This window comes from Halorubrum distributum JCM 10118 (assembly GCF_000337335.1).
Taxonomy (GTDB): domain Archaea; phylum Halobacteriota; class Halobacteria; order Halobacteriales; family Haloferacaceae; genus Halorubrum; species Halorubrum distributum.
Genome location: NZ_AOJN01000048.1, coordinates 56,626 through 162,512 on the forward strand (window position 1 = coordinate 56,626; position 105,887 = coordinate 162,512).

At 69.5% G+C, this 105,887-nt stretch carries 99 protein-coding genes, 1 tRNA gene and 1 pseudogene (1 of these 101 running past the window's edge); 45 read left to right on the top strand and 56 right to left on the bottom strand.

What is annotated here, in order from left to right; genetic code table 11:
* Together C466_RS08390 and C466_RS08395 are read left to right on the top strand one after the other, a co-directional pair.
* On the top strand, nt 1-3,114 hold the 3' portion of the coding sequence (locus C466_RS08390; RefSeq protein WP_004598407.1) for a transcriptional regulator FilR1 domain-containing protein. The gene continues 711 nt to the left of window position 1, outside the view; the window shows 3,114 of its 3,825 coding nt (coding positions 712-3,825); its start codon lies off the left edge, out of view; it ends in the stop codon at nt 3,112-3,114.
* Nucleotides 3,115-3,231: 117 nt separating this feature from the next.
* Entirely contained in the window at nt 3,232-3,741 is a 510-nt protein-coding gene (locus C466_RS08395) for a PUA domain-containing protein (protein ID WP_004598406.1), read from the top strand.
* A gap of 546 nt (nt 3,742-4,287) precedes the next feature.
* Here the strand turns inward: C466_RS08395 and C466_RS08400 are convergent.
* From C466_RS08400 to C466_RS08425, 6 genes are all read right to left on the bottom strand, one after another.
* Complete coding sequence (locus C466_RS08400; RefSeq protein ID WP_004598405.1) at nt 4,288-5,292, bottom strand: presenilin family intramembrane aspartyl protease PSH; 1,005 nt, start codon at nt 5,290-5,292, stop codon at nt 4,288-4,290.
* A gap of 765 nt (nt 5,293-6,057) precedes the next feature.
* Nucleotides 6,058-6,864: a nitrilase-related carbon-nitrogen hydrolase gene (locus C466_RS08405; RefSeq protein ID WP_004598404.1), complete on the bottom strand. Its 807-nt coding sequence runs from the start codon at nt 6,862-6,864 to the stop codon at nt 6,058-6,060.
* Nucleotides 6,861-7,292 (bottom strand): CoxG family protein, encoded by a 432-nt coding sequence (locus tag C466_RS08410; protein WP_004598403.1) that lies wholly within the window; start codon nt 7,290-7,292, stop codon nt 6,861-6,863. Before C466_RS08410 ends, C466_RS08405 begins: the two co-directional genes overlap by 4 nt.
* 149 nt (nt 7,293-7,441) lie before the next feature.
* Complete coding sequence (locus tag C466_RS08415) at nt 7,442-7,669, bottom strand: DUF7123 family protein (RefSeq protein WP_004598402.1); 228 nt, start codon at nt 7,667-7,669, stop codon at nt 7,442-7,444.
* A gap of 81 nt (nt 7,670-7,750) precedes the next feature.
* Nucleotides 7,751-7,933 carry a DUF7525 family protein gene (locus C466_RS08420; protein ID WP_004598401.1) on the bottom strand — a complete coding sequence of 61 codons (183 nt, stop codon included), beginning with the start codon at nt 7,931-7,933 and terminating at the stop codon, nt 7,751-7,753.
* A 100-nt stretch (nt 7,934-8,033) separates the two neighbouring features.
* Complete coding sequence (locus C466_RS08425) at nt 8,034-9,065, bottom strand: phosphate signaling complex PhoU family protein (protein WP_004598400.1); 1,032 nt, start codon at nt 9,063-9,065, stop codon at nt 8,034-8,036.
* A gap of 231 nt (nt 9,066-9,296) precedes the next feature.
* Here C466_RS08425 and C466_RS08430 point away from each other — a divergent pair, with 231 nt between their 5' ends.
* Nucleotides 9,297-9,656, top strand: a complete 360-nt coding sequence (locus C466_RS08430) for a response regulator (RefSeq protein WP_004598399.1) — start codon at nt 9,297-9,299, stop codon at nt 9,654-9,656.
* 24 nt (nt 9,657-9,680) lie between these two features.
* Here the strand turns inward: C466_RS08430 and C466_RS08435 are convergent, their stop codons facing one another.
* Nucleotides 9,681-10,061, bottom strand: coding sequence for a DUF7522 family protein (locus tag C466_RS08435; protein WP_004598398.1), 381 nt, complete (start codon nt 10,059-10,061; stop codon nt 9,681-9,683).
* Between the two features lie 105 nt (nt 10,062-10,166).
* On the opposite strand from C466_RS08435, the gene aglJ reads away from it, so the two are divergent.
* The 6 genes from aglJ (at nt 10,167) to C466_RS08465 (ending at nt 18,056) form a co-directional block, all read left to right on the top strand.
* Nucleotides 10,167-11,228, top strand: a complete 1,062-nt coding sequence (gene aglJ, locus C466_RS08440) for an S-layer glycoprotein N-glycosyltransferase AglJ (protein ID WP_004598397.1) — start codon at nt 10,167-10,169, stop codon at nt 11,226-11,228.
* A 280-nt stretch (nt 11,229-11,508) separates the two neighbouring features.
* Complete coding sequence (locus C466_RS08445; RefSeq protein WP_004598396.1) at nt 11,509-13,452, top strand: ABC transporter substrate-binding protein; 1,944 nt, start codon at nt 11,509-11,511, stop codon at nt 13,450-13,452.
* Between the two features lie 39 nt (nt 13,453-13,491).
* Nucleotides 13,492-14,466: an ABC transporter permease gene (locus tag C466_RS08450; protein ID WP_049911505.1), complete on the top strand. Its 975-nt coding sequence runs from the start codon at nt 13,492-13,494 to the stop codon at nt 14,464-14,466.
* Between the two features lie 14 nt (nt 14,467-14,480).
* Nucleotides 14,481-15,665, top strand: coding sequence for an ABC transporter permease (locus C466_RS08455; protein WP_004598395.1), 1,185 nt, complete (start codon nt 14,481-14,483; stop codon nt 15,663-15,665).
* On the top strand, nt 15,665-16,729 hold the full coding sequence (locus tag C466_RS08460; RefSeq protein ID WP_004598394.1) for an ABC transporter ATP-binding protein: 1,065 nt from the start codon (nt 15,665-15,667) through the stop codon (nt 16,727-16,729). Before C466_RS08455 ends, C466_RS08460 begins: the two co-directional genes overlap by 1 nt.
* Complete coding sequence (locus tag C466_RS08465; RefSeq protein WP_004598393.1) at nt 16,722-18,056, top strand: ABC transporter ATP-binding protein; 1,335 nt, start codon at nt 16,722-16,724, stop codon at nt 18,054-18,056. Before C466_RS08460 ends, C466_RS08465 begins: the two co-directional genes overlap by 8 nt.
* 27 nt (nt 18,057-18,083) lie before the next feature.
* On the opposite strand, the gene C466_RS08470 is transcribed toward C466_RS08465, so the two are convergent.
* The 5 genes from C466_RS08470 to tpiA form a co-directional block, all read right to left on the bottom strand.
* Nucleotides 18,084-18,839 (bottom strand): acyl-CoA synthetase family protein, encoded by a 756-nt coding sequence (locus tag C466_RS08470; protein WP_004598392.1) that lies wholly within the window; start codon nt 18,837-18,839, stop codon nt 18,084-18,086.
* Nucleotides 18,840-18,961: 122 nt separating this feature from the next.
* Nucleotides 18,962-19,282, bottom strand: a complete 321-nt coding sequence (locus tag C466_RS08475) for a cupin domain-containing protein (RefSeq protein WP_004598391.1) — start codon at nt 19,280-19,282, stop codon at nt 18,962-18,964.
* A 48-nt stretch (nt 19,283-19,330) separates the two neighbouring features.
* Nucleotides 19,331-20,503: a molecular chaperone DnaJ gene (gene dnaJ / locus C466_RS08480; RefSeq protein ID WP_004598390.1), complete on the bottom strand. Its 1,173-nt coding sequence runs from the start codon at nt 20,501-20,503 to the stop codon at nt 19,331-19,333.
* Between the two features lie 82 nt (nt 20,504-20,585).
* Entirely contained in the window at nt 20,586-22,514 is a 1,929-nt protein-coding gene (dnaK, locus tag C466_RS08485) for a molecular chaperone DnaK (RefSeq protein ID WP_004598389.1), read from the bottom strand.
* Between the two features lie 225 nt (nt 22,515-22,739).
* Nucleotides 22,740-23,384: a triose-phosphate isomerase gene (gene tpiA / locus C466_RS08490; protein WP_004598388.1), complete on the bottom strand. Its 645-nt coding sequence runs from the start codon at nt 23,382-23,384 to the stop codon at nt 22,740-22,742.
* A 144-nt stretch (nt 23,385-23,528) separates the two neighbouring features.
* Between tpiA and C466_RS08495 the strand changes: the two genes are divergently transcribed.
* On the top strand, nt 23,529-24,308 hold the full coding sequence (locus C466_RS08495) for a DICT sensory domain-containing protein (RefSeq protein ID WP_004598387.1): 780 nt from the start codon (nt 23,529-23,531) through the stop codon (nt 24,306-24,308).
* Between the two features lie 157 nt (nt 24,309-24,465).
* On the opposite strand, the gene C466_RS08500 is transcribed toward C466_RS08495, so the two are convergent.
* Nucleotides 24,466-25,002 (bottom strand): multiprotein bridging factor aMBF1, encoded by a 537-nt coding sequence (locus C466_RS08500; RefSeq protein ID WP_004598386.1) that lies wholly within the window; start codon nt 25,000-25,002, stop codon nt 24,466-24,468.
* A gap of 163 nt (nt 25,003-25,165) precedes the next feature.
* Here C466_RS08500 and aroA point away from each other — a divergent pair, with 163 nt between their 5' ends.
* From aroA to C466_RS08515, 3 genes are all read left to right on the top strand, one after another.
* Nucleotides 25,166-26,548 carry a 3-phosphoshikimate 1-carboxyvinyltransferase gene (gene aroA, locus C466_RS08505; protein ID WP_004598385.1) on the top strand — a complete coding sequence of 461 codons (1,383 nt, stop codon included), beginning with the start codon at nt 25,166-25,168 and terminating at the stop codon, nt 26,546-26,548.
* 67 nt (nt 26,549-26,615) lie between these two features.
* Nucleotides 26,616-26,873: a hypothetical protein gene (locus tag C466_RS08510; RefSeq protein ID WP_004598384.1), complete on the top strand. Its 258-nt coding sequence runs from the start codon at nt 26,616-26,618 to the stop codon at nt 26,871-26,873.
* Between the two features lie 671 nt (nt 26,874-27,544).
* Complete coding sequence (locus C466_RS08515) at nt 27,545-28,717, top strand: ArsA family ATPase (protein ID WP_004598383.1); 1,173 nt, start codon at nt 27,545-27,547, stop codon at nt 28,715-28,717.
* Nucleotides 28,718-28,756: 39 nt separating this feature from the next.
* Here the strand turns inward: C466_RS08515 and C466_RS08520 are convergent, their stop codons facing one another.
* Nucleotides 28,757-29,392, bottom strand: a complete 636-nt coding sequence (locus tag C466_RS08520) for a hypothetical protein (RefSeq protein WP_004598382.1) — start codon at nt 29,390-29,392, stop codon at nt 28,757-28,759.
* Nucleotides 29,389-30,078 (bottom strand): hypothetical protein, encoded by a 690-nt coding sequence (locus C466_RS08525; protein ID WP_004598381.1) that lies wholly within the window; start codon nt 30,076-30,078, stop codon nt 29,389-29,391. The genes C466_RS08520 and C466_RS08525 overlap by 4 nt, the downstream gene beginning before the upstream one ends.
* Before the next feature lie 145 nt (nt 30,079-30,223).
* Here C466_RS08525 and C466_RS08530 point away from each other — a divergent pair, with 145 nt between their 5' ends.
* The 5 genes from C466_RS08530 to C466_RS08550 all read left to right on the top strand — a co-directional run bounded on the left by C466_RS08530 (nt 30,224) and on the right by C466_RS08550 (nt 35,290).
* Nucleotides 30,224-31,036 (top strand): DUF2103 domain-containing protein, encoded by an 813-nt coding sequence (locus tag C466_RS08530; RefSeq protein WP_004598380.1) that lies wholly within the window; start codon nt 30,224-30,226, stop codon nt 31,034-31,036.
* A gap of 148 nt (nt 31,037-31,184) precedes the next feature.
* Complete coding sequence (locus tag C466_RS08535) at nt 31,185-31,883, top strand: LysE family translocator (protein WP_004598379.1); 699 nt, start codon at nt 31,185-31,187, stop codon at nt 31,881-31,883.
* A gap of 133 nt (nt 31,884-32,016) precedes the next feature.
* Nucleotides 32,017-33,069, top strand: a complete 1,053-nt coding sequence (locus C466_RS08540) for an NAD(P)-dependent glycerol-1-phosphate dehydrogenase (protein WP_004598378.1) — start codon at nt 32,017-32,019, stop codon at nt 33,067-33,069.
* A 147-nt stretch (nt 33,070-33,216) separates the two neighbouring features.
* A complete protein-coding gene (locus C466_RS08545; RefSeq protein WP_004598377.1) occupies nt 33,217-33,876 on the top strand; it encodes a DUF420 domain-containing protein in 660 nt (219 codons plus the stop codon).
* Nucleotides 33,877-33,973: 97 nt separating this feature from the next.
* Nucleotides 33,974-35,290, top strand: coding sequence for a M28 family peptidase (locus tag C466_RS08550; protein WP_004598376.1), 1,317 nt, complete (start codon nt 33,974-33,976; stop codon nt 35,288-35,290).
* Between the two features lie 42 nt (nt 35,291-35,332).
* On the opposite strand, the gene C466_RS08555 is transcribed toward C466_RS08550, so the two are convergent.
* The 9 genes from C466_RS08555 to C466_RS08595 form a co-directional block, all read right to left on the bottom strand.
* Nucleotides 35,333-35,776, bottom strand: coding sequence for a DUF7313 family protein (locus C466_RS08555; RefSeq protein WP_004598375.1), 444 nt, complete (start codon nt 35,774-35,776; stop codon nt 35,333-35,335).
* Nucleotides 35,777-35,870: 94 nt separating this feature from the next.
* Nucleotides 35,871-36,617 (bottom strand): NAD(+)/NADH kinase, encoded by a 747-nt coding sequence (locus tag C466_RS08560; RefSeq protein ID WP_004599752.1) that lies wholly within the window; start codon nt 36,615-36,617, stop codon nt 35,871-35,873.
* A 111-nt stretch (nt 36,618-36,728) separates the two neighbouring features.
* A complete protein-coding gene (locus C466_RS08565) occupies nt 36,729-37,013 on the bottom strand; it encodes a DUF7314 family protein (RefSeq protein WP_004598373.1) in 285 nt (94 codons plus the stop codon).
* Nucleotides 37,014-37,017: 4 nt separating this feature from the next.
* The gene (locus tag C466_RS08570; protein WP_004598372.1) at nt 37,018-37,449 is read right to left on the bottom strand and encodes a DUF7315 family membrane protein; all 432 of its coding nucleotides are present in this window, start codon (nt 37,447-37,449) and stop codon (nt 37,018-37,020) included.
* A gap of 78 nt (nt 37,450-37,527) precedes the next feature.
* On the bottom strand, nt 37,528-38,316 hold the full coding sequence (locus C466_RS08575) for a cytochrome b family protein (RefSeq protein WP_004598371.1): 789 nt from the start codon (nt 38,314-38,316) through the stop codon (nt 37,528-37,530).
* 4 nt (nt 38,317-38,320) lie between these two features.
* Entirely contained in the window at nt 38,321-39,130 is an 810-nt protein-coding gene (locus tag C466_RS08580; RefSeq protein WP_026046182.1) for a cytochrome b, read from the bottom strand.
* 7 nt (nt 39,131-39,137) lie between these two features.
* A complete protein-coding gene (locus C466_RS08585; protein ID WP_004598369.1) occupies nt 39,138-39,527 on the bottom strand; it encodes a DUF7318 family protein in 390 nt (129 codons plus the stop codon).
* Nucleotides 39,524-40,171 (bottom strand): halocyanin domain-containing protein, encoded by a 648-nt coding sequence (locus tag C466_RS08590; protein ID WP_004598368.1) that lies wholly within the window; start codon nt 40,169-40,171, stop codon nt 39,524-39,526. Before C466_RS08590 ends, C466_RS08585 begins: the two co-directional genes overlap by 4 nt.
* A 95-nt stretch (nt 40,172-40,266) precedes the next feature.
* Entirely contained in the window at nt 40,267-41,148 is an 882-nt protein-coding gene (locus C466_RS08595; RefSeq protein WP_004598367.1) for a DUF7319 domain-containing protein, read from the bottom strand.
* Between the two features lie 139 nt (nt 41,149-41,287).
* On the opposite strand from C466_RS08595, the gene C466_RS08600 reads away from it, so the two are divergent.
* Both C466_RS08600 and C466_RS08605 read left to right on the top strand, forming a co-directional pair.
* A complete protein-coding gene (locus C466_RS08600; RefSeq protein WP_004598366.1) occupies nt 41,288-41,770 on the top strand; it encodes a DUF7321 family protein in 483 nt (160 codons plus the stop codon).
* Between the two features lie 95 nt (nt 41,771-41,865).
* Nucleotides 41,866-42,486 carry an HAD family hydrolase gene (locus C466_RS08605; protein ID WP_004598365.1) on the top strand — a complete coding sequence of 207 codons (621 nt, stop codon included), beginning with the start codon at nt 41,866-41,868 and terminating at the stop codon, nt 42,484-42,486.
* A gap of 34 nt (nt 42,487-42,520) precedes the next feature.
* Here the strand turns inward: C466_RS08605 and C466_RS08610 are convergent, their stop codons facing one another.
* Both C466_RS08610 and C466_RS08615 read right to left on the bottom strand, forming a co-directional pair.
* Entirely contained in the window at nt 42,521-43,390 is an 870-nt protein-coding gene (locus C466_RS08610; RefSeq protein WP_004598364.1) for an MBL fold metallo-hydrolase, read from the bottom strand.
* A 3-nt stretch (nt 43,391-43,393) separates the two neighbouring features.
* A complete protein-coding gene (locus tag C466_RS08615; protein WP_004598363.1) occupies nt 43,394-45,247 on the bottom strand; it encodes a radical SAM protein in 1,854 nt (617 codons plus the stop codon).
* A 119-nt stretch (nt 45,248-45,366) separates the two neighbouring features.
* Between C466_RS08615 and C466_RS08620 the strand changes: the two genes are divergently transcribed.
* From C466_RS08620 to C466_RS08625, 3 genes are all read left to right on the top strand, one after another.
* A complete protein-coding gene (locus tag C466_RS08620; RefSeq protein ID WP_004598362.1) occupies nt 45,367-45,762 on the top strand; it encodes a hypothetical protein in 396 nt (131 codons plus the stop codon).
* Nucleotides 45,763-45,865: 103 nt separating this feature from the next.
* On the top strand, nt 45,866-46,021 hold the full coding sequence (locus C466_RS16980; protein ID WP_004598361.1) for a DUF7559 family protein: 156 nt from the start codon (nt 45,866-45,868) through the stop codon (nt 46,019-46,021).
* 4 nt (nt 46,022-46,025) lie between these two features.
* A complete protein-coding gene (locus C466_RS08625) occupies nt 46,026-46,442 on the top strand; it encodes an Hsp20/alpha crystallin family protein (RefSeq protein WP_004598360.1) in 417 nt (138 codons plus the stop codon).
* Nucleotides 46,443-46,457: 15 nt separating this feature from the next.
* On the opposite strand, the gene C466_RS08630 is transcribed toward C466_RS08625, so the two are convergent.
* Both C466_RS08630 and C466_RS16570 read right to left on the bottom strand, forming a co-directional pair.
* Nucleotides 46,458-47,717 carry an NAD(P)/FAD-dependent oxidoreductase gene (locus C466_RS08630; RefSeq protein ID WP_004598359.1) on the bottom strand — a complete coding sequence of 420 codons (1,260 nt, stop codon included), beginning with the start codon at nt 47,715-47,717 and terminating at the stop codon, nt 46,458-46,460.
* Nucleotides 47,718-48,246: 529 nt separating this feature from the next.
* Nucleotides 48,247-48,735 (bottom strand): annotated as a pseudogene (locus C466_RS16570) (metal-dependent hydrolase).
* Between the two features lie 132 nt (nt 48,736-48,867).
* Here C466_RS16570 and C466_RS08645 point away from each other — a divergent pair.
* Complete coding sequence (locus tag C466_RS08645) at nt 48,868-50,001, top strand: pyridoxal phosphate-dependent aminotransferase (RefSeq protein ID WP_004598357.1); 1,134 nt, start codon at nt 48,868-48,870, stop codon at nt 49,999-50,001.
* A 13-nt stretch (nt 50,002-50,014) separates the two neighbouring features.
* Here the strand turns inward: C466_RS08645 and C466_RS08650 are convergent, their stop codons facing one another.
* Nucleotides 50,015-50,368 carry a hypothetical protein gene (locus C466_RS08650; RefSeq protein WP_004598356.1) on the bottom strand — a complete coding sequence of 118 codons (354 nt, stop codon included), beginning with the start codon at nt 50,366-50,368 and terminating at the stop codon, nt 50,015-50,017.
* Between the two features lie 135 nt (nt 50,369-50,503).
* Here C466_RS08650 and ileS point away from each other — a divergent pair, with 135 nt between their 5' ends.
* Both ileS and C466_RS08660 read left to right on the top strand, forming a co-directional pair.
* Complete coding sequence (gene ileS / locus C466_RS08655) at nt 50,504-53,656, top strand: isoleucine--tRNA ligase (protein ID WP_004598355.1); 3,153 nt, start codon at nt 50,504-50,506, stop codon at nt 53,654-53,656.
* 103 nt (nt 53,657-53,759) lie between these two features.
* Nucleotides 53,760-54,233 (top strand): GNAT family N-acetyltransferase, encoded by a 474-nt coding sequence (locus tag C466_RS08660; protein WP_004598354.1) that lies wholly within the window; start codon nt 53,760-53,762, stop codon nt 54,231-54,233.
* A 41-nt stretch (nt 54,234-54,274) separates the two neighbouring features.
* Here the strand turns inward: C466_RS08660 and lrpA1 are convergent, their stop codons facing one another.
* From lrpA1 to C466_RS08675, 3 genes are all read right to left on the bottom strand, one after another.
* Entirely contained in the window at nt 54,275-54,703 is a 429-nt protein-coding gene (gene lrpA1 / locus C466_RS08665) for an HTH-type transcriptional regulator LrpA1 (RefSeq protein WP_004598353.1), read from the bottom strand.
* 83 nt (nt 54,704-54,786) lie between these two features.
* The gene (locus tag C466_RS08670) at nt 54,787-55,725 is read right to left on the bottom strand and encodes a thiamine pyrophosphate-dependent enzyme (RefSeq protein WP_004598352.1); all 939 of its coding nucleotides are present in this window, start codon (nt 55,723-55,725) and stop codon (nt 54,787-54,789) included.
* Nucleotides 55,726-55,728: 3 nt separating this feature from the next.
* Nucleotides 55,729-57,624 (bottom strand): 2-oxoacid:acceptor oxidoreductase subunit alpha, encoded by a 1,896-nt coding sequence (locus C466_RS08675; protein ID WP_004598351.1) that lies wholly within the window; start codon nt 57,622-57,624, stop codon nt 55,729-55,731.
* A 215-nt stretch (nt 57,625-57,839) separates the two neighbouring features.
* On the opposite strand from C466_RS08675, the gene dph5 reads away from it, so the two are divergent.
* The 3 genes from dph5 to C466_RS08690 all read left to right on the top strand — a co-directional run bounded on the left by dph5 (nt 57,840) and on the right by C466_RS08690 (nt 59,622).
* Nucleotides 57,840-58,637, top strand: coding sequence for a diphthine synthase (gene dph5, locus C466_RS08680; protein WP_004598350.1), 798 nt, complete (start codon nt 57,840-57,842; stop codon nt 58,635-58,637).
* A 92-nt stretch (nt 58,638-58,729) separates the two neighbouring features.
* Nucleotides 58,730-59,116, top strand: a complete 387-nt coding sequence (locus C466_RS08685) for a CBS domain-containing protein (RefSeq protein WP_004598349.1) — start codon at nt 58,730-58,732, stop codon at nt 59,114-59,116.
* Nucleotides 59,117-59,247: 131 nt separating this feature from the next.
* The gene (locus C466_RS08690; RefSeq protein ID WP_004598348.1) at nt 59,248-59,622 is read left to right on the top strand and encodes a CBS domain-containing protein; all 375 of its coding nucleotides are present in this window, start codon (nt 59,248-59,250) and stop codon (nt 59,620-59,622) included.
* 45 nt (nt 59,623-59,667) lie between these two features.
* Here the strand turns inward: C466_RS08690 and C466_RS08695 are convergent, their stop codons facing one another.
* The 9 genes from C466_RS08695 to C466_RS08735 all read right to left on the bottom strand — a co-directional run bounded on the left by C466_RS08695 (nt 59,668) and on the right by C466_RS08735 (nt 67,997).
* The gene (locus C466_RS08695; RefSeq protein WP_004598347.1) at nt 59,668-60,915 is read right to left on the bottom strand and encodes an MgtC/SapB family protein; all 1,248 of its coding nucleotides are present in this window, start codon (nt 60,913-60,915) and stop codon (nt 59,668-59,670) included.
* A 190-nt stretch (nt 60,916-61,105) separates the two neighbouring features.
* Complete coding sequence (gene artA, locus C466_RS08700) at nt 61,106-62,068, bottom strand: archaeosortase A (RefSeq protein WP_004598346.1); 963 nt, start codon at nt 62,066-62,068, stop codon at nt 61,106-61,108.
* A gap of 148 nt (nt 62,069-62,216) precedes the next feature.
* A complete protein-coding gene (locus tag C466_RS08705) occupies nt 62,217-62,669 on the bottom strand; it encodes a transcription elongation factor Spt5 (RefSeq protein ID WP_004598345.1) in 453 nt (150 codons plus the stop codon).
* The gene (locus tag C466_RS08710; protein WP_004598344.1) at nt 62,669-62,845 is read right to left on the bottom strand and encodes a protein translocase SEC61 complex subunit gamma; all 177 of its coding nucleotides are present in this window, start codon (nt 62,843-62,845) and stop codon (nt 62,669-62,671) included. The genes C466_RS08705 and C466_RS08710 overlap by 1 nt, the downstream gene beginning before the upstream one ends.
* Nucleotides 62,846-62,905: 60 nt before the next feature.
* On the bottom strand, nt 62,906-64,066 hold the full coding sequence (ftsZ, locus tag C466_RS08715) for a cell division protein FtsZ (RefSeq protein WP_004598343.1): 1,161 nt from the start codon (nt 64,064-64,066) through the stop codon (nt 62,906-62,908).
* A 146-nt stretch (nt 64,067-64,212) separates the two neighbouring features.
* Complete coding sequence (locus tag C466_RS08720) at nt 64,213-65,643, bottom strand: D-aminoacyl-tRNA deacylase (protein ID WP_004598342.1); 1,431 nt, start codon at nt 65,641-65,643, stop codon at nt 64,213-64,215.
* A gap of 85 nt (nt 65,644-65,728) precedes the next feature.
* Nucleotides 65,729-66,679, bottom strand: coding sequence for a calcium/sodium antiporter (locus C466_RS08725; protein ID WP_004598341.1), 951 nt, complete (start codon nt 66,677-66,679; stop codon nt 65,729-65,731).
* 87 nt (nt 66,680-66,766) lie between these two features.
* Complete coding sequence (locus C466_RS08730; protein ID WP_004598340.1) at nt 66,767-66,961, bottom strand: DUF7333 family protein; 195 nt, start codon at nt 66,959-66,961, stop codon at nt 66,767-66,769.
* Nucleotides 66,962-67,052: 91 nt separating this feature from the next.
* The gene (locus tag C466_RS08735) at nt 67,053-67,997 is read right to left on the bottom strand and encodes a PhzF family phenazine biosynthesis protein (RefSeq protein ID WP_004598339.1); all 945 of its coding nucleotides are present in this window, start codon (nt 67,995-67,997) and stop codon (nt 67,053-67,055) included.
* A gap of 180 nt (nt 67,998-68,177) precedes the next feature.
* On the opposite strand from C466_RS08735, the gene C466_RS08740 reads away from it, so the two are divergent.
* The gene (locus C466_RS08740; RefSeq protein WP_004598338.1) at nt 68,178-69,524 is read left to right on the top strand and encodes an alkaline phosphatase family protein; all 1,347 of its coding nucleotides are present in this window, start codon (nt 68,178-68,180) and stop codon (nt 69,522-69,524) included.
* A 61-nt stretch (nt 69,525-69,585) separates the two neighbouring features.
* Nucleotides 69,586-70,101 (top strand): DUF7097 family protein, encoded by a 516-nt coding sequence (locus C466_RS08745; protein ID WP_004598337.1) that lies wholly within the window; start codon nt 69,586-69,588, stop codon nt 70,099-70,101.
* Nucleotides 70,102-70,123: 22 nt separating this feature from the next.
* Here the strand turns inward: C466_RS08745 and C466_RS08750 are convergent, their stop codons facing one another.
* Nucleotides 70,124-70,864: a hypothetical protein gene (locus C466_RS08750; RefSeq protein ID WP_004598336.1), complete on the bottom strand. Its 741-nt coding sequence runs from the start codon at nt 70,862-70,864 to the stop codon at nt 70,124-70,126.
* A 140-nt stretch (nt 70,865-71,004) separates the two neighbouring features.
* Here C466_RS08750 and C466_RS08755 point away from each other — a divergent pair, with 140 nt between their 5' ends.
* The 4 genes from C466_RS08755 to gltB all read left to right on the top strand — a co-directional run bounded on the left by C466_RS08755 (nt 71,005) and on the right by gltB (nt 80,512).
* Nucleotides 71,005-71,685, top strand: coding sequence for a DUF6517 family protein (locus C466_RS08755; protein WP_004598335.1), 681 nt, complete (start codon nt 71,005-71,007; stop codon nt 71,683-71,685).
* 2,093 nt (nt 71,686-73,778) lie between these two features.
* Nucleotides 73,779-75,257: a PGF-CTERM sorting domain-containing protein gene (locus C466_RS08760; protein ID WP_004598334.1), complete on the top strand. Its 1,479-nt coding sequence runs from the start codon at nt 73,779-73,781 to the stop codon at nt 75,255-75,257.
* A 124-nt stretch (nt 75,258-75,381) separates the two neighbouring features.
* Nucleotides 75,382-75,549 (top strand): HEWD family protein, encoded by a 168-nt coding sequence (locus C466_RS16985; protein WP_004598333.1) that lies wholly within the window; start codon nt 75,382-75,384, stop codon nt 75,547-75,549.
* Between the two features lie 232 nt (nt 75,550-75,781).
* Nucleotides 75,782-80,512 carry a glutamate synthase large subunit gene (gene gltB, locus C466_RS08765; protein WP_004598332.1) on the top strand — a complete coding sequence of 1,577 codons (4,731 nt, stop codon included), beginning with the start codon at nt 75,782-75,784 and terminating at the stop codon, nt 80,510-80,512.
* A 24-nt stretch (nt 80,513-80,536) separates the two neighbouring features.
* Here gltB and C466_RS08770 read toward each other — a convergent pair whose 3' ends face one another.
* Nucleotides 80,537-82,624 carry an ABC transporter ATP-binding protein gene (locus tag C466_RS08770; RefSeq protein ID WP_004599764.1) on the bottom strand — a complete coding sequence of 696 codons (2,088 nt, stop codon included), beginning with the start codon at nt 82,622-82,624 and terminating at the stop codon, nt 80,537-80,539.
* A 609-nt stretch (nt 82,625-83,233) separates the two neighbouring features.
* Between C466_RS08770 and C466_RS08775 the strand changes: the two genes are divergently transcribed.
* Together C466_RS08775 and C466_RS08780 are read left to right on the top strand one after the other, a co-directional pair.
* The gene (locus C466_RS08775) at nt 83,234-83,797 is read left to right on the top strand and encodes an SRPBCC family protein (protein ID WP_004598329.1); all 564 of its coding nucleotides are present in this window, start codon (nt 83,234-83,236) and stop codon (nt 83,795-83,797) included.
* 82 nt (nt 83,798-83,879) lie between these two features.
* Nucleotides 83,880-83,951: transfer RNA gene (locus tag C466_RS08780), tRNA-Ala, on the top strand.
* 733 nt (nt 83,952-84,684) lie between these two features.
* Here the strand turns inward: C466_RS08780 and C466_RS08785 are convergent.
* From C466_RS08785 to C466_RS17655, 3 genes are all read right to left on the bottom strand, one after another.
* Nucleotides 84,685-84,915 (bottom strand): site-specific integrase, encoded by a 231-nt coding sequence (locus C466_RS08785; protein WP_004598328.1) that lies wholly within the window; start codon nt 84,913-84,915, stop codon nt 84,685-84,687.
* Between the two features lie 63 nt (nt 84,916-84,978).
* The gene (locus C466_RS08790) at nt 84,979-85,224 is read right to left on the bottom strand and encodes a type II toxin-antitoxin system HicA family toxin (RefSeq protein ID WP_004598327.1); all 246 of its coding nucleotides are present in this window, start codon (nt 85,222-85,224) and stop codon (nt 84,979-84,981) included.
* A gap of 2 nt (nt 85,225-85,226) precedes the next feature.
* The gene (locus tag C466_RS17655) at nt 85,227-85,496 is read right to left on the bottom strand and encodes a type II toxin-antitoxin system HicB family antitoxin (protein ID WP_049908401.1); all 270 of its coding nucleotides are present in this window, start codon (nt 85,494-85,496) and stop codon (nt 85,227-85,229) included.
* 177 nt (nt 85,497-85,673) lie between these two features.
* Between C466_RS17655 and C466_RS08800 the strand changes: the two genes are divergently transcribed.
* The gene (locus C466_RS08800) at nt 85,674-85,994 is read left to right on the top strand and encodes a hypothetical protein (protein ID WP_004598326.1); all 321 of its coding nucleotides are present in this window, start codon (nt 85,674-85,676) and stop codon (nt 85,992-85,994) included.
* A 15-nt stretch (nt 85,995-86,009) separates the two neighbouring features.
* On the opposite strand, the gene C466_RS08805 is transcribed toward C466_RS08800, so the two are convergent.
* Nucleotides 86,010-87,551 carry a matrixin family metalloprotease gene (locus C466_RS08805; RefSeq protein ID WP_004598325.1) on the bottom strand — a complete coding sequence of 514 codons (1,542 nt, stop codon included), beginning with the start codon at nt 87,549-87,551 and terminating at the stop codon, nt 86,010-86,012.
* 187 nt (nt 87,552-87,738) lie between these two features.
* Here C466_RS08805 and C466_RS08810 point away from each other — a divergent pair, with 187 nt between their 5' ends.
* Nucleotides 87,739-88,305: a PAS domain-containing protein gene (locus C466_RS08810; RefSeq protein ID WP_004598324.1), complete on the top strand. Its 567-nt coding sequence runs from the start codon at nt 87,739-87,741 to the stop codon at nt 88,303-88,305.
* 39 nt (nt 88,306-88,344) lie between these two features.
* Here the strand turns inward: C466_RS08810 and C466_RS08815 are convergent, their stop codons facing one another.
* The 4 genes from C466_RS08815 to C466_RS08830 all read right to left on the bottom strand — a co-directional run bounded on the left by C466_RS08815 (nt 88,345) and on the right by C466_RS08830 (nt 92,196).
* Complete coding sequence (locus tag C466_RS08815) at nt 88,345-89,946, bottom strand: phytoene desaturase family protein (RefSeq protein ID WP_004598323.1); 1,602 nt, start codon at nt 89,944-89,946, stop codon at nt 88,345-88,347.
* Nucleotides 89,947-90,052: 106 nt separating this feature from the next.
* On the bottom strand, nt 90,053-90,730 hold the full coding sequence (locus C466_RS08820; protein ID WP_004598322.1) for a metal-dependent hydrolase: 678 nt from the start codon (nt 90,728-90,730) through the stop codon (nt 90,053-90,055).
* Complete coding sequence (locus C466_RS08825; protein ID WP_004598321.1) at nt 90,731-91,411, bottom strand: hypothetical protein; 681 nt, start codon at nt 91,409-91,411, stop codon at nt 90,731-90,733.
* Nucleotides 91,412-91,500: 89 nt separating this feature from the next.
* Complete coding sequence (locus C466_RS08830) at nt 91,501-92,196, bottom strand: sensor domain-containing protein (protein ID WP_004598320.1); 696 nt, start codon at nt 92,194-92,196, stop codon at nt 91,501-91,503.
* A 215-nt stretch (nt 92,197-92,411) separates the two neighbouring features.
* On the opposite strand from C466_RS08830, the gene C466_RS08835 reads away from it, so the two are divergent.
* Nucleotides 92,412-93,698 (top strand): RNA-guided endonuclease InsQ/TnpB family protein, encoded by a 1,287-nt coding sequence (locus C466_RS08835; RefSeq protein WP_004598319.1) that lies wholly within the window; start codon nt 92,412-92,414, stop codon nt 93,696-93,698.
* Between the two features lie 11 nt (nt 93,699-93,709).
* Here the strand turns inward: C466_RS08835 and C466_RS08840 are convergent, their stop codons facing one another.
* A complete protein-coding gene (locus tag C466_RS08840) occupies nt 93,710-94,060 on the bottom strand; it encodes a zinc ribbon domain-containing protein (RefSeq protein WP_004598318.1) in 351 nt (116 codons plus the stop codon).
* Between the two features lie 43 nt (nt 94,061-94,103).
* Entirely contained in the window at nt 94,104-95,627 is a 1,524-nt protein-coding gene (gene purB, locus C466_RS08845; RefSeq protein ID WP_004598317.1) for an adenylosuccinate lyase, read from the bottom strand.
* Between the two features lie 167 nt (nt 95,628-95,794).
* On the opposite strand from purB, the gene purH reads away from it, so the two are divergent.
* Nucleotides 95,795-97,399 carry a bifunctional phosphoribosylaminoimidazolecarboxamide formyltransferase/IMP cyclohydrolase gene (purH, locus tag C466_RS08850; protein ID WP_004598316.1) on the top strand — a complete coding sequence of 535 codons (1,605 nt, stop codon included), beginning with the start codon at nt 95,795-95,797 and terminating at the stop codon, nt 97,397-97,399.
* A 3-nt stretch (nt 97,400-97,402) separates the two neighbouring features.
* Here purH and C466_RS08855 read toward each other — a convergent pair whose 3' ends face one another.
* Nucleotides 97,403-98,287: a substrate-binding domain-containing protein gene (locus C466_RS08855; RefSeq protein ID WP_004598315.1), complete on the bottom strand. Its 885-nt coding sequence runs from the start codon at nt 98,285-98,287 to the stop codon at nt 97,403-97,405.
* Between the two features lie 192 nt (nt 98,288-98,479).
* On the opposite strand from C466_RS08855, the gene C466_RS08860 reads away from it, so the two are divergent.
* A complete protein-coding gene (locus C466_RS08860; protein ID WP_004598314.1) occupies nt 98,480-99,781 on the top strand; it encodes an MFS transporter in 1,302 nt (433 codons plus the stop codon).
* Between the two features lie 22 nt (nt 99,782-99,803).
* On the opposite strand, the gene C466_RS08865 is transcribed toward C466_RS08860, so the two are convergent.
* The gene (locus C466_RS08865) at nt 99,804-100,862 is read right to left on the bottom strand and encodes a M42 family metallopeptidase (protein ID WP_004598313.1); all 1,059 of its coding nucleotides are present in this window, start codon (nt 100,860-100,862) and stop codon (nt 99,804-99,806) included.
* Between the two features lie 558 nt (nt 100,863-101,420).
* The gene (locus C466_RS08870) at nt 101,421-102,020 is read right to left on the bottom strand and encodes an NUDIX hydrolase (RefSeq protein ID WP_004598312.1); all 600 of its coding nucleotides are present in this window, start codon (nt 102,018-102,020) and stop codon (nt 101,421-101,423) included.
* Between the two features lie 144 nt (nt 102,021-102,164).
* Between C466_RS08870 and proS the strand changes: the two genes are divergently transcribed.
* From proS to C466_RS08885, 3 genes are all read left to right on the top strand, one after another.
* The gene (proS, locus tag C466_RS08875; RefSeq protein ID WP_004598311.1) at nt 102,165-103,640 is read left to right on the top strand and encodes a proline--tRNA ligase; all 1,476 of its coding nucleotides are present in this window, start codon (nt 102,165-102,167) and stop codon (nt 103,638-103,640) included.
* Nucleotides 103,641-103,798: 158 nt separating this feature from the next.
* Nucleotides 103,799-104,944, top strand: coding sequence for a hypothetical protein (locus C466_RS08880; protein ID WP_004598310.1), 1,146 nt, complete (start codon nt 103,799-103,801; stop codon nt 104,942-104,944).
* 108 nt (nt 104,945-105,052) lie between these two features.
* The coding region (locus C466_RS08885) for a DUF7345 domain-containing protein (protein WP_004599767.1) at nt 105,053-105,887 on the top strand (835 nt) is incomplete at its 3' end.

Consider the following 105,887-nt stretch of genomic DNA (forward strand, 5'->3'; position numbering starts at 1 on the left):
ACTGAGGTGCGCGACCTGGTCGAGCGCGGCCGTGACGCGGACGAGGCGCTCGCGGCGATGGATCGCTCCGAGGCGAAGCGCACGGAGGGCGACCGAGCCGAGGCCGAGGGCTCCGGCGGCCCGGCCGGCAGCGGCGACGCGGACGCGTCCGACCGAGCGGGCCGTGACGGCGAGGCGGACGGGAGGGGGTCGAGCGCCGCGGGCGGGCTCTTCGGGCGGATCGGTTCGGGCGGCGGCGGCCGGAGCGCGCTCTCGGCGCAGGGGTTCCACGCGGTCGACGAGGAGCGACTCTCGGGCGACCCGGACCCGTACGGACCGCTCCGCGCCACGGCGTCGTTCCCGGAGGTCGACGCGGGGTACGTCCTCGAAAGGACGACGGTGCGCGACGGCGACCGACGCTCGATCGCCGGGCTGCTCGTCGACGGGCTCGCCGAGGGGACGGACCACGCGCTGGTCGGCCCGCCGGGAAGCGGGAAGAGCACCGTCTGCCGGAGCGTCGCGGTGGAGTGGTACCGGTCCGGACGCGGCCCGGTGACGTACCGACCGGGCGACGGCGGCGACCCGTTTTCTGCGACGGAGCGGCTCCGCGAGCGCGTCACCGAGGGCGACGGCCACCACCTCGTCGTCGTGGAGGACGCCGTCGATCCGGGGGCCGCGGAGGCGTTCGGCGTCGCTCGCGAACTGGCCGACCGCGACGACGTGTCCTTCCTGTTCGACGCCCGCGAGGAGCCGTACGACGACCCCGACGGGCTCCCGCTGTCGCCGGCTGACCTCCGTTACCGCAGGGAGGTGGCGACCGCGCGGATGCCGCGGCTCGACGCGCGCGAGGTGGCGCGGTTCGTCGACCACGTCGCCGAGTGTACGGGGTCCGTGCCGGCGGCCGATCCGGCGGCGCTGCTCGACGACGTGCGGCGCGCCGACGACGAGCGCGTCGGCGAACTGCTCGCGCTCGTCCACCGCCTCGTCCGCGCGACCGGCGACGGCGCGAGCGTCGTCGGCGAGGCGGGCGAGCGCGCCGGCGGCGCGCCGGGGGCGGAGGCCGACGCGAGCGACGCGTCGGCCGGCCGCGACGACGCTGGCCCCGAGTCCGGACTGGAGACGGCGGTCGCGGAGGCGGTCCGGGAGGTCCGGAACCGCCCGCCGCCGACCGCGGACGTCGCGGTGCTGGTGAACCTCCTCAACGTCGCCGGCGTGGGCGACGTCCGCACGCTGGCGTACGCGCTCGTCGACGGCCCGGACGGGAGCGCGGGATCGGGGACCGGGACAGGGGGGACCGACGGCGAGGGGGCGGACCGCGACCCGTCGCCGACCGTCGACGGCGTTCGCCGCGCGCTCGACCGCCTCGTCGGGACGGCGCTCGTTCGCTCGCGCGACGGGGAGTACCGCGCGGTCCACGACGAGTGGTCGGTGCTGTTCTTGGAGCGGCTCGTCGAGCGGGAGCCGGCGCCGGTCGTCGCCAGACGCGTGGGGCGGGCCGTCTCGCGGGTGCTCGCGCTCGCGGACGACCCCGCGCGCCGCTCGCGGATCCGCCGCGCGGTCGGCGGGGACGCGCCGACGGTGAACCGGATCGAGCGCGACCCGGGCGCGTGGGCGGCCGAGACGGTCCGTGCGGTGTACGGCGTCGGGCGTCGTTACCCCCGCCTCGCGCCGCTGTACGGGCGCGTGCGCTACGCATGGATCGACCTCCCGGACGCGTGCCCGGACGACCTGCGCGACCGGCCGCCGGAGTGGGTGGCGCGGATGTACGTCGAGGCCGGCGACCTCGACGGCGCGACGGCGGCGCTGGACGCGTGGCGGCCGGTCGACGAGGCGGGCGCCGCCGAGCGGCAGCGCGGCTACGGCGACGTGGCGCGGCGGCGCGGCGAGTACGACGCGGCGCGCGATCGGTACGAGCGGGCCGAGGAGCTGTTCGCGGCCGCGGGCGACCGCGGCGGGCTCGCGGCGGCGATCCGGGGGCGGGCGCAGGCGGCGCACTTCGACGGCGACTACGAGCAGGCCTACGAGGCGGGCTCGCGAGCGTACGCCATCGCCGCCGAGGTCGGCGACCCCATCGCGCGGGCGAAGGCGCTGATGGACGTCGGGAACGCGCTCGACGGGCTCGACGGGACGGACGCCGTCCTCGAGCACTACCGGGTCGCCGGTGACCTGTTCCGCGCCTACGACGACACTCACGGCGAGGCGAACGTCCGGGCGAACCTCGCGGTCGCGCTGCGGCGGCGCGGCGACCTCGACGCGGCCGCGCGGACGGCGCGGCGCGCGCTCGACGGCTACCGGACGGTCGGCGACGAGCACCGCGAGGCCATCTCGCTTCTGAACCTCTCGGCGGTCGCGGAGCAGCGCGGCGCCGTCGGCGAGGCGGTCGCCCACGCGTCCGAGGCGCGGGCCATCGCCGAGCGGATCGGCTCGGACATGTACGAGGCGTTCGCGCTGAGCCACCTCGGCAGCGCGGCGCACCTCGCCGGCGACCTCGACCGGGCGGAGCGGTTCCTGACGGCCGCGCTCGACGGCCTCGACCGCCTCGGCGCCGACACGCGGTGCGCGATGGTGACCGCGATCCTCGGCGAGGTGGCGGTCGACCGCGGCGACCCGACCGAGGCGGAGCGGCGGATCGAGCGGACCGCGTCGCTGCTCGACGATCACGCCGGGCGGAAGCGCCTCGCCGAGCTGGACCGGATCCGGGGGCGGTTGGCGCTCGCCCGCGGCGACGCCGAGGCCGCGGCGGCGGCGCTGACGGACGCGGTCGACGCTGCGAGGGCGGGCGGGTTCACGCAGGTCGAGGCGCACGCGCTCGCGTCGCTGGGCGCCGCTGCGGCCGAGCGCGGCGACGCCCCCGCGGCGGCCGAGCGGTTGACCGCGGCCCTCGATCTGGGCCACCGAATCGACTGCGCGCGGGCGATCGTTTCGGCGGCCGACCGGCTCGCCGACCTGCTCTCCGGGAGCGCCACCGGGTCGAACCCGGTCGACTGCGAGGCGCTGACCGAGGCGCTACGGGAGGCGCCGCCGGAAGCCGTTCCGGCGGATGCGACCGCGGATCCGGCGGCGTACCGCGAGATCGCCGAGCGCTGGCGCGTCGACGCCGACGGGGTCGCCGCGGCGTATCCCGCCCTCGGCTGAGGGGCGCGGCCCGCGGCGCGAGGAGTTAGCGCGTCGCGGCCGAACGAGCCGCGCGCGAGGCGCACCGCGACCGGTCAGTGTCGCAATCGCTTTGGGGGCGCGCGGAGAACCGCGGCCATGACCGACGCCGACACGCTCGCGGACCTGCGGACCGCCGCCGACTACCAGTTCGGGGCCGGCGCGGGCGAGGCCCTGTTCCCGCCGGACGACGCCCTCACGGTGCGCCGGTCCAGCGGCGGCCGCCCGCGCCAGGTGATCGACGGCGACGTCGACGACACGCCCGGCAGCAGCGAGGGGGACCGCCTCGTCTCGTACGGCACCGACGGCAGGTTCACGCTCGGGCTCGCGGGCGGGAAGCGGATCGCCGAGGCGTTGCCCGAACCGCGACACCGGATGGTCGTCGGCGAGGAGAGCGAGCCGTTCGTGCGGGAGGGGCGCAACGCGTTCGCGAAGTTCGTCACCGCGGCCGACGACGGGATCCGCCCCGGCGACGAGGTCCTCGTCGTCGACGAGAGCGGCGCGATATTCGGGGTCGGGCGGGCCGAGCTCTCCGGCGTCGAGGCCGAGGCGCTCGGCTCCGGCGTCGCCGTGAAGACGCGCGACGGGAACCCGGCGGACGACGAATAGCGAATTTTTCTCTGCGGTGATTTCTCTGCGGTGGCGCGTGCCTGCGAGCGGCCGACCGGCCGCGAGCAGCACCGCGCGAGGGACGCGGCGAACGCGAGCGGCGCAGCCGCGAAGCGTGAGCCGCGAGGCTGGGGAGGTGTGAGGTGCGGTGCTGTGCGGGGCGGGACTCGAAGGGGCAGCCGTGAGGCGGCCAGAGGTGACGTCAAGCACCGCAGGAGCGAGCGACGCGAGCGACGAGGAGCGCAGCGAGCGTCTGGCCGCCTCACGGCTGGGGCTTCGGCGGTGTTCTCCTGCGATCCACAGTCAGCTATTTATAAACGAGCGGCTGGGGCTTCGGCGGTGTTCATCGGCGATCCACGGTCAGCTATTTATAAATGAGCGGCTGGGGCTTNCAGCTATTTATAAACGAGCGGCTGGGGCTTCGGCGGTGTTCATCGGCGATCCACGGTCAGCTATTTATAAATGAGCGGCTGGGGCTTCGACGGTGTTCATCGGCGATCCACAGTCAGCTATTTATAAAGAAAGGTGTCGAACGTCCGGACCAATTTATAAGATCCCTGCGAGCCCCAGCGCCTCGATCAGCGGGACGCCGGCGACGACCGAGCCGATCAGGTAGCCGCCGATAGCGCCGCCGTTTAAGAGGGGAAGGCCCGCGTGCGCTCGCCCCCGTATCACCCACCGCATGAGGACGAGCAGCCCCGCGAGGGTGCCGACCATCGCGAGCAGCGCGGGGAGGTTGACGCCGAGGAGCGGGACCGCGAGATCCGCCGCCGGCGAGAACGTCGCCGCGCTCGCGATGAGCACCGTCGGGATGACGGCGTCGCCGAGGCCGATGAAGAAGGCGTCGCGGTCGCCGGCTTCGGCGGGTTCGGCAGCGTCGCTTCCGTCGGCGGTGTCGGAGTCGTGACCGCTGTCGGGCTCCTCGTCGGTCTCCGCCTCCTCGCCCACCCCTGACGCCTCCTCGCTGGCCGACTCGCCGTCGAGCAGCGAGTACGACAGCGACAGCGGGATCACCAGCACGACCGGGATGTTCAGGTCCATCACGCCCTCCGCGAGCGACAGCATGTGCTCGGTGCCGTACACGGAGACCGCGTCGTAGACGGCGAGGACGGCGAGTAAGATGAGCGCCGGCAGCAGGCCGAACGAGATACCGAACAGCCCGGCGGCCCCCGCGCCCATCAGCACCCCGGCGGTGTCGATCACGTACCACTCGGGGTGGACGAGCAGGCCGACGGCGACCGCGACCGCCGGGACGGCGGCCGCGAGCGGCGAGACGAGCGCGGAGAACACGTACCACGAGAGCCACGCCGAGACGCCGACGATCAGCAGCCGGATCGCCCCGTCGAAGTCGTACCGGAACGCCGCCAGCATCAGCCCGGTCATCGCGACGATGGCGACGACGTACAGCACGCTGTTGGCGGGGTTCTCGGGGTTCTCGACGGCCTGATAGCCGCTCTCGGCGAACTCGGGGACCAGCGCCAGCGCGCCCACCTGGACGACGAGGAACAGCCCGACGACGAAGGCGACGCCGCGGTACTCGCGGGGGAACATTCGACCGGCGGTTCGTCGGCGGAGGGTTTCGTCCTTGCGCTTCGGTCTCGCGCTCCGACGGCCGTCGCTGTTCGGTGAGGCGGAACGCGTACAGAAACGGGTTCGGGCTCGGTGTGGGAGCGGGTGGACCCGAACCCAAGCCGACGGACGACGGACGGTGGAAGCGAGTGGCCGACCGGCCCGCCCGGAACGGGATGGGGCCGGTCGGATTCGTCCGCGGCGTTTGCTTCCTTCCCCGAGCGACGTAAGAACTTACCGGCCGAGTTATCAGATCAGATACTCAGATCCGGGCAAGGCGAGCCCCGCCGCGGAGTCCCTGAATCGCACCCGGGTTCGCCGCTGCGACGTGGGGACAGCGACGGCCGAGCGCGTCGGAAGCGGTTGTGACTCGGCGTCGGTGGAAGTGAGAAATGTGTGGAAGTGGGAAATGTGTGGAAGTGGGAAAGGGGTGGAAGTGGGAAGGGGAGGTGGGCGAAAGGCGAAGCGACGGGAGGCGGACGGGCGGCGGCCGGACAGCGGACCCCCGGGCTGTCGTCGGCGACGCCGCCCAGTGGTCGGGACGGGCGCGCGGATCGATTAACGCCGAATCCCAACGAGAAAAGCGTCGGTCTTCGGCAAGAGACGGTACGTTCCTCACGCGTATAAATGTGTGAGATCCGGACCTGCGGGATCCGGACGTCGTGCGACCCGGCCGCGTTTGACACGGCCACCCGAGACCTGGCCGCCCGAGACTCCGGCGTCGCTCGGCAGCGCTCGCCGACGCGCTCACCGACGGTCGCGGAGCGCCGGAAACTCCTCCCGGACCGCCGCGACCCGCTCGGGATCGACGGCCGCGGTGACGACGCCCGGCTCGTCGCCGACCGACGCGAGCGCGGTGCCCCAGGGGTCGTACACCGCGCTCCGGCCGCAGAGCGCGTCGTCGCCGAACCGGCCGCTCCCGTTGATCGCGGCGACGTACGCGAGGTTCTCGATGGCCCGGGCGCGGCCGAGCGTCCGCCAGTGTTCGATCCGCGGGTACGGCCACGCGCTCGGCACCAGCACGCACTCGACGCCCGCGTCGACCATTGCGCGGAACTGCTCCGGGAACCGGAGGTCGTAGCACGTCGTCACGCCGACCGTGACGCCGCCGAGTTCGACCACCGGCGTCCGCTCGCCGGGCACCATCCGGTCCGTCTCCTCGGAGCCGTACCCGAACAGGTGCCGCTTCCGGTAGACGAGCCGGCGCTCGCCGTCGGCGTCGAACAGCACCGCGGCGTTGGCGAGGCCGGACTCGGCCGGCACGTCGAGCCCGTCCGCCGCCGACGCCGACAGGTCCTCGACGACCGTCCCGGCGAGCACCGCCACGTCCTCCTCGTCGGCCGCGGCCGCGAACCGGGCCAGCCGGTCGCCGGCGAGGCTCTCCGCGGCGCGGCCGTACGAGTCGAACTCGAAGTAGCCGACGTCGAACAGCTCGGGGAGGACGACCAGGTCCGCGCCGTCGGCGGCGGCCGCCCGAATTCGGTCGAGCGCCCGCTCGACGTTGGCCTCGATGTGGCCGCCTTCGACCGCCAGCTGGACGCCCGCGAGCTTCATGCCGGCGAGGCCAGCGCGTCGCGGAGCGCGTCCTCGAGGTTGTCCAGCTCGGCGTCGAAGTTGCGCTTGAAGAAGGACTCGACGCCGGGGAGGCTCCCGTCGACGACGAACTCGTTGGCGAGGCGGCAGCCGCCGTCGTCGGTCTCCGTGATCTCGTGTTCGCCGGTGACGCGGAACGCCCGCGACTTCCCGACGAACTTCACTCGGTTCGGGGGGTCGCGCTCGACCTCCTCCGTCTCCACGTCGATGGTAGAGCGGATCATCGGTATCGGGAGCGCGACGTGCCAGGTCGCGCTGCCGTCGTCGTGAACCTCGAAGGAGTCGACCACGCTGATGGCGCCCGCGCGCTGCTCCGCGTCCGAGATGAACGCCCACACGTCGGCCGGCGGCGCGTCGAACTCGAACGTCCGGGAGACTCGAACGGTCATACGATCCCGTTTGGGGCGACGGGGGTTAAAAATGCGCGTCGACGGAGTCGGGTTCGGGGAACGCGTCGACGGAGTCGGGTTCGGGGAACGCGTCGACGGAGTCGGGGAGCGCGGCGAGCGCGTCGGGACGCGCCCGCGACCCTACCGTCTCAGCCGTCCGGCGTCACGCGCCAGGTGGTCGACTTGGCGCGGCCCCACTTCTCGATGTCGACGTCGTCCGACTTCTCGGCGAGTCGGGGGAGCCGCGAGCCCACCTGCTTCGCGGTGAGTCCGATCGCGTCGGCGATCGTCTTCGAGCGAACGTACCGCTCGCCACGGGTGACGCTGTCCGTGAGGTACGCGAGGATCCGCTGTTCCTCCTCGGTGTACTCGCTCATTATTAGCTGTACGCGTCTGACGTTCTTAACGGTTTCTCGTCGTTCGGACCGGGCGACCGGTCCGCGCCGCGGATCGGTCGCTCAGTCGAACAGCTGAACCGCGCCGACGGCGAGCGTCGCGAAGACGAACGCGCCCGCGAATCCCCACGCCTTCCCGAGCTGCCCCGGGTACGCTAGCATCACCACGGCGCCGACGACCGCGATGGCACCGAGCGCGAGCGCGACGCCGACCTCCTTGTCCGATTCGATGGAACCCTCGCTCATACGAACCGCTTCGCGGGGGACCACTTAGTTCATGCGAACCGCGCGACACGGGCCGGGGAGGAACGCCCGCGACGACCGGGGCGCGGGCGACGCGTCGCGGTCAGATTATCTCGACGTGGTCCGACGCCTCGTTGAGCGCGAGGTTCGCCGCGATCTCCGCGTTCCGCATGGCGTACTCCGCGGTGTGCTGGAGGCTGACGAGCACTTCGCGGGTCATCAGCAGCGTCTCGTTGTCCAGGTCGTCCGGCAGCTCGGCGAGGATCTCCTGTTCGCGGTCCTCCAAGCGGGAGAACAGGTCGCGGCACTCGACGGTGAGGTCGTAGTCGCGCTCGACGACGGCGCGCACCGCGAGCGCGGTCAGCTCGTCCACTTGGTCGGTGAACTCGCGGATCTGCCGCATCGTCGCGCTGTCGACGTCGAGGGTGTGGCCCTCGGCCTCCATCACGATCTCGGCGATGTCCTCCGCGTTGTCGGCGGTGAGTTCGAGGTTCTTCGCGACGGAGCGGTAGCCGATCAGGGGGAACCCCTCTTCGAGGCCGACGGCGCGCGCGAGGTTCGGGTTCTGGTAGGCGGTGAAGATGAGCCGGAGCAGGAGGACGAAGATCTTGTTCGCCTGCCGCTCGCGGTTGAGCGCGCGCTGCGCGAGGTCCGGGTTGCCGTGCGCGAGCGCCTTCACGCCCTCGCCGCGCATCGTCGAGCCCGTGTTCTCCAGCCGTTCGAGCAGGTTGTCGAGGGTGAAGTCCTCGGGGTCGACCGAACAGCGGATCGAGATGTCCTCCGGGGTCTCCTCGATGACGCCGAGCCCCATCAGCTGGGTCTCGGCCTTGTACACCGCGTTGATGTGCTCGCTGTCGAGCGTCCCCTCGCTGCGGACGTGGATCACGCGCCGCCCCAGCACGTACTGCGCGACGATCGCGCGTTCGAGCGAGCGCGCGTCGAGCCCGTCGGCGTTGATCACCGCCTCCGACTCCTCGGTGCTCACCGACTCGGGGAGCACCGTGAGCGTCCCCTTGCCGCCCATCCGCAGCGACACCTCGTCGCCTTTGTTCACGCCGTGTTCCTGTGCCCACTCGGCCGGGAGGGTCATCGCCAGCGTCGACGGCCCCAACCGCTGGACCTTCCGCGTTTCCATACGCGACCGTATCGCGGGATACACCTTAACGTTATTCCCATGTTCATTATATGCTTCATCGAATATACAAGGGATAGCTGTCGGAGGGTGGCCACACAGACTCCGAGTTGTCCTCCACGCCGGCCCGCGTATCGAGGTATCCGTCCGTGCCGGGCGGTCCGTGCCGATCGATCCGTGCCGTCCGTGCCGACCGATCCGCGCGCTTATGTCGGTCAGGCGGAGAGAACGGGTATGACCGAGCGGGTACTCGTCGTCGACGACTCCTCCTTCCAGCGGACGGTCGTCCGGGACGCGCTGGCGGACCGATTCGAGGTCGTCGACGAGGCGGAAAACGGCGCAGAGGCGGTGGAACTCTTCGAGGCGTACGAGCCGGACGCGGTGTCGATGGACGTCGTGATGCCGGAGATGACCGGGATCGAGGCGACCGCCGAGATCAAGGACCGCTGGCCCGACGCGGTGATCGTGATGTGTACGAGCGTCGACCAGCAGGAGAAGATGATGGAGGCGGTGAAGGCGGGCGCCGACGGCTACGTGACCAAGCCCGTGGACGCCGACGAGCTGGTCGGCGAGTTCGAGAGCCACCTCGGGTAGCGGCGTCGCGAGGCCGGCACGGATTCAGGTTGGGTCGAACGACCGCAGGATCGACGCGAGCGCGCTCGCCAGCTCCTCGAAGCGGTCCATCTCCATCGAGTCGGTAGTCACCCAGACGCCGTGGTTGTTAGCGATCACCCGCGTGAGGTACCCGTTCTCGAACACGCGGACCGTGAACCGGTAGTCGCCGAGCTGGGTGTCCGCGTACATCGACTGCGCGTGGAATCCCTGCCGCTCGTTCTCGGCGAACCCGACCAGGTCGGCGGTCCGGCTCAGGTCGCTGCGGAGGTACAGCTGCTCGACGTCCTCCTTCGTGAAGTACGTGAGGCTCCGCAGCTCGTCGCCCGTCGCCGTGCGGGCCGCGCTCAGTAGTTCGTCGGCGTGTTCGTCCGGTGGGTGGGACATACGACCACGATCAATGCTCACATACATGAGCGTGTGGGTGGCCGCAGCGTCGGCCGGCGACCGGGAGGGACAGAGTTTACCGACTCCCCCGTGATCGCTCGCCTGATGAGCGAGCACGACGACGTCTGCGTCCTGTTGCCGACGATGAACGAGGCCGAGACGGTCGCACGCGTCGTCACGGACTTCCGCGACGCCGGCTTCGAGGAGGTCCTGGTGATCGACGGCGGCTCGACCGACGAGACGCGGTCGATCGCTCGCGAGGCCGGCGCGCGCGTCGTCGAGCAGTCGGGCCGCGGCAAGGGACAGGCGGTCAGGGAAGCCGTCCGGGACCACGTCGAGGCTCCGTACGTGCTGATGGCGGACGCCGACGCCACCTACGACGCCGACGACGCCGCGGCGATGCTCGACCCCCTCTTCGACGGCGAGGCCGACCACGTCATCGGGAACCGGTTCGCGGACATGCGCCCGGGCGCGATGACCCGGCTCAACCGGATCGGTAACCGGCTGATCAACCTCGCGTTCCGGGCGATCCACCGCGAGGGCTACCGCGACATCCTCTCGGGGTACCGCGCGTTCTCCCGCGAGTCGTTCCTGCGGCTCCACCTCACCGCGGACGGGTTCGGGATCGAGACGGAGATGGCCGTCGAGTGCGTGAAGAACCGCGTCTCGGTCGCCGTGGTCCCGATCACGTATCGGGAACGTCCCGGCGGCTCCGCGACGAACCTCCATCCGATCCGGGACGGCGGCGTGATCTTCCTAGAGCTGTACCGCAAGGCGAAGACGAACAACCCGCTGTTCTACTTCGGGAGCGTCGGCGTGGCGTCGACCGTCGCGGGGCTCGCGATGGGAGCGTTCGTGCTGTACCGGTACCTCGCGTTCGGCATCAGCCACGAGGTCGTCGCCGTCGGCGCGGTCGGCGCGACGATCCTCGGGATCCAGCTGCTCGTGTTCGGGGTCCTCGCGGACATGATCCACTCCCTCCATCAGGAACAGATCGCGCGGTACGAGCGCGCGCTCAACGGCGACACGGCCGAGGGGTCGTCGGTCGCCGACGGCGACGGTCCGGCGGTCGAGGCCGACGGGAGCACCGAGGCGAACCGTCCGCGGTCGGCTTCCGGCTCCGAACTCACCGACGACGCCGCCGGCCGGGACGGTCGCGGCGACTGAGGAACGCTCCCGCGACGGGTCGGGAACGGCCGGCACCGCACCGTTGTCTCCGGAAACCATCCGGTAAGCGTCGGCTACCCGTGCGCGAGGCGAGAGCAGTCAATCGAGTTAAATCTCGCTCCTCCGCTCGCGTCAAACTCTCCGATACACGATGAAATATGCGGTGGTGGTCCGGTTTTCCCTTCGAATCAGCCGATTATCAAAACGGATGTGAGATGATCGTCCCCGACAACTGTTCCGAAGTCTGAAGTTTTTTATGCATCCACTCGTACTACATGGTATGCCACGGCGAAACATTGAAGATCGTGATGATCCCCGGCACCTCGACCGGCGACAATGGCTCTCCGCGCTCGGCCTCGCCGGCGCAGTAACGCTCGCCGGCTGTTCCGGAAACGGCGGCGACGGCGGCGACGGGTCGGACGGCTCCGACGGAAACAGCTCGGACGGCGGGTCCGGCTCGGACGAACTCAGTCAAGAGGAGATATACGCGACGGCCGCAGCGTCCTCCTTTTCGACGCTCAACCCGATATACAACGACGAGAACGGCGCCGGGAACGCGATCGCCCGCGCCCTCGACCTGGGTTACACGTTCGACGAGGAGAACGAGTACGTTCCGCTCCTCTACGACATGTCCACCGAGGACGGCGAGGTGTGGACGTTCGAGGTGCGCGAGGGGCTCGAGTTCAGCGACCCGTACGGCGAGGTGACCGCGAGCGACTTCGTCTACCTCATCCAAGAGGTCCACCAGAGCAGCTGGGCGAGTTCGGTCGCGTCGGCGAGTTGGGACGGTGTCACGGTCGAAGAGACCGGTGAGTACGAGTTCCAGGCCACGCTGAACACGCCGCAGCTCCTCTGGCCCGAGAGCTACGACCCGCAGCTGTACCCGATCCCCCAGGGCCTCCTCGAACCGTACGTCGAAGAGGAGGACACAGAGGGGCTCCGACAGGACGAGGAGCTGCTCGAGCTCCAGTTCTCGGGGAACCTCGGTCCGTACGTCCTCGACGAGTGGCAGCGGGACGGCGGGACTCGGTACAGCCGGAACGACGACTACTACCTCCAGGACGCGGACGATCTTCCGGACGTGTTCGACGAGGCGCCGTACTTCGAGGAGGCCGAAATCCGCGTGATCGGCGAGCAGGCCTCGCGGCTCGGTGCGCTGGAAACCGGAGAGGTCGACACGGCGGCGATCCCGCCGAACCAGGTCGAAGCGTATCAGAACAACGACGAGATATACGTCAACCAGATCCCGCAGCCGTACAACGAGAAGATCTCGGTCAACATGCGGGACAACGGGTGGACGACCGGGCCGGGGAACATGTTCCGGCACGTGCCGTTCCGGCAGGCGATGGCCTCCGCAATCGACAAGGAGGGGCTGATCCAGGGCGTGTTCCGCGACTTCGCCGAGACGCACTTCACGTGGCAGCCGCGGTTCAGCAACTTCTACCCGCCGGAGGAGGACATCCCGCAGTTCGGCGTCGGAGACAGTTACGGCAGCGAGGTCGCTCGCGGCTTGGCCGAGGACGCGTTCGAGATGTCCGAGTACGACTACCGGTTCGACGGGGAGACGATGGTCGGTCCCGACGGGAACCAGGTCCAGCTCAGTCTCTACCACAGCGCCGGGCAGAACACCGAGCAGCTGATGGCCGACTTCATCGCACAGGAGCTCGGTGAGAACCTCGGTATCGACGTGTCCGTCGAGGCGATCGACGGTACCCGGTTCAACAACGAGTACTGGACCCAGACCGACTTCCCCACTCCGGAGACGAACGAGGAGGGAGAGGTCACCAACGTGCCGGAGGAGCTCGTCGACACGGTGAACGGCGAGGAGGTGGAGTGGACCCAGCCCGCCGCGACCAACCCCGGCCCGCGCAACGTTACGTCCAACGAGTCGTGGGACATGGAGGTCGTGTTCGGCCTGAACACGTATCCGCGGAATCCGCTCGCCAACAGCGTCTTCTTCGAGGGCGCGAACCCGCTGTACAACCCGGTCGGTTACTACCCGGGCTTCGACGCGGAACAGCTGTTCCAGAACGCGCGGCAGGCGACTTCCCAGGAGGAGCTGGCGGACGCGCTCATCGAACTGTTCGCCAACCTCGCAGAGGAGCAGCCGTACATCATGCTCACGTTCCCCGACAGCACGGTCGGGTACCGTGAGGGGCTCGAAGGCCCCATCGAGAACTTCTCCAACGGCTGGAACCTCCCGGCGTGGAGATACGGGGAATAGGCCGACCTGCCCTCACCACACGTTCTCCACGATATCAACATGGGATTTGGAAGGTACGTTACCGCTCGCGTTCTCTGGGCAGGAGTTGTATCGCTCATCATCACTACGATCACGTTTCTCCTGCTGTCGGCCGCGCCGAACCCGGACGTACAGCGGGCCGCCACGCAGGCGGCTCTCCAAGGGGGCGACCCGGCGGAGGCCGTAGAGCGAGCGAGAGAGCTCCGCGGGCTCGACGAACCGCTCTACGTCAGGTACTTCGACTTCGTTCAAGGCGTGTACACCCTCGACTGGGGCTGGTCGAGCAGCCGGAGCCAGCCGGTCATCGAGGCGGTCGGGAACGCGCTGTACTACACCGCGCAGTACTCGATTCCGTGGACGATCCTCACGGTCATCCTCGGCCCGCTCGTCGGCGTGTACTCGGCAGCGAACATGTACAGCTGGCGGGACCACGCGGCGACCGGGTTCGCCTTCTTCGGTTACGCCATCCCGAACTTCTTCTTCGGGATCATCCTGCTTTTGATCTTCGGGGTGTGGCTGGAGGTGATCCCGATCGTGTACAACACGGACGTCGCGGTATTCAGCGTCGAGAACGCGATCCAGCTGGCGATTCCGGTGTTCGTGCTGGTGACCGGATCGATCGGCGCAGTCATGCGCGTCTCCCGGAACGAGTCCGCCGAGTTCCAGAACGCGGACTTCATGAAGACGGCGAAGGCCAAGGGGGTGTCGCCGCTCCGCGCGTACGCGTACCACGTCATGCGGCCGACGCTCGTCCCCCTCTCGACGACGCTCGTCGGACAGCTCCTCGCGCTGTTCCTCGGGTCGTCGCTGCTCGTCGAGGTCGTGTTCGGGATACCCGGACTCGGCCGGCTCACGTTCGAGGCGCTGCTCTCACAGGACACGAACCTCGTGTTGGGCACGACGCTGTTCTTCACGTTCGTCGCCGTCGTGGGGAACCTCATCGAGGACCTCGTGTTCACCGTGCTCGACCCGCGTATCAGCTACGATGACAGGTAACTCAACAGAAAACAATGGCAACTGAAGGCTCGGAACGATTCGATCAAGTCGACTGGAGTGACCTCTCGCGGTCGGGACGGTTCGATCTGTCGATCAACTCGATCGGGATGCTGCTGACGACGCTCCCGCTCGCGCTGCTCGCCGTGTACGACACGCAGTTCATCGGCGACCGAACGCCGACCTTCGAGTTCATCGGGCTCGACCGGACGTTCGAGGCAGTCGACTTCTTCTTCATCTTCACGCTGTTTTTGGCGTTCTGGTACCTCGTCTTGCCGCTGTACCAGAACCCGCGGATGACGCGATATTACTGGAAGGAGTTCAAGCGCAACCGGCCGGCGGTCGTGAGCATGGTCTGGCTCGGGATCGTGTTCGTGGGAGGGATCATCGGGCCGCTCGTGATGAGCGCACCGCAACAGGAGCTGCTCGTCGCCTACCAGCCGCCGGTGTTCACCTCCGTCGTCGAGTCGACGCCCGCGACCTGCGTCGGAGAAGTGATGAACGGTCGCTGCCACGGCACCTGGGAGTATCCGCTCGGGACGACGAACGCCGGTAGGGACGTGTTCACGATGATCGTCTACGGGATGACGATCAGCATGCAGATCGCCTTCATCACGACGACCATCGTCGCGACGATCGGTATCACGTTCGGCACCCTGAGCGCGTACTCCGGGGGCTGGGTCGACGAGATCATGATGCGGTTCGTCGACATCATCCTCTCGTTCCCGACGTTCCTGATGTTCCTGCTCATCCTGTACATCTACGGCGGGGGCTTGGGGATGTTCATCGTCGTGTTCTCGCTGTTCGCGTGGGGCGGAACCGCCAGATACGTTCGCAGCAAGTCGCTGTCGATCTCCGAAGAGGAGTTCATCAAGGCGAGCCGCATCAGCGGCGCGAGCACGTATCAGGTGATCCGCGGCCACGTGGTTCCGAACGTGGCGAGCAGCATCATCACCCAACTCACGCTGCTTATCCCCGGCTTCCTGCTGTTCGAAGCGCAGCTCGCGTTCCTCGGCGTCGGTGACTCCACGGTCCCCTCGTGGGGCCAGCTCATCTCCGCCGGCCGGAGTGACCTCTCGTACGCCCCGTGGATCGTGTTGGCGCCCGGTATCGTGCTGTTCTTGACCATCCTCGCGTTCAACTTCCTCGGTGACGCGCTGTTGGACGCGCTGAACCCCGAAGCGGAGGCGGAGAGCGAATAATGTCCGACGGTCAGCCACTACTCGAGGTCGAAAACCTCACGACGACGTTCAGCACCGAAGACGGAACGCTCACCGCGGTCGACGGGGTCGACTTCAGCGTCGACACCGGCGAGACCGTCTGTATCGTCGGGGAGTCCGGCTCCGGGAAGACGGTCGCGACGGAGTCGATCACCAAGATCATCAACACGCCGCCGGGAAAGATCGAGGGAACCGTCCGGTATAAGGGACGCGACCTGCTGTCGATTCCCGGCTCGGAGCTCCGGGAGATCCGGGGTAACGGGATCGCACACATCTTCCAGAACCCGCAGGAGGCGATGAACCACTGCTACACCGTCGGGTGGCAGATCACCGAGGCGCTTCAGATCCATCAGGACGTCTCCGACGAGGAGGCGCGCACGAAGGCGGTCGACCTTATGGACCGCGTCGGGATCGCGAACGCGAGCTCGCGGTTCGACGACTATCCGCACGAGTTCTCCGGCGGACAGAAGCAGCGCATCATGATCGCGATGGCGCTCGTCGGCGACCCCGACCTGCTCATCGCCGACGAGCCGACGACCGCGCTCGACGTCACGGTCCAGGCGCAGATCCTGGAACTGCTCGACGACTTACAGGACGAGTTCGGAATGGGGATCCTGTTCGTCACGCACGACCTCGGCGTCGTCGCACAGATCGCCGACCGGATCGTGGTGATGTACGCCGGGAAGGTCATGGAACGCGGCAACGTGCTCGATATCTTCGACAATCCGACGCACCCGTACACCCAGCAGCTGCTGGAGTGCCTGCCGGAGTTCGGCGGCACGGGCGGCGGGATCCCGGGGACGCTTCCGGACCCGCACGACCCCCCGGACGGCTGTCGGTTCGCGCCGCGCTGCGAGTACGCCGAGGAGGCGTGCCGGACTGGCGAGCAGCCGGAGGAAGTCGAGATCGAACCCGGGCAGTGGGTCTCCTGCGTCCACTACGGCCCGGGCGGCGATCCCTCGGTGATCGGCGGAGAGGAGTTCGGAATCGCCGGAGACACCGGTGCGACGGACGGCGACAGCGAGGTGGGTCCGGCCGATGACTGAGCCGCTGCTGTCGGTCCGCGATCTGAAGAAACACTACCCGATCCGAAAGGGGCTGTTCAACCGACAGGTCGGCGCCGCGCGCGCCGTCGACGGGATCAGCTTCGACATCGAGGAGGGCGAGACGCTGGGACTCGTCGGCGAGTCGGGGTGCGGGAAGTCGACCGCGGCGAGTTCGGTCATCCGCTTAGAGGAGCCGACGTCCGGAGAGGTCGTCTTCAACGGGAACGGACGCGGAAGCGCGAGCCGGAACCCAGACGGAACTCACCCCAACGACGTGACGGAGTTCGACGACGACGAGCTGATGCAGTTCCGGCGTGGCGCCCAGATGATCTTCCAAGACCCGTCCTCGAGCTTCGATCCGCGGATGTCGGTCGGGAGCGCGGTCGGCGAACTCCTCAAGGTTCACGGGATGAGCGACCGCCACCGGCGCCGCGCGATCGTCGAGGACCTGCTCGAACGCGTCGGGCTCTCGGCGAGCGACTTCGACCGCTACCCGCACGAGTTCTCCGGCGGGCAGAAACAGCGGATCGCGCTCGCCCGAGCGCTCGTGTTGAACCCGGACCTCATCATCGCCGACGAGCCGGTGAGCGCGCTCGACGTCTCCATCCAGGCGGAGATCCTCTCGCTGATCGACGACCTTCAGGAGGAGTTCGGGCTGTCGCTGCTTTTCATCAGCCACGACATGTCCGTCATCCGCCAGATCTGTGACCGCGTGGCCGTGATGTACCTCGGCGAGATCGTCGAGATCGGGCCGGTCGAGGAGATCTTCACCAACCCGCAACACCCCTACACCGAGGCGCTGTTGTCGTCGATCCCGACGCCGGACCCGCGCGCGAGCGTCGGCGGCATCGAACTGAAAGGCACCGTTCCGAGCCCGACGAACCCGCCGAGCGGCTGCCGGTTCCACACCCGGTGTCACAAGGTGATCCAGCCGGACGGCGTCGACATCGATCAGGACGACTGGCGGGGGCTGTTGAACTTCCGTGAGAAGGTCATCACCGGCGAGATCGACATCGATCAGGTCCGTGAGAACGTCGCTGCCGGCGGAAGCGACCCGACCGACTCGGAGGTCCGAGCGGAGATCCGCCGGGAGTTCGACATCAGCGAGACGGTCGGCGACCCCGATCTCGAGGAGACGCTCTCGGAGGCGATGAACCTTCTACTGGATGACAACGCCGAAATGGCGGGAGAGTTCCTCTCGGACGAGATCACGACGCCGTGCGCCCAGACCGAGCCCGAGACGACGGTCCACGCGGCCGATCACGAGTCCGCCTGTCTCCGGCACGAGGGGCGGGCCGCCGCGGAGCCGAACCCCGCGGACGACTGATCCTGCGGCGACCCGGGCCGGAACGGGTCACTCGGCCGTCGACGCGATCGACGCCGGATCGATCCGTCGCGGCTCCGGAACGTCTGCGTCCGCCGGAGCCACCGCCACGTCGCCGCGCGGCTCGCCGTCCGACTCCTCACCGTCTCCGGTCGGCGCCGCGAGCACCGCGGTTCCGCCGACGGAGAGCGGAGCGACGAGCCCGGCCGCGACCGCCGGCGAATCGGAGAACGGGCGACGGAGGACGACGCGCGTCTCCGCGTCTATCCCGCTCGCCTCGACCGCGGCCGCGGCGAGCGAACACAGTTCGCGGTGGCTGAACTCGCGCTCTGGCCCGACGATAGCGGCGTCATCCGGTTCGACGTCGCTCGGCGGCGTCCCCGGGTTCTCGCTCCACAGCTCCTGTTCCCAGTGCGTGGTCTCGGGACGCTCCGGCGATCCGCCGAACGCGGCGAGGTTCGTGCCCGGGGCCGGATCGAGGTCGGCGGCGGTCGCGACCGGCGCGAGGACGACGCGGTCGCCCGCGTCGATTCCCGCCGCCGGGTCGAACCGGACGGGCGCGCCGACCGCGGCTGCGCCGAGGAACGCGAGCGTGGTGTGAAATCCCGGCGTCGGGTCGACCGCGACGGTCGCCCCTTCTCGGACGCCGAGGTATCGGAGCACGTTCGCCGCCTTGTAGCCGTTCGTGATCAGGTCGTGGTGGCTCCGCTCCCGGCCGTCCGCCGTGACGAGCGCCGTATCGCGGCTGCGGCGGTCGCGCGCGAGCAGGTCCCCGACGAGTTCCATACACAGCTCTCGGGGCGCGCGAGCCTTAACGCTGCGGCGTCGACGAGAAACGTCCGCAACCGAGCCGAGCGAGTCGCGGCCGGCGTCAGGGCGCGCCGGCGATGACGATCATCGAGCCGGCGTCAGGGTGCGCCGGCGATGACCATCTTCGAGCCGTCCGCCGAGAAGGCGAGGTCGCGCGTGGATCCGGGGTCGACGCGGACCGCGTCGCCGGGGTCGAGGTCGACCGCGTCACCGTCGACGGTGAGCGTCGCCTCGCCGTGGAGCAGCACGTACACCTCCTCGTGGTCGCCGTCGGCGTGGTCGTGTTCCATTCCCTCCCAGCCGTCGTCGGCCTCGACGACTGTCACGCCGAGGTGCTCGCAGTCGAGCGCGTCACGGAGGAAGTACATCCCGGGCGCGCGCGGTTCGACGTCGTCGTAGGCCGTCATGTCGTAGCCCATGCGTCGGTGATGGTGCCGGAGGGCGGAAAAGCTACGGGCAGCGGAAGCTCAGAAGGAGCTCTTCAGCTTCTCGAAGAAGCCGCCGCCGACGTCGATGTCCTCTCCGCCCGCCTCGGCGAACGCCTCCAGCGCCTCGCGCTGTTCGTCGTTGAGCGACTCGGGAACGACGACGGCGACCTGGACGTAGAGGTCGCCGCGGCCGCGGCGACGGAGCCGGGGCATCCCCTTCCCCTGAAGGCGGAACGTCTCGCCGCTCTGGGTGCCGGCGGGAACGTCCATCTCGACGCTGCCGTCGACCGTTTCGACCTCGATCGTGTCGCCGAAGACGGCCTGCGGGAAGGAGACGGCCTCGTTGACGCGGAGGTTGTCGCCGTCGCGCTCGAACCGGTCGCCGACGTCGACGTCGACCTCGATCAGCAGGTCGCCCTTCGGCCCGCCGTTCTCGCCGGGCGCGCCCTCGCGCTCCATCCGGAGGCTCTGTCCGGAGCGGATCCCGGCCGGAATCTCGACCGAGAGCGTCGCCTCCTCGCGAACGACGCCGTCGCCGCCGCAGTCGGCGCAGTCCTCGCTGTACAGTTCGCCCTCGCCCTCGCAGCGCGGACACGTCGACGTCTGCTGGACCCGCCCAAGCGGCGTCTGCTGGACCTGCTGGACCTGTCCGCGGCCGTTACACTGCGGGCACGTCTCCACGTCCGCGTCCGGGGGGTGGCCCGCCCCGTCGCAGGTGGCGCAGGTCGTCGGTCGCGTGAGCGTGACCTCCTTGGTCGCGCCCTCGAACGCCTCCTCGAGGTCGATCGTCAGCCCCGTCTTGAGGTCGCGGCCCTGTCGCGGTCGGTTGCCGCCGCCGTCACCGCCGCGGCCGCGACCGCCGCCACCGCCGAAGAACTGGTTGAAGATGTCCTCGAACCCGCCGGCGCCCCCAGCACCGCCCGCGCCCCCGAAGGGACCGCCGGCGCCCCCGGGGCCGCCGCCGCCGCCCGTCGCGCCGCGCTTATCGGCCTCGGTGAAGCGGTCGTGGCCCATCTGGTCGTACTGCTGGCGCTTCTGCTCGTCGGTGAGCACCTCCTTGGCCTTCTGGATCTTCTTGAACCGCTCCTCGGCGTTCTCGTCGTCGCTGACGTCGGGGTGGTGTTCTGCGGCCTGCTTGCGGTACGCCTTCTTTATCTCCTCCTCGCTGGCGTCCCGCGACACGCCGAGGACGTCGTAGAAATCTTCGCTCATGCGTTGCGTTCGTTGAGTGGTGTTGATCGACGGGTCGATTTAAGCGGCAGGGTCGGGCGTCCGAGGACCGGGTCGGAGAGGGTTACTCCTCGTCGTCGTCGTCCACGTCCTCGAAGTCGGCGTCGACGTACTCCTCGTCGTCCGCGTCGGCGCCGGGACCGGCGCCGGGGCCCGCCGCGCCGCCCGGACCGCCGGCGCCGCCCATGCCGCCGGGACCGGCGCCGCCCGCGCCGCCCGGCCCGGCCTGCGCGGCCTGGCCCTCGTACATCTGCTTGCCGATCTCCTGGAGCTCCTCGGTGAGCGCCTCGGTGGCGGACTCGATCTCGTCGGTGTCGGCGTCCTCGTCCTCGAGGACTTCCTCGACGTCCTCGATGGCCGCCTCGATGTCGGCGACGAGCTCGTCGTCGTCGAGCTCCTCCTCGTTCTCCTCGAGGAGGGTCTCGGCGCGCTGGATCGTCGTCTCGGCCTCGTTGCGGGCTTCGATCCGCTCGCGGCGGGCCTCGTCCTCTTCCTTGTGCTTCTCGGCCTCCTCTTGCATCTCCTCGATCTCCTCGTCGGAGAGGCCGACGCCCCCCTCGATGGTGATCGACTCGGCGTTACCGGAGCCCTGGTCCTCGGCCTCGACGTTGACGATGCCGTTCTCGTCGATGTTGAACGAGACCTCGATCTGGGGGGTTCCGGCGGGCGCCGGCGGGATGCCGGAGAGCTGGAACGCGCCGAGCAGCTCGTTCTCCTCGGCGATCTCGCGTTCGCCCTGGAAGACGCGGACGTTGACGGAGGTCTGGTTGTCCGCGGCCGTGGTGAACACCTTCGACTCCTCGGTCGGAATGGTGGTGTTCTTCTCGATGAGCCGCTCGAAGAGGCCGCCCTTCACCTCGATCCCGAGCGAGAGGGGAGTGACGTCGAGGAGGACGATGTCGTCGACGTCGCCGGAGAGCACGCCGCCCTGGACCGCCGCGCCGAGCGCGACCGCCTCGTCCGGGTTGACGTTCTTCTTCGGCTCCTGGCCGACGAGCTCTTCGACCTGCTCCTGGACCTGCGGCATCCGGGTAGAGCCGCCGACGAGGATGACCTCGTCGATGTCCGACTTCGAGTAGTCGGCGTCCGAGAGCGCCTGCTCGGTCGGCTCGACGGTGCGGTCGATGAGGTCGGACGTGAGGTTCTCGAACGTCGCGCGGGTGACGGACTGTTCGAGGTGGACCGGACCGCTGTCGGTCGCGGTGATGAAGGGGAGGTTGACCGTGGTCTCCTTCTTGTTCGACAGCTCGATCTTCGCCTCCTCGGCGGCGTCCTTCAGCCGCTGGAGCGCCTGCCGGTCGTCGCGGAGGTCGATCCCGTGGTCGTTCTGGAACTCGTCTGCGAGGTGGTCGATGAGCGCCTCGTCCCAGTCGTCGCCGCCGAGGTCGTTGTCCCCGTTCGTGGCGACGACTTCGTAGACGCCGCCGCCCAGGTCGAGGACGCTCACGTCGAACGTGCCGCCCCCGAGGTCGTACACGAGGACGGTCTGGTCGGACTCGTCGTCGAGGCCGTACGCCATGGAGGCCGCGGTCGGCTCGTTGACGATGCGCTCGACCTCGAAGCCGGCGATCTCGCCGGCGTCTTTGGTCGCCTGCCGCTGCTTGTCGTTGAAGTAGGCGGGGACGGTGATGACCGCCTTCTCGACGTCGTCGCCGAGGTACTCCTCGGCGTCGCGCTTGATCTTCTGGAGGATCATCGCCGAGACCTGCTCGGGCGTGTACTCCTCGTCGCCGATCTCGACGGTGTAGCCGTCCTCGCCCATGTGCCGCTTGATCGACTGGATCGTGCGGTCGGGGTTCTGGACGGCCTGGTTCTTCGCCGGCTTCCCGACGAGGCGCTCGCCGTCGTCGGCGAACGCGACGACCGAGGGGGTCGTTCGGTCGCCCTCCGCGTTGGCGATGATCTCGGGCTCGTCGCCCTCCATCACCGCGAACGCGGAGTTGGTGGTACCGAGGTCGATACCGAGAATCTTGTTGCTCGCCATCTTGCTCATATGTAGCGGCTTGTTTCGGTTAAAGGTTACTAGATGCCGCCCTGCCGCGGAACAAACGAAGCCGCTGTCGTCGTGCGATTTCTCGATCGTGTGAGTCGCTCACATCGGTGTCTTTATACAGATCCGCAAACGCAGCGGCCATCTGGGTTCGCTCGCGAGAGAGTTCGCCAGCGGGGACGCGGAACGTACGTCGAAGTCGTGGCGCAGATGCCCCGGTCCGCCGGTTCAGATCCCGCTCACGAGGTCTTCGAGCACGGCTTCGGGGTCGTCGGCCTTCGCGACGCCGGAGGCCAGCAGGACGCCGGCGGCGCCGAGTTCGCCGGCGGTCGACACGTCCTCGCCGGTCGAGACGCCGGCGCCGCAGAACACGTCGACTGCGGGGTCGACGGCCTCGGCGGCCGCGACCGCGTCCTCGACGATCCCCGGATCAGCGGTGGCGACGGAGACGTCGCCGCCGATGAGCTCCGGCGGCTCGACGGCGACCGCGTCCGGCCCGAGCGCGGCGGCGGCGCCGACCTGCGCGGGGTTGTTCGCGCAGACGATCGTCTCCAGGTCGGCGCGCTCGGCGGCGCGGACCGAGCCGTCGACGTCGGCGAGCTTCAGCCGGTTCTCCGAGTGGTTTATCAGCGTGCCTTCCGCGCCGTTGTCGGCGACGGCCTCGGCGAGCGTCGACCCCGTGTGCGAGCCGTGTGCGTTCGGTGAGACGTGCTGGCCCCACGTCTCGACGCCGGTGTCCGCGACGCGGGCGACGTCGGCCGCCTGCGGCGAGACGGCGATCCGCGCGCCGGACGCCTCGGCGACGTCGCGGGCCGCGGTCGCTACCTCGATCGGGTCGCACGGGTACGCCTTGAGGTTCACCAGGATGAACATACGCCCACTCGGGGGGCGCGGCGCAAATAGGTTCGTGCTTCGCGGCGCGCGCCTCGGTTCCCCGGACGCACCCTCGGCGCCGAGGGACGCGCCCCCGAGAGCAGAAACGACCTTATACCCCGATGCTGTGGGTCCGGGCAAGGGATGTCCCTCATCGAGCTCATCGCGGGCGTGGAGGCGCACGAGGCCACGCTGACCGTGTTCAACGCCGACCCGGCGGTGACCGACGAGCTCCGGGAACACTTCGCCGACCGCAACGTCCGGATCGTCGACGACCAGACCGCCTCCGGGCCGGAGGGGTTCGCCGTGCTGGCGCGAGACGGCGAGTTCGTCACGGCCGTGACCGTCGACGACCTGCTGTCGGGCTCCGGAGGCGACGGGACGACTGGCACGGGCGACGGGGGCGACGCTCCGGAAGGCGCGGGCGCATCCGAGGAGCGCGTCGGCCGGCCGGTGTTGGACCACCTCGACGAGACGATGTTCACCTCCTACTCCCGCGAGGACATGGTCGCCGCGTCGCGGGAGATCGAAGACCGCGCCTGGCGGGTCGGCGACGGGGCGCTCCACGCGGGGTTCCAGACGCTCGACGTGCTCACCGGGGAGGCGGACACCTACGACCTGCTCGGCGAGAAGGAGCGGCTCGACGTCCACGCGTACGCGGCCGACGAGGGCGAGGCGCCCGACGTCGAACACTACACCGTTCACGTCGGCGAGACCGCCGAGATCCGCGAGACGTGGTTCGTCGCGTACGACGGAGGCGGCTACGAGGACGCGAAGTGCGCGCTGCTCGCCGAGGAGCGCTCGCCCGGCGAGTTCTACGGCTTCTGGAGCTACGACCCGGAGACGGTCGACTACATCATCGACTACCTCACCGAGCGGTACGGCGGGTCGCAGCAGACGGACGAGGGCGGGGAGACGGTGTGATGGCCCGACCACCGGGGTTTAGCCGTGGCTCTCGGAGCCGACCGCGCAGCTGTCGGCCGCCACGCTCGTCACGACCGTTGAGGGGCGACCGGCGACGCGTCTGAGAGAGCGGTGAGCGACAGAAACGGGGCGGGGTCGGTCGCGGCGAGCGGACCGCTTAGTCCTTCCGCTTGACGACGTCGCCGAGCGTCATCGTGCCCGCGTCGTTGGTCTCCCAGTCGGCGTCGTCGGACGACTGGCCCTCGACCAGCGAGATGTCGAGCTCGCGTTCGAGCTTGCGCTGGACCTCGTCGGTCGGAAGCGTGTCGCCGCGCTCCAGCTTGCGGATGAGGCTCGCCTTCTCGTTGAGCTGGTCGGCCAGCTCCTCCTGGCTCAGCCCGCGCGACTCCCGCGCCTCGCGGATCCGCTCGTCGTAGTCGGTGGCGATCTCGTCCATGTCGTCGAACATGTCGCGGGGGCGGGTCGAACCGCCGGAGCTCCCGGACCCGCTCGACGAGCCGGACGAGCCGGACGACGAGGACGACTTCCCGGTGCTGGAGCTGGTGGAGTACTTGCCGCCGCCGGAGCTCGTCGACTCGTCGCGGACCTCTGTGCCGAAGTCCGTACACGAGCTACAGAGCTCCAGCTCGGCGCCTTCGACCTTCGTCGTCGTCAGCGAGGCCTCCTCGGCGCCGCACATCTCACACTGGGGCATACGCGACGCTAACGCTCCCGGTGGTATAAAGGGTGTGCCGCGGCGCCGCGACGAAGCGGTCGGGTTCCGGCCCCGCGGGCGAGCCGACGCGCGGTGGTCACACTCCGACCGCAATCGTGCCGCGGTCGGTACCGACTTGTCGCCGCGGCCGGCAGGGTAGGGTATGGACGTCCACGTCACGCGCTCAGAGCTCCGGGGGACCGCCCGCGCGCCGCCGTCGAAGAGCTACACCCACCGCGCGCTGCTCGCGGCCGGCTACAGCGACGGCGCGACCGTCGAGTCGCCGCTGATCTCCGCCGACACGCGGGCGACCGCCCGTGCCGTGACCGCGTTCGGCGGGTCGGTCGCGCCCGCGGGCGACGACGCGTCGACCGGCGGCGCAGCCGAGACCGAATCCGACCTCGCCGGCGCCGACGCGCTCGCTGTCGAGGGGTTCGGCGGCCGCCCCGCCGTTCCGGACGACGTGATCGACTGCGCGAACTCGGGGACGACGATGCGGCTCGTCACCGCCGCGGCCGCGCTCGCCGACGGCACGACCGTCCTCACCGGGGACGGCTCCCTCCGATCGCGGCCGCAGGGGCCGCTCCTCGACGCGCTCGGCGACCTCGGGGTCCGCGCGGAGTCGACCCGGGCGAACGGGCAGGCGCCGCTCGTCGTCACCGGCCCGCTCGAAGGCGGCGAGGTCGCGATCCCCGGCGACGTCTCCTCGCAGTACGTCACCGCGCTGCTGATGGCGGGCGCGGTCACCGACGAGGGGGTCGAGGTCGAGCTCACCACCGAGCTCAAGTCGGCGCCGTACGTCGACATCACGCTCGAACTGCTCGCCGACTTCGGCGTCGAGGCGACCCCGGTCGACGCGGCCGGCGACCCCCTCGACGGCGCCACCGGCGCCGCGGGATTCTCGGTGCCGGGCGGACAGTCGTACGAGCCCGCGGGCGGCAGCTACGCCGTGCCGGGGGACTTCTCCTCCATCTCGTACCTGCTCGGCGCGGGGGCGGTCGCGGCCGCGCCCGGTGAGACGGTCCGGATCGAGGGCGCGCGGCCGAGCGCGCAGGGCGACGCCGCCATCGTCGAGGTCGTCGAGGAGATGGGTGCGGCCGTCGACTGGGACCGAGAGGCCGGCGAGATCGCGGTCGAGCGTGCCGCCCTCTCCGGCGTGACCGTCGACGTGGGCGACACGCCCGACCTGCTCCCCACGATCGCCGCGCTCGGCGCGGTCGCGGACGGGGACACCCGGATCGAGAACTGCGAGCACGTCCGCTACAAGGAGACCGACCGCGTCTCCGCGATGGCGGAGGAGCTGGGGGAGCTCGGCGCGGAGACCACGGAGGAACCCGACGTCCTCACGGTCCACGGCTCGGAGAGCGACCTCGCGGGCGCGACCGTCGACGGCCGTCACGACCACCGGATCGTGATGGCGCTGTCCGTCGCCGCGCTCGCCGCCGAAGGGACGACCACCGTCCGCGGCGCCGAACACGTCGACGTCTCGTTCCCCGGCTTCTTCGACGCGATGGCCGACCTCGGGATGGACGTCGAGCGCGACTGACGGGCCCGGAAGGCAATAGTTATAGACGTTCGCAATTTACACAAGACTACATGGTGGCAGATAGCAGATGAGCGACGAGCCGTCGCCGAACGGGGAGAAAGGGGGACCGAACGCGGCGCTCGTCGTCGGTATCGTGTTCTCGACGATCGTGGCGCTCACCGTGATCGCGTACACGGTGACGGTGAGCGCGGTCAACCTGTTGACCGTCGACCTGCTCGCGTATCCGATCGCCGGGGTCGCACCGTTCGTCGTGATCACCGGCGCCATCCTCACGATCCCGATCATGATCCCGACGGCGCTGATCTCGATGAAGCGGCTGAGCTGACGCTGATGAGGCACCGGACACGTCGACGTCTCCGTCCCCCACTCCTTCGACGCGATGACCGACCTCGGGATGGCCGTCGAGCGCGACGGCGCGACCGGATAACCATTTATTAACAACCGGCTGTGGGGTGGCGCGTGCCTACGAGTGGCCGCCTCCGGCGGCCGCGAGGAGCACGCGCGAGGGACGCCGCGAACGCCCGAAGGGCGTGAGCGGCAGCGAGGCGCGACGCGCCTCTGGCAGCCGGTGGCTCCGCCGCCGGCGACGAGGCTGGGGAGGCGTGAGGTGGTGCGGTCACTGTACAGGGCGGAACTCAAAGGGGCAGTCGGGAGGGCGGCGCACACTCGCTGCGCTCCTCGGTCGCTCACTTCGTTCGCTCCCTGCGGTGCTTGCGTCGTCTGCGCCGCCCTCCCGACTGGGGCTTTGGAGGCATTCACCGTCGATCTGCCGGTTTCTTTTTATAAGTGAGCGGCTGGGGCTTTGGTGGTGTTCTCCGTCGATCTGCCAGCTCATTTTATAACTTATCGGCTGGGCTCTGGCGGCAGTCACCGCCACTCCGCAATCAGCGATTTATAAACGGGTGGCGGAGAGTTCGAACGTCCTCGCAGGGGGTACAAAGCCGACACCTTATCGGGACCGACGGGTACACAAGCCCGCCGGAACGAGGGGTCGATATGGACGACATCGACGTCGAACCCGTCGACCGGGTCGACGAGCCCGAGGACGAAGGTTCCGTTGAGCCGGCCGACGGCGACGAATCTCTCACTGTCGACGACGACCTCGCCGATCTCCCGGCGGGCGTCGACGCGCCCGACTACGTGCTGTACGGCGGGAAGGGCGGCGTCGGGAAGACGACGATGGCGGCCGCGACGGGGCTCGCCTCGGCCGCGGGCGGCGTCCGCACGCTCGTCGTCTCCACCGACCCCGCGCACTCGCTGTCGGACACCTACGAGGCGGAGATCCCCGCCGAGCCGGCGCGCATCCGCGAGGACGTGCCCCTGTACGCCGCCGAGATCGACCCCGACGCCGCGATGGACGAGGGGATGTTCGGCGCCGACGGCGACCCGCTCGGCGGGCTCGGCGAGATGGGCGACGCGATGGGCGGGATGGGCGGCGGCCCGGGCGGCGCCGGCGACGGGATGGCGGGCGAGGACGGAGAGGGGCTCGGCGGCCTCCTCGGCGGCACGATGCCCGGCGCCGACGAGGCGGCGGCGATGCGCCAGCTGCTGGAGTACCTCGACGACCCGCGGTTCGACCGCGTCGTCGTCGACACCGCGCCGACGGGCCACACCCTCCGGCTGCTCCAGCTGCCGGAGATCATGGACTCGATGCTCGGCCGCGTGATGAAGCTCCGCCAGCGCTTCTCCGGGATGATGGACGGGATCAAGGGGATGTTCGGCGGCGGCGACGACGAGCCCGACCCCTCGGCCGACCTCGAGGAGCTCCGCGAGCGCATCGAGCGCCTGCGGGCCGTGCTCCGGGACCCCGACAAGACCGACTTCCGGGTCGTGATGATCCCCGAGGAGATGAGCGTCGTCGAGTCCGAGCGGCTCGTCGCGCGCCTCGACGAGTTCGGCATTCCGGTGGACACGCTCGTCGTCAACCGCGTGATGGAGGGCGTCGGCGACGTGACCGGCGACGGAGCGGCCGGGATCGACCCCGACTGGGTGGTCGAGCCGAACCCCGACACCTGCGAGTTCTGCGCGCGACGCTGGGAGGTCCAACAGAACGCGCTCCGGGAGGCGACCGACCTGTTCCGCGGCCGCGAGGTGAAGCGGGTGCCGCTGCTCGCGAACGAGGTGCGCGGCGAGGCCGCGCTGCGGGTCGTGGCGGCCTGTCTGAACTGAGCGGCCCGGGGGCTTGACTCCCCTCCACTCCTGTCCCCGCTACTCGGGCGCGCTCCCGAGCAGCCGGTCTCGGACCAGCTCCGCTACGCCCGTGAGATGCGCCTGTCCGAAGAGGCCGACGAGGACCGCGCCGATGGTGTTGTAGGTGAGATCGGAGACGGTGTCTTCGAGCCCGTGCTGCGCGAGCGGCATGTCGATGCCCGTCTCCGTCGCGACGATGTCGAGCCCGAACTCGAACAGCTCCCAGAGCACGCCGAAGGCGAGCACGACGACGACGATGAAGACGAACGCGAACCGCGGCGGGATGCGGATGCCGTCGCTGTGGAGGTCGACCGCGCGCAGCGTCGTGTACCCGACCGCGGCGACGAGCGAGGCCGACAGCGCGTGCGTCATGTGGTCCCACCACTCGACGCGGGCGTAGAACCCGGCGGACCCGACCGTGTGGAGGAACACCGCCATCGTGATCCACAGGGCGAGCCACGGGTCCAAGGGGAGGTCGTACCGGCGCTCCAGCGTCGCCGGGATCAGCGTGACGAGGAAGGCGATGATCCCGTTGCTTATCGCCTTCTGTTCGCCCGCGAGGAAGCCGTACGCGACGATGGCGACGAGCAGGACCTGCATCGCGCCCGTGAGCCGCCGCTGCGACGCGAGCGAGGGACGTGGGAGCAGCGTCATCGGCGCACCACCCGCCGGATGACGCGGCGGAGGCGGCGCCCGCGCCGCCGGAAGTACCCGTCGAAGAGGAGCCCCGCAGCGATCCCCGCCAGCGTGACGTAGATCCACTCGATCATCAGCGCGTCGTTCGTCGTCAGGAACTCGGTGCCGACGCGCTGGTCGAGGTTCCAGCGCAACACCGTCCACACCGCCGCCGTCGCCAGCGTCGCCATGACGACGAAGGCGACCGCGAACCAGTGGGTGAACCGCAGGGCGGTGAACATCTGGAGGTCGACGGCGATCACGAGCGCCAGTGCGGCGATGGCGATGTACGTCGCGAACGTGCCCAGCTCGCCGCCGAACACCGCCCGCACGAGGACCGGTAACAGCGCCAGTCCGACCAGCTCCGCCGGCAGCATCGCCCGCCAGTCCCGCGCCGCGACGGTCGGCGCGAGCACGACCGCGCCGAGGCCGACGACGATGACCGCCGAGAGCAGGTCGTAGTCGAGCGCGCTCTCGACCAGCACCCCCGCCAGGACCGCGATCATCGCCCACGCGGCGACGGCGTTGAGCCGGCCGTCGCGGACCAGCTCCGTCAGCCGGTCCTCGACCGCCTCCAACCTGTCGGCCAGGTCCTCGTCGTGTTCCGCGTCACCGACGTCCGCCTCGGAGCCGGCGTCGGCGTCGCGGCGTCGGTCTCCGTCCATGTCCGATACGGAGGCCGGGGAGGGTTATAAGCTGTCGCTCCCGGCCGATCCCGGACGCGGCCGGCCCGCGCGCCGGACCCGACGGACGGCTCCGAACCCGGCTTCGAACGGACGCCCTTTTATCTTCCACGACCGTTCGGTTCGTATGAACTGTCGGCGGTGTGGGACCCCGCTGGAGAAGCCGGGGGACTACTGTCTGACCTGCAACACCGCCAACGCCGACGCCGTCGTCGCGGAGTTCGAGACCGACCGCGCGCACCTGACGCTGCTCGACGAGGACGACGTCGTCGGCGAGACGACGGTCACCACGCGCCCGGAGGAGGGCGAGCGACTGAGCGAGGTCCAGCTGCGGAACTTCGCGGGCCGGGTCGCCGACGAGATCCGACGGAAGCGTCCCGATACCGTCTACGCCGCCGGCGAGCGCGAGCCGCTCCGCGAGACGCGCGCGCAGCTCCACCACGAGTTCTACCGCGTCCCCGACGGCGGCGCGAGCGGGAGCGGTGGGGCCGGCGAGCGCGGCGCGGCGACCGGGGGCGGCCCCGCGGACGCCGACCGCGAGGCGGACGTGACCCCGGTCGTCGCGTGGGTGCTCGACCGGCGCGGCGACCGGTCGCTGGCGGTCGTCGAGACCCCGCCGCGCGAGAAGATCGGCGGGTCGCACTCGACGCTCATCGGCGACCGCAAGGGGCGGAAGGCCGTCCAGACCGTCGCGGAACACCCGCACGTCAAGAAGATCGTCCCCGGACCCATCGACGCCGGCGGGACGGGCTCGCGGACGGGCCTCCGCGCGAAGGCGACGCGCGCGGGCGCGAACGGCAACGTTCGGCTCCTCTTGCGCGACGGCTCCAGCGTTCAGGAGAACCGGATCGTCACCACGGCGATGGACCGCGAGACCGGCGAGCGCGTCCGCGAGGACCTCAACGAGGCGCTCCGCGACGCCGAACTTCAGGACGCGTAGCCGCGAGCCACGGTCCCGGTCGGGTCTCGGCCCCAGTGTTCGGATCTGTGCCTCGATGCGTCGATCTCGGGCGTGCGGCCCGGAATCGACCGCTACCGACCGCCTCTCTGTCGCGAGGTTTTTCAGGAAACCGGGCGTTGCGAGCGGTGTGAGTTCCCTCGCTACGCTCGGTGCGGGCGTCGTCTTCGGCCTGGCGCTCGCGGCGCCGCCCGGCCCGATGAACGCGGTGATCGCCGAGGAGTCCGTCCTCCGCGGGCGCCTCGCCGGCTTCCGGGCGGGGCTCGGCGCGGCGACCGCCGACGCGATCTTCTTCGTCCTCGCGTACGTCGGCGTCGTCGCGGTCGTCGAGTCGTTCCCGCTGTTACAGGGCGCGATGGTCGCGGTCGGCGGCGTCTTGATGCTGTACTTCGCCGTCGGCGCGGCGCGGGGCGCGCGCGCGTCGTTCCGCCCGACCTCGGGCGAGGAGCCGATCGCCGCGGAGGGGAAGGGGTTCCGCAAGGCGCTGGTGCTCGCCTTGACGAACCCCTACCAGGTGCTGTTCTGGCTGACGATCGGCGTCGGCCTCCTCCAGCCGGGCGAACTCGACGTGCTCGCCCGGCTCCCCGTCGTCGGCGCGGACCTCGCCGGGACGCTCGTGGTCGCCACCGGCTCGCCGGCGCTCATCGGCGGGTTCTTCCTCGGCGTGCTGACGTGGATCGTGAGCTTCCCGACCGGGCTCGTCGCCGCCGAGCGCCGGATCGAGACGTTCGCGCCGCTCGTCGCCGTCGGCTCCGCCGTCGTGCTCGCCGGCTTCGGCGTTTACTTCCTCTACGACGCCGCGACGACGCTGGCGGCGCTCGGCGCGTAGCGGGCGCGACCGACGTCGATCGCCGCGCCCGCTGGCGCGACCGATTTACCGCCTGCGCCGCCGGCGCGACGCGCGCGAGCGTGCCGCGACCGGCATGGACAACGGCTTTGACCCGTCGGCGCGACCGACCCGTATGTTCGAGAAGACGACGTGGATCAAGCTCCCGCGGAACGTCCTCGTGGGACACGACGTCATCGACGACCTCGGCGAGGCGGTCGGCGAGCTCTACCTGACGGGGCGGCCGCTGATCGTGACGAGCCCGACGCCCAACGAGATCGCCGGCGACCGCGTCCGCGCGCAGTTCGACGACCCCGCGACCGCGGTGGTCGAGGAGGCGTCCTTCGACGCCGTCGAGGAGCTGAAGGCGACGGCAGAGGCCGTCGACCCCGGCTACCTGATCGCCCTCGGCGGCGGGAAGCCGATCGACATCGCGAAGATGGCCGCCGACCACCTCGACGTCGGCTTCGTCTCCGTCCCGACGGTCGCCTCCCACGACGGCATCGTCTCCGGGCGCTCCTCGATCCCCGAGGGCGACACCCGTCACTCGGTCGCGGCCGACCCGCCGCTCGCCGTCGTCGCGGACACGACGCTGCTCGCGGAGGCGCCGTGGCGGCTCACCACCGCGGGCTGTGCGGACATCATCTCCAACTACACCGCGGTGAAGGACTGGCGGCTCGCCCGCCGCCTCCGCAACGTCGAGTACAGCGAGTACGCGGGCGCGCTCTCGGAGATGACCGCGGAGCTGCTCGTCGAGAACGCCGACATGATCCGCCCGGGCCTCGAGGAGTCCGCGTGGGTGGTCGTGAAGGCGCTCGTCTCCTCCGGCGTCGCGATGTCGATCGCCGGCTCCTCCCGGCCCGCCTCCGGCGCGGAACACCTCATCTCCCACCAGCTCGACCGGATCGCGCCCGGCAAGGCGCTCCACGGCCACCAGGTCGGCGTCGCCTCGATCATGACCGAGTACCTCCACAGCGGCGAGAACGGGCGGTGGAGCGCCATCCGCGACGCCCTCGACGAGCTCGACGCCCCGACGACGGCGAGCGAGCTTGGGATCGACGACGCGGAGCTGCTCGCCGCCCTGACGAGCGCCCACGAGATCCGCGACCGCTACACCATCCTCCAGGGCGGGATCAACGAGGAGGCCGCGATAGAGGTCGCGACCGCGACGGGCGTCATCGACGAGTGACCCCGCGCTCGGCGCGCGCCGCGGCGAGCGCCCCAGACGCGAACCGCACCACGATCGGCCCCGACGAGTCGGCCTCGGTCGGCGCACGCTTCCGGCGACGGCGTCCGCCCTCGAAAGGTCAATAACGCTCCCGGGAGTACAACTGATATGTCCACCGCCAGCGTTCGCGAGCGGGCCAAGGAGCGGGCCACCGCGATAACCGTCCTCCTCACCGTCGTCGGCTACGGCGCCGTCGGCGGCGTGTTCTTGGTGCCCGAGTTTCAGGCGCTGTTCCCGACGCTCACCCAGGAGACCGTGAACCTCCTCGCGCACGCCATCGCCGTCGTCAACACGGTCACCGTGATCACCCTCTCGCTCGGGTGGTACTGGATCCGCAACGACGAGGTGAAGAAACACGCGGCCGCGATGACGACCTCGTTCGGCCTCATCCTCCTGTTCCTCGGGATGTACCTCCCGAAGGTCGCCGGCGGCGGCACCAAGGAGTTCGTGCTGGACTCGGCGTACGCCTGGGTCCCGCTGTGGGACTGGGTGTACCCCGCGTACCTGATCATGCTCGCGATCCACATCATCCTCTCCGTCGTCTCCGTCCCCGTCGTCCTCTACGCGATCGTCCTCGGGCTCACGCACAGCGAGCGGGAGCTGCGGACCGAGACGCCCCACCGGCGCGTCGGCCGGATCGCCGCGAGCGCGTGGATCCTCTCGCTCGCCCTCGGGGTCGTCACCTACCTCCTCTTGAACCACCTGTACGACTCGACGTTCGCCGCCGCCGAGGCCGCGACGGTCCTCCTCCCGGCCGTGCCGGTCTGACCGCCACCGCCCCCGATCGCCCGTCGCCTCGTTCCCCGCTTCCGGCCGCCCCCGCCGCCACCGAAACGCTTGAGCGGCGGCCGCGACACCCACACCCATGACAGAGTGGATCGGCGAGACGTTCACGAGCGACGCGGGCTGGAACCACCTCCTCGACCTCGTCGACGTCGGCGACCGGACGGCCGGCTCGGCGGGCGAGCGCGAGGCCTTGGAGCTGACCCGCGACGCGTTCGCCGACGCGGGCGCGCGAAACGCGGCGATAGAGGAGTTCGGGATTCAGGGCTGGGAGCGCGGCGACAGCGCGGTCCGGGACCCGACGACCGACGAGCCGGTCGCGGTCGGCCCGAACGAGTGCATCGCGCTGCCGCGCAGTCCCAGCGGCGAGGCGACCGGCGAGTTCGTCGACCTCGGCTACGGGGTCCCCGGGGACTTCGAGGCCGACTTGGAGGGGAAAGTCGTGATGGCCTCCTCGGACACACCTGACTCGGTCGACCGGTTCGTCCACCGCCGCGAGAAGTACTACCGCGCGGTCGACGCCGGCGCGGCCGCCTTCGTCTTCGCCAACCACGTCGAGGGGACGCTCCCGCCGACCGGGAGCGTCGGGACCGCCGACGACCCGATCGGAGCGATCCCGGCGGTCGGCGTCTCGAAGGAGACCGGCGCCCGCCTCTCGCGACGGAACGAGGGTGACGACCTGACCGTCGCGGTCGACTGCGAGACACCGACCGCGACGAGCGGGAACGCGGTCGCCGAGCTGGGGCCCGACACCGACGAGCACCTGATCGTCTCCTCGCACGTCGACGCACACGACCTCGCGGAGGGCGCCATGGACAACGGGGCCGGGACCGCCACGATCGTCGAGGTCGCGCGGGCGCTCGCGGCCCGCGAAGACGAGCTCGACGTGAAGGTGCGGTTCGCCGCGTTCGGCGCCGAGGAGGTCGGCCTCGTCGGCTCGTCGGTGGCGGCCGAGGCCGCCGACAGAGAGGCGGTCCGCGCCGTGGTCAACGTCGACAGCAACGTGTTCGGCCGGACGCTCCGGCTCGACCACCACGACTTCGACGCGCTGGCGGCGGCCGCCGAGCGCGTGAGCGACCGCTTCGATCACCCGGTCTCGACCGGCGAGGAGCTGGTGCCCCACAGCGACCACTGGCCGTTCGTGAAGCGGGGGATCCCCGGGTACATGGTCTCCGGCGAGACCGAGGGGCGCGGCTGGGGCCACACCCACGCGGACACGCTCGACAAGCTGGAGTCGCGGAACCTCCGGGAGCAGGCGATCCTCCTCACCGAACTCGTCGTCGACCTCGCCGAGGCGGACGCGTCGATCCCGCGCCGGGACACCGACGAGATCGCCGCGGCGCTCGAAGCAGAGGGGAAGGCGACGGGGATGAAGCTCACCGGCGACTGGACGTTCTAAGCGGAGGGCGGAAAGGGAAGCCGCGGTCGGGGGCGGAGTCCGTCAGGCGACGACGAACTGGTTCCAGATCCCTTCGACGACGAAGAACAGCGCGAAGTACGACGTCCACACCAACACGACGAGCGAGGCGGCGATCGAGCTCTTCGGCGCCTCGATCTCCATGTCGTTGCGGGCCTCGACGTTGCGTGCCTCCAGCTCGAAGAAGTCGGCGATGAACATCGCCAGCACGAGCACCGCAAGGATCGTCCCTCTCACGGGCGAGTCGAGGATGAAGAGGAACGAGAGGAGGACGAGCCCGACGTTGGTGAACACGTGCGGCGTGTACGCCTCCACGCTGTCGGCCTCCTGTCCCTGATCGACGTGTCGCCTGTGCGCGAGGTGCCGGGTCGCGAGGTTCGCGACGGTCATCACGAAGATCGCGTACGGCAGCGCCGGCCCGGCGGCCGCCAGCCAGCCGAGGGGAACGAGGAACTGCAGTGGGTCCATATCCACCATTTCCGTTCACGACGTATTAGAGTGTTTCCGATCGGCGCTCCCGCGACGGGGTCGCGGACGCCGCGGGGCGCGGGGGAGTGGCCCCTCACTCCGCCGTCGCCGAGAGGAGGTCGACCGTCGTCGCGACCTCGACGCCGACCGCGCGGTGCGGCTCGACGGTCCCGCGGCGATCGCCGTCAACGACCAGCGCGACCGGTTCCTCCTCGCGCTCGACCGTGACGCGGACACCCCCGCTCGCGACCCACGTGTCGGGGCGAGTCGTGAACGGCGAGACGGGGACGACCGAGAGGCCGCCGCCGGGCGACACCACGGGCCCCCCGGCCGCCGCCGCGTAGCCGTCGCTGCCGAGCGGCGTCGCGATCACGGCGCCGTCCGCGCGCACCGAGACCGACTCCCCGTCGGAAAAGGCGATCCCGTACTCGGAGATCCGGGCCGGCTCCGCCGTCACGAAGGCGACGTCCGCGGCCGCGAATCGGCGCGGGGCGTCGCCGGCGCCGTCGACCGCCAAGACCGGGTGCGCGACGCGAGAGAATCCGTCGACCGCGCTCGCCGACCCGCCGAGTCCGTCGACGACCCCCGCGACGCGCTCGGTCCCGCGGTCCGGGTCGACCGCGTGACGACCGTCCCCGACCGGGAGGATCGGAGCCGACCGCGCGTCTCCGGTCGCGGCCGCGCGCATCGCCTCCCGGAGCGCGGCGTCCCCGACGGCGACGACCGCGTCCGCCTCGGTGCGGTCGACGAGACGGGCGCCCGCGCCGTCGACCGCCGATCGGATCGCCGCCGCCGGGTCGCCGTCGCCGAGAACCGCGAGGCGGCGCGTCGGCTCACTCATGCGCGAGGCTGGGCGAGCGGCGGTGAAAAGCTCTCGGTTCGTCGGCGAGAGGCGTCGGCGTCGCTCTCAGGGGACCGAACTGACGGAGAAAGCGAGACGAGAGAGTTCGGTTCAGTTCGCGGCCGCGTCGTCGTCGCCGCCGTCCAAGGCGTCGCGGAGCTGCCGGCTGGCGGGGATGAGCACCCAGAACGTCAGCGCGCCGAGGACCATCAGCCAGAACAACACGTCGCCCGCGAGCAGGCCGACCTCGCCGTACGCCGTGTTCACGCCCTCCGCCGGGTTCACGAGCTGTGACACCTGGTAGTACGACGGCGTCCGGTACCAGCCGCCGAAGGTGATCCACCCGAGACCGCCGATCGTGAACAGGGCGAAGCCCTTCATGAACTCGTCTGCCATTACCTCACGTTTCGCTGGAGTCGTCTTGAGACTTTCCCATCCCTTGTCCGCGGAACCGGGTCCCGAGCACGTACACGGCGGTCCCGAGGACGATGAAGCCGACGCCGGTGATTGCCATTATCGCCACGAGCACGTCCTCCGGCGGCAGGATTCCGGCGCTGTCGAGCAGGTAGACGATGGTCGTCCGGACGAAGCTTATCTGAAGCGTCGCGGCGTCGATGAGCGTGAACCCGACGAGGTAGGTGACGACCGCGGCGAGCGTCGAGAAGACGGTGACGGCCTTGTACAGCCGGAATGGGACGACGACCTCTCGGCCGCTCGGCCCCTCCCGCGGGCCCGTCGGCTCGTTGCGCGGGTCCTCGTCGTCGTCGGCCGCGATCGGGTCGCCGGTCTCATCGAACGACTGCGAGGCGTCGCCGTCTGTTGAGGATGACATGGGTGATACGGGGCGTCGGAACGGAGTGGATGTGGACCGCGACCGCGCTCCGGTCGCGGTCGCAACGGAGGTTCGCCGTTACTTCGGCGGCCGCAGCATGTAGTACCGCCGGTTGAGGTCGTACATGTACCCCTCGCGCATCGTTTTCAACACCGCGTAGGTGATGACGCCGCCCGCGACGGGGAGCATGAACACGAGCGAGAACAGCAGCTCGAGCGGGACCGGGAAGAAGTTCTGGATGGCTAGCACCGCCAGCGTGATCGCCAGGATGACGCCGGTTACGCCGAGCGCGGCCCACCCCGGCTCCTCGACGGGGCGCCGTGCGTTGCCCTTGTTGAGGAAGGGGACGAGCGTGATGACGCCGAAGATGGCGCCGTGGGCGATGAGCCCGTACAGCTCGTTGGACACGACGATGTTACCGCCCAACACCGCGAGCTCGGGGTTGATCGGGCTGAGCTTCAGTAGGCCGAACGACCAGTAGAGGTACCAGTCGGGCAGGATGATCGCCGGCGTGGAGCCGGGGTTCGCCGGGTCGCCGAAGTGGGACGGCAGGATCGAGGCCACGAGCAGGATGACCCCCAGGAAGAACGAGGTGATCGCGAGGTTGCGGATCGTCTCGTGGGGCCACGTCGGGAAGCCGAGCACGTCGCGCTCGACGTACGTCGACTCCGTCCGCAGGTCCTCGTCCTCGCGGCGGGAGCGCTCGAAGTACTGGTAGGTGAGCTGCGCGAGCCCCTGGCTGCGCTCCTTCCGCTCGGACCAGGTCGGCGTCTCGTCGTCCGGCGGGACCGTCGCCGGCGGGCCGCCGTCGGTCCGCGCCTCGTCGTCGGTGCCTCCGTCCGTCATGGCTGTGGTGTCGTCGGTCATTGGATTAGTGCGGCTCCGCGATGCCCTGCACCCAGACGATGCCGACGTGGATCGCGATGAGCGCGGTGACCACGAACGGCAACACGAACACGTGCAGGATGTACATTCTCACGAGCGTCGCCTGTCCGAGGGTGAAGCCGCCGAACAGCAGCTGGGCCGCCCACTCGCCCACGATGGGGGTCGCGAGGGCCAGCTCGACGCCGATCTGCGCCGCCCAGAAGGACAGCTGCTTCCACGGGAGCACGTACCCGGAGAAGCCGAACAGCAGCGTCAGGGCGATGAGCACGACGCCGAGGATCCAGTTGACCTCGCGCGGCTCCTTGTACGCGCCGGTGAAGTAGACGCGCAGCATGTGGAGGAACACCGCCGCCACCATGAACTGCGCCGCCCAGCGGTGGATCGACCGGAGCATGAAGCCGAACTGGACGTCTTTCATGATCATCACCATCGAGTCGTACGCGGCGGTTGGGTCGCCCTGCGCCGCCGCGCCCGCGGTCGACGGCGCGTAGTAGAACCCGAGCAGCGCGCCCGAGACCGCCGCGAGCAGATACGCGATGATGGAGAGGGACCCGAGCGAGTACAGCGGGTACCAGTACCAGAACTTGTTGTCGAGGTCGTACTGCTCGGTGTGGCTCTTCGGCATCTGGAGGTTCGCGCGGTAGTACATCGTCTCCAGCAGCTCGAGGTAGTCGACGATGCGGAGCCGCTTGTCCAGCCAGATGAGCGTGGTCAGGAACGCCGTCTCGATGGCCGTGAGGTCCTGACTCTTGAGCCACGCGTTGTGGTCCATGTCGTCTTGTTTTTTCAGACTCATTGTCGAATCACTTCTTGTAGTACGGGTACACCGCGCGCTTCAGCGTCTCCGCGAGGCCGCCGGTGTCGATGCCTTTGCCCTCCTTGTCCTCTTCGCGGACGTACAGATCCTCCCACTTGCGGCGGCGCTTTTTCACGATCATCACGTCCGGCAGGAACTCCTTCCGGTACAGGAGAAGGATGAACGCGAGATCAATAAAGATGAAGGCCAACAGCGCGCCGACGTACATGTTCCCCGCCTCCGTCGACGCCCACGCGGACATCAGTCCGTAGGTGAACAGGGCGACGAACACGACCTCGATGACGGTGAGGAGGACGATCGCGATCGCGGCGGCGGTGCTCTCGCGGGCCGGCTCGTACCGGTGGATGTCACCGTACGAGGAGCCGCCGGAGCTCATCTGGCACCTCCGTGGCCCGTGTGGGCCGACTCGCCGTATTTGAGCATGTAGAACGTGAACACGAACGTCATCCCGATGCCGAGCATCGCGGAGATCCCGACCCAGTGAGCGTGGAGGGGGACGCCGACCTTGGCGATGTCCTCCGGCCACCCGGTGCTCGCGCCGCCGACCTCGACGGTGGCGACGTCCTCGCCGACGGCGATGCCGCCGTGCATGCCGACCGCGGTGTGGGGGACGCAGTGGTAGTGGGTGATGCCGGCGTCCTCGCTCGACGTCTCGTACTCGTAGGTGTACCCCTCCTCACCGACGGGGTTCCCGCTGTCGAGGCTGGCCGGGCCGCCGTCGTCGACCGTCTGGACGTTGTGGTCGCCGCCGTTCCCGGTCCACTCCCAGACGATGGTCGTTCCCTCGTCGACCCACACGAGGGTCGGATCGAACGCGAGGCCGTCGCTGCCGGCGCCGACCGAGATGGTTACCTCGTCCTGGCCGCGGGCGTCGGTGTACGACCCGACGTTGCCGTCGGCCGCCCCGCTCGGCCAGTCGGGCTGTACCTCCTGTGCAGCCACCGTTCCGGTCGCCCCGGCGGAGGCCGCGACGGCGGCGGTCGCGCCGCCGGCCGTCCGCACGAAGTCCCGCCTTTTCATACACTCTCACTCGGGACGGGGTTCGCTTAAACCCACCGACTGAAACCGCCGACGTGGAGGAGGTCTCGGGGGCTGAAACCGTCGAAATCGTCGGATTAATTCTCTCGGTCGCGCTCCGTTGCGTCGGCGTCCTCGTCGGTCACGACGCCGTCTTCGACGGGGACGAACCCGGGCCGCTCCTTCGCCTCGCGGAGCGCGCGCAGTCGGTCCCGGTACTCCTCCGAGCGGAACCGGTCCGAGAGCCGCGCGTTCGCCACCATCGCGAAGAGGAAGAGACCGATCAAGAGGAAGACGGCGCCCATCGCCGGCGCGACGATCGTCCCGAGGTCGGCCACGGCGCTCGCGACGAGGAGCGCCGCGCCGGCGAGCACCTGGACCGCGGCGACGGCCTGCACCACGAGGTTGCCGAACTCGCCGGAGCCCTCCGGGACGCTGTCCGGGTGCGGGAGCGACCAGTCCTCGGGCGGTTCGGGCACCTCGTACGACTCCATCGCCGCGAGCGCGACGACCGGCTCGATGTCTCGAAGCACCGTCCCCTCGCCGCGTACCTCGCCCGTGGGACGGATGATCGCGTATCCCTCGTCGGAGTAGACGAGGATGCGCTCCTCGCCGTCCTCGCGGACGCGCTCCAAGACGCCGAACACGTCGCGGGTCGCGATCCGGGACTTCAGCTCGGCGTCGACGCGGTCGAGGAGCCGGTCGCCGGTGATCCACGTGTCCGGGTCGAACGCGGCGTCCCACTCCTCTGCGCTCATCTGCGCCATGTCGGAGGGCCCGAAGTCGTCGAAGTCGTACTCCGACTCGACGCGCTCGCGGAGGGCCTCGATGTCGGTCTCGTCCGCTCGCGTCCCGTCGGCGTCGGGCGCTCCGGGCTCGCCGTCGTCGGGTGCCGTGCGGTCGTCCGAACCGTCGGCCGCCGGATCGGGCGACTCCTCCGGCGGCGACTCCGACTCCGACCGCGTCGAGGTGTCCTCCATCACCTCGGCGCTACGTGCTCCTGACGCTAACTGTTTTCGTCCGCGCCCGGCCGCCGGGGGCCCGGGACCGCACGTCCGGAGACGGCGTCGCCGGACGCGGATCGCGGGGCTTTACGCGCCGGAGCACGTAGCCGCTCGCATGGTCGACGAGTCGGTCATCGCGGCGCTCGCCGGGGTGTCCGTGACGACGAGCCTCCCCTTCCTCCTGTACGGCGCCTGGATCATGATCGACGCGGAGACGGTGTCGTGGAACGTGCTGATGCGGCACCTGCGGTACATCGTCGCGGGACTGGTGCTCACGACCGTCCCCATCGTCGGGTGGATGATCCCGCGCGTCCTCGATCAGCTGACCGGGATGGCCATCGTCCACGCCTTCTTCGGCATCCAGGCGTACGCCCTCCTGGCGTTCGCGCTCACCGGGATCGTGCGGATCTTCCAGGCGAAGCGGAACGCGGACGCCTACGAGGACCGCGACGTCGACATCGACGAGATCCACGAGGACATGGGCCACTGGCGGAAGCGGCTCCGCGCCGGCGTCGCCGGCTTCATGCTCCTGTGGCTGTGCGCGTGGGTGACCGGGCTCTACCGGCTGTACACGCTCCACCTCGCGTCGATGATCTGACCGCGGCGCCCCGGCGAACGGTCCGTTTGTCGCGCGTCGAAACCCGTCTCCCCGACCGACAGGTTCAATCTTGGTTTGCTCGTAACAGGGGTATCGTGGCAGTCACCTTCGACCTCTTCGGGACCCTCGTCGACGTCGAGTACCCGTCCGACCCGGCGGAAGCGGTCGCGCGCGAACTGGAGTCCCGCGGCGTGACGGTCCCCGACGACTGGCACGTCGCGTACGGGGAGCAGCACGTCGAGGCGCCGGCCGGCGCGGAGGTCCCCCTCCCCGCGCACGTCGCCCGCGCGCTCGACTCCCGCGGCGTCGACGCGGAGCAGAACGTCGCCAGACACGCCGTGATCGCGGCGTTCGACCCGGACGTGACCCGGCGCGACGGCGCGATCGACGCGGTCCGGGGCGCCGGTGAGCGCGGGCCGGTCGGGCTGCTCTCGAACTGCGCCGTCCCGGAACTCGTCCCGCGGACGCTGATCCGCGCCGGGCTCCGCGGCGAGTTCGACGCGGTCACGACGAGCGTCGGCTGCGGCTGGCGCAAACCCCACCCCTCCGCGTTCGAGGCCGCGGCGGAGGCGCTGGACACATCGACGACCGCGCTCGTCCACGTCGGCGACGACGCGGAGACCGACGGGGGGATCGTCGCCGCCGGCGGCCGCTTCGTCGACGTGACGGAGACGCCGCTGTCCGAGGTCGTCGGCGAACTCGAAGCGGAGCCGTAGGCGGTTCGACGGAGGCAGGGCGGCTGCGGGCGAGCTACTCGAACTCGCGGTCCGCCAGCCGTGCCCGCCACGCCTCGCCCACCCGACCCTCCGAGACCAGCTTCTCGACGTGCGCCGCGACCGTCGCCAGCGCGAGGTCCCGCACGCCGGAGAGGTCCTTCTCGTAGGCGCCGTCGACGACCGCGTCGAGGTCCGCGGCGCCGCCATCGATCGCGGCGATCACGTCGCGCTCGCGGGCCAGTCTGTGGTCGATCAGTCGGTCGCACGTCGCCTCGGGATCGTCGATCGCCGGTCCGTGACCCGGGAGGAGTCGGTCGTAGCCGGCGTCGCGCACCCGTTCGAGGCTTTCGAGGTACGCAGACAGGTCCCCCTCGGGCGCGGCGACTGCGACGCTCCCCTCGGCGACGGCGAGGTCGCCGCAGCACAGCACGGAGCGGGCTTCACCCGTCGGGTCTCCGGCCGCGAACGCGACGTGGTCGGGCGCGTGCCCCGGCGCGTCGACGACGCGGACTCCGGTGTCGGCCACCGTCTCGCCCGGCGCGACCGTCTCGTCGGGGTCGACGCCGGCCGCCGCGGCGAACCGGTCGGCGTGCCCCTCGCGGGCGACGACGGTCGCGTCGGTCAGGGCGGCGTACTCCCCGACCGCGCCCACGTGGTCCGGGTGGGCGTGGGTGACCGCGATCGCCTCGACCGACGGGGCGGCCGCGTCGGCCGACCCCCGCTCCGCGAACGCGGCGTCGAGCGCGTCGGTCCGCGCCGCCGGGTCGACGAGGAGCCCGTCGAGCAGGTACGCGTTCGTGGTCTCACCGGGGGCGCGCGTGTCGACGGGGACCTCGACGCGGGTGACCGCGGGGTCGTCGCCTGACTTCGGACCATCGCCCGACTTCGGACCGTCGCCCGACATCGCTCAGTCTCCGCGCCCGAGCGACGAACGCGCGGCCGGGCCCGGGCCGGAGCCGGGGCGCTCGCGGCCGGGGATCGGCACGTCGGTGTCGCCGGCGACCGCGTACGCCGCGAGGTCGGCCACGCCGTCGTCGACCGCCTCGACCGACTCGTAGGGCCGCCCGACCACGATGTCGCCGGCTCGGCTCCGGTTGATCCCCGGGATCGCGGTCAGCTCGTCCATCGAGGCCGCGTTGACGTCGAGCGGGTACGGGACGCCCGTCACGGAGCGGTACCCGTGGTCGGTGATCGCCACGTCGATGGTCGTACCGAGTTCGCGCTCGCCCGGAACCGCCACGAGGAGCGCGTAGGTGCCCAGCTGGCGCCCGAACGTCTTGCCGTCCTGGTGGTACTCGAGGTGGAGGTCGGGCAGGACGGTCCCCGGCGGGACGACGCGGTCGAGCATCGGGTTGTCGACGGTCTCGCGCACCTCGCGCTTGTACGCCTGGAACTGGTCTTTGTGCTCCTGTGCGACGTCCGCGCCCGTCTCCGCCATCTCCGTGCCCGCGAACGCCATCACCTGCCGGATGTTGATCCGGCGGAGCATCAGCCCCTCGTCGTACACCGTCCGGAGGAACTCCTTGTTGTGCTCGTACGTCTCCGGGCGCTCGCCCGCGAGCCCGTGGACGAGGTTGATCCCGGGGAGCAGCTTCGGCAGCCGCGGCGAGGCGTCCGGCCCGGTCGAGGGGCCGGTGACGCGCGTCGGGTCGCCGGGCGTCGTCTCCGGCGCGTCGCCCGGCCGCCAGCCGCCCTCCTCGTTGACGACGCGGACGGCCTCCAGGCACTCCTCGGCGGTGACGAGCAGGTTGTTCTGCTCCTGAACCACGGGGTCGGCCGATTCGAGGCCGAAGGCGGCCGTGTCGCCGGGCGTGTTGTGCTCGGCGATGACGCGGATCGCCTCGCGGGAGGCCTCGGGGTAGTCCGTGATCGTCACGGGGTTCATGTTGTCGAGGTGAAGCGTCCGGAGGTCGGGCGCGACCTCGCGGATCCCGCCGTACAGCTCCCGCAGGGCGTCGGGGTTCGGCGCCTCGCCGTCGCCGCCGAACGCGAGGATGTCGGCCTGCCGCCCGAGCCGGAAGTGTCTGACTCCCCGGTTCGAGAGCGCGTCGACCTCGCTGACGACGGAGCCGGGAGTCCGGAACGCCGGGTCGCCGTACAGCGGCTCCGTACAGAACGAACAGCGGTACGCGCACCCGCGGGAGGTCTCCATCTCGCAGATGAGGTAGTCGGGGTGGTTCGGGTGCTGCTCGACGACGAACGCCCCCTGCCGGGCCCAGCGGTCGACCTCCTCGTTCGTCCGCATCCGGTTGCCGTACCCCTCAAGCCCCTCGCGGACGAGGTCGTGGGCCGCGGCCTCGACGTCGCCCATCGCGACGAAGTCGTAGTCGAGGTCGTCGCGCTGCGTCTCCTGTGCGCCCGCGTTCTCCTCGCCGACCCCGAACCGAACCGGGCCGCCGAGCAGGGTCACGCCGTCGGCCGTCCAGCCGAGTTCGCGCACCTCGTCCGGCTCGGCGGGGGTACCGCCGACGTACTTCCCGGGCACCGTCATCCCGCCGACGTACACCATGAGGTCCGCGTCAGCCACGTCGGCGTGTTTGCTCCGGTCGTCGCGGAGCTCGTCGATGGTGTGATACGTGATCTGTGACTCCGGGACGCCCGCGTCGACGAGCGCGCCGGCCGTGTACCGGGGGTACGTCGAGAGGTACGGCGGGACGCCGAAGTGTGCCGGCTCGTCGACGTACCCGTCGACGATGGTGACGGCGAGGTCGTTCGGGTCGGCCGGGAGCGACCCCCGGGCCGACGCGGGCGAATCGGTCATGTTACCGTCCGTAGTCGGCCGAGAGGGGAAAAGCGTGCGGAAGGTCCGCCGGGGGCGGAGCGGACCGACCGAACTCCCCGGCCCAATCGCTTATCCCGGAGCGCTCGAAACCGCGACTCGTGTCCTCCAATACGCCCGCTCGCCGGCAGCGGCTCGGACAGTACCTCGCTGTCGCCCTCGTCTGCGCCTTCGGCGCGGCGCAGTTCTACGGCGCCGACCCGCGCCCGTGGGGGGCCGCGACCGGGTGGACGGTCGTCACCGCTTTACTCGTCGGCCCGCTCGCGTGGCTGGCGCGGGACCGGCTCCCGCCGGACCGGTACGAGACGCTCGCCTACGTCGCCGCGGGGGCCGCGATGCTCGCCGCGATCGTCTGGCTCGGCGTCTCGCTCGCGTTCGCGCCGCGCCTGTTCCCGTACGGCCCGGGGTTCGCCGCCGGCGTGGCGTCCGGGACGCTCCTCGTGCTGCTCGCGGAGCGAACCGTCGTTCCGGAGCGCATGCGCGACGCGGGGCTCTGACCGGGCTGCCGCGCGGCGTTCCGATCGCCGCGCGGCCCGTTTCGCGTCCGCGGGTCACCGCCGCCACGCCGTTTAAGCCCTCGCCGACACAATACGTCGATATATGCCATCGACGATGGAGGTCAAGTGCGCCAGCGACGACTGCGAGCTCGACATGTTCGAGAACCACTACACGTACGACGTGCCCGACGACCACGCGGTCGAGGACCTCTCGTGTCCGTACTGTGGGGGGAGCGATCTCGTCGAAATCGAGGTGTGAGCCCGTGAGCCGACTCGTCGAGACCGGTCGGTCCGCGCTCCGAAGCGCCCTCGAACGCGTCGGCCGCGGCTGGGGCCGCGTCCAGGAGCGCCGCCCGCTCTCGCACGACCTCCTCGAGAGCGACGACGCCTACCTCGTCGTCTTCGACGCCCCCGGCGTCCGCGGCGAGGACGTCGACGTCACCTTCCTCGACCGCACCGTCGAGGTGAACCTCGAACGCTTCCGCGACTTCTACGACGGCTACGACCTCGTGTTCCCGGGCCGCGGCGTCTCGCTGTCCGGGAGCGTCGACCTCCCGAACGACGCCGACGTGACCCCCGAGGGCGCGAACGCGACGCTCACGCGCAACGGCACGCTCCACGTCGAGATCCCCAAGCGCGGCGGGTCGAGCGACGTCGACGTCGTCGAAGAAAGCGACTGACGCGGCGGCTGCCTTTTAAACCTCATCCGTTCGGGTCGACAGCGACATCCCCTCCGCGATCTCGAACTCCTCGTCGCCGTCGAACCGCTCCGGGTCGAACGCGCCGATCCACGGCGACTCGGGGTCGTCGAACGGGATCCCAGAGCGCGATGCGAGCACGCCCTCGGCGACCGCCTCGCCGATCGCCGGCGCGCGCATGAAGCCGTGTCCCTGCCAGCCGGCGGCGACGAAGAGCGTCGGGTCGGCCTCCCCGCTCGCGTCCGCCGGCCCGACGAGCGGGTCACCGTCTGGCGTCGCGGTACAGAGCCCGGCCCACGCCCGCGAGACGTCGGAGTCGGGATCGACTCGCGCCGCGGAGTCGCGGCGGGCAAGGCGCTCGTCGAGGACCGCGGCGACGTCCTCGCGGAACCAGTCGTCCGCCCCGCGCCGGTAGCCCTCGGGGTCGGCGGGGACCGGCTCCGTGCCGTCGCCCGCGAGCAGGCCGTCCGGATGCGGACGGAGGTACGCGTCCGCGGTGGCGTCGTAGACCATCGGGCCGTCGTAGGCCTCCCGGGCGACGAGCGCTTGGACGCGGTAGGGGACGACCGGGACCGCGACGCCGGCGTCCGCGAGCAGCGACCGCGTGTGCGCCCCGGCCGCGACGACGACCGCGTCGAACGCGCGCGTTTCGGTCGCCGGATCCCCGTTCGCTCCGGCGTCGCGGACCCGGACCTCGCGTTCCGAGCCCCTCCGCGGGCCGAGCGCGACCGCGGTGTCCGTCTCCATCGCGACGCCCGCCCGAGCAGCCCGCTCGCCGAGCGCGCGGACGTAGCTCGGCGGGTCGGTCCACCCCGCGCCCTCCGCGACCGCGGCGACGGCGAGGTCGTCGGCGTGGAGGGCGGGGAAGCGCTCGCCGAGCGCGTCGGGGTCGACGAGCGATACCTCGCGGCCGTGGTCCCGCATGCGCTCGACCATCGCCGGAACGGCGTCTGCGTCGGGGTCGCCCTCGCGGACCGCGATCACGTACGGACAGGACATAAAGGAGAAGCCGGGCAGCGTCCGGTCGAACGCGCGGAACCGCTCCAGCGCGCGGGCGCCGACCGCGGCGTCGACGTCCTCGGCGTAGGCGTCGTAGAGGACCCCCGCCGCGCGCCCGGAGCTCTCGGCCGCTAACTCGCCGCGTTCGAACAGCGTCACGTCGGCGCCGCGGGCCGCGAGGTCGTGGGCCGCCGTGACGCCGACCGCGCCGCCGCCAATGATCGCAATTGACGGCGCTGACTCGTCTTCCTCGGTCATGCCTCGGGACACGCGAGCGACGACGAAAAGCCACCGGGACCGCGATAGAAACAATGCGGTGGCGCGTGCCTGCGAGCGGCCGCCATCGGCGGCCGCGAGTCAGCACGCGCGAGGGAGTCAGTCGCCGGAGCGAAGCGNACTGACGAGGCTGGGGAGGTGTGAGGCGCGGTTGCTATCCTGGGCGGGGCGGGACTCAAAGGGGCAGCCGGGAGGCGGGCGCAGGCGACGTAAGGACCACAGGGAGCGAGTGAAACGAGCGACCGAGGACCGCAGCGAGCGTGCGCCCGCCTCCCGGCTGGGGCTTTGGAGGCGTTCGCCGCCGATCTCCAGTCAGCCATTTATAAACGAGCGACTGGGGTTTTGGTGGTGTTTGCTGCCGACCTGCGTTGATCATTTATAAGCGAACAGTTGAAAATCCAAAACTGTACTCCGCCGCTCCGCGGTCGCTTGCTTATAAATACCCAACCTGGCCCTCCACGCTATCGTCGACCCCGGCGATCACCGGACGACCGCCACATCCACGGTCTATTTATAAACCGAATCCGGCCACGGCCTGCGAGGCAGCCGAGAGGTCGAGATCGAGGGTGACGACGTAGGTGTGGATCGCCCAGAAGCCCGCCAGCTCGATCGCGGTGATGATCACGGTGACGAGGTCGGCGTACTTGCTGCTCGTCGTCACGCCGCTCGGCAGCCCGTACTCCTTGTCCGAGAGCGGGTGGAACAGCGCGATACCGCGTCGGCTCCCGACCACGTCGAGGAGGTAGTGGGTCAACACGCCGATCCACACGTACTGGAGGTTGCCGAAGACGATCGGGTACGCGAGGAACACCGCCAGCACGGGGCTGTCTCTTATACACATNCGCCATCAGAGATGTGTATAAGAGACAGCCCCCAACACGACCGGGACGGTGATCTCGGCGACGGTCGTCGCGGTCGCCATGTCGAGGCCGGGCTCGACGATAAACCCGAGACCGAGGGCGAGCAGCAGGCCGTTGAGGACGTGGCCGCGTTTGTTCATACCGCTGGCTGTGCGTGTCGGTAGGTCAAACCACCGGATCGCGGCGACGGCGGTAGGGCGCGCGTCCCCCGCCCTTCGGAACGGCCGCTCGCGGGGCGAAAGAGCCACGGCGGGCGCGCCCGACCCGCCCGTATGGAGTACGAGGAGCCGAAGTTCTTCCACGTGATGCAGTACGCCGCGGCCGCCGACGGCGACGTCATCGACATGGTGAGCGGCAACCCCGACTGGGAGCCGCCCGCCGCGCTCCGGGAGGCGCTCCGCGAGTACGCCGACCTGCCGCCCGCCGACTTCCAGTACCCGCCGAGCGACGGGCTCCGCGAGCTGCGGGAGGCGATCGCCGAACGCCGCGGCGTCGACCCCGACCGCGTGGTCGTCACCAACGGCACCGGCGAGGCGAACTACCTCGCCATGGCGCGCGCGCTCGACCGCGGCGCCGGCGACGAGGCGCTGCTCATGGACCCGGTGTACCCGTACTACCCCGGGAAGACGCATTTGCTCGGCGGGGAGCCGACCCTCGTTCCGACCGCCCGCGACGGCGGCCTCGACGTCGACGCGGTCCGCGAGGCCGCGAGCGAGGACACCGCCCTCATCGTCCTCAACACGCCGAACAACCCCACGGGCGCCGTCTACGACCTCGACGCGGTCCGCGAGGTCGTCGGTCTCGCCGAGGCGGTTGACGCCGTGGTCGTCGTCGACGAGGTGTACGACCGGTTCGACCTCGCCGGCTCGTTCGAGTCCGCCCTCACCCTCGATTCGGACCGCGTGATCGTCACCAGCGGCTTCTCGAAGTCGATGGCGATCACGGGGCTCCGCGTCGGCTACGGCGTCTTCCCCGAGGCGCACGTCGGCGACGCGAAGACGCGGCACATGCTCGTGAACGTCACCGGCGCGCGCCCCTCCCAGTACGCGGTGTACCACGCGCTCGCCGAGACGGAGCCGGACTACTACGCCCAGTCGCGCGAGCTGCTCGCGGACCGCGTCGACGCGTTCACCGACGCGCTCGACGCGGCCGGCGCGGAGTACAGCCGCCCCGAGGGCGCCTTCTACGTCCTCGCGCGCTTCGAGGGGTTCCCCGGCACGATGGCGAACGTCAAGCGGCTGGTCGACGAGGCGGGCGTCGCCGGGATGCCGGGCGAGGCGTTCGGCACCGCCCGCGACGAGTGGATCCGCTTCGCGCTGGTGACGCCGCGAGCGACCGAGGCCGCCGAGCGGCTCGCGGACTACTTCGCCGACGGCGCGCCGGAAACGCCGGCCGACCCGCGGTGAGCGGCGGCGACCGCTACCCGCCGCCGCCCCCGCCGAAGCCGCCCTTCCCCGCCTCGGCCTCCCGCTCGCGGCGGTCCCGCTCGTCGTCCGCGTTCGACGGTGACCGCTCCGGCGGTGACCGCTCCGGCGGTGACCGCTCCGGCGGTGACCGCTCCGGCGGTGACCGCTCCGCCGGCGACCGCACCGACCCCGACCCGGACCGCCGCGCCAAGAGCGCCCACCCGAGCGCGTACGTCGCGACTGCGACGGCGACGCCCGCGGCGGCGCCGAGGGACTCCGCGCCGGCGACGAACGCGACGGCGGCAAGCGCCGGCCCGCCGAGGAGCGCGTACCCGAGGTTCTCGCGCACGACTCGCGGTGTCTCCATGCCCGGAGCGTCCGGCTCCCGGCGGAAGTGTCTTGTCCCGTTCCGCGGCCGTTGAACCGTTCCGGCGAGTCCGCCCCGTTCGAACCGTTCCCACGACTCCGCCGTATTCAAATACGCGCGCGCAGACCAACGCGTATGGAGCAGATCGACGACCAGTACGCGCCCGCGGACGTCGAGTCCGCGGTCGACGAGTACTGGGACGAGCACGACGCCTACGAGGCGGCGAAAGAGGCGCACGCCGACGACCCGCCGTTCTTCTTCGTGGACGGGCCGCCGTACACCTCCGGGCAGATGCACCTCGGGACGGCGTGGAACAAGACGCTGAAGGACGCGGTCATCCGGTACAAGCGGATGACCGGCCACCGCGTCACCGACCGTCCCGGCTACGACATGCACGGGCTCCCGATCGAGGTGAAAGTCGAGGAGGAGCTCGGCTTCGAGAACAAGCGGGACATCGAGGAGTACGGGATGGAGTCGTTCATCGAGAAGTGCAAGGAGTTCGCCCTGGAGAACCGGGCGGCGATGGACGAGGACTTCAAGTCCATCGGCGTCTGGATGGACTGGGAGGACCCGTACGAGACCATCTCGCCGGAGTACATGGAGGCCGCGTGGTGGGCGTTCTCCGAGGTCGCCGACAACGGGCTCGTCGAGCAGGGGAAGCGGTCCATCTCGCAGTGCCCGCGCTGCGAGACCGGGCTCGCCAACAACGAGGTCGAGTACGAGGACGTCGAGGACCCCTCCATCTACGTGAAGTTCCCGCTCGCGGACCGCGAGGGGAGCCTCGTCATCTGGACGACGACGCCGTGGACGGTCCCCGCGAACACCTTCGTCGCCGTCGACGAGGAGCTCACCTACAACGCGGTCCGCGCGGAGAAGGACGGCGAGGAGGAGCTGCTCTACGTCGCCGCGGAGTGCGTCGAGGACGTGCTCGGCGAGGGTCGCTACGAGTCCTACGAGGTCGAGGCCGAGCTGACCGGCGAGGAGCTCGTCGGCTGGGCGTACGACCACCCGCTCGCCGACCGCGTCGCCGAGTACCCCGACTTCGAGGGCGCCGGGCAGGTGTACGCCGCCGACTACGTGGAGGCGGACCGCACCGGACTGGTCCACTCCGCGCCGGGCCACGGGGAGGAGGACTTCCACCGCGGCACGGAGCTCGGGCTCGACATCTTCTGCCCGGTCGGGCCGAACGGCGAGTTCACCGAAGCCGCCGGCGAGTACGCCGGCCAGTTCGTGCGCGACGCCAACGACGACATCATCGACGACCTCGTCGCCGACGGCCACATGCTCGCGCACGGCACCGTCGATCACAGCTACGGCCACTGCTGGCGGTGTGACACCGGGATCATCCAGCTCGTCACCGACCAGTGGTTCATCTCGATCACGGACGTGAAGGAGGACCTCCTCGACAACATGGAGGACTCGGAGTGGCACCCCCAGTGGGCCCGCGACAACCGGTTCCGCGACTTCATCGAGGACGCGCCCGACTGGAACGTCTCCCGCCAGCGCTACTGGGGGGTCCCGATCCCGATCTGGGTGCCGGAGGACGCCGAGGCCGGGAACCTCGACGAGGAGATGATCGTTATCGGCACCCGCGAGGAGCTGGCCGAGCGCGTCGAGGAGGACGTCGACCCCGACTCGATCGACCTCCACCGTCCCGCCGTCGACGACCTCACGATCGTCGAGGACGGGACGACGTACCGCCGGGTCGAGGACGTGTTCGACGTGTGGCTCGACTCCTCGGTCGCGACGTGGGGCACGCTCGGCTACCCGAGCGACGAGGCCGCGCACGACGAGCTGTGGCCCGCCGACCTCATCATCGAGGCGCACGACCAGACCCGCGGCTGGTTCTGGTCCCAGCTCGGGATGGGGACCGCCGCGGTCGGCGAGATCCCCTACGAGGAGGTGCTGATGCACGGCTTCGCCAACGACGAGGACGGCCGCAAGATGTCGAAGTCGGTCGGGAACATCGTCACGCCGGAGGAGGCCATCGACCGCGCCGGCCGCGACCCGCTCCGCACCTACCTCCTCTCACACGACCAGCAGGGGGTCGACCTCGCGTTCGAGTGGGACGGCCTCGGCGAGATCCAGGGGAAGCTCAACATCCTCTGGAACGTGTTCCGGTTCCCCCTGGAGTACATGGAGCTCGACGGCTACGACCCCGCCGACGCCGACCTCTCGGACGGCGACCTCGAACTCGTCGACGAGTGGGTGCTCTCCCGGCTCCAGTCCGTGGAGACGGAGGTCGCCGACGCCTGGGACGACTACCGGGTCAGCGACGCCGTCAACACTGTCATCGAGTTCGTCACGCAGGACGTCTCCCGCTTCTACGTGAAGGCGGTCCGCGACCGCATGTGGGAGGAGGCCGACTCCGCCTCGAAGCGCGGCGCGTACGCCACGCTCGCGACCGTCCTCGACGAGGTGATCCGGCTGCTCGCGCCGATCGCGCCGTACCTCGCCGAGCGGATGTACCAGCGGCTCGACGGCGAGGCGACGACGGTCCACGCGCTGTCGTACCCCGAGCCGGACGCGGATCTGCGCGACCCCGACCTCGAACGCGACGTGGCGGCCTTCCGGGACGTCGAGGAGGCGGCCGCGAACGCGCGCCAGCAGGCCGGCCGGAAGCTCCGCTGGCCCGTGCCGCGCGTCGTCGTCGAGACCGACGACGAGACGGTCGCGGCCGCGGTCGACCGCCTCGAAGCGCTGACCGCCGACCGCGTCAACGCCCGCGAGGTGGTCGTCACCGACTCGTTCGACGAGCTTGTCGAGACCGCGGAGCCGCAGATGGCCGCCATCGGCCCCGCCTTCGGTGGCGACGCCCAGAAGGTGATGGAAGCGGTTCAGGGTGCGACCCGCGCGGCGGTCGAGGGCGGCGAGGTGACCGTCGACGGCGAGCCCGTCGACCTCGACGACGAGATGGTCGAGTACGTCGCGGAGCCGCCGGAGCACGTCTCCGGCGCGGACTTCGAGGGCGGCACCGTCTACGTCGACACCTCCCTGACCCCCGAGATCGAGTCCGAAGGGTACGCCCGCGACGTGATCCGCCGGATCCAGGAGATGCGCAAGGAACTCGACTTGGACGTCGAGGCGCGGATCCGCGTCGGCGTCGCCGTCGACGACGAGCGCGTGGCTGACTTCGTCGACGACCACGCGGACCTGATCGCCGGCGAAGTGCGCGCCGACGCCTGGCTGGACGACCCGAGCGACGCCGCCGACGCCGAGGGCGGCCTCGTCGAGGAGTGGACGGTCGAGGAGACGACCGTCACGATCGGAATCGAGCCGGTCGCGTAAGGGCTCGGCGGCTCCCCGCTCCCCCGGCTCCTTCTCTCGGCGGTACTGTGCCAACAGTTCGCATCCCGAAACCTATAGGTGCGTTCTTTACTCACGGTCGAACATGGATGTCCGGGCGGCTCGGCCCGACGACGCGGAGGACCTGCGAACGGCGGTCTCGCGAGCCCGCGAGGAGACGGTGTTCGACGACATCGGCGCGCCCCTGCTCGACGTGTCCGCCGCCGGCGTCCGCGAGGCCGCCGCCGAGGCGGAGTGGTCGTTTCTGATGGAAGACGTCGAGGAGGGCCCCGTCGGCATCGCGATCGCACACCCCGATCAGGGCGGGACGGAGGCGGAGCTGCTGGCGCTGTGGGTCCACCCGAACCGCGCGGGAGAGGGCGTCGCGGACGAGCTGCTCTCCCGCGTGGGGGACGCGCTCGCCGACCGCGACATCGAGGCGCTCCGCGCGACGGTCCCGCCGGACCGTCCCAGCGCGGAGGAGTTCTTCAGCGCGCACGGGTTCACGCGGCGGGGAACCCGCCGGGGTCCCGCCGGCGACGAGACGGTCGTCGTCGCGGACCCGCACACGCTCACGTAACCCGCGAGCGCGACGTCGGAAAACGGGGTTTTTGCGTCGGCTTACTTCAGGCGCTCCTGGAGGAAGGAGGGGTGCGCCGCGGTGACGCCGTCGACGCCGAGCAGCTTCTCGGAGATGACGTCGCCGAGCTCGTCGCCGTCGCCGGCGCGGACCTCGGCCATCAGCATGTGGTCGCCGGAGGAGGTGTACAGCGCCTGGACCTCGTCGAGCGACTTCAGCTCGCGGGTTGCCTCCACGTACTGTCCGGAGTCGACGTCCATCCCGACCATGGCGATCGACTGCGACGATAGCTTCTTCGGGTCGACCTCCGCGGAGTAGCCGACGATCACGCCCCGCTCCTCGAGGCGGTCGATGTACTTCCGCACCGTCGGCTTCGAGACGTCGGCCCGCTCGGCGATCTCTCCGCAGGACGCCTGCGCGTCCTCTTCTAACACGGAGAGGATCCGTTCCTCCGTCGATACGGTACTCATACTACTCCGTTTGTCACCAATGAAAAAATACCTTGCGAATCAAAAAACGAACGCACGGCGCCGTGAACGGCCGCGGGTCCCGCTCAGGCGTGTTTGTCGAGGAACATGTCGTGGGAGCGCTCCCACTCGTAGTCGTCGTCCCAGTAGCGCTCGGCCAGCGGCTCCTCGGGCATCTCGCCGATTTCCTGCTTCTCGGCCCCGTAGGAGGGGCGCTCCTCGTCGACGTAGAAGCGGCCGGTGAGGACCTCGCCCTCGTACAGCGACTCCTCGGTCTCGCGCATCATCTCGGCGGCCTCGACGCGGTCCGTCTTGTCGAACTCGTAGTCGTCGGACTCGTTGACGTCGATGTACGGGACGTACTGGCGCGCGTCCTTGTTCCAGGTCGGACACTGGGTGAGGAAGTCGACGTGCGCGAACCCGTCGTGTTCGATCGCCTCGATGAGGATCTCCTTCGCCTGGTTCGGGTTGACCGCGGCCGTCCGGGCGACGTAGGAGGCGCCGGCGTTCAGCGACATCGAGAGCGGCTTGATCGGCTCCTTGGCGCTGCCCGAGGGCTGCGTCTTCGACTTGTGGCCCTTCGGGCTGGTCGGGGAGGTCTGCCCCTTCGTGAGCCCGAAGATCTCGTTGTTGAACACGATGTACGTCATGTCGTGGTTCTCCCGGGCCGTGTGGATGAAGTGGTTCCCGCCGATCCCGTAGCCGTCGCCGTCGCCGCCGGCGGCGATCACTTCGAGGTCGGGGTTCGCGAGCTTCGCGGCGCGGGCCACGGGCAGCGAGCGCCCGTGGATCGTGTGGAACCCGTACGTGTCGAGGTAGCTGTTCAGCTTGCCCGAACAGCCGATTCCGGTGCACAGCAGGGTCTCCTCGGGCGTGCGCCCGACCTCCGGCAGCGCCTGTTTCAGCGCCTTCAGGACGCTGAAGTCACCGCAGCCCGGACACCAGGTCGGCTGCGGCTCCACGCCGGGGGTGTACTCGTCGCGGTCGATCTCTCGCTCGTCGCCGATCGCTGAAAACGTGCTCATGGGTTAGTCACCTGCGGCTGGGACGAAGGTGGTCTGATGGCCGGACGCGTCGCCGTCGCCCTCGACGACCGCGGCCTCGAACCCGTCGACGATCTCCGCCGGCTCGAACGGGTTCCCGTTGTACTTCAGCAGGCTCGACAGCTTCTCACCGTACTGACCGAGGTTCTTCTGGACGAGCCCGCGGAACTGTCCGGACGCCGTCATCTCGACGACGAGGACCTCGTCGACGCTCTCGACGAACTCCCTGACCTGCTCGGTCGGGAACGGGAGCATGTCGGAGACGCCGTACGACTTCACCGAGATCCCGGCGTCGTTGAGGCGACCGACCGCCTCCTCGACGGTTCCCTGCTGGCTGCCGAACGTGAGGATGCCGTACTCGGCGTCCTCGGGGCCGGCGTACGAGCCGGTGTCCTCCTGGTCGAGGTCGTCGCGGATCGCCTCCAGCTTCTGGGTCCGCCGGTCGATCTGCGCGACGCGGTTGTCGGGCGACTCGGCGATGTGCCCGGTGGGGTCGTGCTCGTTGCCGGTCGCGAGGAAGCGACCGCCCTTCTGGCCGGGGATCGACCGCGGCGAGACGCCGTCCTCGACGTCGTGCTGGAACCGGTGGAACTTCCCGTCGGGCGAGTGCGGCTCCTCGGCGAGCGCGTCCTCCGAGAGCGTCTTCCCGAGCGTCGGGTTCGGCTCGCGGTCGAAGTGGCTCTTCGGGACGTTCTTCAGCTCGCCGCCGAGCTTCTGGTCGTACAGGAGGATCGACGGGATCTGGTACTCGTAGGCCAGCCGGAAGGCGAGCCGCGACTGCTCGTACGCCTCCTCGACGGTCCCCGGGGCCAGGACGACCCGCTGGGAGTCACCCTGCGAGGTGTAGAGGACGTGTTCGAGGTCGGACTGCTCCGGCTTCGTCGGCATCCCGGTCGAGGGACCGGCGCGCATGGCCTCGACGAGGACGACGGGCGTCTCCGTCATCTCCGCGAGCCCGAGCGGCTCCGACATCAGCGCGAACCCGCCGCCGGAGGAGCCGGACATGGCCTTCACGCCGGCGTGCGAGGCGCCGACCGCGAGCGCGGCCGCCGCGATCTCGTCTTCCACCTGCTCGGAGATCCCGCCGAGCTTCGGCAGGTTCTGCGTCATAATGGTGAACACCTCGGTCCACGGCGTCATCGGGTAGCCGGCGATGAACCGGCAGCCCTCGTCGATGGCGCCGTAGGAGATGGCGTCCGAGCCGGACATGAGGAGCTGCTCTTCGTCGTGTTCGCCCGTCGGTACCGACACGTCCGGGGCGTCGACGTCGTACTCCTCGCGGACCTGGTCGTACGCGATCTGGAGGATCTCGAGGTTCGGTTCGAGGATCTTCTCCGGCATCGCGTCGCGCATGAGGTCCTGGACGTGGTCGAGGTCCATCCCGGTCAGCGCGCAGGTCGCGCCGACGCCGGCGGTGTTCCGCATGACCTCACGCCCCTGGTCGCGGGCGAGCCCGCGGAGGTCGAGGGGGTACACGTGCCAGTCGTTCTCCTCGACGCGCTCGTCGAAGTTCGGGATATCCGAGGCGTCGAGTAGCCCCTCGTCGTAGACGATGACCCCGCCCTCGCGGAGCTCGTCGAGGTTCTCCGAGAGCGGCTTGATCTCCTCGTTGCCGTAGACGGCCTCCTCCTGCGGGTTGCGGGCGAACGAGTCGCCCAGCGCGAGCAGGAAGTTGTAGCCGTCGCCCCGGGATTCGACGGGGTCCGCCGACGCGCGGACCTCGGTGTAGGTGTGACCGCCGCGGATCCGCGACGGGTAGTGCCGATGCGTGAAGACGTTGAGCCCCGATCGCATCAAGGCCTTCGCGAAGTTCTGGCTGGTCGAAGCGATCCCGTCACCGGATCCCCCCGATATCCGCCAGATGAGTTCGTCGTCAGTCATAGTGGTATGTGAGCCCGAGTGGGCCTCGTGGCCCGACCTTGTGTTGGTTCCCTCTTAGGGCTTGCTATGGAATCCCAAGGGACAATCATGAAGGTCTATTAGGAGCGCTCAGGCCGTCCTCGCCCGCCCGCCGGACCCATCCGAACGCCTGCCTCCGGTTTCGTCGCTCCCGCCCCTTTCGCGTCCTTTTAGGCCGCCGCGCGCCGAGCGCTCCCATGCTCACCTTCATCGGACTCGGCCTCTACGACGAGCGCTCCGTCACCGTCGAGGGGCGCGAGGCGCTGCGCGAGGCCGACCGCGTCTTCGCGGAGTTCTACACCAGCCGCTTGGTCGGCGCCGACGTCGCCGACCTGGAGGCGTCCCACGACGTCGATATCGAGGTCCGCGACCGCGCCGGCGTGGAGCGGGACCCGGAGCCGATCCTGGAGGCCGCCGCGTCCGGTGACGCCGCCTTCCTCACGGCCGGCGACACGATGATCTCGACCACTCACACCGACCTCCGCCTCCGCGCCGAGGAGCGCGGGATCGAGACGCGAGTGGTCCACGGCGTGACGGCACAGTCCGCCGCGTCGAGCCTGACCGGGCTCCAGAACTACCGGTTCGGGAAGTCGACGACGCTGCCGTTCCCGTACGCGCACGGCGGCGACGACGTGCCCGCGAGCGTGGTCGAGACGATCGAGGCGAACCGGGAGCGGGGGCTCCACACCGTCGTCTACCTCGACATCAAGGTCGGGACGGGCCCGAGCGGCCCCGACCCGGACCACGAGGAGTACATGACCGCGGACGTCGCCGCCGGGTTACTCGCCGACAACTGGGGCGACGAGCTCGCGGTCGTCGTCGCGCGCGCGGGCTCCCCCGACGCCGTCGTCGCCGCCGACCGGCTGAGCGCGCTCGCCGAGCGCGAGTTCGGCGACCCGCTCCACCTGCTCGTGATCCCCGGTGACCTCCACCACGTCGAGGCGGACGCCCTCGTCGGCCTCGCCGGCGCTCCGGAGTCGCTCGCCGAGGAGTGAGTCCCCCGCGGTCGGCCCCGCGCCGGCCGGCCCCCGCGACCGCCTCCCGCCGACCGGACGTTTGATTATCGTGCCTCGCGTTACCACGATTCATGAACGACGTGCCCGTCGACCGGCTCATGTCGACCGACCTCACCACGATCGAACGCGGAGCCGCGGCGGCCGACGCGGCGAAGGAGATGCGCGAGACCGGCGTCGGATCCATCCTCGTCGTCGACCACGACGGGACGCTCGCCGGGCTGATCACCGCCACGGACTTCGTCGCGCTCGTCCGCGATAACGACCCGAAGGACCGGACGCCGGTCGAGGCGTTCATGACCACTGACGTCGTCACGGTGGGTCGCGAGGACACCGTCGCCGAGCTGGCGGAGCCGACCGCACACGGGTACACCCACCTCCCGGTGACCGACGCCGACGGCAAGCCGATCGGCGTCGTGTCGACGACGGACCTCACGGCGCACCTCTCGAAGGCGCGGTGACGGCCCGGCCGGACTTCGAGTCCGGATGCGCTTCGCGTCCGGACGCGCTCAGACCGATCGGGCCCGCGGCGCGCCCGCCCAGCGTTGTGCGTTCCGGAAGAGTAATGAGACATGGTAACACACGTCGGCGTATGGATCTCGACGACAGAACCCGCGTCGCGGACGTGATGTCGACGCCGCTGGAGACGATCGGAGCGAACGCGCCCATCCGTGACGCCGCCCGCCGGATGCACGACGGCGGCATCAGCGCGCTCGTCGTGACGACCGGCGGCGGCTGTATCGTCACGCAGAGCGACGTCGTCGGGGCGGTCGCCGACGGGCGCGACCCCGAGGCGACGGCGGTCCGCGACGTGATGACCGAGGACGTGGAGACGGTGACGCCCGACCTGATGATGCAGGAGGTCGCCGCGATGATGACGATGTACGGCGTGAAACACCTCCCGGTCGTCGACGACGACTACGTGGGCATGGTCTCGTCGACGGACATCGCCGAACACCTCTCCTAAGGCGGGGCCGGCGGCGGTCCGACGCCGATCGGACGACAACGATTTTCAAAACAGCAACAGCGGCAGGCCGGCCGCCACGCCGACCGCGATCAGCAGGAGGTTCCACAGGAACACCGGCCGCACCAGTTCGCGCGCGATGCTCGCCGCGAAGGCGGTCTTGATCAGGATGCTGGCGGCCGTGCCGGCGACCACGCCCGCGACTGCGGTCTCGACGCCGATCTGTCCGGTCCCGAGCAGCGAGACGGCCGTGGTGGTCGAGGTCCCCGACGACACCAGCCCGGCGAGGAAGGAGGTGGCGACGAACCCGCCCGCGCCGAACGTCTCCTCGGCGACCGCCGAGACGAGCAGCACGACGAGGAAGAGCGCGCCGAAGGTGAGCGCGTTGCCGAGGCTGAACGGGGAGGTGAGTTCCGCTTCCATGTTCGTCCGCCAGTCGCTTCGCCATACCGCGACGCCGATCCCCGCGAGCGTGATCGCGCCGAGGGGCACCCCGACGACGAGCGCCGCCTCCGGGACGAAGACGGCGACCACCGCGGCGTTGCGGAAGGCCATGGCGGCGTTCGCGAGGAGGATCGACCCCACCGCGATCTCGCGCAGGTCCGCCCGCCCCTTCGCGCGCTTCGCCATCTCGGCGACGACCGCGGTCGAGTTGACGAGCCCGCCGAAGAAGCCCGTCACCGCGTAGCCGCGCCCCTGGTACCGCTTCACCAGCACGTAGTTGACGAAGCCGATGGCGCTGACCGCGACCACGAGCGACCAGACGAGCCGCGGCTGGACAGCGTCCCACGGGTCGACGGTCTCCGCGGGGAGGAGCGGGAAGACGACGAACGCGAGGATGGTGAACTCCACCGCGCTGCGCACCTCCTCGCGGGAGAGGCCCCACGCGAACTCGTGGAGCTCCCGCTTCAACACGAGCAGCAGCGACGAGAGCACCGCCACGGTCACCGACTCGATGAAGAGCCCCTCCGCGACGAGGACGCCGACCCCGTACGCGACGAGCATCGACGCCGACGTCGTCAGCGAGAGGCCGTCGACGTCGGCCTCGACGAAGCTCCGGACCGCGAGCAACACCGCGCTGGCGATCACCAGTACGCCGCCGACGACGAGCAGCCCCGGCTCGTCGAGCAGCGAGAACACCGCGGCCGCGAGGCTGATCAGCGCGAACGTTCGGATCCCCGCGGACTTCTGTGACCACTCCCGCTCCAGCCCGAGGAACATGCCGAGCGCGGTCGCGAGCACCAGCTTGGCGACGTTCGTCTCCAGGTAGACGAACGGGTCGACCCCGCTTAGCACCGGTGATCACCCCGTCGCGGCCGCGCTCCCTGGCCGGAGCGCGGCGATCCGTCTCGCCTCTTCGCAGTCATGCTCGCTCGTACCCGTCCTCCACGTCTATAGCTTGCTATATAGTGCTATGTATTTCCGGGATTACACCGGGACGTAACCGCCCTCGGTCGCCCGCCGGTGCCGGCGACCGGATTCCGGCTTACCGGTTCGTCGGCTCGCGCGGGAGGTCGAGCGACTCCGTCAGGTCGTGTTCCTCGCCGGTGATGAGGTAGAGGACGTCCTCTAAGATGACCGCGAGCTCGGGCAGTTCGCGCACCGCCAGGAAGGTGATCGCGATGAGCGCCACGACCGCGAGCAGCTGGCTCATGATCCGATCGGAGATGAGGAAGGAGACGCGGTACGGGTCCGTCGCGCCGAACATCGTCAACACGAGGTCCGGGTACCAGTGCATGTACTGGTTGCCCGCCACAACCGAGATGAACGTCGTCCGGAGGATGTTCAGGACGTAGATGAGCGGGAGCGACACCGCGAGCGCGCGGAGCTTCCGGGAGAGCGGCGCCTCGACGGCGGCCACGAGGCCGCCGAAGATGGCCATGCTCCCGAGCCCCGTGCACGCAAGCACGATGTGGATGATGACCGTGTGGCCGTCGTCGAGCGTCCACGAGTAGGCGGCGTCGTACCCCTCGTTGCTCGTCACCGCCTCCGGCGCGTACCCGAGAAGGTCGATGAGGGCCCCGGTCTGCGAGGCGACGATCTCGATGAGGACTCGACGGGGCTCCGGGACAGCGATCCCGGCGAACGTGAACGCCGGAATCGTCTCGAACGGGAGGTAGATGAATAACATGAACGCGATGGCCCGGGTGAGGGTGAAAAGCGACGCCCGCCCGTCGTAGAGGAGGTACCCCGCGTACACGCTGGCGGGAAAGCCGACGAGCGCGAGGATCGACTCGACGTAGCTCTGGTGTTCGAACGCGAAGTACGGTACCGTCGACAGCCAGAACAGCCCGAACAGCGCCCACGTCGCGGCCGCGAGCGTCCGCCCCGCGGACAGCCCGCGGCTGTCGAGCAGCCACGCCGTCGCGAAGAGGATCGCGACGATCCACGCGAACGTGAACGTGTCGGGGATCACGCTCAACACCGCCGGCGCGCCGTGGCCGAGCATATCCGTCTCGTCGGTCGTCGTCGAATAAAGCCCTTGTCGTTGCGTGCGAGGGCGGCGTCAGAGCGGGGCATCGTCCGACGAATACGGGACCCTACTGCTCCTCGCTGTCGGCTCGCGGCGCGTCGCGCCGCTCGCTCAATACGAGGAGCTATCGCTCCTCGCTGTCGAGCACGCGGATCTGGTCGCCGCGGACGGTCACCGGAATCGGGACCGTCGCCTCGTACAGCTCGACGGTCACCTGGTCTTTCCCCTCGTCGATGCGCTGGACGCGCGCCTTCTCGCCCTTGAACGGGCCGGCGATCAGCTCGACGATGTCGCCCTCGCCGATCCCCTCCACGTCCGGGGTCGGCGAAAGGAAGTGCTCGACCTCCGAGAACGGGCTCTCGGCGGGCCCGTCGCCGCCCTGGATGACGCCGCGGGCGTGCGGGATCTCGTCGAGGATCCGCCCGAACGCGGTCCCGTCGGTCGCCTCGACCATCACGTAGCTCGTGAGCTGGTCGGGGGCGATGACGGCCTGGATCTCCGGCGCCTCCTTCTCGGCGATCATGTCGGCGACGGTGCGCTCCTGGCTCGCCGTCGTCTTGACCGAGTAGATCGGCATTACGCGCCGACCCCCGGGATCAGGCTCATGATCGCGAAGATCAGGAACCCGATGAACCCGATGAGCAGAATCCCGGCGCCGGCGATCTTCGACACCTGGAGGAACTCGTCGGTGCTCGGCGTGCTCGCCAGCTTCAGCACCCGAATGTAGCTGTTGAGGTCGTACGGAACGTCCATGTTACCGAACGGTTCGAGACGAGACGGTTTTTACCTTTTGATGCGACCCCGGCGGGCGGACTACTCCACGTAGTCGATGTCCTCGACGTCGGCGGAAGCGGCGCCGCCCTCCGGCGGTTCGCCGTTGCTCCCGTAGATCTGCGGCGACTCGACGCCGGTGACGACGATCATGGTTCGCATCTCCCCTTCGAGCTCGTCGTCGACGGAGGTCCCCCAGATGATCCGGGCGTCGGGGTCGATCCGGTCGTAGATCTCCTCGACGACGCCTTCCGCCTCCTCGATGGACATGTCGGTCCCGCCGGTGACGTTGACGAGCGCGGAGTTCGCGCCGGAGATGTCGACGTCGAGCAGCGGCGAGCGGAGCGCCGACTTCACGGAGTCTTGGGCCTTCGAGTCGGAGTCGGACTCCCCGAGGCCGATCATCGCGACGCCGCCCTTCTCCATGACCGTGCGAACGTCGGCGAAGTCGAGGTTGACCAGCCCGGGCATGGTGATGAGCTCCGTGATCCCCTTCACCGAGCGCATCAGCACCTCGTCGGACACCTTGAACGCCTGCCGCACGGGCAGCTTCCCGACCGCGTCGAGCAGGCGGTCGTTGGGAACGACGATGACCGTGTCGCTCACGTCGCGGAGGCGCTCCAAGCCGGCCTCCGCGTTCGTTCGACGGACCTCGCCCTCGGCCGTGAACGGCGTCGTGACGATGGCGATGGTCAGGGCCCCCGACTCGCGGGCGGCCTTCGCGACGACCGGCGCCGAGCCGGTCCCCGTGCCGCCGCCGAGCCCGGCGGTGACGAACACCATGTCGGAGCCGTCGATGGCGTCCTGGATCTCCTCTTGGGACTCGATGGCGGCCTCCTCGCCGACCTGCGGGAGGGAGCCGGCGCCGCGGCCCTGCGTCTTCTGCTGGCCCATGAGGATCTTCGTGTCGGCCTCGATGTTGACGAGGTGCTGGACGTCGGTGTTCGCCGCGACCAGCTTCGCCCCGTGGATCCCCTCCTCGGTCATGCGGTTGACCGTGTTGCCCCCGGCGCCCCCGCAGCCCACGACCGTGATGTTCGTCTGGAGGTCTTGGAGGACGTCCTGTAGCTCGTCGTCGGTCATCGTCCCGGTCTGCGGCGGCGCGCCGGCGCTCCCTCCGGCGGCGCTCTCGCCGGCTCCCCCGGCGTCCTCTGCGGGGGCCTCTTCGGCTTCGTCGATGGCGTCCTCTACGATGGAGTCCATTATGTGGTGTGGTTGCGACCCGGACGTATTTATTTTTGCCCGTTCGTCTGACGCGAGTCGGACGCCGAAATCACCGGCGTCCGCCGCCGACCGTCGAGAGTACGGGCGTCGCGCCCGCACCCGTGGAACGCGGCGTGATTTATAAATCAGTCGCGCGAGACGGCGTCGATCGGGAACCGGTCCGTCCGCGTCCGCGACACGTCCCCCGGCTCGACGGTCTCGCCGTCGACATCCACCGGCTCGCCGTCGGCCAGCCGCCCGAACGCCGGTCCCTCCGGGACGCCCCGATCGGCAGCCAGCGCCGGGTCGAACGCCGTCTCGCTGGCGACGACCGCGTTCCGGTCGGGCGCCACCTCGACCGCGTCGTACCCCGTCTCCAGCACCTCGACCAACCCCTCGACGAGGTCCGCATACCCCGGCGCCTCCGGGATCGCTGCGAACGCGACGCGACCGGCCGCGCGGGTCCCCCCCTGTTCCGTGTCGAACGCGACGGCGACGGACTCGACCGCCTCCCGCGCCGCGTCGGCGTCGAGCCCCTGCGCTCGCGCGAGCAGGTCCGCCGGGAGGTCGCGGACGCGGACCGCGTCGCCGACCGCCTCGGCGCCCACGTCGGCCGGGTCGGAGTCGCCGATCACGTCGCCGTCGAGCGCGACCGCGCCGAACCGCAGCCCCTCGTCGACGGGACCGATCTCGGCTTCCAGGTGCTCGACGAGCGGGAGCGGGGCATCGCCCACCTCGCGGACCCACGTCTCGCTCACGACTCGGTAGCCGAGCTCCTCGACGACCGCGGCGAGGTCGGGACGGTCGCCGTCGATCACGGCGCGCTCGGCGCGGCTCCGCTCGAAGGCGGCCTCGATCACGTCGCGGTTCGCGTCGGGCGCGCCGAGGTCGGCGAGCGCCCAGTCGGCGCCGACGTGGCCCACCGCCCACTCGGTCTCGCGGACGATCCGGGTGAACCGCGGCGCGTAGTGGCCGCCGCCGAAGCCGACGACGTGGCGGGGAGGAGCCTCGGAACCACCGGATAAGTCCGCGCCGGTCTCCCGCAGGTCGAGGACGGCCCGCGCGACCGCCCGGGCCGCCTCGGGGTCCTCCCACTGCGGCTCGTCCGAGCCCAGCTCGACGAACAGCGACGGGACTGCGACGTCCGTCGGGCCGTGGTGCGTGCACTCGATGCCGACCTCGTATCCGTCGGGCGCGTGGCGCGCGAGCGCTCCGACGACGCGCTTCTCGGCCCCGGGCGCGGCTCGCGCCAGCGACTCTGGATCGCCGCCGTACTCGGCGCCGCCGAAGTTCCCGGTGACGTGCGCCGTGAGGAGTTCGCCGGTCTCGCCCGAGTGCCGGGAGACGAACGCGAGGAACTCGGGGTCGCAGTCGAACGCGGCGGTTGGGTCGGACAGGCGGATGTGGAGGTCGTCGAACTCGCGGAGCTCGAACCCGTCCGTCCGGTAGTAGGTCCCGCCCCCGTCGGCGTCGGGGCGCGAGCCGTCCTCGCGAGTCTCCCAGTCACCGACCTCCAAGAGCCGCTCGCCGATGTGCGCCGAGGCGCTGTCGGCCCGGCTGACGACGATCGCTATCACGGCAGCCACTCGGCCGCGCGCCGCCGAATACCCGTCGGTTCCGGTCTCCGACGCCCCGCCGCGGGCGCCGATCCAGGCGTCCGCGCTACGGCAGCAGCAGGTAGACGAAGATGCCGTACCCGACGGTGAGGGCGGCGCCGTCGACGCGGGTGATCCGCTCGCGGTACGCCATCACCCCGACGATGGCGGCCGTGAACACGAGCAGCGCGGGGAACTCGAAGCTTCGGACGCCCGGCGCGACGCCGATGGGGGTCACCACGGCGACGATGCCGATGACCGCGAGGATGTTGTAGATGTTCGAGCCGACGACGTTGCCGACGCTGAACTCCGCCTCGCCGCGCACCGCGGCCACGACGCTCGCGGCCAGTTCGGGCAGCGACGTGCCCAGCGCCAGCACGGTGAGCCCGATGAAGATGTCCGAGAAGCCGGCGGCCGCCAGCAGCGACTCGCTGCCGTCGATCAGCCACCGCGAGCCGAGGACGAGCGCGGCGATCCCGGCGACGACGATCGCGGCGTCGCGAAGCTTCGCGTCGGGCATTTCGTCACGCTCGCTGTCGGTGATCGCCGACTGGTTCTCCTGGACGCGCCGCAGGACCGCGGCGGTGAACGCGACGAGCGCCGCGAGCAGCACGGCGCCGTCGAACAGGCCGATCCGGCCGTCCCAGCCGAGGCCGACGAGCAGCAGCGCGGCCAGCACCATGAACGGCACGTCCCGGCGGAAAACGGTGTCCGAGACGTCGAGCGGGCGGATCAGCGCGGAGACGCCCAACACGAGCCCGATGTTCGCGATGTTCGAGCCGACGATCGCGCCGAGCCCGATGTCGGTCGACACCGTGACGGCGCCGAGGAGTGAGACGAAGAGCTCCGGGGCGGTCGTCGCGAACGCCACGACGGTGACGCCGACGGTCGACGCCTTCAGCCCGACGGCGAGCGCGAGATCCCTCGCGCCCGCGACGAGCAGTTCGGCGCCGGCGTAGAGGAGGGCGACGCCGCCGGCGATCAACAGCAGTTCGACGAGGGGCGACCCGGGCAGCACGGCTCCCGGTTCGCAACGGCGTTTCAAAAGGGTCGTGATCCCCGGTCGCTCGGGGGACGGTCGTCACCGCTCGCCGCCGGCCCCGCCTCAGGCGTGGCCCGCCCGGAACTCGCCGTGTTTCACGCCGATCGCGAACGCGAGCGCCCCGAAGACGAGCATCGACGGGACGACCATCATCAGCGTCGTCTGGAGGGGCATCATGTTCGCGCCGATGAGCCCGCCGGCGCCGACCGCGACGATCAGTACGAGGATCGCTGCCGCGCGTGGAAGGTCGAACTCCATGGCCACGGTACGTCGCGAGCGATCCTAAACGTTCGGTCTCCGAAGTCGGCGTCCGGTGCGGGGAGACGGGGTGCGTTCGACCCGACCGCGCTCACACCTCGATGATCTCGTCGTCCTCGTCGTCGGGGACCCGGAGCTCGCCGTCGAGCGCCACGCTGGCCTCCCCGCCGACGTGGACGCCCTCCGCCTCGACGCGGACGCGAACGCGCCCCGGGCGGTCGACGAAGTGGCCCTGCTCGAACCGGAGCTCGTCCGGCTCGTCGCCCTCGAAGGCGTCGACGTGCCGGAGGTACCCCCCGACCGCCCCGCTCGCGGTGCCGGTAACGGGGTCCTCCGAGATACCGAGAGAGGGCACGAACGCCCGGCCGTGGAGCGTCGACTCCGCGTCGAGCGCGTCGAAGGTGAACGCGTACACGCCCGCGGCGTCGAACTCCTCGGAGAGGCGCTCGACCGCCTCGTCGTCCGGGTCGGCCTCGCCGAGCCGCTCCAAGAAGTTCACCGGGACGACGAGGAACGGCAGCCCGGTCGACGCGACCGCGACGGGGAGGTCCGCACCCACGTCGCGCAGCGCGGCGGGGTCGACGCCGAGCGCGGCCGCGACCCGGTCGAGGTCGACGTCGACGACATCGACGCTCGGCGCCTGCTGTCGCATCCAGACGGTGCCGTCGTCGTCGACCGAGACCGCGACGTCGCCGACGTTCGTTCGGACCGTGCGTTCGCCGCCGTCGACCGCCCCTTCGGCGAACAGGGCACCGTACGTCGCTATCGTGGCGTGCCCGCAGAGGTCGACCTCCGTGGTCGGCGAGAAGTAGCGGAGCCGGTCGTCGGCCGCGCCGTCCCCGGCCGAGTTATCGCCGTCACCGGCCGCGCCGTCGCCGCCGGTCAGGAACGCGGTCTCCGAGGCGCCCAGTTCGGCGGCGACCGCGGCCATCTGGTCGTCGCTCAGCCCCTCGGCGTCGGGGACGACGCCGGCGGCGTTCCCGGCCAGCGGCTCCGCGGCGAACGCGTCGACGAGCAGCGCGCGTCTGTGTTCCATGCCGGGCCCTCCGCGAGTCACGGACAAAAAGCCACCCGAGCCGGCCGGCGGCCAGAGCTTCGCGCGCTGCCGACCCGGCCGTCAGGCGTGGCCGCCCCCACGGCTCTCGGGGGCGTCGAACCGCCGTTTCGCGCCGCGTCCGATGTCAATCCTTTTGCCTTCGACCGCGGATGAGTGTGTATGGGTCTCTTCGACCGGCTGCGAGGGAGCGACACGCCGCGGGTGGCGTTCATCGGGATCGACGGCCTCTCGTACCGGCTCGTCGCCGACAACCCGGAGACGTTCCCGACGCTGTCGGCGATCGCGGACGACGGCGGAGGCGGACGGATCGACAGCATCGTGCCGGCGGAGTCGAGCGCCTGCTGGCCGAGCCTCACGACCGGAAAGAACCCCGGCGAGACGGGCGTGTACGGCTTCCAGGACCGCGAGGTCGGCTCCTACGATACGTACGTGCCGATGGGCCGGGACGTCCAGTCCCCCCGGGTGTGGGACCGCGCGACCGACGCGGGACTCGACGCGACCGTCATGAACGTCCCAGTCACGTTCCCGCCGCAGCGGACCGTCCAGCGGATGGTCTCCGGCTACCTCTCGCCCGACCTCGACGCGGCCGCGCATCCCGAGGAACTCCGGAAGAACCTCACTGAGAGCGACTACCGGCTGTCGGTCAACGCGAAGCTCGGCCACAAGGAAGACAAGACCGCGTTCTTCGAACACGCCCGCGAGACGCTCGACGCCCGGGCCGCGGCCTTCGAACGGTACGTCGAGCGCGACGACTGGGACCTCTTCGTCGGCGTCTTCACCGCCCCCGACCGGGTCAACCACTTCCTGTGGGGCGACTATCAGGACGGCGGGACGTACCGCGAGGAGCTGTTGTCCTTCCACGCCGCGCTCGACGACCACATCGGCACGGTCCGCGAGGCGCTCCCGGACGACGTCACGCTCGTCGTCGGTTCGACGCACGGGTTCCGGCGGCTGCGCTACGACGTGTACTGCAACGAGTGGCTCGAACGGGAGGGGTGGCTCTCCTACGAGGACGACGACCACGACGCGCTCGCCGACATCGACGACGACGCCCGCGCGTACTCCCTCGTCCCCGGCCGCTTCTACCTCAACGTCGAGGGGCGGGAGCCGAACGGCGTCGTCCCCGAAGCCGAGTACGAGGAGACGCGCGCGGAGCTGCGCGAGGCGCTGGAGTCGTGGACGGGTCCGGACGGGAATCCCGTCGCGGACCGCGTCGTCGACCGCGAGACCGTGTTCCGGGGCGACCACGCCGCCATCGCGCCCGACCTCGTCGTCCTTCCGAACGACGGGTTCGACCTCAAGTCCGGGTTCCGCCCGCACGACTCGGTGTTCGACCCCGACGGACCCCGGACCGGGATGCACGCCTTCGACGACGCCGCGCTGTTCGTCGACCACGCGGACGCGACGGTCGAGGACGCCGACCTCCTCGACGTCGCGCCCACCCTTCTCCGACTGCTCGACGTCGACTACGGCCGCACGGACTTCGACGGCGCCAGCCTGGTCTGAGCCCCCTCCGTCACCCTGCTTGAGCGACCGAATTGAAGTGGATCCGCCTCCACCGGTCGGTATGGAGCGCACCCCCGACGGGACCCCCGTCGGCGTCGACGACCCGTACGCGGTCGCCGACGTCTGCGACCACCTCACCGGCGACGGCCGGTGCCGCTTCGCGCTCACGCGGGCGGGCGACGACCCCGAGTTCGCGGCGGACCGACGCGCGGACGGCTACGACTGTCACGTCGGCGCCGACGGCGAGTGGTCCGCATGTCCGCACTACCGGTCGACGACGGACGCGAAGACCTGCGCCCGGTGCGGACTTGACGACGTGCGGCTGGCCCACGACGACTCACGGCCGCTCGTGGAGGAGCACCACCTCTCGTACGGGGGGACGGAGGCGGCCGGTCACGAGATAACGGTCGGGCTGTGTCGCTGGTGTCACGCGAAGGTCCACAAGTCGATCGCTCGGATCGACGACGACGCGAGCCCGGCCCCCGAGGCGATCGCCGAGCGCGAGCGTCGACGCGGCGCAGAGCTGTCGGAGTCGGCGTTCGAGACCGCGAGCGAGCGGTACGACCCCGAAGAATAGGTCGACGCCTCCCGGCGACGGCTCAGGCGTCCGGCGCCGGCCGGATCAGGTTCGCCAGCGCGACGAGGGCGCCGAGGAACCACCCGAGCGGCACCGAGATGCCGATCCACATCAGGACGTAGCCCAGCCCGGGCAGTCCCCACTGCTCGCCGAACGTCTCCAGGTCGAACGCGCCGCGGAGGACCTCGTTGATCCCGCCGACAGCGAGGAACGTGTCGAGGATCCACCGCGCGAGATCGTAGCTCGGCGGGAGGATCAGCTCCTCCAACGTCGGCGTGACGAGCGCGGCGACGACCGGGGGGAGAAACAGCGCCGTCATCGCGAACGGATACGCGAGGAGGACACTGACGAACCGGCCCCCGACCTTCGAGAAGCCGGCGGCGAACGCGGAGGACACGACCGCTACCGTGCTCGCGGCCCCGACCGCGATCACCGCGTCGAACGGGAGCTGGAGATGCGTGATCACCGTCAGCCCCCCCCAGACGACGGCGGCGACGACCACGGCGCCGGCGACGCCGATGCGGGTGACCGCGGAGTCGAGCTTCGCCGCGTAGTAGCGGGTGGCGAACCCGACGAGCAGGAGGGGGTACGCCACCGCGACGAGCGGGGCGCCCAGCACCGCCCAGAGGTAGTAGCCGACGGACTGGACGGTCGTCTCGGGCTTCCACTTCCCCAGGACGGCGCTCGGGTCGAGCTGCCGCGGGAAGACCACCTCCATCCACGTCTCGTGGAGGCGAACCACGTCTAGGAAGAGCGCTTCCACCAGCCCGGTTTGTCCTCGTCGTTCCATTTGCCTCACGTCGCGCGCGGCCCGACGTGAACTTTGTGCCTTCGGCTGCGGGGTTCTCGCGAGCGATATACGCGTCGATAGGCTTAAAGAACTGTGTAGACCTACCGGGACACATGAAACGACGTGGACTGCTCGCGGCACTCGCGGCGTCGACCTCGGTCGCTATCGCCGGGTGCGCCGGCGAGGACGGGAGCTACGAGTTCGACGCGGAACCGGCGCGCGTTCCCGAGTCCGCGTACGCGGAGGGCTACTCCGGGGAGGATCCGGAGTCGTACACCATCGACCGCGAGTTCAACGTCACTGGCGTGAACGCGAAGGTCACGGCGACGACGTGGGTCGCCCGGTACACCAACTCGACGACCCAGTCGGCGCTGTTCGTGGCGAGTACGCCGAACGCCTCCGTCGCCGGACAGTCGGTCAATCCGCTCGTCAGGGTGGAGGGCGCGGACCTCATCCGACGGCTCCTCAACCAGATCAATCAGCAGGACGTCGGCGGCGGCAACGCCGACATCGAAACGGACGACATCGAGGAGCGCGGCGAGGAGACCCGGACGATCCTCGGCGAAGAGACCACCGTCCCCATCTTCGAGACGACGATCAGCGCCGACGTCGAGGGGACGGGCAACTCGAGCGGATCCGTCGAAAACGTCCCCGTTCTCCTGTACATCGCTACCGTCCAACACACCGCGGACGGCGCGGACAGCGAAGACGCGATCGCGATGGTCGGCGTCCACCCGGAACAGGCGTCCCAGCGCGAGCAGTTGCTCTCGATGATGGAAGCGGTCGAACACTGACCGGCCCCGGCGACTCCCCTCTCCGCTCTTCTCTCCCGTCAGGTCCGATCGTCGCCCCGCGAATATCCGGCCACGACCCGGTTAGGAGGCGACGCAGTCATGCGATTATTTCTCCGAACGGAAGCTTCCACGTCCGTAAATCACTTATAAGCGATCAACCCGAGTGAGAGATCCCGCGGTGTGACAAGAGGCGCTTCGCGGGGTCCGGTCGGCTACTGACGCCGCGCTGCCCCGAGAGCGATCGCTCTGGCAACCGTGGCACGTTCGCTATGATCCGGACGCGATCGGTTCAATGGCTGTGGGTCGGCATCGTGATGGGTGCTGTGGTGGGCGCCGTTGTCTTACTAATTATCTCTGGGACATTCGCAGCCTCCGCACAACTATGGGATGTAGATAGTGCGAGCGATCTTGAAATTGGATCCGAACAGCAGCAAGTAGTCACCAATATCGAAGTTCTTGACTCTAACGAGCCTGTTGAGATTCATGTTGGAGATCTTGTTGACTCTGGAGCAGAGTTAGATCACAACGCGACATCCTATCGAATAGACATTGATGAGAAAACGAATAGATCGGAGGTGTATATAGAAAACCCGAACAGCTCAAATGCGACCGTTGTCGTGTCTGCTTCAGCAATTTCCAGTCCTGGCCGTTTTGATCTATACATCAGCAATATAGATACAACAAATGTTAGTAAATACGATGAAGAAGGAGCAAAAATAAATCGCGATCTTTCATATACTGCTGAACAGGGAGGAAAGAAAGCATCTGTTGGTTTTAGCATATCTTCTCTTGGATCTATCGGATTCAAATCTGATACGTATAACCAATCTACACAATCTGTTTTCTACAATTACTCCACAAACAATAATCAAAGCCTAAACACTGCTGTAACAATTTGGGAGGAGGAGCAAGATGGGAGCCTGGGAGAGAAAATCAAAACTGTAGAGACATCTAGTAAAAATATATCACTCAGAGACACTGATATTGAAGGTGAAACAAAGATAATAATTGGTCTTCACTCTTCACCAGACAAGCACAGTTTCAATGCGATCTACGCTTTAGATTCAACAACTATCAATGTCTCTGTGCCTGCCCAACTTGTAGGTGGGCCATTTTATTACAGCAGAACTGACGTGGATAAGGGATCTGACGGTACTCTCCTGTTCGAATTCAACACGAATATATCCCGTTCCCAGGGCTATATAACTACTAAATTATCCAATAATAGAACAGAAAACATCTCTCTTAAAAACCATCCAGAGACCTTTGATATAAAAGGTGACTTCCTGTATGTTTATCCACTGACCTCAACCAACATTTCTACTAAAGATATTCAACCGGTGATCAACAATATCGAAGTTGGTGGTATTGTCTCCACCTCAAGCAGTAACCCGTACAAAAACCAATTCAGTTCTCCTGTTCGTGTAGATAATTTAGTCTATAGTGGGAAGAGAGATATAATCAATCAAGGTTCGAATATTGGCCTCCGATTAGAACAACAGTATGGCTATAATCTATCAAAACTTAACGGAAGTTTGGTTAAACAAATAGATTCTACTGGTTTAAACACTATTCATACGGTAAGAACAGAAGGTCTTAGCCCCGGCCACTACTCAGTGAATTCTAATTCTGGAACAGAGAATATTACCTTCCAGTTGATTGACTCATCCATTCATTTTGAAACAGCTGACACAGTAAACGGATCTCAGATACCGATTCATATTGGTTCGACTGGAACCAATCGGACTGCTGTTCTTAATGTCTCGAAGGCAAATTCTGGTATGATATTTCGGACAGAGATTATGTTGAATAACGCTTCCAATGTCAGTAGATATATTCCTGTTTCTCAACCCGGAACATACTCAGTAGAATTACATGATCTGGATACGAATATCACCACTGCTCAGGATGTAGAGGTTTTGAAAGACAGAAACCCTACTGTCCGTGCTGCTATTCATGAGAAATTACACAGTGGTAGCCATCTCGATCTAGTTCTAAATTCAACATATGATACCTCTTCGATAACTTTGATGTCTCAAAATAATACCACTACAACACTCGAACTGAAAACCATCGAGACGGATCCGACACCAGTGACGGTCAATACGTACGCGTCGCCCGAATCCCCGTCGGAGTTCGTCACGACCGGGTCCGGCATCGACGTCGAATCGGTCACGGGCGATACCGCTCCGCTCTCGCCCGGGACGTACGACCTCTCGCTGCGGTCGGAGCACGGCACCGAAGTCGCCAACGACACCGCGACGGTCACCGTGGAACCCCGCTCGACGAGCGACCTGACCGCGTACACCACGCGGTCGGTCGCATCCGGGGAGTTCGAGAACGCATCCGCGGTCCGAGAGGCGATCGCCGACGGAACCCTCACGCCGGCGACGACCGCGACCGCGAACGACACCGTCGTGTACGCCGTGAACGCAACCGGGCTGACGGGCCTCCCGGCGGCCGCGAACGCGTCGCTGGAACGAGGTGCGGACCTCGACCGGCTCGACGGCCTCTCGTTCGGCGTGGCGCCGACGGGGGCGGACGACGGCGACGAGTCCACCGACGGCGACGGGCTCGGTCGAACGCTGAACGGATCCGGGATTCACCTCGACCGACAGGGCCTGTACCTCGTCGCCGACGGCGAACGCGCGTTCGGAACCGAGACGCTCCCCGAACCCGGCGCGACGTTCGAGGCCGAGTTCCGAGTCGACGACGATCGACTGCGTCGGACCGCCGCGGACGACCGGCACCGGGCGGCGACCGAACTGACCTACGCCACCGATTCGACCGATGGGAGCATCGCCACCGAAAGCGGCGACGACTCGACCGAAGCGAGCGGGTCCACCGACTCGGAGGCGTCGGGTTCGACCAGTTCGACAGGCGGTTCCGATGCGATCGGTGGGGGGTCGGCCGGTGGTGGTTCGACCGGCGGCAGTTCGACCGGTGGTGGTTCGACCGGTGGGGGGTCGACTGGCGGCAGTTCGACCGGCGGCAGTTCGACCGGTGGGGGGTCGACCGGTGGTGGTTCGACCGGCGGCCCGAACGCACCCGGAGGAGGCGCCGGCCCCGCCGGCTCGGCCGCCGCCGGTAACGCCACGAACGCGGGCGGTCCGGCCCCGTCCGAAGAGTCGCTGGGGCCGGACGCGAACCGCCCGGCGCCGCGCCTCGGCATGGGCATCTCGATCGCCCCCGGGACGTCCGAGATTCCGCCGTCCGTGGGACCGCCGGAGGTCTTCGGAACCGGCGGCCCGGAACGCGGTGCGGGCGGTCCCACGGGCGCGGAGTCGCGCTCCGAGCACGGACGGCCGAACGACGCGGGTGGCGGTGAAGGGGACGACGCGACGTCGGCGGGACCCGCCGACTCGGTCGAATCCCCCGAGTCGTCCGCGGCGGGCGATCAGTCTGCGACGGGGGACTCCTCCCCGGACGAGGCCGACGCGAGCGATCTCGGGTACGACGAGGCGCCGATCCGATCGACCGCGTACGACCTCCCCGGATTCGACGCCGTCGCCTCGCTCGTGGCGCTGGCGGGCGCGTCGCTTCTCGCTCGGCGTCGCGGACGCGAGTCGTGATCGCGACGACGCTGGTGACCGCGGGGGCGCGGTCGGCGGGGCCCCGTCGGACCGGGCCACCGCGGGCGGTCGGCTGCCGCCGATCGCCGGTATCCTTTTGCTCGCCGGTGCCGTTCGTTCGGGTATGAGCGTGACCATCACACCCCCGAAGGAGCGCACGTGCGAGCTGTGCGGGCGCGACGAGCGGTGGGACGACGAGGCCGACGGGTGGCGCATCGCGGACGAACCCGGCAACGTCTACTGTATCCACGAGTGGGACATCAACGGGTCGTTCGTCCCGCTCGAAGAGTAGTTCCTGACTGGACGTTCTACCACTCTGGACGGAATACGTGAGACGTCCGCGGAGGATTCTCGTTGAACACGTCAATCTGCGGCTCCGCCGTGCGCGACTCGTGATCGATCCCGAGGTGTGTCATCTGGTCACCACCCGTGATGAATAATTACCTTATATTCCCTAATGTGTGTACGATGGATCCTACCCCTATCAGGGTCATACCTTTAACTGTTCACTCGTACGCGAGTGTATGACCAAGTCACGTAGTACCACCCGGGGCGTACGCGACTCGGAGTCCTCGGGTCAGGAGGGGGGGCTCGCGGCGCCGACGGACGACCGGTCGAACTGCGGCATCGGCGGGGTCGTCGACCTCGACGGCGCGCCGTCGCACGAGGCCGTCACGGACGCGGTCGAACTGCTCGAGAACCTCGAACACCGCGGGACGACGGGCGCCGAGGAGAACACCGGCGACGGCGCGGGTATCATGGTCGCGCGTCCGGACGAGTTCTTCCGCGAGGTCGTCGACGCCGACCTGCCGGCGGAGTACGCCGTCGGCTCCGTGTTCATGCCGCCCGAACCGGGCGTCCAGGCGAAGATCCACGACGTCATCGCCGAGGTGTGCGCCGTCTACGGGCTGGAGGTGCTGGCGTGGCGCTCCGTCCCCACCGACAACAGCGACCTCGGTGCCACGGCGCTCGACTCCGAGCCGGAGGTGTCGCAGGTGTTCGTCGCGCCCGTCGAGGGCGCGGGGCTCGCCCAGCGGTTCGCCAGCGAGGCGGACCGGTCCGACGACGTCGACCCCGACCTGCTCGGCTTCGACCGCGCGCTGTACGCCGCCCGCCGCGAGATCGAGAACGCGGTGTCGGAGGTCGACGGCGCCGGGCGCTTCTACGTCTGCTCGCTCGACCGCCAGCGCGTCGTCTACAAGGGCCTGCTGAAGGGGTCGCAGCTCGCCGACTACTACCCGGACCTGACCGACGAGCGGTTCGCGAGCCACGTCGCCCTGGTCCACGCGCGGTTCTCGACGAACACGCTCGGCGCGTGGCACCTCGCGCACCCGTACCGCAACATCGTCCACAACGGCGAGTTCAACACGATCCGCGGCAACGTCAACTGGATGCGCGCCCGCGAGAACGACCTGGAACACCCGGCGTTCGGGGCCGAGCTCGACACGATCAAGCCGGTGATCGACGACCCGAACCAGTCCGACACCGCGAGCGTCGACAACGCGCTCGAGCTCCTGCTCCAGACCGACCGCGACCTCCCGCACGCGCTCCGCATGCTGATCCCGGAGGCGTTCCGCGGCGACGACCTGATGGACGACGACCGCGCGGAGTTCTACGACTACCACGCCTCGCTCGTCGAGCCGTGGGACGGGCCCGCCCTCGTCATCGGGTTCGACGGCGAGCGGGTCGCCGGCGTCCTCGACCGCAACGGGCTCCGCCCGTGCCGGTACGAGGTGACGACCGACGACCGCCTCGTCGTCGGCAGCGAGGTGGGCGCGCTTCCGACCGAGCCGGCGGACGTGCGCCGCCGCGGTCGACTCCAGCCCGGCGAGATCTTCGTCGCCGACCCCGAGGCGGGCCGGATCGTCCCCGACGACGAGGTGTTCGAGGAGCTCACCGACGAGAAGTACGGCGAGTGGGTCGAGGACGGGCAGGTCGACCTCAACGACCTCACCGACGAGGACGGCGTCGCGGCCGGGATCGACGCCGACTCGACCGCTGAAGCGGACGGCGAATCGGGCGAGGCTGACGGGTCGGACGAGACGGACGAGACGGAACCCACCGTCCGCGCCCACCAGGCCGCGTTCGGCTACACGACCGACTCGCTGAACCACCTCGTCGAGCCGATGGCGAAGGACGGGAAGGACCCGGTCGGCTCGATGGGCGACGACACGCCGCTCTCGGTCCTCGCCGACGTCGACCGCCCCCTCTTCACCTACTTCAAGCAGCTGTTCGCGCAGGTGTCGAACCCGCCGATCGACTACATCCGCGAGGAGCTCGTCACCTCGCTGGAGACCCGCATCGGGAACCAGCGCAACCTCCTCGACGAGACGGCCGAACACGCGGAACAGATCGTCGCGGACACGCCGGTCCTGACGGACGCCGAGACGGCGGCGCTCCGCGACCTCCCCGGGCCGGGCGAGCGAAGGCCGGGCGAGCGCCGCGGACGCGAGGACGTCGACGGTCCCTCGTTCAGTTCCGTGACCGTCGACGTCACCTACGACCGCGACGGCTCGCTCGTCGACGCCGTGAGCCGCGTCCGCGAGGACGCCGCGGCCGCCATCGAGGACGGGGCCGACGTGGTCGTGCTCTCCGACCGTAACGTGGGTCCGGACCGCCTCGCTGTGCCGAGCCTGCTGGCGACCGGCGCGGTCCACCACCACCTCGTGCGCAAGGGGCTCCGAAACCGCGCGGGCGTCGTCGTCGAGTCCGGCGAGCCGCACGAGGTCCACCACCTCGCCACGCTCGTCGGCTACGGCGCGGACGCGGTCGACCCGTACCTCGCGTACGCCTCCATCGCCGACGTGGTCGCCGGCCCGGACGGCGCCGACGAGGACGAGGCCCTCGCGGCGTACCGCCACGCGCTGGAGGACGGCCTCCTCAAGACGATGGCGAAGATGGGCATCTCGACGATGGAGTCGTACCAGGGCGCCCAGATCTTCGAGGCGGTCGGGCTCGACTCCGAGTTCGTCGCCGAGTACTTCGAGGGGACGGAGATCCGCACCGAGGGGATCGGGGCCGAGCAGATCGAAGACGACCTCCGCACGCGCCACGCGATGGCGTTCGGCGCCGACCCCGAGCTGGAGACGATCGGCGAGTACGAACACCGCTCCTCGGGCGTGAAACACGGCTGGAACCCCCAGACCGTCGGGACGCTCCAGCAGGCGGTCCGCGGCGGCGACTACGAGCAGTATCAGGAGTTCGCCGAACTGGTGAACGACCAGACCGAGGAGCTCCAGTCGCTGCGCGGCCTCCTTGAGTTCGACTCCGACCGCGACCCGGTTCCCGTCGAGCAGGTCGAGCCCGTCGAGTCGATCGTCGAGCGCTTCTCGACGGCCGCGATGAGCCTCGGGAGCATCTCGCCGGAGGCCCACGAGAACAACGCCATCGCGATGAACCGGATCGGCGCGAAGTCGAACACCGGCGAGGGCGGCGAGCCGCCCGAGCGGTTCGACACGGAGAAGGAGTGTACCGTCAAGCAAGTCGCCTCCGGGCGCTTCGGCGTCACCTCGGAGTACCTCGCGAGCGCCGAGGAGCTCCAGATAAAGATGGCGCAGGGCTCGAAGCCCGGCGAGGGCGGCCACCTCCCCGGCAAGAAGGTCAACGAGATGATCGCGCACGTGCGGTGTTCGACCCCCGGCGTCGGCCTCATCTCGCCGCCGCCCCAGCACGACATCTACTCGATCGAGGACCTCAAGCAGCTCATCTTCGACCTGAAGGCCGCGAGCCCCGAGGCCGACGTCAACGTGAAGCTGGTCTCGGAGGCGGGAATCGGCACCATCGCGGCCGGCGTCGCGAAGGCGAACGCCGACGTCGTCCACGTCTCCGGCCACGACGGCGGGACGGGCGCGTCGCCGAAGACCTCGATCAAGAACGCCGGCCTGCCGTGGGAGCTCGGGCTCGCGGAAGCGAACCAGATGCTCCGCGCGACCGGCCTGCGCGACCGGATTCGGGTATCGGCCGACGGCGGACTCCGGACCGGGCGCGACGTCGCGGTCGCGGCCGCGCTGGGCGCCGAGGAGTACATCTTCGGCACCGCGTCGCTCGTCACCTCGGGCTGCGTGATGGCGCGGCAGTGCCACGAGAACACCTGCCCGGTCGGGGTCGCCACCCAGCGCGAGGACCTCCGTCAGCGGTTCCCCGGCCAGCCGGACCACGTCATCAACTACATGACGTTCATCGCGCAGGAGCTGCGGGAGATCATGGCCGAGCAGGGGTACACCGAGCTCGAGGAGTTCATCGGTCGGCCCGGTCTCCTCTCGCAGCGCGAGACGGACCACGAGAAGGCGAAGCACCTCGACCTCTCGGCGGTCATCGCCGAGCCCGCGGGCGAGGCCCGCACCAAGGTCCGCGAGCAGGCCCACGACGGCATCGACGACCTGCTCGACTGGGACCTCATCGACGAGGCCGCGCCCGCCATCGAGGACGGCGCGCCGGTCGCGCTCACCCGCGACGTGCGGAACGTCGACCGCGCGGTCGGCGCGACGCTCTCGAACCGCGTCGTCTCCGAACACGGCGGCGAGGGGCTCCCGGACGACACCATCTCGTGCCGGTTCGACGGCGAGGCCGGGCAGAGCTTCGGCGCGTTCCTCGCGCCGGGGATCACGATGGAGCTGTCGGGCGCCGCGAACGACTACGTGGGCAAGGGGCTCTCCGGCGGTCGCCTCGTGATCGACACGCCCGCCGAGGCCGCGTACGATCCGACCGAGAACGTCGTCGCCGGGAACGTCTGCCTGTACGGCGCCACCGCGGGCGAGATGTACGTCAACGGCGTCGCCGGCGAGCGGTTCGGCGTCCGCAACTCCGGCGTGCGGGCGGTCGTCGAGGGCGTCGGCGACCACGGCTGCGAGTACATGACCGGCGGCGTCGTCGCCGTCCTCGGCGACACGGGCCGCAACTTCGCGGCGGGGATGTCCGGCGGCATCGCGTACGTGTACGACCCCGACGACCGCCTCGACGACCGCGTCAACCGCGGGATGGTGTCGGTCTCCGAGACGCTGGCGGAGTCCGACGAGCGGATGCTCCGCCGGCTCGTCGAGAACCACCGCGCGTACACCGACAGCGAGCGCGCGGCCGACCTCCTCGACGACTGGGAGGCCGCGCTCGACGACTTCGTCCGCGTCTTCCCCGACGCGTACGCGGAGGTCATCGCGGAGGGCAAGGGCGCCGACGTGCGCGAGGAGCCGCCCGCGCCCGCCGCCGCCGTGCCGGGCGCCGACGCCGACGCGACCGGACAGGTGTCGAGCGACGACTGAGGAAAGAGAAAAAGCCGCCTGCGGTCAGTCGATCGTCTCCGAGTCGACCTCGCTCTCCGCTGTCGCCCGTTCGACCGCGCGGTCGACGTGGCGCTCGCGGGCGCGCTCGACGAACTCTTCCGGCAGCTCGTCTATCTCGCCGGCCTGAACGCCCCAGAGCTTCGCGTAGAGCCCGTCCGCCGCGAGCAGCTCGTCGTGGGTGCCGCGCTCGACGACCTCCCCGTCCTCCAACACGAGCGCGGTGTCGGCGTCCGTCACCGTCGAGAGGCGATGCGCGATGACGAACGTGGTCCGGTCGGCGGCGAGGCGGTCGAGCGAGCGCTGGATCAGCATCTCCGTCTCCGTGTCGACCGCGGAGGTCGCCTCGTCCAAGATCAGGATCGCGGGGTCTTGGAGGACGACCCGCGCGATGGCGAGCCGCTGGCGCTGGCCGCCGGAGAGCTTCACGCCGCGCTCGCCGATCCGCGTCTCGTAGCCGTTCGGCAGGGAGTCGATGAACTCGTGGGCCTCCGCGGCCTTCGCGGCCTCGACGACGCGCTCGCGGATCGCGTCCTCGTCGAGGCCGTCGCCGCCCGCCTCGTCGATCCGCGTGAACCGCCCGTAGCGGATGTTCTCGGCGATGGTGCCGTCGAACAGCGTGGTGTCCTGCGCGACGTAGCCGACCGACGAGCGGAGGCTCTCGACGGTCACGTCGCGGACGTCGTGGCCGTCGACGCGGATGGCGCCGTCGGTGACGTCGTACAGCCGGAGGAGGAGCTTGAGCAGCGTCGACTTCCCGGCACCGGTCGGGCCGACGAGGGCGACGGTGTCGCCCGGCTCGGCGGAAAAGGAGACCCCGCGGAGGACCTCCTCGTCGGCGTCCTCGGGGTCGACGAGGGCGTTCTCGGGGTACGCGAAGGAGACGTCGTCGTACTCGACGGCGCCCGCGACGCCGCCGTGATCGGGGTCGCCCGCCGGCGTCACGCCGCCGTCGTTTCGGGGCTCTCCGTCGCTTCGCGTCCCGCCGCCGAGTTCGATCGCGCCGTCGTCGTCCTCGATGCGGACCGGGATGTCGCGCAGGCCGAACACGCGCTCGCAGGAGGCCTTCGCGTTCTCGTACTGGTCGATGATGTTCGACACCTCCGCGAGCGGGGCGACGAACTGCTGGGTGAGGAGGACGAAGGTGACGAACGTCCCGACCGTCAGCTCCGTCGTGAACGGGCCCGGCGGGCCGTTCGCGAGCCAGAAGCCGCCGACCGCGAAGGTGGCGGCGAAGGCGAGCCCGGCGAGCAGCTCCATCCCGGGGCGGTAGACGTAGTTGAGCCGGAGGATCGACATCGTGCGCTTGAAGTACGAGAACGAGGCGTCCTCGACGCGCTCGCTCTCGTGGGCCTCCGTGTTGGAGGTCTTCACCAGCTCGACGCCCGATAGCGCGTTTTCGAGGGCGGTGTTGAGGTCCCCGACGACCGAGCGCTGCGCGACGTAGCGGGGCTCGACCGCGCGCATGAACCAGAGCGTGAAGAGGAACATCAGCGGGATCGCGGCGAGGGTGACGATCGCGAGCTCGTAGTTGTAGTAGACGAGGACGGTCGCGATGCCCGCGAGCATGACGCCGAGGCGCGCGGAGTTCTGGAGGGCGTTGTCGAGGAACACCTCCAGGTTCGAGGCGTCGTTGTTGAGGACGGACATGACCTCGCCGGTCTGTTTGTCGTCGAAGAAGGTCATGTCGAGCCGCTGTATCTGGTCGAAGGAGTCGGTGCGGACCGCGTGCATCACGCGGTGGGCGAAGTTGTTCGCGGCGATGCCGTAGACGTACGTGAACACGCCGGTCACGATGAACGACCCGAAGATGAGCAGCACGGAGAGGCGGAACTGCGCGCCCGCCTCCGTGGGGAGCCACGCGTCGGGGACGACCGGGAGCGTGTACGGTCCCGTGCCGGTGAAGACGGCGTCGATGGCGACGCCGAGGACGACCGGCGGGATCAGCCCCGCGACGCGGGCAACGACGTTGGCGGCCATCCCGACGACGAGCCAGTGGGCCTCCGACGCCCCGTACTCGCGGAACAGCCGCCCCAGGGGTCGGTCGACCCGGTCGCGGTACACTTCGAAGGCGTTGCGCTCGTCGGCAGCCATGGGCGTACGAGCGCCGGAAGCCCCATGTATCCGGCGGCTTCGGCGGCCCGTTCCGGGTTCCGCCAGTCTTGGTTCTGGAAACACTTCTTATTTATAAATAACCGACCGGGTGCGGTGGCGCGTGCCTCCGAGTGGCCGCCGAAGGCGGCCGCGAGGAGCACGCGCGAGGGACGCCGCGAGCGCTTTTAAGCGCGAGCGGCGAGGCTGGGGAGGTGGGAGGTGCTGTGCGGAGCGGTGTGGGGCGGGACTCAAAGGGGCAGTCGCGAGGCGACCGTAGGCGACGTAAGCACCGGAACGAGGGAGCGAACGGAGTGAGCGACCGAGTGAGGAGCGCAGCGAGCGTACGGTCGCCTCGCGACTGGGGCTTTGGCGGTGTTCGTCGCGGGATCGCCGACCGTAATTTATAATCGAGCTGGGGATTTTGCGGTGTTCGTCGCGGGATCGCCGACCGTAATTTATAATCGAGCTGGGGCTTTGGCGGTGTTCGACGGCGATCCGCAATGGGCCATTTATAAATGAGCGTCCGGAGGTCTGACAGCGACCACCGCAGCAAGATTGAATGCGTATCGTCGCCGGTCCGTTTAATAAGCGCCGCTCGAACCCATCTACGTGGACGAACTCGTCGTGAGTACGGAGGTGTACGCCGACCCGGAGGAGGTGTACGCGTTCCTGCTCGATTTCCCGCAGTACGCGAACTACTCCGAGTACCTCCGAGAGGTCCGAACCGTCACCGGCGACGGCGGCCCCGGGACCAAGTACGCGCTCACGTTCGCGTGGTGGAAGATCTCCTACACCGCCCGATCGGAGGTGACCGGCGTCGAGCCCCCCGAGCGGATCGACTGGGAGATCACGAAGGACATCGATGCCGGCGGCTGTTGGCGCGTGACGCCGCCCGAACGCGTCGAGAGCGACGGGGATTCCGCCGAGACAGACGCCACCCCGAGCGACGACGCCCCTTGCGAGGTCGCGCTCGAAGTCGAGTTCGACCCCGGGTCGGCCAGTTCGGACGCGCTCAATCTCCCGCGGCTGGTCTCGTTCGACTGGGTGTTGAAGAAGGCGATCCCGCTGATCAGAGACGAGGCCGAGCGCGTGGTCGAGCGCGCGGTTCAGGACTTAGAGGGGTCGACGCGGGACGTCGACCTCGACGTGTACGTGGACTCCGACCGGATCTGACGCCCCGCGGGGCGGTTCGCCGCTCCCGTGCCCGAGTCGAAGGCCTTAATATATCCAGCGGGGAACGAACGGATGCGTTCGAGGGCTCGTAGATCAGTGGTAGATCATCCCCCTGGCACGGGGAAGGCCCGGGGTTCAAATCCCCGCGAGTCCATTCCTTCGCTCACTTCGTTCGCTCAGTCATTCCCTCGCGTGGTCCCACTCGCTCGCTGCGCTCGCTCGCGGGACCCCCGCGAGTCCATGATTTTGCGCCGCGAGCAACGTCGCGAGCGGCGCATATCTGTACCGAGTGGAGATTTGAACCCTATACCAGTCGCGCGCAGTCCGAAGTCGTCGAGCGGCTCGCCGCGAAGCGAGCGCTCGATCTCGGTGTCGGACGGAGCGTGTCGCAGGCGGACTGTACCTCTCCTTTTTATCGTGCTTTCACACGAGCGCAACGAGCCGAGGTCGAATTAGACCACCTTCTCCACACGTGTGACTTCGTCCTCAGACCGTTATTTCACTCATACGAGTTCGAATACTGTCACACTCTCTCGCTTATTATAGACAGTTTCTCATCAGCATCACAAGATCTGCTGGATCACCGTTATTGGGTGATTCGCGCGCAACGGTTGAGACGGGTCGACACGTCCCACAACACGTTCGGCCCTGGTTCGAGCATTACCCTCGAAGTCAAGATCGAGGTGAGCACGACAGTTGCACTGTTAGTGCGTACTCTCGTCACGCAGTTGTAAAAGGGGCTGCTCGATGGTATATTCGTGTGGGCAGATGACGACCACACGCCCCACAACACGCGTTTTGCGTTACTCGCTTCCCGTATTTCAGACGTATGTCGGCGGCTTAGAGCCAGCTGACCTTCTCTCGCGCTCGGCGCTGCGCCGCCGGGCTTAGGTCCCGTTGTAGTGTTCGAGGAACGTCTCTAGGTCCTCCCAGCCGCCCCAGTCGAGAACGAGCAGCGGGTCGACCTCCGCATCCGCGAGCGTACTCGCCCACGTTCGGCAGAGGTCGTGCGTACTGCGGAATTCCCAGCCGATGTCGTCCTCCTCCTCGGCGAGCTGCTCGTGGGCATCTTGGAGCCAGCGTCGGAGCGACCACGTTCCCGACGACTTGACCCCCAACCGGGTCGAGCGCGTCGGCGAGGTGGTCGTCGACCGGATTGAGAAGGGCCGCGTGTGAGCGCGTCAGCGATGCTCGTCGATCCAGCGGCACCACGCGTGAAAGTCGTCGGCACCGCACTGGGGGGCGATGTTTCGGAGCGTGTCGCCGCTGATCTCGTGGCCGATCGGGACCGTACCGTTCCGTGTCTCACCCGTCTTCGGGTGGATGTATCGCAGTTTGAGATGGCTCCCGGTTCGGTCGACGGGAGTGTAGTTCATGCTCGTCAGCACGGAGACGATCTCCCGACCGGTGAATCGCTGCCGGACCACGATTACGCCGTCTCGTCAGCGTCGTCGAACCACGGAGCGTCGGGCACGCCCGCCTCGTCCGGGACCTCGTCGAGATCGAGGCCCAGCTCCTCCAGGTCATCGTCGGTAACCGGCTCGCCGGCCTCGCCGGTGTGTAGGGCTACCGCCTCGTCGAGCATCTCCAGCGCCTCCTCACGAGTATCGCCGCACGAGGCGACGCCGAGGTCCTCGTCGATCGCGGACCAACCGCCCTCATCTTCTTCGATCAGGCGGATCTCTCGGCCAGTGCTTATGGCTGGTAGTAGTTGTCACCGTGGAATAAGCGTTCTGTCGCTCCGAGACGCCGCGGAAGTGAGGCTGAACCGCGAGACACTTCACCGGGAGCTCAGTTTTCGGTTCCCGGTACCCGTTCCGCGACCGCTTTCCCGCACGAACGCTAAAGTGAAATCGCGACACACGACCAGCCGACCGTGCTGACCGACGCCGAGGAACGACTCGTCGAGGACGTCTTGGAGGTTGGCGAGGTCATCGAACGAGACACGTTCGAGTTCATGATCGAGGAGGGCCTCCCCGCGGAAGAACTCCGAATTCTCGGCAGCGACGGCAGCGCCGAAACGGCCATCGAGAGCCTCGAATCGAGGGGACTCGTCACCACCGAGCGGGTCGAGGAGACGGTGCGCGACAGCAGCTCACCGGAGGAATCGATTCTCATCCCCGGAACGGATTTCGAACGCGTCGAGCGCCGGTACGTCTACTTTACCGACGAACTCGAAGCGCGGTACCGGGAGTAGCTCGCCGCCCGATCCCTACTCCGGCCACGGCTCCCGTTCCCGCCGGTCCGTCTCGCGCGAAAGCTCCGGCGGCACCTCCTCCAACAGCACCGGCGCCAGCGACGCGCCGACGTGCCACGCGACGACCTCCTCGTCTAACTCCTCCAGCCGCACGTCCTCCTGCCCGTAGTACTCGCCGTCGACCGTACAGGAGCCGCCGCCGTCGGCGAAGCAGACGTCGCCGCGCTCGTCGTAGGTGATCTGGACGTGCGCCTCGCGCGCGCTGTCGACGAACTCCCACGCGAACCGGTCGCTCCCGGCGAGGTCGTCGCGCCCTGCGAAGTAGTCGAGCGCGGCAGCGACCTCGTCCTCGACGGGGCCCGTGACCGCGCCGTCGTCGGCGCGCAGGTGGACCTTCACCGGCTGGTGCGTCGCGAGCGTGCTCGTCGCGCTCATCAGCCCGGCGGGCTCCTCGCCGTGTTCGAGCCCCTGGACGTGCCCGAGCTCGTGGATGATCGTCGCGTTCATCTCCGCGTCGGAGAGCCGGGGGTCGACGGTCGCGGTCATCGGCGTCCGCGGCTCGTCGACGAGGAGGTCCGCGCAGCCGAAGTACCGCGTCTCGTTGGTCTCCTCCACGCCGCACCGCTCCACGCGGTCGAACCGGAGGACGACGTCGGCGCCGTCCGCGCCGTCCGCGTCGTCGACGCGCTCGTACTCGACCGGGTAGCCGAGGTAGCGCTCGTCGGTGCGCTCCCAGTAGCCCGTCGCGGCCGCGACCACGGCCGAGACGTTCCGGTCGACCGCCTCGTCGTCGACGTAGAGGTCGAGCGTCGTCTTCCCGTACGGGCTCGGGTGTACCACCGAGACGGTCCGCTCGCGCGTCCGGTTCGCGGTCGTCACGACGACCGGGTAGTCGCCGCCGTCGAGCCGCACGTCCGCGAACGTGACGGACGCTTCCGCCTCCGCGCCGCCGTCGAGCGCGACCGTCCGGTTCGCGCTCGCGCCGGTCCCGTACCGGATCCGGACCGTCTGGTTCCCCGCCAGGTCGCCGACGTTGGTCACGGTCGCCGTGACGGAGAGGTCCCCGCCGTACGCCACGCTCTCGGGGGCCTCGATCTCGGAGACCGCGAACGCCGCCGGCCGCGCCTCCTCGACGACGACGGTGCGAGTCGCGCTCGCCTCCCCGACGCTCACCCTGATATCGTGTTCGCCCGGGTCGAGCGCCGCGGCGTCGACGGTCGCCGTCACCGTCATCGTCCCGTTCGCGGGGACCGACCGGTTCTCCGAGAGCAGCGTCGCGTCGCCGACGCGGACCGTCACCCGAACCGGGTCGAGCGTCGCGTTCGCGCTCCCCGACCCTTCGCCCGCGGCGTCGTCGGCGTCGTCCGCGAGGCCCTCCCACCGCGCGGTCGCCTCGACCGTCGCCCGCTCGTCGTGGCCGAGCGACTCCGGCGCGTCGACGGACTCGATCGACGGGGACGGCGCCCCGAGGGGACCGGCCATCTCTCCACCGAGCCCGCCGCAGCCGGCGAGCGCGACGAGCAGGACGACGGCGGCGACGGCGCTTGCGTTGCGCATCGGTTACCGGGGGCTCGGAGACGGAGACATATAACCTTCGTTTCAACCAGCGATTAGGTGTGGCGTCGCGGAGCCCGACCCACCCTCGCCTCGTCGCTTTCTACCCGGATCGACTCGGCGCCGACCGCGGAGACCGGTGGCCGCCGCCGAACGACACTGGCTTGTCGCCCGGTCGCCAACGGTTCGTGTGACGCTCCGACGCGACGTTCTCGCGACGGTCGACGCCGACCGCGGCTCGTTTCGGACACGCCTCTCGACGCTCGTCGAGGAACACGGCCTCGACGGGGAGCTGGTTCCGCCCCGGTCGGCGGACCCGGACGACCGCGCGGAGCGCGAGGCGATGCTGGTCGACCGCGTCCGGGCGCTCGATGACCTCCCGCTCGGTCTCACCCTCACCGGCCCGGCGTTCCGCGACACGCCGATCGTCTACGTCAACCGCTGGTTCCGCGACTGGACCGGGTACGCGATGGAGGACCTCCGCGGGCGGAATCCCCGTCTGTTCCAGGCGCCGGACCCGGACGCCGAGGTCCGCGCCGACTTCCGCGACGCCCGCGCCGACTTCCGGGAGGCCCTGTCGACGTGGTCGCGAGTCACGGTCGAGATCCGCAACCGCCGCTCTGACGGAACCCCGTTCACCGCCCTCGTTTCGCTGCGACCGCTGTTCGGTGACGCGGGGACGGTCACGCACTGGGTCGCCGCGCAGGAGCCGAAGTCGACCGAGACGCGAGAAGCCGGCGGGAACGCCCCGGAGTGACGCGTCCCCCGAACCAAGCGGCGGACGCCGAACCGGCACTCACCGCAGCGTCGACGTCGGGACGACCGACGGGAGCACGCCGCCGCCGGTCGCGTCCTCCACGACCGCCTTGGCGACGTGTTCGCCGCTGAGCAGGCACATCGGCATCCCGATTCCCGGGTTGGTGTACGCGCCGACGTAGTAGAGGCCGTCGACGCCGGGCGCGCGGTGCGCCGGGCGGAGCGGCCCGGTCTGTTCGAGCGTGTGCGACAGCGCCAGCGCGGTGCCGCGGGGCGCGTTGAACCGCCGCCGGAAGTCGGAGACGCAGGCGGTCTCCTCGAAGACGATCCGGTCGCGGAAGTCGACGCCCGCGTGCTCCGCGAGGTCGTCGAACACCAGGTCGCGGAACCGCTCGCGGGTCTCCGGGTCGTCGTCCAGCCCCGCCGCGAGCGGGACGAGCAGGAAGACCGCCTCGTGGCCGTCGGGCGCCGCCTCCGGGTCCGTCTTCGAGGGGACGTGGACGTAGTACGCGGGGTCGTCGGGCCACTCGGGGTCGTCGAAGATGGCGTCGAAGTGGGGGCGCCAGTCGGTCGGGAACACGAGCGTGTGGTGGTCCAGGTCCACGTCGCCCTCGACGCCGAGGTACGCGAGGTACGCCGAGGGCGCGTACGTCCGCGACTCCCAGTACGACTCGCGGTCGACGGTCCCGGCGGGCAGGAGGTCGCGCTCGACGTGCGGCGGGGGCGCGTTCGCGACCACGCGATCGAAGCGGTCGCTCCGCGCCGTGGCGGCCGCGCCGCCGTCCCCCCCGCGCCGTTCCGTCTCGACGGTGAACTTCGGGACGGACGCGGCGACCGACGGCTCGACCGCGGTCACCGGCTCGCTCGTTCGGATCGAGACGCCGAGCTCGCGGGCGAGGTCGGCCATCGCGTCGACGACGCTCGCGATCCCCCCGACAGGGTGGTAGACGCCGAGGTTCATGTCGACGTGGCTCATCAGCGTGTAGATCGCGGGCGTGTTGTACGGCGACCCGCCGAGGAAGACGAGCTTGTACTCCGCGATCTGACGCAGCTTCTCGCTGTCGAAGTAGTCGCCGACGTAGTCGTCCATCTCGCGGAGCTTCGGGAGCGCCCGGCCCGAGCGGAGCACGTCGGCGTCGACCATGTCGCGCAGCCGCGACCGGCTCGGGTAGACGAACCGGTCCATCCCCAGCTCGTACGCCTCCGCGGCGTCCGCGAGGTACTCGTCGAGCACCTCGCCCGCACCCGACTCGTACGACTCGAACAGCGCCTTCTGTCCCGCGCGGTCGGCCGGCATCGACGCGCGGTCGCCGTCCTTCCAGACCACCTCGTACAGCGGGTCCAACTCGATCAGGTCGTAGTAGTCGTCGGTCGACCGTCCGAAGTGCTCGAAGAACCGGTCGAACACCTCCGGCATGAGGTACCACGAGGGCCCGGTGTCGATCCGGAACCCGTCGCGCTCGATCCGCCCGGCGTACCCGCCGGGGTGGTCGTTGCGCTCGAACAGCGTCACGTCCGCCCCCGCGTCGGCGAGGTAGCTGGCCGCGGAGAGCCCGCCGAAGCCGGCGCCGACGACCGCGATCGACTCCCCGGCCAGCGGTTCCGCGGCGTCCGACAGGCCCGCGTCCGGTTGGGGTGACATCACTTCCGGCTACGCGTCCGGGAACGTTTACCCTGCGGTCATACCATGTTAGGGGCGTCGCCGTCGCTCGGTTCTCCCGCACCCGTCAGGCGTCGTCTCGCACCCGTCAGGCGTCACCCCCGACGTCGTCCCCTTGGAGCCGTCGGGCGCCGAGGGCGAACAGCCCGAGCCCGATCAGGTAGAGCCGCCACCCGCCGTTGGCGACGGGGAACCGTCGTTCGACCGGCTCGTCGACGTCGAGGTCGGGGTCGCGCGGCTGGACCGGGTTGCTGACGTGGACCGACTCGCTCGTGCCGCCCGCGCCCGCGTCGACCGTCCGCGTCCCCGTCTCCGGGTCGACGCGTACGTCGACGAACGTCTGAACGAACCCGTCGGCCGTCGAGTAGAACGCCTCGCCGCCCAGGTGGAAGAACCGGTCTCGAAGGGGCCAAAACGCGTTCACGCCGTCGAGGTGCGTCCAGTCGACCGCGACGTGCGCGAAGACGTGGACGAAGACGGCGACCCACGCGACCGCGATCAACCGGTCGGAGAGCCGGTCGCGGAGCAGCGACCGCTCCCGGACGCGCGTGTCGTAGTACAGCCCCAGCGCCGCGGCCGCGGGCAGCACGAAGTTGTGGCCGACCGTGCGATGCGCGCCGGGCATGATCGCGCCGAGGAAGCTGTCCGCCTCCGGGAGCACGAGGACGACGAGCAGGACCGCGAGCGCGCGCCGGTCGTAGTACGCCCCGAGCAGCCCGGCCGCCAGCAGCAGCGCGAACCCGGCGTGGACGACCGTCGAGGGCATTCAGCGGAACCCCCCGCCGTCGGTCGCCGCGTCTCCCCCGCGACCCCGGAACCGGACCGCGAGCGTCGCGGCCGCGGCGGCGACGACGACCAGCTGCCAGCCGTTCTCCACGAAGTCGAACCGCCGGTCTACGCCCGGGTCGATCCCGGGACGCCCGTCGGGGTTGATCCACGAGGAGACCGGCTCCGCGGTCGCGGCGTCGACGCTCTCGAGCGGCAACAGGCCGGGACCGTCGGCGCCGAGCGCGACGAACGTCTGGACGATCCCCTCCTGCGTCGAGTAGGCGAGTCGGCCCCGGACGGCGTAGCGCGCCTCCTCGAACGGGTACAGCAGGACCGCGCCCTCTCCGGCGAACAGCGCCGAACCGATCCCCGCGACGACGAGCGACGCGAGCGCGACCCACGCGACCCGAACGGCGCGCCGGCCGCCGCGCGCTCGGAGCGCCGACTCCGCGCGGTGCGTCGTGTCCCAGTACAGCAGCCCGCCGGCGAAAAGCGGCGCCCAGACGGCGTGGAAGAGCGTGTTCGTCGCCCCCGGCACGACGAGGCTCGCGGCCGCGTCGAGGCCCGGGAGGAGCGCGGCCGCGACGACGACCGCGACCGACCGTCGGTCGAACGCGTCTCCGAGCAGCGCGGCCGCGAGCAGCGCGCCCACGGCCGCGCTCACGAGCGGCGGTGCCATACCATCGCTGACGCTCGGAGGCGAATAAGCGCACCGGGCGGGCCGGTGTCGATCGGGTGCTCCCGGACGGATCGAGGGCAGCCGAGGAGTCAGTCTCCGCTCGGCTCGCCGTCGACCGTCACGCGCTCGCTCTCGCCCGCGGGGCCGTCACGCGTCGGTCCGTCGAGCAGGGCGACCGCCATCCGGCGGGCGGCGTACGCGGCCGCATTCGCGAGGTGACAGGCGACGAGAATTGCGGCGACGCCGAGCGGGACCGCCGCCAGCGCCTCCGGCAGCGTCTCGATCGCCCACGTCGCGGGCTCGCCGTTGACCTCGCCGAATTGGACCGTGACGGGATACCGGGCCGGCGCGGTCAGCAGGGGAACCCCCCTCGCGAACAGGATCAGCGGGATGAGGCCGAACAGGGCGATCCAGAACTTCGACAGGAGGAATCCGAGCCCCCGCCACGTCGAGGCGGCGTCCACGTACTTCCGCGCGCCGGCGACCGCGCCGTCGGCCTCGGCGAGGTCGTCCGGCGTCGCGAGGTCGGTCCCGAGCAGCGCGTCGGCGAGCCAGCGCTCGAAGGCCGCGAGCAGCCGAGCGGCGACGAGCGTCGCGAGCAGGACCACGAGCCCGACCAGCACCGGCGAGAGCATGATGCCGAAAACGACCCCGAAGCTGAACACGCCGGAGTGGACGAAGGCGATCGGCATCGCGACCAGCAGGTACAGCAGGTGGCGATACGTGCGGCCGTCGGCGACGACGCCGACGACCGGGAGGGAGGCGAGCGGTCGGAGGGAGACCATACCGTAACAGGTTCTTCGTCCGACAAAAATCGGTCGCTCTCCCGGCGACTCAGCGTAATTCAAGGTGGAGCCTCCGACCTCAGAGAGTGAGCGTAGCGAGCGAGTAGGTCGGAGAGGAAACCGATACAGTACTACACCAACTATGCTCGGTGACTGGCCGACTCCCCACCGAGCCGTTACTAATATAAAACTATAGACCTACATCTGAAGTACAGATGGAGGTACGTCGCACCGTTCCCGTCAAACTCGACGTGGCCGACAGCGACGCTGACCTCCTCCACGAAACCATCTCCGAGTTCCTGTGGGCTGCCAACTACGTCGTCGACCACGCGTGGGAAGGCGAATACAAGACCACGAGCAAAGCTGAACTCCAACGCGAAACCTACGACGACGTGCGGGCCGAGACGCGACTCCAAGCGAACCTCGTCCAAAACGCTCGCAACAAGGCCGCCGACGCCGTCCAGAGCGTCGTCGCTCGGTGGAAGCAAGGTGACTACGCGGGGAAGCCGAACTTCTCCGCACCGACGCTCGTCTACGACAAGCGATGTGCGACGTTCAACGACGACCACGCGACGCTCTCGACCGTTGAAGGGCGCATCACCGCGGAGTACGTCCTCCCCGATGAGAGCCGCGAGACGCCCCACTCGGAGTATCTGTTCAACGACGACTACGAAGTGACAGGCGGGGAACTCCACTACCGCGACGGCGAGTTCTACCTTCACGTCCGCACAAAGGCGGACGTGGAGTTCGAGACTGCCGACGACGGCAACGACGGGCACAGCACAGTCCTCGGCGTTGACCTCGGCATCGAAAACGTCGCCGTCACCTCCACAGGGACATTCTGGAACGGGTCGGAGTTGAATCACTGGCACCGCGAGTTCGAGAAGCGGCGCGGATCACTCCATCAGTGTGGCACGCGGGCCGCCCACGAAACCATCCAATCGGTCGGACGTACTGAGACAGGCCGCTACGACCACTTCTTACACACCGTCTCGAAAGAACTCGTCGCGGAAGCCGTCGAGTATGGCTGCGACGTGATCGCGTTCGAAAACCTGACAGGGATTCGTGAGCGGATGCCTCGTGCCAAGAAGTTCCACGAATGGGCGTTCCGCCGTCTGTTCGAGTACCTCAAGTACAAAGCTGAGACCGTCGGTATCTCGGTCGAAGAAGTGAGTCCTGCCTACACCTCTCAACGGTGTTCAAAGTGTGGATTCACCCATGAGGACAACCGCCCGACATCGGACGGACAGGACGTATTCGAGTGCCTGAAGTGCGGGTACTCACCTCACGCGGACTACAACGCGGCGAAGAACATCGGTCTGAAGCATCTCCGCGCGGCGCAAACGTCGTCGGGCGGAGGCGCACCCGTAAACGTGCGCTTGAATCGCGGGACGTTGAACGTGAACGGCGAGTATTCGCCTGCCGCCGACGGCGGCCAGAACGGAAGTCCACGCGAAAGCCCCACCCTCAACGAAGCGAACGGCGAAGCCGTGAGCGAGTAGGGTGGGGTAGTTTACCCGAGGAAGAAGTCGATCGCGTTCCCGGACGACTGGCCCTTGTACAGCTCGGAGTAGCCGCAGTTCGCACAGGAGACGACGAGGAAACTGCGGTTCTGAACGTCGAACATCTTGGTGAGTCCCGTCCCGCTGGTCGCGATCTCGTCGGTCTCGGCTTCCGTGCCGCCGCACTTGGGGCACCCCTCGTCGTCGCCGCCGAGCGAGGCGGGACGGTCGTCGGCCGCCGCGGCGTCGCGGCCGCTCGGGGCGTCGCGACCGCCCGGGGCGTCACGACCGTCGGACCCGTTCTCGCTCTCGTCGTCGTCGCCGAACACGGAGTACTTCGAGTCGTCGGTTTCGGAGGGCATCGCCCCGCGATTCACCCGCGATCGATAAACTTCTTGTGTCGCCTCACTCGTCCGTCTCGTCGACGAGTTCGTCCGCGAGTCCGGTGTAACCGGCGGGCGTCAGCGCCTTCAGTTCCTCGCGAACGCCGTCGTCGACGTCGAGCTCGTCGAACAGCTCGCGGAAGTCGTCGAGCGTCACCGACCGCCCGCGAGAGAGTTCCTTCACGCGCTCGTACGCCTCGGTGTCGCCCTCGCGCCGCAGGACCGTCTGGACCGCCTCGCCGATCACCTCGGGCGTCGCGTCCAGCTCCTCGCGCATGACCGTCTCGTTCGGGACGACCTTCCCGAGCCCGTCCGCGGCCTTCGAGTAGCCGATGAGGCAGTGCGCCAGGGCGGCGCCGACGTTGCGCTTGACAGTGGAGTCGGAGAGGTCGCGCTGGAGCCGGGAGGTCGTCACGTAGTCGGCGAGGAAGGTGAGGTCGGAGTTCGCCTTCGAGAGGTTCCCCTCGCTGTTCTCGAAGTCGATCGGGTTCACCTTGTGTGGCATCGTCGACGACCCCGTCTCGCCCTCGACGGCCTCCTGGCCGAGGTAGCGGTCGGAGACGTACAGCCACGCGTCCAGGTCCAGATCGAGGAGGACGTTGTTGACGCCCCGGAGCGCGTCGAACAGCGCCGCGAGGTCGTCGCAGGGGTTCACCTGCGTCGCGAGCGCGGTGTGTTCCAACTCCAGGCCGCGCACGAACGACTCGGAGAAGCCCCGCCAGTCGACGTCGGGGTAGGCGGCGCGGTGCGCCGCGAAGGTGCCCGAGGCGCCGGCGAGCTTCCCGGAGAGGTCCTCGTTCGCGACGACGACCCGCCCGAGCGCGCGGCCGAGCCGCGCGGCGTACACCGCCATCTCCTTGCCGAAGGTGGTCGGCGTCGCGGGCTGGCCGTGCGTGCGCGCCAGCATCGGCGTGTCGCGGTGGTCCTGTGCCAGCTCGACCAGCGCGTCGCGCACCTCGCGGACCGCGGGGACGATCACATCGCTCACCGCGGGCTTGATGAGCAGTCGCTGCGCGAGGTTGTTCACGTCCTCGCTCGTGAGCCCGAAGTGGATCCACGGGTACAGCGACTCGGCGTCGTCGAGCGGCGCGTCGGACGCCTCGCCCGCATCGCTTTCGCCCGCTCCGCTTTCACCGTCCTCGGCGACCTCGGCCAGCCGGACGCGGAGGAAGTACTCGACCGCCTTCACGTCGTGGTTGGTCGCGTCGTACCCCGCGGCGCCCTCGGTCTCCAGCGCCTTGATCAGCCGCGCGTCCTCGGCGTCGAACTCCTCGTATATCCGCCGGAGCGCCGCCTCGGTCGCCTCGTCGAAGCCGATCGGGATCGCGTCGAGCCCGCCCAGCGCGAGCAGGTACTCGACCTCGACGCGGGTCCGCGCGCGCATCAGCGCGGCCTCGCTGGCGTACGGGGACAGCGGCGCCGTCCGGCCGGCGTAGCGGCCGTCGAGCGGCGAGACGGCCGCGAGCGGGTCCGAGCGGGACAGGCCGGCGATGGCGTCCGCCGTCGGTCCGGAGCCGTCCGCGGTCGGTTCGGGGTCGTCGGTCATGTCCGCGACTGCCCCCGGCGCCAGCAAAAGCGTGTCGATGGGGCGTCGCACGGACGTGGATCCGTAGCGGCCTCGAAGCGCGTCGAGTGCCGGTTCCGATCCGCAAACGTGTACACTACCGCGGCGCGGACCGCAATCGATATACCCGATCGGTCGGAGGTCCACGTATGAAGATCGCGGGACTCGCGAGCAACCGAGGACGGAACCTCAGACACATCGCCGACGCCGCGCCCGGCGGGGCGGAGCTGTCGGTCGTCCTGACGAACCGCGAGCAGGCGCCGGTGCTGGGGGCCGCGACGGAGCGCCGGATCCCGACCGAGGTCGTCGAGCGCGACGAGGGCGAGTCGCGCGAGTCGCACGAGCGCCGCATCGTCGAGCGCCTCTCGGACTACGACGTCGACCTCGTCTGCCTGGACGGCTACATGCGCGTGCTCACCGACGCGTTCCTCGACGCCGTCCCGACGACGCTGAACGTCCACCCCTCGCTGCTCCCGTCGTTCCCGGGCACCGACGCCCACGAGCAGGTCCTGGAGGCGGGCGTCCGGACCACCGGCTGTACGGTTCACGTCGTCACCGAGGAGGTCGACGCCGGCCCGGTCGTCACCCAGGAGCCGATCCCGGTGTACGAGGACGACGACGCCGACTCGCTGAAGGCGCGCGTCCTCCGCGAGGCCGAGTTCACGGCGTACCCGCGGGCGGTCCGCTGGTTCGCCGAGGACCGCGTGACCGTCGAGCGCGACGCCGACGGGAGTCCGGAGCGCGTCGCGGTCGAGGGCGACGTGGGCGGCGACTTCCCGGAGCGGCGGTTCGTCTCCGAGGAGCGCACAGACACGCTGCGGTACGGCGAGAACCCGCACCAGGACGCCGCCTTATACGTCGACGACGGCTGCGAGGAGGCGAGCGTCGTCGACGCCGCCCAACTGAACCCCGGCGCGAAGGGGATGGGGTACAACAACTACAACGACGCCGACGCCGCCCTCGACCTGGTCAAGGAGTTCGACGAGCCCGCGGCCGCGGTGATCAAGCACACGAACCCCGCGGGCTGCGCCGTCGGCTCGGACCTCGCGGACGCGTACGACCGCGCGCTGCGCACGGACGCGAAGTCCGCCTTCGGCGGTATCGTCGCCCTGAACCGCGAGTGCGACGCCGACACCGCCACCGCGGTCGCCGACTCGTTCAAGGAGGTCGTCGTCGCGCCCGGCTACACCGACAGCGCGCTCGACGTGCTCACGGAGAAGAAGAACCTCCGCGTGCTCGACGTGGGCCCGCTCGGCGAGGGCGAGGACCGGTTCTCCGAGCGGTTCACCGAGAAGCCGATTGTGGGCGGCCGCCTCGTCCAGGAGCGCGACCGACAGTCGCCGACCGCCGACGACCTGGAGGTCGTCACCGAGCGCGAGCCCACCGACGAGCAGGTCGAGACGATGCTGTTCGCCTGGAAGACGCTGAAACACGTGAAGTCGAACGGCATCCTCTTCGCGACCGGCACCGAGACGGTCGGCGTCGGGATGGGGCAGGTGTCCCGCGTCGACGCCGTGACGCTGGCGGCGATGAAGGCGGAGAAAGACGCCGAGGGGAAGTCCGCCGAGGGCGCCGTGATGGCCTCGGACGCGTTCTTCCCGTTCCCGGACGCGGTCGAGGAGGCGGCCGACGCCGGCATCGAGGCGGTAATTCAGCCCGGCGGCTCCGTCAACGACGAGGACGTGATCGCCGCGGCCGACGAGCGCGACATGGCGATGGCGTTCACCGGGTCGCGGTGCTTCCGACACGATTAGGCGTCACCCATCCCAGTCGCTCGGGACGTACTGCTCGAACTCGGGGTCGGCCGAGCGGGCGAGCGGCCGGAACGCCCGCTCCCCGTCGACCCGGAACCCCTCGATCCGCGACTGTCCGGGACCGGTGAGGTAGCCGACGTAGGACATGGCGAGCGCGTACGCCGCGTCGTGTCGGGCGGGGTTGACCGGGATGACGGCGTACTCGTTCCGGAGGAGCGGCGGCGGGTGGTCGATTCCGAAGTCGACGTGCCGGCTGAGGGCGCCGTCGCCGCCCACGGCGAGGAAGGTGCCGCGGTCGACGAGGGTGTAGGCGCCCGACCGTTGAGCGGTCGTCAGCGTGTCGCCCATTCCCTGACCGGTTTCGAGGTACCACTCGCCGCCGGGATCGACGCCAGCCTCGTCCCAGATCCGGCGCTCGCGGATGTGGGTTCCCGACCGATCGCCCCGCGACAGGAACGTCGCCTCCGCGTCGGCGATCGATTCGAACGCCGACACGGGACCCGCTCCGGCGACGCCCGCGGGGTCGTCGGGCGGCCCGACGACCAGGAAGTCGTTGACCATCACCCGGCGTCGATTGATCCCGTGCCCCTCGGCGATGAACTCGTCCTCCAGCGGGCGGGCGTGGACGAGCACGACGTCGCAGTCGCCGTCCCGGGCGGTGCGGAGCGAGGCGCCCGTCCCGCGCACGACCGACTCCACCTCCGCGCCGAACCGGTCGGCGTACCCCCGGTTCAGGACGGGGAGCAGCCCGCTGTCGTACGCCGTCGTGGCGGTGGCGAGCGTCAGCGACCCGAGGTCGGACGGGCGCTCCTCGGTCCGATTCGTACAGCCGGCCAGCGAGGCGGCACCGCCGAGGCCGAGCGCCCGCACGTACTGTCGACGGCGCATGCGATGTAGCCGAAATTGGGCACACTTTCCTATGAATTAACCGGTAGCTGTTTCGGCGCTGGAACGCCGCTCGTCGTGGGGCGGCGCCGCGTCCGACTCGCGTATCGGCCGCCTGAAACGATAACCCCACGCGGACCGCCGGATCGACGGCGCTTTTTTCTCGCGCCGTCGTTGCTCCGACGAGAGACGACCGTGGCGCAGTTCGGCAACTCGGTACGGCTGCTCGGGGACCGGGAGTTCGCGGCGCTCGCCGGGACCGCGTTCGCCCGTAGTCAGGCGTACTCGACGATCCTCATCGCGCTGGCGCTGTACGCGGACCTGTTCGGCACCACCGGGTTCGTCGAGGGCCTGTTCGGCACCGCCTTCGCGATCGTCCAGCTGGTCATCGTCCTGCCGCTGGGCCGGAAGGTGGACACCGGGAACGCGAAGCGGTGGCTGCTCGGCGGCTTCCTGATCAACGTCGCCGTCTTCGTCGGCTTCGCGCTGGTCGACAGCTCGGTTCACATCATCCTCGTGCGGATGGTCCAGGGGCTCGGCGCGAGCGTCCTCTGGATCACGGGCGCGACGGTGATCGGGGAGATCAGCCCGGACGACGAGCAGGGGCGGTGGCTGGGCTCGTACAACCAGTTCGCCTCCTTCTCGTCGCTCGCCGGCGACCTCGTCGGCGGCTACCTCCTGTACGCGTACGGGTTCACGGAGACGTACCTCGTGTTGACCCTCGTCACGCTCGCCGCGTTCGCGCTCGTTTTCGCCTTCCTCCGCGACAACCCCGGCGGCCGGAAGGACCCCGAGGACGCGGGCGGGATCGAGACGTTCCGGTCGCTGCTGGGCCTCCCGATGTTGCGCGCGCTCGTCTTCTTCCGGTTCACGTTCAGCGTGGGGAAGATGGCGGTGATCATCTTCCTCCCCATCTACGCGCGGACGACGTTCGGCATCTCCGCGTTCGCCATCGGCTGGATCATGGCGGGCGGGAAGCTGACGAAGGCGCTGACGCAAGGGTTCGTCGGCGACCTCACCGACCGCTACGAGCGCACGTACCTGTTCGTCGCGGTCGGCGCGCTCCTGTACGGCGTCGGCACCGCGATCATCCCGCTCGCGGCGTACTTCGAGGGGACGCTCGCGCCCGTCACCGTCTCCTATCTCGGCGACTCCCAGACGCTCGGCGGGGCCTTCTTCGCGCTGTTCGCCGCCTACTCGCTCCTCGGGGTCGCCGACTCGATCCGACTGCCGGCGAGCATGTCGCTGTTCGTCAGCGAGGGCGAGGCGTACGACTCCGTCGCCAGCGCGATGAGCCTGCGCTCCGTCTCGTGGAAGGTCGGGCAGGTCGTCGGGCCCGTGCTGGTCGGCACCACGATGGACTGGACGACCACCGAGACGGGGTTCCTGCTCGCGGCCGCGTTCATCGCGTTCGCGACCACGGGCTTCGCGTGGCAGGCCCGGGCGGCCCACCGAGCCCGCCGCGACCCGGGCGGGGCCGTCCCCGGCGACGACTGATCTCGATCAGCGGAAAAATCGTTTAAAGCGTGTAGTCGTGGTCGCCCGTCTCGGACTCCAGGAAGGCCGTCAGCAGATCGATCGTCGCCTCGACGTCGCCGCCGTCGGCGGTCTCGGTGACGGTGTGGAGGTACCGCGTCGGGATCGAGATGGCGCCGACGGGCTTCGCGCCCGCCGTGTTCTGGAACCCGGCGGTGTCGGTGCCGCCCGCGGGCAACACCTCGTGCTGGTGGTCGATCTCCTCGCTTTCGGCCACGTCGGTGAGCCGGCTGTGAACCTTCGGGCTGGTGATCACCGAGGAGTCCTTCAGCTTCACCGCCGTCCCCTCACCGAGCTCGGTGACGGCGTCGGCCGGGTCGCCGATCTGCGGCACGTCGTTGGCGACGGTGACGTCGAGGGCGACGGCGAGGTCGGGGTCGACGTCGACGCCGAGCGCCCGCGCGCCGCGGAGGCCGACCTCCTCCTGGACCGTCGCCGCGAAGTGGATCGTCACGTCGGGGTCGTCGATCCGGCGCGCGGCCTCCAGCATCGCGAACAGGCAGATCCGGTCGTCGAGCGCCTTCCCCGTGACGCGGTCGCCCATCCGCGTCGTGGTCTGGTCGAGGGTGACGAGGTCGCCGACGCTCACCAGCTCCTCGACCGCCTCGGCGTCGCGGCCGAGGTCGATGAACACGTCCTTCACCTCGTCGTCTTTCTCCTGCTGTTCCTCCGTGAGCGTGTGCGGCGGGACGGAGCCGATGACGCCCGTCAGGTCCTCGTCGCCGTGGACGGTGACGCGCTGCGCGCGCAACACCCGGGCGTCGAAGCCGCCGAGCGGGTCGACCTGGACGAACCCCTCGTCGGTGACGTGGCGGACCATGAAGCCGATCTCGTCCATGTGGGTCGCGACGGCGACGGAGTAGTCCGAGTCGCCCTCGATCGTGCCGACGACGTTCCCCATCGCGTCGCTCCGGACCCGGTCGACGCTGTCGGCGAACTCGCGGCGGACGATCTCGCGGACGTCGTCCTCGTAGCCGGGGACGCCGCGGGCCTCGGTCAGCTCTCGGAGCAGGTCGAAGTCGAAGTCGAACTCGCGTGGCATGTCTTCACCTGTCCGCGCCAGCGACAAAGGTCCGCAGGATCCGGCACGACCGTCGCCCTTCGCCGAACCGCGAGTGATCCGATATTTAAATAACCGTGAACGGCGACGAGAGTTGTTTATAAATGAATCCGCGGTGGCGCGTGCCTGCGAGCGGCCGCCAAAGGCGGCCGCGAGGAGCACGCGCGAGGGAGTCGCGAGCGAAGCGAGCGACGAGGCTGGGGAGGTGTGAGGTGCGGGGCTGTGCGGTGCCGGGGCGGGACTCAAAGGGGCAGCCGGGAGGCTGGCGCAGGCGACGCAAGCACCGCAACGAGGGAGCGAACGCAGTGAGCGACCGAGTGAGGAGCGCAGCGAGCGTGCGCCAGCCTCCCGGCTGGGGCTTTGGAGGTGTTCACCGCCGAGCCGCTATCAGCCATTTATAAGCGAACGGCTGGGGATTTGGCGGTGTTCGCGGTCGATCCGAAGTCAACGATTTATAAGCGAACGGCTGGGGCTTTGGCGGTGTTCGACGCCGATCTACTGCCAGCTATTTATAAATAGACATCCCACGCGGAGTACTACTCAAATCGGTAGCTCGGCGTCCGCGCCGACCACGCGGTCCGGTTCGGCGGGCGCACGCCAGTCGGTCGTCCGCTCCAACAGCTGGACGACCATCCGGCCGGTCACGCCCCAGACGGTGTAGCCGTCGACGTGGAAGTAGTGGACGCGGTGGTCGCCGTACTCCGGATGACCGACGCGTCGCTCCGACTCGTAGTTCGCGGGGTTGGTGAGCGCGTCGACCGCGAGGATCGCCACCTCCGCGACCTCCGACTCGTCGGGGACGTACTCGCGGTCGGGCGCGACGCCGACGAACGGGCGGACCGCGTACTGCGACGAGGTGCGCGTGTCGTCGATCCGACCGAGGACGTCGACCTCCGTCGGCCGCATTCCGACCTCCTCGTCGGCCTCGCGCAGCGCGGTGTCGGTCAGCGTCCGGTCGATCGGCTCGCGACCGCCGCCGGGGAAGCTCATCTGTCCGGGGTGTTCGCCGAGGTGCGCGGCGCGCTTGGTGAAGAGGAGGTGGGCCTCCCCGTCGCGCGCGATCACCGGCGCCAACACCGCGGCCTGCCGCCGCCCGGCGAGCGACTGCGGCGCGTGTCGACGCAGCCCCGACAGGTCCATGGGCGAGTTAGGCGACGCGAGGCGGTTAACGTTTCCCCGGATTCCGTCCGCGCGGGACGTGATCTATCCGCAAGCCCGGGGCAGACCGCGCCGCGGCGGTCGGGTTCGGACCTTTTAAGCCCGCGACACCCGCTTTCGAGAGTAATGAGCGACGACGACCAGGAGCTCGGGATCACCGAGTCCAAGACGCACAACACCGGCGAGTGGTACGCCGAGGTCGTACGGAAGGCCGGCCTCGCCGACTACGGCCCGGAAGGGATGAGCGGCTTCATCGTCACCCGCCCGCGGGCGTACGCGGTCTGGGAGCGGCTCCAGGGGTTCCTCGACGCGAAGTTCAAGGACACGGGCGTCCAGAACGCCTACTTCCCGCTGTTCATCCCCGAGTCGTACCTCGAACGGGAGAAGGACATCGTCGAGGGGTTCGACCCCGAGGTCGCGTGGGTCGACGAGGCGGGCAACAAGGAGCTCGAAGAGCGGCTCGCGGTCCGCCCCACCTCCGAGTCGATCATCACGCCGTACATCTCGCAGTGGGTCCGCAGCCACCGCGACCTCCCGCTGCGCGTGAACCAGTGGTGCTCCGTCGTCCGGTGGGAGGCGACCGAGACGAAGCCGTTCTTCCGGACGAAGGAGTTCCTCTGGCAGGAGGGCCACACCGCCCACGCCACGAGCGAGGACGCGTGGGAAGAGACCCTGCTGCGGCTCGACCAGTACGAGTCCGTCTACGAGGACCTGCTCGCGCTGCCGGTCCTGAAGGGGCAAAAGCCCGACCACGACAAGTTCCCTGGCGCGGACACGACGACGACCGTCGAGGCGCTGATGCCCGACGGGAAGTCCGTACAAGCCGGCACCTCGCATCACCTCGGGCAGTCGTTCGCGGAGGCGTTCGACATCACCTACTCCGACGAAGACGAGGAGGAGCGGACCGCCCACACGACCTCGTGGGGGCTCTCGTGGCGCGCGCTGGGCGCGCTGATCATGACCCACTCCGACGAGCAGGGGCTCGTCTTACCCCACACGGTCGCGCCCACGCAGGTCGTCGTCGTCCCCATCTGGCAGGAGGACACGAAAGACGACGTGCTCGACTACGCCGAGGGAGTCGCCGACGAGCTCGACGACGCCGGGATTCGTGTCAAGCTCGACGACCGCGACGAGCGCAACCCCGGGTTCAAGTTCAACGAACACGAGCTCAACGGGATCCCGCTCCGGATCGAGATCGGCCCCCACGAGGTCGACGACGAGGAGCTCACCCTGGTCCACCGCCCCGACGGCGAGAGCGTCGAGGTCGACCGCGACGGCGTCGCCGAGACCGTCCGCGACCAGTTCGACGAGATATACGCCAAGCTGTACGCGACCGCCGAAGAGACCCTCGACGAGGGCGTGCGCGAGGCCGACGACCGCGCCGACATCCTCGGCACGCTCGGCCAGCACGGCGGCTACGTGAAGGCGCCGTGGTGCGGCGACGAGGCCTGCGAGGAGCCGATCAAGGAGCCGCTGGCCGCCGAGATCGTGATGGTCCCGTTCGAGGACGAGGACCCCCTCGCCGACGGGGACCACGGCGAGACCTGCGCGATGTGCGACGACGACGCCGAGCGGACCGCCTACTTCGCGAAGACGTACTGAGTCGCCCGGACGAACGGACGGGCCTCGGACGTGCCGGGCCGAGACGACCCGCGTTTTTGCGCGCGACCGGGGCACCCGTCACGTCTTGCGATTAATCCGCGTTGATCCGGCTTAACGGAGTTTCGGGTATATAGGGACGGAGTGTGTACACGCAGGTAATGAACCGATGGATTGCGAGCCTCGTCGTCGTGGCCGTCGCCGCGGCGGTGATCGCCGGGGCCGCCGCGGCCGCGCCGGCGGGGCCGGTGGCGCCGCAGACCGATTCGCCGATCAACGCGAGCGACGGCGAGAACGGGACCGCCGAGAACGCGACGACCGACCTCAGCCCCGGCGAACGCCTCGCGGGCGTCGTCGGCGTTCAGGGCGCCGAGATCGAGGGCGAGGTCGAGTCCCGCGCCTTCGAGGTCGGGCTCCGGCAGGCCGAGACGAACGAGAGCCGCGCCGGCGTCGTCGCGGAGCGACTGAACCGGACCGAGGAGCGGCTCGCGGAGCTGGAAGCACGACAGCGGGAGCTCCGCGAGCGCCGCGCGGCCGGCGAGCTGAGTCAGGGCGCGTACGCCGCCCGGATGGCGACGACGACCGCGCGGATCGAGACGCTCTCCCGGGGCCTGAACCGGAGCGCGAGCGCGGCGGCCGAACTCCCGCCCGCCGTCCGCAACGAGACGGGCGTCGACGACGAGCGGCTGGCGACGCTGCGCGAGCGCGCGAACGAGCTCAGCGGCCCCGAGGTCGCCGCCATCGCCCGGGGCGTGGCCGGCGAGGGCGTCGGCGGGCCGGTCGGTCCGGAACGCCGCGGCCCGCCGGGGAACGGGACCGAACGCGGGCCCCCGAGCGACGCCGGTCCGCCCGGCGAGGGGCCACTGGGCGGCGGTTCGGGAAACGGGTCGGCCGGGCCGCCGGGAGCGGGTCCGGGGAACGGGTCGGTCGGTGGTCCCGGAGCGGGTCCGGGAAACGGGTCGGCCGGGCCGCCGGGGGCGGGTCCGGGGAACGGGTCGGTCGGTGGTCCCGGTAACGGGTCAGCAGGACCGCCGGACGCGGCGGGCGCGAACGGGTCCGAGACCGGCGCCGCGAACGGGTCGGACCCGCTCGGTCCGCCGGGATCCGGGGGCGGGACCGACGACGGGTCGGGTAACGCGTCGACCGGTCCGCCGGTCGGCTCCGGCGACGGGTCCGGGAGCGGCGGGCCGGGCGACGGCGGCCCCGACGGAAACGGATCGAGCGGCGGCGCTGGCGCACCGTCGGTCGACGGGGCGCCGGGTGCTCCGTGGACGGACGTCGGGAGCGCCTCGCGCCTCGATGGGTGATTCACGACGGGCCCCGAACGCGGCGCCCAGGACGGTCCGACCCTCGACGGGGCGTCGAAACTGTCCCGGATGGGAAGGAATTTACCGGCCGTCCGTGTGAGACAGTCTGTGCAGCGAGCGCCGATCTTCCTCGCCGTCCTGGCCCTCCTCGGAGCCGTCGGTCTCGCGCTCGGCGCCGGGGGCGCGGGCGCGGTGCCGTTCGACGGCGGCTTCGCCCAGATGGACGTCGAACCGGACGACGTGTCGATGGAGGTCGACGTTCGGCCGGACGGCGACGCGCAGTGGACGGTCGAGTACCGGATCCGACTCGCAACCGACGAAGAGGAGCAGGCGTTCGAACAGCTCCGCGCGGACGTGGAGAACGACACGGAGGCGTACACGACCCGGTTCCGCGACCGCATGGTCTCGACCGCCGAGACCGCCGAGTCGACGACGGGCCGCAACATGACGGTGTCGAACGCGACCGTCACCGCCGAGCGGCGCGAGCTCCCGCAGGCGTACGGCGTGTTGACCTACCGGTTCGAGTGGACGAACTTCGCCGCCGTCGACGGGGACCGACTGCGCGTCGGCGACGCGGTCGACGGGCTGTTCCTCGACGACTCCTCGTCGCTCATCGTCTCGTGGCCGGAGGGGTACCGCCTCGCGGAGACGACGCCGGACCCGAGTGAGGTGCGCGACCGGTCCGTCGTCTGGAACGGACCGGTCGACTTCTCGGCCGGCCAGCCGCGGATCTCGGTCGCGCCCGCGGGGCCGCTCTCCGGGCTCCCGACGGCCGGAATCGTCGCGCTCCTCACCGTCCTCGCCGTCGCCGGGGGCGTCGTCGCCTATCGCCGGCGTGACGACGGGAGCGACGGGGAATCGGGAGTCCTCGCGGGCGGTGGCGGAGACACCGCGACCGAGAGCGACGCGACCGGAGACGAGGCGCCGAGCGCGGCGGGCGCCA

Excerpts from the sequence above, each read along its gene's own strand:
- C466_RS08515 (WP_004598383.1), top strand. The coding sequence starts at position 27,545 with ATGGACGACATCGACGTCGAACCCGTCGACCGGGTCGACGAGCCCGAG.
- C466_RS08590 (WP_004598368.1), bottom strand. The coding sequence starts at position 40,171 with ATGAAAAGGCGGGACTTCGTGCGGACGGCCGGCGGCGCGACCGCCGCC.
- C466_RS08455 (WP_004598395.1), top strand. The coding sequence starts at position 14,481 with ATGGCAACTGAAGGCTCGGAACGATTCGATCAAGTCGACTGGAGTGAC.
- C466_RS08705 (WP_004598345.1), bottom strand. The coding sequence starts at position 62,669 with ATGCCGATCTACTCGGTCAAGACGACGGCGAGCCAGGAGCGCACCGTC.
- C466_RS08675 (WP_004598351.1), bottom strand. The coding sequence starts at position 57,624 with ATGACTGACGACGAACTCATCTGGCGGATATCGGGGGGATCCGGTGAC.
- C466_RS08690 (WP_004598348.1), top strand. The coding sequence starts at position 59,248 with ATGGATCTCGACGACAGAACCCGCGTCGCGGACGTGATGTCGACGCCG.
- C466_RS08865 (WP_004598313.1), bottom strand. The coding sequence starts at position 100,862 with ATGCCACGCGAGTTCGACTTCGACTTCGACCTGCTCCGAGAGCTGACC.
- lrpA1 (WP_004598353.1), bottom strand. The coding sequence starts at position 54,703 with ATGAGTACCGTATCGACGGAGGAACGGATCCTCTCCGTGTTAGAAGAG.
- C466_RS08425 (WP_004598400.1), bottom strand. The coding sequence starts at position 9,065 with ATGGAAACGCGGAAGGTCCAGCGGTTGGGGCCGTCGACGCTGGCGATG.
- proS (WP_004598311.1), top strand. The coding sequence starts at position 102,165 with ATGAGCGACGACGACCAGGAGCTCGGGATCACCGAGTCCAAGACGCAC.
- ftsZ (WP_004598343.1), bottom strand. The coding sequence starts at position 64,066 with ATGGACTCCATCGTAGAGGACGCCATCGACGAAGCCGAAGAGGCCCCC.
- C466_RS08510 (WP_004598384.1), top strand. The coding sequence starts at position 26,616 with ATGAGCGACGAGCCGTCGCCGAACGGGGAGAAAGGGGGACCGAACGCG.
- C466_RS08525 (WP_004598381.1), bottom strand. The coding sequence starts at position 30,078 with ATGGACGGAGACCGACGCCGCGACGCCGACGCCGGCTCCGAGGCGGAC.
- C466_RS08600 (WP_004598366.1), top strand. The coding sequence starts at position 41,288 with ATGGTCGACGAGTCGGTCATCGCGGCGCTCGCCGGGGTGTCCGTGACG.
- purH (WP_004598316.1), top strand. The coding sequence starts at position 95,795 with ATGAAGATCGCGGGACTCGCGAGCAACCGAGGACGGAACCTCAGACAC.
- C466_RS08520 (WP_004598382.1), bottom strand. The coding sequence starts at position 29,392 with ATGACGCTGCTCCCACGTCCCTCGCTCGCGTCGCAGCGGCGGCTCACG.
- C466_RS08530 (WP_004598380.1), top strand. The coding sequence starts at position 30,224 with ATGAACTGTCGGCGGTGTGGGACCCCGCTGGAGAAGCCGGGGGACTAC.
- C466_RS08415 (WP_004598402.1), bottom strand. The coding sequence starts at position 7,669 with ATGAGCGAGTACACCGAGGAGGAACAGCGGATCCTCGCGTACCTCACG.
- C466_RS08650 (WP_004598356.1), bottom strand. The coding sequence starts at position 50,368 with ATGGAGACACCGCGAGTCGTGCGCGAGAACCTCGGGTACGCGCTCCTC.
- C466_RS08840 (WP_004598318.1), bottom strand. The coding sequence starts at position 94,060 with ATGCCCTCCGAAACCGACGACTCGAAGTACTCCGTGTTCGGCGACGAC.
- C466_RS08500 (WP_004598386.1), bottom strand. The coding sequence starts at position 25,002 with ATGCCCCAGTGTGAGATGTGCGGCGCCGAGGAGGCCTCGCTGACGACG.
- C466_RS08465 (WP_004598393.1), top strand. The coding sequence starts at position 16,722 with ATGACTGAGCCGCTGCTGTCGGTCCGCGATCTGAAGAAACACTACCCG.
- C466_RS08570 (WP_004598372.1), bottom strand. The coding sequence starts at position 37,449 with ATGTCATCCTCAACAGACGGCGACGCCTCGCAGTCGTTCGATGAGACC.
- C466_RS08595 (WP_004598367.1), bottom strand. The coding sequence starts at position 41,148 with ATGGAGGACACCTCGACGCGGTCGGAGTCGGAGTCGCCGCCGGAGGAG.
- C466_RS08730 (WP_004598340.1), bottom strand. The coding sequence starts at position 66,961 with ATGGAGTTCGACCTTCCACGCGCGGCAGCGATCCTCGTACTGATCGTC.
- C466_RS08400 (WP_004598405.1), bottom strand. The coding sequence starts at position 5,292 with ATGTTCCCCCGCGAGTACCGCGGCGTCGCCTTCGTCGTCGGGCTGTTC.
- C466_RS08540 (WP_004598378.1), top strand. The coding sequence starts at position 32,017 with ATGTTCGAGAAGACGACGTGGATCAAGCTCCCGCGGAACGTCCTCGTG.
- C466_RS08445 (WP_004598396.1), top strand. The coding sequence starts at position 11,509 with ATGCCACGGCGAAACATTGAAGATCGTGATGATCCCCGGCACCTCGAC.
- C466_RS08545 (WP_004598377.1), top strand. The coding sequence starts at position 33,217 with ATGTCCACCGCCAGCGTTCGCGAGCGGGCCAAGGAGCGGGCCACCGCG.
- C466_RS08610 (WP_004598364.1), bottom strand. The coding sequence starts at position 43,390 with ATGTCGGGCGACGGTCCGAAGTCGGGCGATGGTCCGAAGTCAGGCGAC.
- C466_RS08395 (WP_004598406.1), top strand. The coding sequence starts at position 3,232 with ATGACCGACGCCGACACGCTCGCGGACCTGCGGACCGCCGCCGACTAC.
- C466_RS08805 (WP_004598325.1), bottom strand. The coding sequence starts at position 87,551 with ATGCGCAACGCAAGCGCCGTCGCCGCCGTCGTCCTGCTCGTCGCGCTC.
- C466_RS08555 (WP_004598375.1), bottom strand. The coding sequence starts at position 35,776 with ATGGACCCACTGCAGTTCCTCGTTCCCCTCGGCTGGCTGGCGGCCGCC.
- C466_RS08585 (WP_004598369.1), bottom strand. The coding sequence starts at position 39,527 with ATGAGCTCCGGCGGCTCCTCGTACGGTGACATCCACCGGTACGAGCCG.
- C466_RS08735 (WP_004598339.1), bottom strand. The coding sequence starts at position 67,997 with ATGGAACACAGACGCGCGCTGCTCGTCGACGCGTTCGCCGCGGAGCCG.
- C466_RS08560 (WP_004599752.1), bottom strand. The coding sequence starts at position 36,617 with ATGAGTGAGCCGACGCGCCGCCTCGCGGTTCTCGGCGACGGCGACCCG.
- ileS (WP_004598355.1), top strand. The coding sequence starts at position 50,504 with ATGGAGCAGATCGACGACCAGTACGCGCCCGCGGACGTCGAGTCCGCG.
- C466_RS08770 (WP_004599764.1), bottom strand. The coding sequence starts at position 82,624 with ATGGCTGCCGACGAGCGCAACGCCTTCGAAGTGTACCGCGACCGGGTC.
- C466_RS08450 (WP_049911505.1), top strand. The coding sequence starts at position 13,492 with ATGGGATTTGGAAGGTACGTTACCGCTCGCGTTCTCTGGGCAGGAGTT.
- C466_RS08825 (WP_004598321.1), bottom strand. The coding sequence starts at position 91,411 with ATGGCACCGCCGCTCGTGAGCGCGGCCGTGGGCGCGCTGCTCGCGGCC.
- C466_RS08615 (WP_004598363.1), bottom strand. The coding sequence starts at position 45,247 with ATGACCGATTCGCCCGCGTCGGCCCGGGGGTCGCTCCCGGCCGACCCG.
- dnaJ (WP_004598390.1), bottom strand. The coding sequence starts at position 20,503 with ATGAGCGAAGATTTCTACGACGTCCTCGGCGTGTCGCGGGACGCCAGC.
- C466_RS08475 (WP_004598391.1), bottom strand. The coding sequence starts at position 19,282 with ATGGGCTACGACATGACGGCCTACGACGACGTCGAACCGCGCGCGCCC.
- C466_RS08630 (WP_004598359.1), bottom strand. The coding sequence starts at position 47,717 with ATGACCGAGGAAGACGAGTCAGCGCCGTCAATTGCGATCATTGGCGGC.
- C466_RS08575 (WP_004598371.1), bottom strand. The coding sequence starts at position 38,316 with ATGACCGACGACACCACAGCCATGACGGACGGAGGCACCGACGACGAG.
- gltB (WP_004598332.1), top strand. The coding sequence starts at position 75,782 with ATGACCAAGTCACGTAGTACCACCCGGGGCGTACGCGACTCGGAGTCC.
- C466_RS08645 (WP_004598357.1), top strand. The coding sequence starts at position 48,868 with ATGGAGTACGAGGAGCCGAAGTTCTTCCACGTGATGCAGTACGCCGCG.
- tpiA (WP_004598388.1), bottom strand. The coding sequence starts at position 23,384 with ATGTTCATCCTGGTGAACCTCAAGGCGTACCCGTGCGACCCGATCGAG.
- C466_RS08430 (WP_004598399.1), top strand. The coding sequence starts at position 9,297 with ATGACCGAGCGGGTACTCGTCGTCGACGACTCCTCCTTCCAGCGGACG.
- C466_RS08745 (WP_004598337.1), top strand. The coding sequence starts at position 69,586 with ATGGAGCGCACCCCCGACGGGACCCCCGTCGGCGTCGACGACCCGTAC.
- artA (WP_004598346.1), bottom strand. The coding sequence starts at position 62,068 with ATGCTCGGCCACGGCGCGCCGGCGGTGTTGAGCGTGATCCCCGACACG.
- C466_RS08495 (WP_004598387.1), top strand. The coding sequence starts at position 23,529 with ATGTCCCTCATCGAGCTCATCGCGGGCGTGGAGGCGCACGAGGCCACG.
- C466_RS08580 (WP_026046182.1), bottom strand. The coding sequence starts at position 39,130 with ATGAGTCTGAAAAAACAAGACGACATGGACCACAACGCGTGGCTCAAG.
- C466_RS08855 (WP_004598315.1), bottom strand. The coding sequence starts at position 98,287 with ATGCGCCGTCGACAGTACGTGCGGGCGCTCGGCCTCGGCGGTGCCGCC.
- C466_RS08710 (WP_004598344.1), bottom strand. The coding sequence starts at position 62,845 with ATGGACGTTCCGTACGACCTCAACAGCTACATTCGGGTGCTGAAGCTG.
- C466_RS08830 (WP_004598320.1), bottom strand. The coding sequence starts at position 92,196 with ATGGTCTCCCTCCGACCGCTCGCCTCCCTCCCGGTCGTCGGCGTCGTC.
- C466_RS08870 (WP_004598312.1), bottom strand. The coding sequence starts at position 102,020 with ATGGACCTGTCGGGGCTGCGTCGACACGCGCCGCAGTCGCTCGCCGGG.
- purB (WP_004598317.1), bottom strand. The coding sequence starts at position 95,627 with ATGACCGACGACCCCGAACCGACCGCGGACGGCTCCGGACCGACGGCG.
- C466_RS16980 (WP_004598361.1), top strand. The coding sequence starts at position 45,866 with ATGCCATCGACGATGGAGGTCAAGTGCGCCAGCGACGACTGCGAGCTC.
- C466_RS08685 (WP_004598349.1), top strand. The coding sequence starts at position 58,730 with ATGAACGACGTGCCCGTCGACCGGCTCATGTCGACCGACCTCACCACG.
- C466_RS08740 (WP_004598338.1), top strand. The coding sequence starts at position 68,178 with ATGGGTCTCTTCGACCGGCTGCGAGGGAGCGACACGCCGCGGGTGGCG.
- C466_RS08435 (WP_004598398.1), bottom strand. The coding sequence starts at position 10,061 with ATGTCCCACCCACCGGACGAACACGCCGACGAACTACTGAGCGCGGCC.
- dph5 (WP_004598350.1), top strand. The coding sequence starts at position 57,840 with ATGCTCACCTTCATCGGACTCGGCCTCTACGACGAGCGCTCCGTCACC.
- C466_RS08460 (WP_004598394.1), top strand. The coding sequence starts at position 15,665 with ATGTCCGACGGTCAGCCACTACTCGAGGTCGAAAACCTCACGACGACG.
- C466_RS08815 (WP_004598323.1), bottom strand. The coding sequence starts at position 89,946 with ATGTCACCCCAACCGGACGCGGGCCTGTCGGACGCCGCGGAACCGCTG.
- C466_RS08660 (WP_004598354.1), top strand. The coding sequence starts at position 53,760 with ATGGATGTCCGGGCGGCTCGGCCCGACGACGCGGAGGACCTGCGAACG.
- C466_RS08470 (WP_004598392.1), bottom strand. The coding sequence starts at position 18,839 with ATGGAACTCGTCGGGGACCTGCTCGCGCGCGACCGCCGCAGCCGCGAT.
- aroA (WP_004598385.1), top strand. The coding sequence starts at position 25,166 with ATGGACGTCCACGTCACGCGCTCAGAGCTCCGGGGGACCGCCCGCGCG.
- C466_RS08835 (WP_004598319.1), top strand. The coding sequence starts at position 92,412 with ATGGAGGTACGTCGCACCGTTCCCGTCAAACTCGACGTGGCCGACAGC.
- C466_RS08410 (WP_004598403.1), bottom strand. The coding sequence starts at position 7,292 with ATGACCGTTCGAGTCTCCCGGACGTTCGAGTTCGACGCGCCGCCGGCC.
- C466_RS08820 (WP_004598322.1), bottom strand. The coding sequence starts at position 90,730 with ATGCCCTCGACGGTCGTCCACGCCGGGTTCGCGCTGCTGCTGGCGGCC.
- C466_RS08880 (WP_004598310.1), top strand. The coding sequence starts at position 103,799 with ATGAACCGATGGATTGCGAGCCTCGTCGTCGTGGCCGTCGCCGCGGCG.
- C466_RS08670 (WP_004598352.1), bottom strand. The coding sequence starts at position 55,725 with ATGAGCACGTTTTCAGCGATCGGCGACGAGCGAGAGATCGACCGCGAC.
- dnaK (WP_004598389.1), bottom strand. The coding sequence starts at position 22,514 with ATGAGCAAGATGGCGAGCAACAAGATTCTCGGTATCGACCTCGGTACC.
- C466_RS08405 (WP_004598404.1), bottom strand. The coding sequence starts at position 6,864 with ATGAAGCTCGCGGGCGTCCAGCTGGCGGTCGAAGGCGGCCACATCGAG.
- C466_RS08420 (WP_004598401.1), bottom strand. The coding sequence starts at position 7,933 with ATGAGCGAGGGTTCCATCGAATCGGACAAGGAGGTCGGCGTCGCGCTC.
- C466_RS08755 (WP_004598335.1), top strand. The coding sequence starts at position 71,005 with ATGAAACGACGTGGACTGCTCGCGGCACTCGCGGCGTCGACCTCGGTC.
- aglJ (WP_004598397.1), top strand. The coding sequence starts at position 10,167 with ATGAGCGAGCACGACGACGTCTGCGTCCTGTTGCCGACGATGAACGAG.
- C466_RS08550 (WP_004598376.1), top strand. The coding sequence starts at position 33,974 with ATGACAGAGTGGATCGGCGAGACGTTCACGAGCGACGCGGGCTGGAAC.
- C466_RS16985 (WP_004598333.1), top strand. The coding sequence starts at position 75,382 with ATGAGCGTGACCATCACACCCCCGAAGGAGCGCACGTGCGAGCTGTGC.
- C466_RS08565 (WP_004598373.1), bottom strand. The coding sequence starts at position 37,013 with ATGGCAGACGAGTTCATGAAGGGCTTCGCCCTGTTCACGATCGGCGGT.